Annotated in this window: 84 protein-coding genes, 1 pseudogene, 1 riboswitch and 1 other annotated feature; of the genes and pseudogenes, 64 read left to right on the top strand and 21 right to left on the bottom strand. The window is 41.8% G+C overall.

The window, feature by feature from the left end; genetic code table 11:
- Positions 1-160 precede the first annotated feature (160 nt).
- Complete coding sequence (locus BLS16_RS24060; RefSeq protein ID WP_207649768.1) at positions 161-304, bottom strand: hypothetical protein; 144 nt, start codon at positions 302-304, stop codon at positions 161-163.
- A 297-nt stretch (positions 305-601) separates the two neighbouring features.
- Here BLS16_RS24060 and BLS16_RS16625 point away from each other — a divergent pair, with 297 nt between their 5' ends.
- The 10 genes from BLS16_RS16625 to BLS16_RS16580 all read left to right on the top strand — a co-directional run bounded on the left by BLS16_RS16625 (position 602) and on the right by BLS16_RS16580 (position 8837).
- Entirely contained in the window at positions 602-1864 is a 1263-nt protein-coding gene (locus BLS16_RS16625) for an ABC transporter substrate-binding protein (protein ID WP_092334794.1), read from the top strand.
- Positions 1851-2732 (top strand): ABC transporter permease, encoded by an 882-nt coding sequence (locus BLS16_RS16620; RefSeq protein WP_092334793.1) that lies wholly within the window; start codon positions 1851-1853, stop codon positions 2730-2732. The genes BLS16_RS16625 and BLS16_RS16620 overlap by 14 nt, the downstream gene beginning before the upstream one ends.
- The gene (locus BLS16_RS16615) at positions 2732-3556 is read left to right on the top strand and encodes an ABC transporter permease (RefSeq protein ID WP_092334792.1); all 825 of its coding nucleotides are present in this window, start codon (positions 2732-2734) and stop codon (positions 3554-3556) included. Before BLS16_RS16620 ends, BLS16_RS16615 begins: the two co-directional genes overlap by 1 nt.
- 118 nt (positions 3557-3674) lie before the next feature.
- The gene (locus BLS16_RS16610; protein ID WP_092334791.1) at positions 3675-4757 is read left to right on the top strand and encodes an ABC transporter ATP-binding protein; all 1083 of its coding nucleotides are present in this window, start codon (positions 3675-3677) and stop codon (positions 4755-4757) included.
- Between the two features lie 16 nt (positions 4758-4773).
- The gene (locus BLS16_RS16605; RefSeq protein ID WP_092334790.1) at positions 4774-5355 is read left to right on the top strand and encodes a CDP-alcohol phosphatidyltransferase family protein; all 582 of its coding nucleotides are present in this window, start codon (positions 4774-4776) and stop codon (positions 5353-5355) included.
- A gap of 127 nt (positions 5356-5482) precedes the next feature.
- A complete protein-coding gene (locus tag BLS16_RS16600) occupies positions 5483-6181 on the top strand; it encodes a TVP38/TMEM64 family protein (RefSeq protein ID WP_427846383.1) in 699 nt (232 codons plus the stop codon).
- On the top strand, positions 6174-7130 hold the full coding sequence (locus BLS16_RS16595) for a lysylphosphatidylglycerol synthase transmembrane domain-containing protein (protein WP_092334788.1): 957 nt from the start codon (positions 6174-6176) through the stop codon (positions 7128-7130). Before BLS16_RS16600 ends, BLS16_RS16595 begins: the two co-directional genes overlap by 8 nt.
- Before the next feature lie 41 nt (positions 7131-7171).
- The gene (locus BLS16_RS16590) at positions 7172-7867 is read left to right on the top strand and encodes a YdjY domain-containing protein (RefSeq protein ID WP_242876339.1); all 696 of its coding nucleotides are present in this window, start codon (positions 7172-7174) and stop codon (positions 7865-7867) included.
- A gap of 14 nt (positions 7868-7881) precedes the next feature.
- Positions 7882-8292, top strand: a complete 411-nt coding sequence (locus tag BLS16_RS16585; protein WP_092334786.1) for a hypothetical protein — start codon at positions 7882-7884, stop codon at positions 8290-8292.
- Positions 8293-8375: 83 nt separating this feature from the next.
- Positions 8376-8837: a C-GCAxxG-C-C family protein gene (locus BLS16_RS16580; protein WP_092334785.1), complete on the top strand. Its 462-nt coding sequence runs from the start codon at positions 8376-8378 to the stop codon at positions 8835-8837.
- 57 nt (positions 8838-8894) lie between these two features.
- On the opposite strand, the gene BLS16_RS16575 is transcribed toward BLS16_RS16580, so the two are convergent.
- A complete protein-coding gene (locus BLS16_RS16575; RefSeq protein WP_092334784.1) occupies positions 8895-9413 on the bottom strand; it encodes a rhodanese-like domain-containing protein in 519 nt (172 codons plus the stop codon).
- Between the two features lie 429 nt (positions 9414-9842).
- Here BLS16_RS16575 and BLS16_RS16570 point away from each other — a divergent pair, with 429 nt between their 5' ends.
- On the top strand, positions 9843-11591 hold the full coding sequence (locus tag BLS16_RS16570) for a cell wall-binding repeat-containing protein (protein WP_092334783.1): 1749 nt from the start codon (positions 9843-9845) through the stop codon (positions 11589-11591).
- Between the two features lie 41 nt (positions 11592-11632).
- Here BLS16_RS16570 and BLS16_RS16565 read toward each other — a convergent pair whose 3' ends face one another.
- Positions 11633-11818: an aspartyl-phosphate phosphatase Spo0E family protein gene (locus tag BLS16_RS16565; RefSeq protein WP_092334782.1), complete on the bottom strand. Its 186-nt coding sequence runs from the start codon at positions 11816-11818 to the stop codon at positions 11633-11635.
- 187 nt (positions 11819-12005) lie between these two features.
- On the opposite strand from BLS16_RS16565, the gene BLS16_RS16560 reads away from it, so the two are divergent.
- The gene (locus BLS16_RS16560; RefSeq protein ID WP_092334781.1) at positions 12006-12623 is read left to right on the top strand and encodes a DUF6789 family protein; all 618 of its coding nucleotides are present in this window, start codon (positions 12006-12008) and stop codon (positions 12621-12623) included.
- A gap of 77 nt (positions 12624-12700) precedes the next feature.
- Here BLS16_RS16560 and BLS16_RS16555 read toward each other — a convergent pair whose 3' ends face one another.
- On the bottom strand, positions 12701-13666 hold the full coding sequence (locus BLS16_RS16555; protein WP_242876338.1) for a cation diffusion facilitator family transporter: 966 nt from the start codon (positions 13664-13666) through the stop codon (positions 12701-12703).
- Positions 13667-13737: 71 nt separating this feature from the next.
- Here BLS16_RS16555 and BLS16_RS16550 point away from each other — a divergent pair, with 71 nt between their 5' ends.
- Positions 13738-14424 (top strand): SGNH/GDSL hydrolase family protein, encoded by a 687-nt coding sequence (locus BLS16_RS16550; protein WP_242876337.1) that lies wholly within the window; start codon positions 13738-13740, stop codon positions 14422-14424.
- 4 nt (positions 14425-14428) lie between these two features.
- On the opposite strand, the gene BLS16_RS16545 is transcribed toward BLS16_RS16550, so the two are convergent.
- From BLS16_RS16545 to cobT, 9 genes are all read right to left on the bottom strand, one after another.
- Positions 14429-15079 (bottom strand): TVP38/TMEM64 family protein, encoded by a 651-nt coding sequence (locus BLS16_RS16545; RefSeq protein WP_176786208.1) that lies wholly within the window; start codon positions 15077-15079, stop codon positions 14429-14431.
- Positions 15080-15198: 119 nt separating this feature from the next.
- On the bottom strand, positions 15199-15735 hold the full coding sequence (locus BLS16_RS16540) for an HD domain-containing protein (protein ID WP_092334778.1): 537 nt from the start codon (positions 15733-15735) through the stop codon (positions 15199-15201).
- Between the two features lie 13 nt (positions 15736-15748).
- The gene (locus BLS16_RS16535; protein ID WP_092334777.1) at positions 15749-16489 is read right to left on the bottom strand and encodes a putative ABC transporter permease; all 741 of its coding nucleotides are present in this window, start codon (positions 16487-16489) and stop codon (positions 15749-15751) included.
- A gap of 394 nt (positions 16490-16883) precedes the next feature.
- The gene (locus BLS16_RS16525; protein WP_092334775.1) at positions 16884-17984 is read right to left on the bottom strand and encodes a GerAB/ArcD/ProY family transporter; all 1101 of its coding nucleotides are present in this window, start codon (positions 17982-17984) and stop codon (positions 16884-16886) included.
- Positions 17985-17993: 9 nt separating this feature from the next.
- The gene (locus tag BLS16_RS16520) at positions 17994-19181 is read right to left on the bottom strand and encodes a Ger(x)C family spore germination protein (RefSeq protein WP_092334774.1); all 1188 of its coding nucleotides are present in this window, start codon (positions 19179-19181) and stop codon (positions 17994-17996) included.
- A gap of 19 nt (positions 19182-19200) precedes the next feature.
- The gene (locus BLS16_RS16515; protein WP_092334773.1) at positions 19201-20826 is read right to left on the bottom strand and encodes a spore germination protein; all 1626 of its coding nucleotides are present in this window, start codon (positions 20824-20826) and stop codon (positions 19201-19203) included.
- A gap of 255 nt (positions 20827-21081) precedes the next feature.
- Positions 21082-21816, bottom strand: coding sequence for an adenosylcobinamide-GDP ribazoletransferase (cobS, locus tag BLS16_RS16510; protein WP_092334772.1), 735 nt, complete (start codon positions 21814-21816; stop codon positions 21082-21084).
- Positions 21817-22458: a bifunctional adenosylcobinamide kinase/adenosylcobinamide-phosphate guanylyltransferase gene (gene cobU / locus BLS16_RS16505; protein ID WP_092334771.1), complete on the bottom strand. Its 642-nt coding sequence runs from the start codon at positions 22456-22458 to the stop codon at positions 21817-21819. It abuts the gene before it with no gap.
- A 27-nt stretch (positions 22459-22485) separates the two neighbouring features.
- A complete protein-coding gene (gene cobT, locus BLS16_RS16500; protein WP_242876336.1) occupies positions 22486-23565 on the bottom strand; it encodes a nicotinate-nucleotide--dimethylbenzimidazole phosphoribosyltransferase in 1080 nt (359 codons plus the stop codon).
- A 114-nt stretch (positions 23566-23679) separates the two neighbouring features.
- A riboswitch (cobalamin riboswitch) is annotated at positions 23680-23867 on the bottom strand.
- A 187-nt stretch (positions 23868-24054) separates the two neighbouring features.
- On the opposite strand from cobT, the gene BLS16_RS16495 reads away from it, so the two are divergent.
- From BLS16_RS16495 to BLS16_RS16480, 4 genes are all read left to right on the top strand, one after another.
- Positions 24055-25164, top strand: coding sequence for a ParM/StbA family protein (locus BLS16_RS16495; RefSeq protein WP_092334769.1), 1110 nt, complete (start codon positions 24055-24057; stop codon positions 25162-25164).
- Complete coding sequence (locus BLS16_RS16490) at positions 25161-25640, top strand: hypothetical protein (RefSeq protein WP_092334768.1); 480 nt, start codon at positions 25161-25163, stop codon at positions 25638-25640. The genes BLS16_RS16495 and BLS16_RS16490 overlap by 4 nt, the downstream gene beginning before the upstream one ends.
- A gap of 162 nt (positions 25641-25802) precedes the next feature.
- On the top strand, positions 25803-27107 hold the full coding sequence (locus tag BLS16_RS16485; protein WP_092334767.1) for a hemolysin family protein: 1305 nt from the start codon (positions 25803-25805) through the stop codon (positions 27105-27107).
- A gap of 147 nt (positions 27108-27254) precedes the next feature.
- A complete protein-coding gene (locus BLS16_RS16480) occupies positions 27255-28544 on the top strand; it encodes a hemolysin family protein (protein ID WP_092334766.1) in 1290 nt (429 codons plus the stop codon).
- A 248-nt stretch (positions 28545-28792) separates the two neighbouring features.
- On the opposite strand, the gene asnB is transcribed toward BLS16_RS16480, so the two are convergent.
- On the bottom strand, positions 28793-30679 hold the full coding sequence (asnB, locus tag BLS16_RS16475; protein WP_092334765.1) for an asparagine synthase (glutamine-hydrolyzing): 1887 nt from the start codon (positions 30677-30679) through the stop codon (positions 28793-28795).
- A 429-nt stretch (positions 30680-31108) separates the two neighbouring features.
- Here asnB and BLS16_RS16470 point away from each other — a divergent pair, with 429 nt between their 5' ends.
- The 16 genes from BLS16_RS16470 to BLS16_RS23765 all read left to right on the top strand — a co-directional run bounded on the left by BLS16_RS16470 (position 31109) and on the right by BLS16_RS23765 (position 50075).
- Positions 31109-31726, top strand: a complete 618-nt coding sequence (locus BLS16_RS16470; RefSeq protein ID WP_092334764.1) for a TetR/AcrR family transcriptional regulator — start codon at positions 31109-31111, stop codon at positions 31724-31726.
- Between the two features lie 110 nt (positions 31727-31836).
- On the top strand, positions 31837-33066 hold the full coding sequence (locus BLS16_RS16465; protein ID WP_242876340.1) for an efflux RND transporter periplasmic adaptor subunit: 1230 nt from the start codon (positions 31837-31839) through the stop codon (positions 33064-33066).
- Complete coding sequence (locus BLS16_RS16460) at positions 33063-36149, top strand: efflux RND transporter permease subunit (RefSeq protein WP_092334763.1); 3087 nt, start codon at positions 33063-33065, stop codon at positions 36147-36149. Before BLS16_RS16465 ends, BLS16_RS16460 begins: the two co-directional genes overlap by 4 nt.
- A gap of 126 nt (positions 36150-36275) precedes the next feature.
- A complete protein-coding gene (locus BLS16_RS16455; RefSeq protein WP_092334762.1) occupies positions 36276-36479 on the top strand; it encodes a DUF3006 domain-containing protein in 204 nt (67 codons plus the stop codon).
- A gap of 19 nt (positions 36480-36498) precedes the next feature.
- On the top strand, positions 36499-37728 hold the full coding sequence (locus BLS16_RS16450) for an MBL fold metallo-hydrolase (RefSeq protein ID WP_242876335.1): 1230 nt from the start codon (positions 36499-36501) through the stop codon (positions 37726-37728).
- 130 nt (positions 37729-37858) lie between these two features.
- On the top strand, positions 37859-38308 hold the full coding sequence (locus BLS16_RS16445) for a CBS domain-containing protein (RefSeq protein WP_092334760.1): 450 nt from the start codon (positions 37859-37861) through the stop codon (positions 38306-38308).
- A gap of 199 nt (positions 38309-38507) precedes the next feature.
- A complete protein-coding gene (locus BLS16_RS16440; protein ID WP_092334759.1) occupies positions 38508-39737 on the top strand; it encodes a PucR family transcriptional regulator in 1230 nt (409 codons plus the stop codon).
- 36 nt (positions 39738-39773) lie between these two features.
- Positions 39774-41828 (top strand): molybdopterin-dependent oxidoreductase, encoded by a 2055-nt coding sequence (locus tag BLS16_RS16435; protein WP_092334758.1) that lies wholly within the window; start codon positions 39774-39776, stop codon positions 41826-41828.
- Between the two features lie 2 nt (positions 41829-41830).
- Positions 41831-42370, top strand: coding sequence for a 4Fe-4S dicluster domain-containing protein (locus BLS16_RS16430; RefSeq protein WP_092334757.1), 540 nt, complete (start codon positions 41831-41833; stop codon positions 42368-42370).
- A 252-nt stretch (positions 42371-42622) separates the two neighbouring features.
- Entirely contained in the window at positions 42623-43345 is a 723-nt protein-coding gene (locus BLS16_RS16425) for a TorD/DmsD family molecular chaperone (RefSeq protein ID WP_092334756.1), read from the top strand.
- A gap of 23 nt (positions 43346-43368) precedes the next feature.
- Entirely contained in the window at positions 43369-45912 is a 2544-nt protein-coding gene (locus tag BLS16_RS16420) for a molybdopterin-dependent oxidoreductase (RefSeq protein WP_092334755.1), read from the top strand.
- Between the two features lie 15 nt (positions 45913-45927).
- The gene (locus tag BLS16_RS16415; protein ID WP_092334754.1) at positions 45928-46479 is read left to right on the top strand and encodes a DMSO/selenate family reductase complex B subunit; all 552 of its coding nucleotides are present in this window, start codon (positions 45928-45930) and stop codon (positions 46477-46479) included.
- A 30-nt stretch (positions 46480-46509) separates the two neighbouring features.
- Positions 46510-47385 (top strand): dimethyl sulfoxide reductase anchor subunit family protein, encoded by an 876-nt coding sequence (locus BLS16_RS16410; RefSeq protein WP_092334753.1) that lies wholly within the window; start codon positions 46510-46512, stop codon positions 47383-47385.
- 184 nt (positions 47386-47569) lie between these two features.
- Positions 47570-47836, top strand: a complete 267-nt coding sequence (locus BLS16_RS16405; RefSeq protein WP_242831061.1) for an AbrB/MazE/SpoVT family DNA-binding domain-containing protein — start codon at positions 47570-47572, stop codon at positions 47834-47836.
- 94 nt (positions 47837-47930) lie between these two features.
- Complete coding sequence (locus BLS16_RS16400; RefSeq protein ID WP_092334752.1) at positions 47931-49643, top strand: ABC1 kinase family protein; 1713 nt, start codon at positions 47931-47933, stop codon at positions 49641-49643.
- A 96-nt stretch (positions 49644-49739) separates the two neighbouring features.
- Positions 49740-50075 (top strand): hypothetical protein, encoded by a 336-nt coding sequence (locus BLS16_RS23765; RefSeq protein WP_092334751.1) that lies wholly within the window; start codon positions 49740-49742, stop codon positions 50073-50075.
- Positions 50076-50164: 89 nt separating this feature from the next.
- Here the strand turns inward: BLS16_RS23765 and BLS16_RS16390 are convergent, their stop codons facing one another.
- Complete coding sequence (locus BLS16_RS16390; protein WP_092334750.1) at positions 50165-50545, bottom strand: metal-dependent transcriptional regulator; 381 nt, start codon at positions 50543-50545, stop codon at positions 50165-50167.
- A 377-nt stretch (positions 50546-50922) separates the two neighbouring features.
- Between BLS16_RS16390 and BLS16_RS16385 the strand changes: the two genes are divergently transcribed.
- The 6 genes from BLS16_RS16385 to BLS16_RS16360 all read left to right on the top strand — a co-directional run bounded on the left by BLS16_RS16385 (position 50923) and on the right by BLS16_RS16360 (position 56925).
- The gene (locus tag BLS16_RS16385; protein ID WP_176786207.1) at positions 50923-52023 is read left to right on the top strand and encodes a GGDEF domain-containing protein; all 1101 of its coding nucleotides are present in this window, start codon (positions 50923-50925) and stop codon (positions 52021-52023) included.
- Positions 52024-52306: 283 nt separating this feature from the next.
- Positions 52307-52522 carry a FeoA family protein gene (locus BLS16_RS16380; RefSeq protein ID WP_092334748.1) on the top strand — a complete coding sequence of 72 codons (216 nt, stop codon included), beginning with the start codon at positions 52307-52309 and terminating at the stop codon, positions 52520-52522.
- Positions 52523-52634: 112 nt separating this feature from the next.
- Positions 52635-54647 (top strand): ferrous iron transporter B, encoded by a 2013-nt coding sequence (gene feoB / locus BLS16_RS16375; protein WP_092334747.1) that lies wholly within the window; start codon positions 52635-52637, stop codon positions 54645-54647.
- A complete protein-coding gene (locus tag BLS16_RS16370; RefSeq protein WP_092334746.1) occupies positions 54644-54814 on the top strand; it encodes a FeoB-associated Cys-rich membrane protein in 171 nt (56 codons plus the stop codon). The genes feoB and BLS16_RS16370 overlap by 4 nt, the downstream gene beginning before the upstream one ends.
- A 417-nt stretch (positions 54815-55231) precedes the next feature.
- Entirely contained in the window at positions 55232-55468 is a 237-nt protein-coding gene (locus BLS16_RS16365; protein ID WP_092334745.1) for a NifB/NifX family molybdenum-iron cluster-binding protein, read from the top strand.
- A 50-nt stretch (positions 55469-55518) separates the two neighbouring features.
- On the top strand, positions 55519-56925 hold the full coding sequence (locus tag BLS16_RS16360) for an FMN-binding glutamate synthase family protein (RefSeq protein ID WP_092334744.1): 1407 nt from the start codon (positions 55519-55521) through the stop codon (positions 56923-56925).
- Positions 56926-57051: 126 nt separating this feature from the next.
- Here BLS16_RS16360 and BLS16_RS16355 read toward each other — a convergent pair whose 3' ends face one another.
- The gene (locus BLS16_RS16355) at positions 57052-58374 is read right to left on the bottom strand and encodes a radical SAM protein (protein WP_092334743.1); all 1323 of its coding nucleotides are present in this window, start codon (positions 58372-58374) and stop codon (positions 57052-57054) included.
- A 635-nt stretch (positions 58375-59009) separates the two neighbouring features.
- Here BLS16_RS16355 and BLS16_RS16350 point away from each other — a divergent pair.
- The 6 genes and pseudogenes from BLS16_RS16350 (at position 59010) to BLS16_RS16320 (ending at position 65437) form a co-directional block, all read left to right on the top strand.
- Positions 59010-59996: a helix-turn-helix domain-containing protein gene (locus BLS16_RS16350; RefSeq protein ID WP_092334742.1), complete on the top strand. Its 987-nt coding sequence runs from the start codon at positions 59010-59012 to the stop codon at positions 59994-59996.
- A gap of 288 nt (positions 59997-60284) precedes the next feature.
- A complete protein-coding gene (locus tag BLS16_RS16345) occupies positions 60285-61382 on the top strand; it encodes an ABC transporter transmembrane domain-containing protein (protein ID WP_242876334.1) in 1098 nt (365 codons plus the stop codon).
- Positions 61294-62655: pseudogene (locus BLS16_RS16340) on the top strand (ABC transporter ATP-binding protein); the annotation flags it as partial. The gene BLS16_RS16345 and the pseudogene BLS16_RS16340, both read left to right, overlap by 89 nt.
- A 119-nt stretch (positions 62656-62774) precedes the next feature.
- Positions 62775-63320 carry a hypothetical protein gene (locus tag BLS16_RS16335; protein ID WP_092334741.1) on the top strand — a complete coding sequence of 182 codons (546 nt, stop codon included), beginning with the start codon at positions 62775-62777 and terminating at the stop codon, positions 63318-63320.
- Between the two features lie 127 nt (positions 63321-63447).
- Complete coding sequence (locus BLS16_RS24365; protein ID WP_242876333.1) at positions 63448-63753, top strand: hypothetical protein; 306 nt, start codon at positions 63448-63450, stop codon at positions 63751-63753.
- Positions 63754-64282: 529 nt separating this feature from the next.
- On the top strand, positions 64283-65437 hold the full coding sequence (locus BLS16_RS16320) for an L-2-amino-thiazoline-4-carboxylic acid hydrolase (protein WP_092334739.1): 1155 nt from the start codon (positions 64283-64285) through the stop codon (positions 65435-65437).
- Between the two features lie 94 nt (positions 65438-65531).
- Here BLS16_RS16320 and BLS16_RS16315 read toward each other — a convergent pair whose 3' ends face one another.
- Positions 65532-66044, bottom strand: coding sequence for a ferritin (locus tag BLS16_RS16315; RefSeq protein ID WP_092334738.1), 513 nt, complete (start codon positions 66042-66044; stop codon positions 65532-65534).
- A 470-nt stretch (positions 66045-66514) separates the two neighbouring features.
- On the opposite strand from BLS16_RS16315, the gene BLS16_RS16310 reads away from it, so the two are divergent.
- The 3 genes from BLS16_RS16310 to BLS16_RS16300 are packed head-to-tail and all read left to right on the top strand — an operon-like array spanning position 66515 to position 69042.
- On the top strand, positions 66515-67399 hold the full coding sequence (locus BLS16_RS16310; protein ID WP_092334737.1) for an ABC transporter ATP-binding protein: 885 nt from the start codon (positions 66515-66517) through the stop codon (positions 67397-67399).
- 4 nt (positions 67400-67403) lie between these two features.
- Entirely contained in the window at positions 67404-68201 is a 798-nt protein-coding gene (locus tag BLS16_RS16305; protein ID WP_092334736.1) for an ABC transporter permease subunit, read from the top strand.
- Between the two features lie 43 nt (positions 68202-68244).
- Positions 68245-69042 (top strand): ABC transporter permease subunit, encoded by a 798-nt coding sequence (locus BLS16_RS16300; RefSeq protein WP_092334735.1) that lies wholly within the window; start codon positions 68245-68247, stop codon positions 69040-69042.
- Between the two features lie 295 nt (positions 69043-69337).
- On the opposite strand, the gene BLS16_RS16295 is transcribed toward BLS16_RS16300, so the two are convergent.
- Complete coding sequence (locus tag BLS16_RS16295; protein WP_092334734.1) at positions 69338-70408, bottom strand: branched-chain amino acid aminotransferase; 1071 nt, start codon at positions 70406-70408, stop codon at positions 69338-69340.
- A gap of 354 nt (positions 70409-70762) precedes the next feature.
- Positions 70763-71017, top strand: a binding site (T-box leader).
- 129 nt (positions 71018-71146) lie between these two features.
- On the opposite strand from BLS16_RS16295, the gene aroF reads away from it, so the two are divergent.
- The 6 genes from aroF to BLS16_RS16265 all read left to right on the top strand — a co-directional run bounded on the left by aroF (position 71147) and on the right by BLS16_RS16265 (position 76974).
- On the top strand, positions 71147-72163 hold the full coding sequence (aroF, locus tag BLS16_RS16290) for a 3-deoxy-7-phosphoheptulonate synthase (RefSeq protein ID WP_092334733.1): 1017 nt from the start codon (positions 71147-71149) through the stop codon (positions 72161-72163).
- 348 nt (positions 72164-72511) lie between these two features.
- Entirely contained in the window at positions 72512-73978 is a 1467-nt protein-coding gene (gene trpE, locus BLS16_RS16285; protein WP_092334732.1) for an anthranilate synthase component I, read from the top strand.
- Positions 73978-74556, top strand: coding sequence for an anthranilate synthase component II (locus tag BLS16_RS16280; protein WP_092334731.1), 579 nt, complete (start codon positions 73978-73980; stop codon positions 74554-74556). Before trpE ends, BLS16_RS16280 begins: the two co-directional genes overlap by 1 nt.
- On the top strand, positions 74556-75572 hold the full coding sequence (trpD, locus tag BLS16_RS16275; RefSeq protein ID WP_092334730.1) for an anthranilate phosphoribosyltransferase: 1017 nt from the start codon (positions 74556-74558) through the stop codon (positions 75570-75572). Before BLS16_RS16280 ends, trpD begins: the two co-directional genes overlap by 1 nt.
- Complete coding sequence (gene trpC, locus BLS16_RS16270) at positions 75569-76345, top strand: indole-3-glycerol phosphate synthase TrpC (protein ID WP_092334729.1); 777 nt, start codon at positions 75569-75571, stop codon at positions 76343-76345. Before trpD ends, trpC begins: the two co-directional genes overlap by 4 nt.
- Before the next feature lie 14 nt (positions 76346-76359).
- The gene (locus BLS16_RS16265; protein WP_092334728.1) at positions 76360-76974 is read left to right on the top strand and encodes a phosphoribosylanthranilate isomerase; all 615 of its coding nucleotides are present in this window, start codon (positions 76360-76362) and stop codon (positions 76972-76974) included.
- Between the two features lie 89 nt (positions 76975-77063).
- On the opposite strand, the gene BLS16_RS16260 is transcribed toward BLS16_RS16265, so the two are convergent.
- The 3 genes from BLS16_RS16260 to BLS16_RS16250 all read right to left on the bottom strand — a co-directional run bounded on the left by BLS16_RS16260 (position 77064) and on the right by BLS16_RS16250 (position 78845).
- Positions 77064-77609: an NADH peroxidase gene (locus BLS16_RS16260; protein ID WP_092334727.1), complete on the bottom strand. Its 546-nt coding sequence runs from the start codon at positions 77607-77609 to the stop codon at positions 77064-77066.
- 396 nt (positions 77610-78005) lie between these two features.
- The gene (locus BLS16_RS16255) at positions 78006-78209 is read right to left on the bottom strand and encodes a hypothetical protein (RefSeq protein ID WP_034597182.1); all 204 of its coding nucleotides are present in this window, start codon (positions 78207-78209) and stop codon (positions 78006-78008) included.
- Positions 78210-78218: 9 nt separating this feature from the next.
- Positions 78219-78845 carry a DUF3793 family protein gene (locus tag BLS16_RS16250; RefSeq protein ID WP_092334726.1) on the bottom strand — a complete coding sequence of 209 codons (627 nt, stop codon included), beginning with the start codon at positions 78843-78845 and terminating at the stop codon, positions 78219-78221.
- A gap of 151 nt (positions 78846-78996) precedes the next feature.
- On the opposite strand from BLS16_RS16250, the gene BLS16_RS23755 reads away from it, so the two are divergent.
- The 10 genes from BLS16_RS23755 (at position 78997) to BLS16_RS16200 (ending at position 88419) form a co-directional block, all read left to right on the top strand.
- Positions 78997-79275 (top strand): hypothetical protein, encoded by a 279-nt coding sequence (locus BLS16_RS23755; RefSeq protein ID WP_092334725.1) that lies wholly within the window; start codon positions 78997-78999, stop codon positions 79273-79275.
- Between the two features lie 134 nt (positions 79276-79409).
- Positions 79410-80183, top strand: coding sequence for an ABC transporter ATP-binding protein (locus BLS16_RS16240; protein ID WP_092334724.1), 774 nt, complete (start codon positions 79410-79412; stop codon positions 80181-80183).
- A gap of 3 nt (positions 80184-80186) precedes the next feature.
- The gene (locus tag BLS16_RS16235) at positions 80187-82070 is read left to right on the top strand and encodes a putative ABC transporter permease subunit (protein WP_092334723.1); all 1884 of its coding nucleotides are present in this window, start codon (positions 80187-80189) and stop codon (positions 82068-82070) included.
- Positions 82071-82373: 303 nt separating this feature from the next.
- Positions 82374-82616 (top strand): hypothetical protein, encoded by a 243-nt coding sequence (locus BLS16_RS16230; protein ID WP_092334722.1) that lies wholly within the window; start codon positions 82374-82376, stop codon positions 82614-82616.
- Between the two features lie 22 nt (positions 82617-82638).
- The gene (locus tag BLS16_RS16225; protein ID WP_176786205.1) at positions 82639-82836 is read left to right on the top strand and encodes a YjfB family protein; all 198 of its coding nucleotides are present in this window, start codon (positions 82639-82641) and stop codon (positions 82834-82836) included.
- 160 nt (positions 82837-82996) lie between these two features.
- A complete protein-coding gene (locus BLS16_RS16220; protein WP_092334720.1) occupies positions 82997-83422 on the top strand; it encodes a hypothetical protein in 426 nt (141 codons plus the stop codon).
- A gap of 141 nt (positions 83423-83563) precedes the next feature.
- Complete coding sequence (locus BLS16_RS16215) at positions 83564-84181, top strand: acetate uptake transporter (protein WP_092334719.1); 618 nt, start codon at positions 83564-83566, stop codon at positions 84179-84181.
- 226 nt (positions 84182-84407) lie between these two features.
- The gene (locus BLS16_RS16210; protein WP_092334718.1) at positions 84408-85796 is read left to right on the top strand and encodes a methyl-accepting chemotaxis protein; all 1389 of its coding nucleotides are present in this window, start codon (positions 84408-84410) and stop codon (positions 85794-85796) included.
- A 190-nt stretch (positions 85797-85986) separates the two neighbouring features.
- Positions 85987-87696: a PAS domain S-box protein gene (locus BLS16_RS16205; RefSeq protein ID WP_092334717.1), complete on the top strand. Its 1710-nt coding sequence runs from the start codon at positions 85987-85989 to the stop codon at positions 87694-87696.
- A 6-nt stretch (positions 87697-87702) separates the two neighbouring features.
- Positions 87703-88419 (top strand): M48 family metallopeptidase, encoded by a 717-nt coding sequence (locus BLS16_RS16200; RefSeq protein ID WP_092334716.1) that lies wholly within the window; start codon positions 87703-87705, stop codon positions 88417-88419.
- The last annotated feature ends 183 nt before the right edge of the window (positions 88420-88602 follow it).

Below are 88602 nucleotides of genomic sequence, written 5' to 3'. Positions count from 1 at the left end.
TCAACTAATTCATCTGAACAATTTGGAGTCAATTATCAAGGAACGTTCGGGTTCGTTTTGTAACCTGAACCCTATATTTATCTTACAAGGAGTGAACTCATTGCATGGAGAGGCGGTGAAGCCCACAAGTTGACCTGGGGAAGCGCAGCCACGGTTCACTTCAGGTACTACCCGGTGGTTTGGCACGAAAGTGTCCGGTGGACATTTTCGCTAAAGCGGCTATCTCCAAAGAATACTTATCCGCTGAAAATCGCTCCCAGGTCAACGCGTGGGCCAGCCTCGGAATGCTGAGTGACGAAGACACTGCTGCAAGAAGGTTTAACCCGTGCGAAGACAGTGTCTTCGTCGCACGAATTAGCTTTCTTGCACGGATGTGGACGAAGCCGCCCTGCCCCGAGCGACCCTATTTTCATCCTCTGCCGGTGCCCCATAGCCCAATTCAACTTGTTGACGACGACTAAGCAAAAAAAATATTGAGCCTAAGAGAACCTTCGATTATAATAAGTTAGTGTTAATTACTAAAGATAACATATTAGTGATGAGTTGAGCTTCTAACTAATTCTCGTAAGAGACACAGATAAATGAAGGGCAGGTTGAAATCGTGCGAAAAGTAAGTACTCCTGTAATAACAATAATAGTCATAGCCATTTGTTTATTCTTGGCCGGCTGTTCTCAGGCTCAGAATAAAAGTGATCCTGCTGTCGCCACCACTTCAACAGATCTTTTAAAGGCCGATTGGGATGAGGTGGCAAGCCAGGCTAAAGGACAAACAGTTAACATGTATATGTGGGGTGGAAGCGAATCAATCAACCGTTACATGGATGAATGGGTTGCCCCCCGGTTAAAAGAGGATTACGAAGTTACCTTGCAGCGTGTGCCGGTTAATGATATTAACGACACTGTCAATAAGCTGCTTGCCGAAAAGCAAGTCAACAAAAAAGAGGGCAGTGTGGATCTGATCTGGATTAACGGTGAAAATTTTAAGAATGCTAAGGAACAGGATTTGCTCTGGGGTTCTTTCGATAAGCAGCTGCCTAATTTTAATCAATATATTGATGCTAATGCCCCGGATATTAAAGATGATTTCGGTTTACCTACGGAAGGCTTTGAAGCACCCTGGGGTAAAGCTCAGTTTGTCTTTATTTACGATTCCAATAAAATTAAGAATCCTCCAACTTCCATGACTCAGCTCGCTGCTTGGGTTAAGCAAAACCCAGGCAAGTTTACTTATCCTGCTCCTCCCGATTTTACAGGAAGCGCTTTTGTACGGCAGGCCTTATATGAAACGACAGGTGGTTATCAGCATTATATGAAACCCCTGGACTCGGATAGCCTTACCCCAAAACTCTCCCCTCTCTGGGATTACCTGAACTCCATGGAGACTTCTTTATGGAGAGAAGGAAAAACTTATCCGGAAAGCTTAGCCAAACTAGATCAGCTTTATGCTAATGGCGAGGTCTGGATGACTATGGGGTACGACCCGGCCCGGGCATCTAATGAGATTAAGAAGGGAACCTTCCCGGCGTCCACCCGCACTTTTGTCCTTGAAGCAGGTACCCTGGCTAATACCCATTATCTATCCATCCCTTTTAACTCCACCCATCAAGCGGGGGCAATGGTGGCCATCAATTTTATGCTTTCTCCTGATGCCCAAATTGCCAAATTCGACCCGCTTAATTGGGGGGAAGATATGTCCTTGGATCTTCAGAAACTATCTCCGGAAGACCAAAAACGAGTTTCTGAGATCGACCGAGGGATTGCTACTTTGCCGGCAGGAGAATTGGCCAGTCATCGCCTCCCTGAATTACCCAGCGCCTATGTAGATGTTCTTGACAATGGTTGGCTGGAATATGTGGCGAAATAGTAAGCCCTATTGGTTGGTTCTTCCTACGGTGAGCGTGATTGTGATCTTGTTTTTTGGTGGTCTGCTTGAGGGGCTGGCCCACAGTTTGGGATACTTTCCGGCTGCGGGTCAATTGGATTTTTCTGCGCGGGCCTATCATAAATTATTAAGCTCAAAGGATTTTTGGCTGTCCCTTTGGCTCACCTTAAGGATTTCCTTATTAGCCACTCTTTTCTCGGGGATTCTTGGTATGGGAATCTCCCTTTTCTTTTTGAGAAATCAGCAGAGAAAATCGCGGATTAGCCTCTGGCTCCAGGGCTTGATGAATCTCCCTTTGGTCATTCCGCATTTTGTGGGAGCCTATATTATTGTGCTTTTGTTCATGCAAAGTGGTTATCTGGCGCGCATACTTTATGGATTCGGTTTAATTCAGCAGTTTGAAGCTTTTCCTGTGTTAACCAATGATCCAAGAGGGTGGGGGATTATCTTAGCCTATACCTGGAAGGAAGCCCCTTTTATTGCCTTGATGATCTATCCGGTATTAAAGAACATTTATTCTAACTGGCTGGAAGTAGCCAAAGTCTATGGTGCCAAACCTTGGCAGTTTTTTATAGAAGTAGTGGTTCCCCTCCTTTTGCCGGCCTGGACTTCAAGTTGTTTCATAGTGTTTGCTTTTACCTTTTCGGCCTTTGAAGTACCCTATTTGTTGGGGGTTACCTACCCCCAGATGCTGCCGGTATTATCCTATACCCTCTATACCAATGGTGGGTGGGAACGAATGCCTGAAGCTATGGCGATCAACGTAGTTTTGACCCTTATCACGGGGGTTTTAGGGATCATGGCTTACAAACTCAGTCGCCGATGGGGAATGCCGGGAGGGAGAAGTTGATGGAGAAGTTAACTATCAAAGGTCTTAGACATTACCTGGGTTTTCCGATGGGCCTGCTCCTGGCTTTAACCCTGGCGCTTCCGATTATCGCCTTACTGGTCAATAGTCTTTCCTTTGGCTGGCACTGGCCGGATCTATTTCCCCAAGCTATAACCAATAGGGCTTGGAGTTATGTTCTGTCAACAACTTCGGGAACTTATGCCTCCGTAGGACTTAGCCTAGAAATTGCTTTGATTGTAACACTCATAAACCTCGTTCTGGGAATGCCGGGTGCCTATGCCCTGGCTCGCTATAGCTTCAGAGGAAAGCTGCTGGTGGAGGGAATCGTCTATGCGCCGATTATCGTTCCCGCCTTTGTTTCGACCATGGGCATTCAGATGACCTTTCTCAGGCTGGGGTTAACCGAATCAGTTTTAGGTGTTATCCTAGCTCATTTAGCGCCGACCCTACCCTATATGGTCAGAGCCTTAATTATAAGCTTTCAGACCTTAGAGCCTTCCCTGGAAGATCAGGCCAGAACCTTAGGAGCCGGTTGGTGGCAGTGTTTTTGGCAGATCAGCTTACCCCATCTTGTTCCCGGCATAGTCGCTGGAGCAAGCTTAAGTATTCTTATCTCATTAAGCCAATATTTGATCACCTTCTTGATTGGAGGTGGCCAGGTGGTAACCTTGCCCTTACTCATGTTTCCTTTTATTAATGGGGGGGACTTGGCTATCGGAAGTGCTTACTCCATCCTTTTTTCAGGGATGGCTGGTCTGGCCCTTTATGCTATGAGTTGGGTGCTAAAACATTATTACGGAAAAAGACTGGATTTTCATATCTAAATAGGAATTTACAGAAAGAGTCCCAACAAAACTGAAAAAAGAACAACTACAACTGCTTGGCAAAGGTAGGGAACCCCATCCACTGAGCAGGCTCTATAGATAGCTTAAGGAGCAAGACATGAATCATCTTTATTTAAAGGGAATCGAAAAAGGTTATTACCACTCCGACTCAGATTCTTTTGAGTTGAATATACCCCAATTGACCATTCAAGAGGGAGAGCTTTTCGCCTTGCTGGGCCCTTCCGGCTGCGGGAAGACGACTCTGCTCAAGGTGGTTGCCGGCTTGCTGGAACCGGATAGGGGAGAGGTCTTGCTTGGTGATCAAACTATCAGTAAGATCCCGACAGAAAAAAGGGGTTTGGGGATGGTTTTTCAACAAGCATTGCTTTTCCCCCATATGACGGTTGAAGCTAACGTTGCTTTTGGCTTAAAAATGAAAGGAATCTCTAAAGGGGTTCGTCTGGAAAAGGCCAAGTCAATGCTTAAAGCAGTCGGACTTTCCGGTTTTGGAGATCGCTTTCCTGCCGAGCTAAGCGGAGGGCAGCAACAGCGTGTATCTTTGGCCAGAGCACTGGTGACCTGCCCCCAGGTGCTTTTACTGGATGAACCCTTTAGTTCCCTTGATCCGGAACTGCGGGAGGAGATGCGGGATTTGCTCAAAGGATTACAACAAGACTATAAGTTAACGACCTTGTTGGTAACCCATGATGTCAACGAAGCTTTCGTTCTGGCTGATAAGATCGGAATTATGAAGCAGGGGCGAATAATGCAAATTGATCAACCTCAGATACTCTATGAAAACCCCAATAGCCCAGAGATCGCTTTGTTTTTAGGGGCTAGAAATGTTATCTATGGGCAACTATCCCAAGGGGTATTCCGAACAGGTTCTTTTAAATTAGCAGTTCCGGGAAAAGAGGAATTCTACCAACAGTCGGGTTGGATCGTGCTTCGTTCCGAGAATTTGAAATTATGCCCTGTCCCGGCAAGCACTGAATTCAGTCAGATAAATAGGGATTTAATTCTGAGGGGCAGCGTCGTAAAATCTGTTTTTTCTCAAGGGTCTTATCATGTGACGGTTCAGATAGAATCACAATCAGTAAACCTTAGCTTTCCGGCAGATCAGAGCTCAAAGCCAGGTTTAGGAGAAGCTCTTGAGTTAACCTACGACCCACAGTCATTAGTTTTTATCCCGGAATACTGACCTAAAGGAGATCATTATGCTTGATACACATGCCAGAAGATATATACAACCGATTATTGATCTGACTGCAGATTTTCTTGATCGTTTAAAGATCACGGCCAATCAGGTGACTATAGCGGCTTTTGTGATGGGAGTTTTTTCAGGAGTTACAATTCTGTTTGAACAACCGGTTTTAGCAGTTACCTTGCTCTGGTTTTCCGGATTTTTAGATGCCGTCGATGGTTCAATTGCCCGGAAACATAACGCTGCCAGTCCTTGGGGAACCTTGATGGATATTACCTTCGATAGACTTGTCGAGCTTTCAGTTATCTTAGGACTGGCCTGGTGTTATCCCGGAGTTCGGTTTTTGCTGCTTCTGTTAACCGCGGGAATCATTTTTTCTATGACTGTTTTCTTAACCGTTGGTGCCTTGGTGGAAAAAAAGGGGATTAAATCATTTTACTATCAGGCTGGACTGGCGGAGCGAACTGAAGGGTTTATATTTCTTTCTCTGATGACCTTATTTCCCGGCTGGATCAACATCTTTACAAGCCTATTCATTCTTGCGGTAACTTTCACTGCCCTGCAAAGACTGTGGGAGGCAAAGAGAATATTATAACTATAACTGAATGGGATAACATCTTCTCATGATCATAATAAAAAAATTATTTGAATAGATCATAACTAAGTTATATAATAATCACTGTTGTGGTTATTGGGGGATTTAAGGAGGTGAAGAATTGTCAATAAATAAGAAAAAAATTACAGCTCTACTGATTGCGGTCTTATCCTTAATCTTCATAGGATTGTATTTATTAATCCCTTCCCTGTCAGAGCAACTGAATAAGTCAGTAAATCTTCTTTCCCGTGCCGACATTAATGGTATGAGAGACTATTTAAGGGGTTTTGGTATTTGGGCACCGATTGTTTCCATGGCTCTCATGGTGTTTCAAGCCCTAGCGGCTCCCTTGCCGGCATTTGTAATCACTTTCGCTAATGCCTGGATTTTCGGTTGGGTTATGGGTGCCCTTTACTCTTGGACGGGAGCGATGATCGGGGCCTCACTTTGTTACGTCATTGCCAAAGCATTTGGTCGTCCTGTCATTGAGAGAATGGTTGGCAAAAAGAGTTTGGAGACAACGGATAGGTTTTTTGAAAAGTATGGTAAACATTCCGTGATGATTGCCCGCTTATTACCGATTGTTCCCTTTGATATTATCTCTTATGCTGCAGGCTTGACGACCATGGGTTTTTGGGAGTTTTTCTGGGCTACAGGCTTGGGTCAATTGCCGGCGACCATCGTTTATTCTTGGCTGGGAGAGAATATGTCTCCCACGGCCAAATACTCACTCTGGGCTCTTTGTGGTTTTATGATACTCTTAATTGTCAGTCTAGCCATTAAGAAACGGTTTGATCAAAAGCTCACAGGAGATAAACATGCTTAATAAAAACTTGAAGCTGTTGCTCAAAGTGCTGTTCTCCTTGGCTCTCATCGGTTGGTTTATTAAAGCCTTTGATTGGGCTCAGATTGTCGGAATGCTTGCCGGGGTGAAACTTAGCTGGCTGGCAGTCGCTGTAGGGTGGATCCTTTTGGCTATGGTTGTCAGTACGGTTAAGTGGCATGTCATTACTGCAGCCCTAGGGCTTAAACTCAGTTATCGAGAGTTGTGGCGGGCCTATTGGGTGGGAATATTTTTTAACAACTTTTTGCCTTCCAGTATTGGCGGCGACGGGCTGCGGATACTTTGGGCAGCAAAACTAAGCGGAGATTCTCCCGGTGCCACATCTTCTGTTGTCATCGAACGGATTTTAGCCACGACAGGGCTGGCTCTTTTAGGATTACTGGGGTGTATGTTTGTTGACAATCCCAATCAGAAATTGATTTGCCTATTTTCTTTGCTAATTGTCCTGACGGCTGGGTTATTAGCTTTGGTAATTGGCGGGAGGGCTCCGAGATTTATAGTAGCCAGCCAAAATAAGTTTGCTGTATTTCTTGTCGGAATGACCAAGCATGGTGTGAGAGCCAAAGAAAATCCTCTCTCCCTGGTCAATGCCTTAGTCTGGTCTTTTGTTTTTCAAGTCTGCATTGTTGGTACAAATTACGCCTTGTTTCAGAGCCTTTCCCTGAGCATGGTGGATGTCTTACAGTCAGTTTATGTCATACCGGCAACCTCAGTAGCATCTATGCTGCCTTTAGGTATTAATGGCTATGGTCTGAGAGAGGGTGCCTATGTTATGCTGTTAACTCCTTTTGGAGTGCCTAAGGCGGGAGCTTTTAGCGCTTCGGTTTTGTTTGCTTTCTTAGTCAGCGCTTGCAGCCTTTGGGGCGGTTGGCTCTGGTTTACCGCCAGAGAAAAGAAGCAAATCTTTAATTCAGAATCAACAACAATTTAAACTAATCTAATTAACGAGGAGAGATTTGCAAGATGAAATTCATGTCAAACAAAACACTAAAAATGAGTAAGGTTTTATTATCAGTGGTTCTTTCAGTAGGTATTATCGCCTCCCTTAGTGGCTGTGGTTCAAATGAATCAGCCAAAAATTCTGCTACGCCCCCGGCGGATTCCGCTGGTTCCAACTTAATAGTGAGCCAAACGAATCCGATTGTTATTGATAAAGAGGCTAAAACAGTCAAGGTCTACACAGAAGTGAATGGCAAGTACTTTGTTGAACCAACCCGTCACGGTGTCGTATTTAAAGATGGTTCAAACGGCTCAAAATCTGTGCTAAAAGCTTGGGGAAATCAAAACGACTTCTATAACGGCTTAGTCGATATCGGTGCCAAACCGGGGAACAACTTAAAGCTTGATTCCGTTGGAGTGGCCGTCGAAGGTGATCCCCTGGATGTCTCCATCACCTGGGCAGGAGCAGGAAAAGAAATTCCTTTTGGAGATGGGATTCTTGATTCAACGAAAAAAGGCTTTGATTTCCGTTTTGGTGGCAACCAAGAAAATGCTAAAGCTAAAAACACGGGCTGTATTCTCTGCTTAGATAGTTGTCCCGTGGGTATTACCAGTAATGCTGCTCATCCAACGAAAGATTTTGACAACAAAATAGCTGAATTTAAAGGAAACCAAGAGGTTCTGCCAGCGGATGGAACGCCTGTAGTTGTGACCTTTAAGCTTAAATAGGTGAGATATACACTATGAATACTAAACAAAGGAAATGGTTAAATGTCCTGGGCTCAGGACTGGTAGGATTTAATTTTGGCTTTGTGGCTGCCCTTCTCCTCGCCCAATGGACTTGGCTGGAGCTTAGGTTTAACACTGGCCTGGCAATTCTGGTGGGAGTAGGGATCGGCATAGGCATTGGCTTGCTTAGAACGATTAAACGCCCTTTAGCTGTGGCGAGTATCTCCCTGCTGGCTATGCTTATCTCGCTGTTAGGTATTGGCGATGCCCAAATTTCGTCGCTCAAAATCCTAACGGGGTACACCATCAGGGAAGGGCTCTTAATGCCTGATATATCTTTGCAAGTTGCTAATCTTATCTTTAGCCTCTTAACATTAGGGAGTATTTTAGTTGCTATAGTCCTTAAACGTAAAATTTCGGGATAGAACCTCCCGCTACTAAGCAATTATTCTACAAATGTTTGGGGATTTTTTCCGGAGAGAGAGAACTGAGTGATGGGGGAGGGGACATGAAAGAAATAAACGTTCCGACAATTAGGGTACAAGGATTAAGCGGGCCGGATATAGCTAGAGAAGCCATGCAGCGTGGTCTAAACTGTTGTGAATCCGTATTAACCGCCGCTAATGAAGTATGGAATCTTAAGCTAAGCTCAGACATGTTTTTTGCAGCTAAACTATTTAAAGAAGGAATGGGCAATGGCTGTACCTGTGGGGCACTTGTGGGAATAGTTCTGGCCTCCGGAGTTATTCGAGAAAGATATGGCTTACCCGAGGATGAAGACCTGGCTAAGCGGTTACACTCAAGTTTTAAACAAGAGTACAAGTCTTCATGTTGTGCAGTATTGCGAAAAAAGCAATCGTTTTTTGATCGAATCAGCAAAAAGGGTTGTATTCGAGTGACCGAGGGTGCAACTGCCATACTCGTTAAAGAGTGGGAGAACTTGCAGCCGTTAAACGAAAAAATAACTTAATTTTTATACTAGAAACAAATACCTCCCGAGGCCTTAGCCACGGGAGGTATTTCTTATTTACTTGGCAACGTCATATTTAGCTTCTTGCCAGGTTGTGATGCCACCTGGTAGTCTATATACCTCGCTAAAGCCCTGTTGTTTAGCGAGAACTGCTCCCACGTCACTTCTGGCACAAGCAACGTATCCACAGTAGACAACAATGGTTTTACTCTTATCTTCTCCCAGCAGCTTGATAAAAGCTGCTTTTTGCTCATTGGTAGCATCAGCAAGTGTGGTCTTAGGAAGCTCCGCATTGACGGCACCGGGGATATGTCCTTTCGCAAAGCTGTCTGCAGGCATCGTATCAATAATTATCAGGGCTTTCTTTTCATTAACCCATTTGTTCAAGTCCTCAGTAGAAATAAGTTTATAGCCGCCGGCTTGAGTATCTTTCATGAACTTCATAGTAGCTTTTTCAATAGCGATTTCACTTCCATCAGGTGCCGTGCCTACCTTGCTGGCAGTTGGGGAGCATCCCGTAAAAGCAAAGATTGAGAGAATAAGTACAATCATTAATCCAAGGGATTTCCGTTTCATCAAATAACCTCCTCTTTTTTGACAAGTCTCTTTCCTAGTACATTATATATAAGGTGTTAACAAATTCCAATATGTTATTCAATATTTATTATGAGTTATTATAACCAATATAGAATGTATTTGGTGATTTCCTTCAGAATAACTGAGCACTGAAGGCTTCACTTCTGTTTTACGACCTGATTGTAGCAGTATAAGCGTCATCGTGTTGTATTGCTCTGATTCATGATTCCCCTAAACTTACAGCAAATCTATTAGTACTTTTTCATGCGGCTGGCATCCAGCCATTGTTTTGACGGCATATTTGGCAATTCTTTCCGATTGGACACTGTTATTAATTAAAAGTTAATAGTACGCTGCTCCTTTCGACATGCTTCACTTCTTAAGCATGAGATAATTATCAAGATCAGAATAGAAGGAGTGTAGAATAGAATGAGCAAAAAGATAGTTGCCTTAATCCTTATTTTATGTAGCTGTATTATGTTTGGTAGACCGGGATATGCAGTTGCAATTGAGCAGGATTCAGGCGCTGAAGAATCAGAAAGAGCCGAAGTGGACAGGCTGTCTGGGCTAACAAAATTTGAGACTGCTAAGATAATCTCTGAATATTATTGCGTGGGTAAAGCTAAGAACGTAATACTCTCAACGGGCAATGATTTTGCTGATGCATTATCTGCAAGTGTCTTAGCTCACGAGAAGGAGGCCCCTATACTCTTAGTTGATTCTGCAGTGGAAAAATCAAAAGATGCCTTTGAGTTCTGCACAGAACATCTTGATAAAAGTGGCACGGTTTATCTAATTGGCGGTACCGGAATTATCGGCGAAGAATTCGAGGTTAAACTTAATGATCTTGGATTTACGAACGTGATCAGAATTGCTGGACTGGACAGATATGATACATCTTATCAGATTGCCTGTTCCCTTGATAAGCTAATGTCCACAGTGGTTATAACCTCCGGCGAACAATATGCCGATGCCTTAAGTATATCTAGCTTTGCGGCAAATAAAGGATGGCCGATTCTTTTATCCCCCCATGGTGAACTGCCTCAAGGGATAAAGACATTCCTGCAAGAAAACAAACCTTTGCAAGTATACATAGCTGGGGGAGCAGGGGTGATCTCTGATAATGTCAAATCGGAAATAGCAAGTATCCTGCCACAAGCGAGTATCCAACGATTGATGGGAGAAACCAGGTTTGATACAAATGTGGCTATTGCAGAAACCTTCGCACCAAATCCTTCAACCATCTACCTAGCAACTGGGTACGGGTTTGCCGATGCTCTAGCTGGGAGTATCGTGGCAGCCAAGTCAGGAAATCCAATTATATTTATCGACCCTTCGGTCCCCACATTGCCTAAACCTACTGCGAGTTACTTTGCGAAACGTTATGCAAATATCCAAAACCCAAGGCTGGTCGCTTTTGGCGGCAGCGGAGTTGTGAAGGATGAGATAATAAAAAGTTCAAAAGACTTGATTTGGGGTGCTGCCAGAGAGACGAGTATCCATTCTATAAATGATATCTCTGCTGCCGTTACTCAAAAAGAAGAGTACTCTTTGCCAACTACCCTTCAAGCCAGGCTATACAACAGTGAAGTTATTGAGGTGCCTGTTCAGTGGAATCCTAAGTTCGTGGATACTGGCAAAATAGGATTGCTAATCTATGCGGGAATTGTCGATGGCTATAGTAAAAACATTAAACTTAATCTTACGGTCAAAGAACCGGTGTCAATCCCAATTGCCCAATACACGACTTATTTTAATGCTAGTCATCTAAATCGAACAGAGAACCTTCGCCTCGCTGCCAAGGCTCTCGATGGGAAACTATTAGCACCGGGAGAAGGTTTTTCGTTTAACAAAAGTGTTGGTGAGCGGACAGTCCAAGCCGGTTATAAAGAGGCTATGGTTATCGTGGGAGATGCTTTCGTCCCGGGGCTTGGCGGCGGAGTATGTCAAGTATCCTCGACACTTTATAATGCCGTTACTCTAGCCAATTTGCAAATTGTTGAAAGGCACCCTCATTCTCTCCCCGTAGATTATGTTCCTTCCGGTCAGGATGCAACGGTTAGTTATCCAATCCTCGATTTTAAATTTAGAAACAGTAGAAAGGTTCCTATTCTGATTCGTAGTATCGTTGCTGAAAACTCCCTAACCTTTCAACTTTATGAAAAGAGCGAAAAATAATACAAATCGGCCGTTTAATGCGGCCGATTTGCTGTTTAAGATTATCCGGTTTGTGCCTCGCCCATAATGATTCTATAGTATTTATTTAGTTCTTCATCGAGATTCTGACTTAACTTAATAACGGAGGGATCGGAAATGCTTTTACCTTGCCTCACAGTGTAGCAGAGTTCTTTGCGCAGATCCTCAATAGTCGCCAGTAAAATCTTCAAATCTTTTGATATTTTCATCCCCTCCTCTTTTAAGGAGATAATAGCAGAAATTGGATGGGGAAAGTGTGATTCAAATCTCAATTTAGCTGTGTTAATTTCATCAGAGTTGATTCTCTTAAGCTGGCATATATTAACTAATTCCTTTCAAATAGTTTTTAGTTATTTAGCAAAAGCTAAGCGGAAAGCATTGAAAGGAGCTAGTAACATGAAAGCACTCGATAATTTCAATAGGGTTGCAAAGTATATGAATGTCAGCAGAAATATGAAAGATTCTATCCCGATTGGTTTCTTAAGTGGTCTGGTGGGAACTATTGCTATGGATCTAAGCAACATAATCTTTAAGAAATCCGGGGTCAGCGAAAAGACATATGCTCAATATGCGGGATCTGTTCTGATGAGACCGTTTAGACTAATATTTAAAGAAAATCTAATTTTCGGAGAGATACTACACCTGATTACAGGCTCAATTATGGGTATTCCGCTATTTGCAGTTCTGAAGAAAACCGGGAAGGATAATTATCTTTTTAAGGGAGCAGTTTATGGTACATTTACTTGGGAACTTCTCTATTCATTTGGGTTAAGATATGGAGTTTTCAGAACAAAGGCCTATTCTGCGAGAACCCACATGACTACACTAATTGACAACCTTGTATATGGCGTTTCTTCTGCGGCAACTATGGTTTTTCTCACGGATAAGGCAGTTTTTCCAAATGCCAGTAAAAAGCAAATCAGGGCTAAACAAGAAACCGAAATGTCTCAGAGTAGCATTGATCCCAGTGATGAACTTTTAGATGATTATGAAAATGAAGTGAGGTTTCATTAAATGGTTGTAGCTGCTGAAGCTACCCGAAAAATTTCCTTGCTAAATGAAATCAGATACCTCAAGTGAGGTATCTGATTTCATTTAGCCGATATCTTTTGCCAATCTCTAACCCCAGTGTCCTCAATGATTCCCAAGGTAACATCTGTAACATCCTCGGACGCTAACAATAAATCTCGTATTTTCAGCTTAATATCATCTGCTTGGGCCAGAGTTAAGCCGGGAACTAGTTCAATGTAGCTTTCGACGTGATAAAAACGTCCCTCCTGAAGGATGCGCATTTTATTAATATCTGTTACTTCCGGTACTGAAAAGATAATTTGAGATACTTTGTCTTCTACCTCTTTTGGAGCGGACACACCAATGAGTCCAACCATGTTGTCGTAGCCGACTCGGAAGGCTACGCCCCCCATCATCAGCCCAATGATAATGGCGGCAATACCATCCATGACTTTAATTGGAGTAAAGTGGGAGACAAGAATTGCCACTAAAGCCAGTATGGCCCCGGATGTGGCGACCAGGTCTTCATAAAAAACCAGACGAGTTGCAGGAGAGGCACGATTTACATTTTTAAGAGCATTGGCGATTATGCCGAATCCGTTTCCTTCAGTTCGAGTTTCTTTAAGAATCTCATGCATTGCTTTAAATAAGACATATCCGTCAATGGCGATTGAAACTCCCAGACTAAGAACAATAAGCCATAGGCCCCCAATCGACACGGGATTACGAATCAAACGAACTCCTTCAAGAATGGTTTCATAGGCCAGGATAGTAATGATAATTACCGCACCCATACAAAATACATTAATGACCCGGCCGAAACCGGATGGAAAGCGGGTAGTCGGCTTTCGCTCGGCTAGAATGCTGCCGATAAAAACAAATAATTGGTTAACTGCGTCTGCTCCCGTATGCATCGCTTCGGCAAACATCGCCCCACTGCCGCTTAAGAAGGCAGCTATTCCTTTGAAAACTACCAAGAAGAGGTTGCCTAATACAGCGTATAAGGAGGAGGCGTTGCCCTTTTTAATGAGTTCCAATAGTTTCATTATAAAATCCTCACCATTCAATGCTTTTCGCATTATCTTCCCATAAAGTTGAAAGGTTTATTCTTAAAGTCGTGACAGAGAAGAATAAGCGAACATACCTTATAATAATTCGATTCAAAGTATTGAAAGCGGTGATCTTATTGAAGTTATATCTGGCCTTGGGGGATTCAATAACTGCAGGGTATGGAGTTGAAAGTCCCTTTTCCTTTCCTATGGTATACGCAAGTTTCCTGCGCAGGCATAACCCGGACTTAAAACTCCTTAATCTTGGCCTAAACGGTTTGACAACAAGTGGTTTGCTTAATCAATTGCGTACTAATCCCACCCTGAGAACATCGATTAGGCATGCCTTCTTAATTACCCTAACTATCGGTTCTAACGATCTGCTCCGGCTTATTGGCAATCCCAATCAACCTATAAAGACATCTCAGTTGCCCATTATTCAGAGAACTATGAGCAGAACTCTTATGCAAATCGGACAAGAAATTCGGAGTCTCAATCCATATGCAATTATAAAAGTAGCGACCCTCTATAATCCCTTGCCGGCAGGACCCTATGCCAATTATTACTCCCTCGTTCAAGGCATTATCGACACTGCTAATGCTATGATTGTGATGTGGGCAAAAAGTTATGGATTTATTGTTGTGAATTTAGATCGTGAGATTAAGGGCAAAGAACTAATATTTATCGGCAGGGATCATGCACATCCCAGCGCGGCAGGTTATCAGATGATTGCTAAGGCCTTTGCACGATACTAATTATTCACTGAGATAGATTATCGAAACGTTTTGACGAAAAATAGAAATAGAGGCTTGCTAATCCAAAAATTAGCGCGCCAATCAATATCGCGAATAAGAAACGACTAGGGTGCTTAGATATCTGCCAAAAGTCATGCCCTATCCAAGATTCCCAAACAATCATCGGGATTTTTCCGAGAAGCGAGGCAAGTAAAAACTTTGGAAAAGTCATTAAGGATAACCCTGCAGCATAGTTGACTGCAGCTGAGGGTAGAATGGGAATTAGTCGGGAAATTAGGATAATGGAAAAGCTATTTCCTTCAATTAAGTTAGCCCATTTTCCCAGCCTCGCAATCTTTGGCTGGGCCCATTCTTGTCCCAGATTACGGGATAAATAAAAACCCAATGAGGCCCCCAGCAAACTTCCTACCAAGGAGAGGAGAAAACCGTTAATCCAACCAAAAATGAGGGTGTTCCCCCCGGCAATTAAGGCAAAGGGTACTATAGGAAAGAGCGCCAGAAGCATTAATATGAATAGATCCACAAAGATACTAATCCATCCCCATTGGGTAATAAGCTCCTGAAAAGCAGAGGGATTTTGGAGTTTAGGATACAGTAAAACCACAAATGTTAAGGAGACTACCAGAGTAAAGAATGAAAAAACTTTCTTGGTCAAGAGTTCACCTTCCTTAAATAAACGGCATGCTATCAAAGGCATGCCGCTGTCTACTCAATATGGTGTTAATTTCGCGAAGTGTCCGTGGCACTATCGAAGGTACTATTGTTGTGCACATGTTACTGGGGCCTGGCAGGTGATGTTTTCAGGCGGACGAGCTTACCATGTTTGATAAGGTGAAGAGAGGTGTATCTCTCAGAGGGAGGAAGCTGTTTCTTGAATTTACAGCGAAATTCTTGAATCGAGGCCATCTTATCGGCAAACATAACGAGAAAAGCTTCTTTACTGCGCGGTAGGCGGAGAGTAAGAGGCCACATATGACTTAAAATGATGTCCTTTTCTTTTTCGCTGAGTTCAAAACACCGTTCTGCATTCTGACAGGCAATTCTTGGATGACGAAAACCATGCCATCGCGATCCATCCGGTCTGAGTTTATGCCAATCGTACAAGAAAAAGTCGTGAAGGAGGGCTCCCCGAGTGACAGCACATGTATCAAGATTTACTTTATCTTCAAGTCGGATGGACCAATTATAAGCTATTTGGGCAACCCGGAGAGAGTGCTCAAGAGTTGTAAAGGGCCTATGGTGGGTAAACTGCCCTAACTGCTGATATTCCTCGTGGTTTAAAATGTCCTCCACATGCTTAGATAGACTCAATGATTTCACCCTCCTAATCAAGTGAGTGAGTATCCCTTTCCTCATCGGGATTGTAGAATTTATTACGCTGAAGTTTTAGAAAGTGTTCCAAAGCTTCTTGCTTAGCATAGAGTAAGGTCATCGTCTCATGTAAAGTGTGGCGCATTTTTGGATAGGTATGCAAGAGTCGATAAAAGGGAGAACAGGCTATATGAAAGGTCGGCAGCTCCAATCGATCATAATGTTCATGGAAGGCAGTAACAAAGTGTTCTAAACGACGAAGCAACAAAGAGGAGTCAATTAAATCCCAAATAACATAGGCAGACATGATAAGCGCAAAAACAGTACGCACTGGAGCGGGAGTGAGTTGGAGTTGCAGTTGAACTGTTGGATTAATAATATTGTAAAACACAAGTCCTAATCCACCCCAGAGTAAGCTGAAGGGAAGCGCTATTCGTCCGTGCAGATTTAAAGGAGTAGAGTGATAATCCCAAAGCTGTAAGTGATAGAAACGTTCAAAGAACCAACCCGCCACATATTCCAGCAGAGTCGATAAAAAGACAAACCAGACATATTGCCAGGGCCAGGAGACGTTGCCTAATAGCGCTGAAGTCCAAATGACCAAAGTTGCAAATAATCCATAAATCGGGAGGAATGGTCCTCTAAGAAACCCAGGATTCACAAGCCTGCCTTGGATGGAGGAACGATAGATGGTTTCCGTGACCCAGCCGGCAAAAGCATAAATGGAAAAAGTAAGTATATAATTTGTCAGCATAGTCACCCTTTCAGAGTTACTAAACAACCTTATGAGGAATTAAGGTTATACTATAGTTTACTGCATATAGGTTTCTTTGTAAATTTAGATAAATTTATATATGTAATAATATGGATTTATTAAGTTGTAAATGTGTACTGAGTAAGTATCAATCTTTAAGACAAGAGCCCTAATGATAGTTTAAGTGGAGAACATTTTCAACAATATAATCAAGTCCTTTAGCAGGGCTGGGGAGTTGAAAACCTAAAGTTTGCAATACAACTATGATAAAAGAGATTGATAGAAGAGCTGAAAACACCACCAATTCTCGCCAATATTTGTTTCTGATCAAACTAGGGACTTCAAAAAGGATAACCCCGCTGAAAGCGCAAACTATTAGAAATAGCATCGTTAATTAGTTCCTTCCTTTGTTTCTAGGTAACTTGCGCAGTTTCGCTACAATTAAGGACATGAAGGGCAGGACAATATAAAAATACAGGCTGACAATGGGAGTGATATACATGATCGAATGGCTAACTTGCATTCTGGATTCATAGGATAAAAGAGATAATATAATACTTAGGATACCAATCGGGACAACGAGTGGTACATAAGTGCGTAGTTTGGATATATGGGCTAGTCCTAACACCGTTGCGTAATAAAAAACACAAGAAATGATAAACAGCAAGAGTATTTCAGCCATTGCTACAAGTATTTCTAACCGTGTTAATATTTTTCCAATATTGATCAAGCGAACTGCCTCAAGTGAAGGAGAGGTAACTATCCCGCTAAGGGGGCCCAGGGCGGCGATATTGCGGATTGAACTTACTAAAATTACCATTCCCCCACTTAGCATCCCTAATAAGATTGGAGTTTTAGAAGGGCCTTGCTTGTTGACATAGGGAATAACCATTAAAAAGACCAGTACTTGAGAAAATGAAATATGCATAATAATATGGGTGCTCTGAAATAAGTCCCCCGGGGGAGATTCAAAAAGGGGCAACAAGTTTGTAAACTCCATATCTTTGAGCAGCAGGGCAAAAGTGATGAAGACAATTGATGCTGGGATAACAGAAAAAACTACACTCATTCTGGTGATTACTTCAATACCTTGACGAACTGCCCAGGCACATATGAAGGAAAACATGATCATAATGGAGCTGATCGGAGTTTCCGGCATAATAAATGTCAGTACAAAGTCACTAATAAACCAAAGATAGCCGGACAGAGTCATTAGAAAGAAAAGGATATATTGTAAAGAGATGAACTTGCCCAGATAGGGGCCATAAATAAGATCGTTAATTTGAACTAAGTTCTGGCCGGGAAATAAACCGGCTAGTGAAATATAGACCAAAGCTATTACTGAGCCAATAATCATAGCCGCTATCACAGCCAGCCAAGTATCATGCTTAGAAATTGGGTAGGCAAAGTTTAAAGGCAAGAGTGCTCCCTGGATAAAACAATTGACCAAGAAAAATAATTGAGCACTGGAAATTTGTCCTTTTTCAAGTATCATTAAAAGTTTTTACTCCTTTGCTGGTGTTGCCGGTCGCCCGATCATTCCGGATCTGCGTATTTTGGCTTCGACGATAATTTCTACTTCAAGATTGGAGAAGATTTCATCCCAATCATCTTTCATCTTCGTCCATTCCTTTAGGTGCCTCTGGTGAAATACCTCTCCAAATCCGAAGATATCAGCCTTTAGTTTTTGGGATTTTTTCAAAGCTGATTCTACTTCCTCTAAGATAGCTTTTTCTACTTGCTTCTTTAACTTTTCAATTGCATCAGGGGCCACTAAGTTAGCATCGCAAGATTGATCGCCAATATTTCCTTCTTCTTCGATTTCAATGGTGATTGAGGGCTTACCGTCTTCTATTTGAGAGGTGATTTTGCCTTTGGAGCGGGTGATTTCTAAACTCACTGTTCCTGAGCAGTCTGGACACTTGACATCAATGATTCCACTCTTTACCTTATCAATTGTCCATAACAGTCCTCGTGTCTCCTCTTTGGTAAGTTGACCAATCAATTTGTCCTTTTTAAAGACAGCAGTACCTTCTACAGACAACTCGCTGTTAGCCCCTTTCCCTTCTATTTTTATAATCGGTGCGACAGGAGCTGTTGTGGGGCTCATTAAACGGGTGACAAACTCGTTTAGTTGAGTGACACATGTTTGAGAGTTTGCGGACTGGGATTCCATTAATTCGGAGATGCCGACGGAAGGGATTTTCTCCAGCTTTAGTTGGAAATCCAAGATATCACTGGCGTTGTCATCGGCGACGAGCATATACACCTCCAGACGAGTTTCCTGATCTCGAACAAAGAAATCCAGGTATTCTAGGACTCCCTCTTCAGCTAGAGAATGACCAAAGATTATAACCTGATTATGAGGCCAATATAATTTACGGCTTGATTTATGGGTAAAACCTCGAACTGTTGCAAACATACTTTCCCCGGTGTTTTGGAGATTCCAATAAGCACTAGAACCTCCGCCACCGCCTGAACTATCTGCCTCAGAACTACCTGAGTTAAGCTCGGAAGTTTTGATCAATTGGGCAGTGACCTCCAATTTGCCGGAATCCACATTCTTATCCATACCAACCCCCATGACAATTCCTAAACTTGGCAATTCACGACGATTCCAACAACCGCTAGTACCTAAAGAAAGAATTAAGATTGTTGTCAGTAGGGCTGCTGCTTTCTTTACACTTTTCATCAATACTCCTAAATTATTATTATTCAGATTGACTTTCTTTTTCGGAGGGAGGACTGGGTTTTAGACGAAAATCCTTGCGCTTGGGATCCTGACTGCCGATAAAGCTGGGACGAGTTATCATTGTCCATAAGGGTGCCCTGATAAAGGCATCTTTTAAATCGGCAACACTAAGGGGAGCTATCGGGGAAAGATAGGGAGTTCCAAAGGATCTCAAGGAAGTCAGATGAATGAAGAGTCCGATGAGACCGATCATAATACCAAAACCTCCGGCAAACCCCGCCAGGCTGACAAAGACTATCCGCAATACTCCCCCGGAGTCTGTTTGAGCCGGCACAACAAAACTAGCTACTGCAGTTAAGGCTACGACAATAACCATGGGTGCTCCAATTAAGCCTGCTGTCACTGCAGACTGGCCAATGACCAGAGCTCCGACAATACTTACTGCTTGCCCCACAGGCCGAGGCAATCTAACCCCTGCTTCTCTAAGAATTTCAAATATAATGCCCATACCTACGGCCTCAGCTATTGCCGGAAAAGGAACGCCTTCCTGAGCCGAGGCCATACTAAATAGCAGTGGGGTTGGAATTAACTCTTGGTGAAAGGTTGTTAAAGCAACATAAGTAGCCGGAGCTAAAATACTAATCAGATAAGCCATATACCTGATTAAGCGGATAAAGCTGACGAAATACGGCCTGGAATAATAATCTTCAGAGGTTTGAAAGTTTTCCACTAAAAGCAATGGAACAGTAAGCACAAAGGGAGTACCATCTACAAAAATTGCAGCTCGCCCTTCCAGGATTTTGGCCGCTACAGAGTCGGGTTTTTCAGTGTTACCCACGGTAGCAAATATTGAGAAAGGAGCGTCTTCAATGAATTGCTCAATATAACCCGACTCTAGGATCGAATCGGTTTGAATATTGTTAAGTCTGCGCTTGATTTCGTCGATGAGTGAGGGGTTTACGATGCCTTTTATATAAGCAATACAAACATTTGTCCTTGTTCTTTGACCTATCTTCATTGATTCTAAGACTAGATCAGGGTTTTTTATTTTGCGCCTTAATAAGGTAGTGTTCGTCAAGAGATTTTCAACAAAACCCTCCCGGGATCCACGAACGACAGATTCAGTTTTTGGCTCGTCAACACTGCGCGACTTCCAGTCGGCTGTCATGATTAATAGGGCCTCAGGACAACCATCAACTAATAAAATACTGTTACCTGCCATGCAACTATCAACGATATCGTTGATTGTGTTTCTTTTATTCACTTCTCCCACTGAAAGCATGGTGGTTCTGATGATTTCGATAATATCAAGTTTTGAGGCAAGAGTGTTCTTCTCCAGCTGTGATTCAAACATTAAGGGCTTTAGAATGCTCTCGTTAACTATTTTTGGATCTGTCATTCCTGCAAAATATATAAGTACTGCATCGACTTGCTTTTGCATATTAATCGTAAACTCTCTAATCACAACATCATAATTATTGCCTATAGTTTCTTTGAAAAGATCCAGGTTGTTTTTAAGACTTACAGAAAGGTGACTGGTTGTGTTTTTTTCGTCTTTAGAAGCTGTAGAATTACTTTGGCTCAATTTATAGTTTTGGCCAAGCAGCTTCAAAAATTTCAGCTTGCTAAGTATATAACTAAGCATTACCCCCATCCCTTTCTATATTAGTCAGAAAGTAGTTCTTACTTTCTTAGTTGCCTAAGCCCTTTAGTTAATATTAACCATTATATTCAAACTTATTTATGGCTTTGGGATAGGGAGCTAATTATGAAAATAAAAAAAGCGTAAGATTAGGGGACAAAGTCCCTAAACCTTAACGCTTCTATATCCGGTTTCTGTAGGCCTTCTAATTGCTTTAGTAACTGTAAAGGGATTTATTAGATCCTTGTCCTTAAAGAATCACCTAAGGAAAGGGAAAGCCACTAACAAGCAGATAACCTCAGAGAGTTCAATAAAGGCTCCATAGAGATCCCCGGTTAATCCCCCTAAGAGAGCAGAAATTCTCGAAGACATTAGAGTGATTATTATGGCCGATACCCCAAAGGCAACCGGGCCGGCTAAACCAAGAAGGTAAAAGGATATAACCAATATGACTGCCCCGCCAAGCAGGAAAGTAACCCACTGGGAAGCTTCGTGAAATCCTTTGCCTAGTCCCTGAGAGCGAGCATAAGGAAAGGCAATAACTCCTATCTGAAAAACCCAGCGCGCCAGCATGGGCATAACAATCAAAATACTTAACATTGAGGGAGTCAGGCTGGCCAGTAAGCTGAACTTTAAGAGCAGCAAGCCCACCAAAGCCATAGAGGCATGAGCGCCAACTCGGCTATCCTTCATGATTTCTAAAATCCTCTCGGGGCTTCGAGCGGATAATAAGCCATCCATGCTGTCCATGAAACCATCCAAGTGGATTCCTCCGGTGAGCATTAACTCAGCACCTAACAAGATAGCCCCTATAACCAAGGGTGGAAAATATGGAATAAGGGCTTTGGCCAACAGCCAGAGGAGCAGACCAATGATCAACCCCACCAGGGGATAGAAGCGATAGCTGCGTGTAAATTCCTCTGTTGTGATGTCTTGGGGAACAGGTAAAGGGATGCGAGTGAAAAAAGTCAGAGCAATTAGAAGCCCGCGCATTTATAATCGCCCCTTGTGCAGAGAAGCAAGCAGCTTCTCGCCGGAGGTTTTCAAATCCATAGGTAAACCGGCAATAACCATATACACATGGTCAGCACTTCTGGCCAATAGCTGATTGCTTCGTCCGGCTAAATCCCTGTAGGCCCGAGCTAAGGGATTTTCGGGGACTATTCCTTGTCCTACTTCGTTGCTGACAAAGATGACCTTCGGTTTAATCTCTTGAGCCAGACCGGCAACTTCTTTAACCGCAGCCAAAACTTTCGGCTCTACATGGTTATAAAGATGGGATTGGTCTGGGGAATCGGGAGTTGAGGCTGATCCATTTGCTTCCTGACTTGAGTGTTCAGCTTGTCCGGCTAGGAGCATATTTGTAAGCCAAAGAGTGACACAATCAAGGAGGATGACTCCCTCCTCATCTTTAAGTTGAGTTAAGGTTTGCCCTATTTCCAAGGGTTCTTCGATGAGCCGCCAAGAGGAGGGACGCTGCTGTTGGTGTTTTTTAACTCGAATAGCCATTTCCCCGTCCCAGATTTGGGCTGTAGCAATGTATATAACCGGACGATTGTCCTGAGCTGCAAGAAGTTCTGCAAAAGAACTCTTGCCGCTCCGAGCACCACCTGTGATGAGTGTAAACTGAGACATAGGTTTATCGACTCCCCGTAGTTAATATTAGCTGGATTTTTCGCTAACTCCCGCATCGGCGAAGGTAGCCATTTCCTCAATGATACGAAGAGCTGCTTCTACGAAATAAAAGGTCAAGGCCGCACCTGTTCCTTCGCCAAGCCTCATATTAAGGTTAAGCACAGGATCGAGGCCCAGACCGGCCAAAGCTTTACGGTGGCCTATTTCCATTGAACCGTGAGAAGGGATCATATAAGCAATGGATTTTGGAGCAAGTTTGGCCGCAATGAGTGCCCCGGCAGTGGAGATAAAGCCATCAATGACAATGGGAACATGGCTGGCAGCAGCTTGCAGGATGGAACCGACAATTGCGGCGATTTCTAAGCCTCCGACTTTGCTAAGAACATCTAGGGCATCTGAGGTGTCCGGCTGATTGACTTCAATGGCCTTTTCAATAGCCAGGCGTTTTCTTATGATTCCAGCATCGTCAATGCCTGTCCCACGTCCGACAACTTCTTCGATCGGAGAATTAGTTAATAATGCGACAATGGCAGAACTGGGGGTAGTATTGCCAATTCCCAGTTCACCGGTGGCAAAGAGGTTGTAGCCTACACGGATCTTTTCCTCTGCCACTGAGGCACCGGCCAGGAGAGCCTGCAAAGCTTCATGACGGGACATTGCCGGACCTTTAGTCATGTTTTTTGTACCATTGGCTACGCGTTTATGAATAAGTTGTCCCTCTATAGGGAAGGCAATACCCACATCTGTTAAAAAGACCTCGGCATTTGCTTGCCGTGCTAGGACATTGATGGCCGCGCCGCCATTCATGATGTTATAGGCCATCTGAGGAGTTACTTCTTGGGGAAAGGCACTTACTCCTTCTTCAACGACACCGTGATCTCCTGCCATTGTGAGCACGGCTTTCTTGTGAATTTTCGGCTTGGAGGTCCGTTGAATCCCACCAAGTTGCTTGGCAATATGTTCTAACTGGCCCAGACTTCCTTGGGGCTTTGTAAGAGAATCTAAACGCCCTTGAATTTGATCCATTGCTTCTTGGTCAAGACCTTCGATGTCCGAAATAAGTTTTTGTAATTGAGTATAGAGTTGTTCTTCGGTGAAGCTTTCCATATAATTTCCTCCCCCTATTTTATAATGTTTTTTGAAATAGAAAAGTCCCGACCACAAATAAACTGTAGTCGGGACTTTACCGTCATCACCGCTGCTTCCCATAAAATAATGGAAAGACATAAACATCTTTAGGCAGGTCTCCTGGCTATCGATTCATTGCTTTGCTCGTCAACCTTCCCGGAAAAACCAGTGGCTAACGAAGCTCATCGAATACAGTGGTGGGTCCGCGTCGGATTTGTTATAGTAATAACTTACCGAACTTCCCTATTCTCCCTTAGGGGCACCTAAAATGTAGGATATTAATTTATTTTAGAATAGCACAACTTTTTTTGAATCTCAAGGAAAATATTAGAGAATTCCTTGACACAGATTTTTACAAGAGTGTTTCCTTCGTATATAATGGTAGGTATTAGTAAGCACGTACTTTTTTAATTTTTATAGACTGTTTTAGAGAAAATAGACTGTTATTGGCGAATAGGAGGAACCGGTGTGTTTGAAAGCGATATCTTAGTAGCTGGAGCGGATCCTGGATTTGGGGCGATTAAACTAGATACAGGTGAAACAAAGGTATTATTTCCCGCTGTCATTTGTAAAGGCAATGAACGAATTTTTTCAACACTAGGTAATACCTTAATAGGTAAGGGGTCTGATTTACAAACTCAAATAGCATCCTTGGACGTGATTGTTAAGAATAACTCCACGGGTGTAGAGAAGCATTATTTTATGGGGAGTTTAGCGGAAAGCTTAAATCCTAACGAAGCCCATTATTGTTGGGACGAGGACAAATCCTCCGATGAAGAAGCTACTGCCTTATTGGTGGTCGCTTTAGCCCTTGCTCAAAAGAGTCCCAAAGCGAATGTCTACCTGGGAACGGGTGTTCCAGTTAAATATTATGCATCCCTCAAGGACAAATACGAAGCAGAGTTAAAAGGATCTTTTTCAGTCAAGTTCCGTTCCGGGCCCTTGGAAGGAATGACCCGTCAGCTGAACATTTTGCGCTCTCGTGTACTTCCCCAAAGCTATGGTGTTTTCATTAAGGAGACTCTGAATGATTATGGGATACCGACTAGTCCTAAGTTGTTTAGCGGGTATGTGGTGGTCATTGACCCAGGATTTAGGACCACTGATATTGCTACTTTCTATGATGGAGTCATGCTCGATCCTCCCAACTCCTTTAGTATTGAAAAAGGGTTAAAGTGGGCTTATATTGGTGTCGCTGAAAAGCTTAAAGAAATGACCAGCAGTCATGCTAATCCCCTTGAAACGGATGATAAAGAGCTGGATAAAATTTTCAGGGTTAATGGTGGTCTGTATCCCTGGAATAATGGAACCATCAATCTTAATCCAATTATGAAGAGTATGCTGACCCAGTTGGGGACGGATATTACTCGCGAAGTGAAAAAGGCTCTGAAACCGATGCTCGGTAAATTGCATACTGTAATTGTTGCCGGAAAAGTAGGGGAAATGGTTTATGAATATATTCAAATGGAAAATAAAAATCTAATTGAAGATCCTCAATTTGGCAATGCTACAGGCTTTCGGATTATGGCTGCCACTTTGGTCAATAATATTACCAAGAAGTCGGACGTAACCGAATGATGTCGTTTCAACCCTTATTTATCCCTCTGTATTTTGATAAATCTGCAGAGGAGGATCTTTGGCTGGCCATTCAACAAATTGATCCGGAGAAGAGGAGCTCATTTATTAAGGAAATTTTAAAACAAGTTTTAGTTCAAAAGGAGTGGAAAGAGCCTTTTAATAATTCTCATCATACCTTATCATTAGATGTGCCTGAATTTGAGAATGTGGATTCCTTGCAGGAGCAACCCCAAATAGATGAGCAAGAGGCTGAAGCTGAACCAGAACCAGAGATAATGTTTTCTTTAGAAGAGTTATTTTTTACAACTGAGGGTTCAACTTCTGAGGATAAACCGGCTGGTTCAATTAACAGCCAAGTAAGTACTTCGATCTCAGGATACGAGTATATGATGAAGCATATCATCGGTATTGAAGAGGATGAAACCGTTCTGAGTTTCTTAAGAGAAAAAGAAACCGGGGGAAAATCAGTAAAATGAACCATAGGTAATGTATTCCCCTTATTTAGCATAAGTACAAATAACGGTAATAGATAAATATATAGATAAATAAATAGATATAATTAGGTTTTTAGATATTAAAGGAGGAGAAAAATCATAGACGGTCTGCTCTGGAGTGGCATAAAGGTCTTAATTGCTTTTTTGTTAGTCGGATTAAACGGTGTCTTCGTAGCTGCCGAATTTGCCATGGTCAAAGTTCGCAAGACCCGTTTGGCAGAACTTGCAGATAACGGCTCACGTCGAGCAAAAAGCGCACTTGATGTCACTGCACAACTGGATGCTTATCTTTCAGCCTGTCAATTGGGAATTACCCTGGCATCGTTAGGTCTTGGTTGGCTGGGTGAACCCGCAATTGCAACTCTTATTGAGCCTTTGTTTATCAATGTGGCCAGCTGGAATGTAATTTACACTCATTCCATAGCCATAGCAATATCCTTTATAATTATCTCTTTTTTACACATTGTGCTTGGAGAATTAGTGCCTAAGTCATTGGCGATTCAAAATGCAGAAAGTATTGCCCTGGCAAGTGCAGGCTTTTTGAAATTCTTTTATTGGTTATTCTATCCAATAATTTGGACCCTTAATAGCATCGCCAATATCGTGTTGCGCATTTGGGGAATTGAACCTGCCAATGAGGCTGATTTGTCCCATAGTGAAGAAGAACTTCGAATGTTAGTCGATGCTAGTCAGAAGCATGGATATTTAGATAAATTAGAAGGTAAGCTGCTGGACAATGTCTTTGAATTTTCGGATCGGATTGCCAGTGAGGTTATGATTCCTCGCCAGGATATGGTTTGCATCTTTATTCAAGATACTTTTGAAGAAATTCTTCAAATAGTTAAGGAACACGGGCATACCAGGTACCCTTTATGTGATGACGACAAAGATCATGTCCTGGGGTTAGTGCATATGCGAGATATTATTTGTTTGCGGGAAAAGACCGGTGTAAAAGATATTGCTGAGATTAAGCGGGATATCCTGGCAGTTCCGGAGGGTATGCCGATTTCTCATCTTGTCCAGAGGATGCGCAGTCAACGAACGCATATGGCTGTAGTAGTGGATGAATTTGGCGGATCAGCGGGACTGGTTACCTTGGAAGACATGTTGGAAGAGTTAGTTGGCGAAATCTATGATGAATTTGAATTAGAACAACCGCCAATCGAAAAAATCGACGAAAACGAATACGTACTCAATGGACGGGTTCTCATGGAAGAGGTCTCGGAAATGTTGGACATTCAGTTAGAGGAAGAAACTGTTTCAACCATTGGAGGATATGTATTTTCTAGAATTGGCAGGAAGCCCGTTAAGGGGGATGTCATATATTTTGACGGTTTCCTTTTCGAAGTTATGGAGGTTTTAGGCTTTAGAATCACAAAAGTCCTAGTGAAGAGAAAGCTTCCTGAGACTAAAGCGAGTGAGTTGCCGGATGTTCACGAGGCGGTTTAACCGCAAATTCAGGGTAGCTTCACAATTATCCCTAAATAAATGGGTATAATAGCTGCAATATCTTAGAAAAATAAGTATAGATAAATTTTTTGTTTTGAAATTAAAAGGAGGAAATCAATCATCGACGGTCTGCTTTGGAGTATCATAATGATTTTAATCGCATTTTTGTTAGTGGGTTTAAATGGGCTGTTTGTAGCGGCAGAATTTTCTTTAGTCAAAGTAAGAAAGACACGTTTGGCTGAACTTGCTGAGAATGGTTCCCCAAGAGCTCAAACTGCCCTGGATGTTACTTCTCAACTTGATGCTTATCTTTCAGCTTGTCAGTTGGGCATTACCCTTTCTTCTTTAGGTTTAGGCTGGATTGGCGAACCGGCAATCGCAAGGTTAATTGAACCATTGTTTGCTAAGATAGCCGGTTGGAATATGCTCTATACTCATACCATCTCAATAGCGATTGCTTTTTCAATCATTTCTTTATTGCACATTGTTTTAGGAGAACTTGTTCCTAAATCATTGGCCATCCAAAAGGCTGAAGCTACAGCACTTGCTACCGCTGGGTTTCTCAAGGCCTTTTATTGGATCTGCTATCCTGTTATTCGCTCCCTGAATGGCTTAGCTAATCTTGTGTTGCGCATCTGGAAAATCGAACCAGCCAATGAGGCTGACTTATCTCATAGTGAAGAGGAATTAAGAATGCTGGTTGATGCCAGTCAAAAACACGGCTATTTAGATAAACTCGAAGGAAAACTGCTGGATAATGTCTTTGAATTCTCAGATCGTAATGCTAGTGAAGTAATGGTTCCCCGCCAGGATATGGTATGCGTCTTCCTCCAGGACACATTCGAGGAAATTATTCAAACCATTAAAGACTATGGACACACTCGATATTTGCTGTGTGATGATGATAAAGATAATGTGGTTGGTTTAGTCCATATGAGAGATATCCTCCGACTGCAAGAGTCGGGCGAGAAAGATATTTTGCTGATTAAGCGAGATGTTCTGGCAGTACCTGAGGGTATGCCAATTTCACATCTTGTCCAGAGAATGAGGAGCCAGCACACTCATATGGCTGTGGTTGTTGATGAATTCGGAGGAAGTGCAGGGCTGGTCACGATTGAAGATATGTTGGAAGAATTAGTGGGAGAAATATATGATGAGTTTGAGTCGGAACAACCCTCTATTCAAAAACTAGCTGAAAACGAGTATCTTATTAATGGACGAGTATTAATGGAAGAAGTATCTGAAATGCTCGATATTGAGTTAGAGGAAGAAACTGTTACTACCATTGGGGGATACATCTTCTCCAGGTTAGGGCGTAAGCCCGTCAAGGGAGATAAAATTAGTTTTGAGGGTGTTGTGTTTGAAGTAATGGAGGTTATCGGATTTCGAATAACTAAAGTTAAGGCTTTCAGAAAGCCTCTTGAGACAAAAGGCTAAAATCAAATGGTGCATCGATGCACCATTTGGCCTCTGTATTACACAAATTTGATATATTAGGTCTGCCAAATGGGAGGAAGGGATGCCTCTCACCCTTGCTGGATTGCCCAAAGTCCCAGTTAGATATTAAGGCGGAAAAATCGAAAGATTCTGGTTGCCTAAGGGAAAAAAGAAGTTGGTTAGAAAGTTCTATTTAGGAAGGGCCTGTAAGTTATTGCAGGCCCTTCTATTTTATTAACATACTGCTCTTAGCTGAACTGGATTTTGTTCTCTTTTAACCAGAAATTGGTCTGGATTAGATAGGCAAAAAGCTGGGGAATATCCATTAATTGACCAAACCAAGGGCGACCGGAGGGAATTGTATCCGAGAGCTTCATTAAACTTCTTAGTTCTGAGAGATTGAGAAATGGAAGAATGGGGGAGGCGCTGTCTTCAATAATTTCTTGGAGCCAAGTGCGAACAGAGGATAGATAGTTGGGATGATGGGTTTTCGGATAAGGACTTTTACGGCGCCAGAGTACATCTTCGGGTAAGATGCCCGTCAGCGCATGTCTAAGGAGTCCTTTTTCTCTGCCTTCTATCGCTTTCATCTCCCAAGGAATATTCCAGGCGTATTCAACTAACCTATGGTCGCAGAAGGGGACACGCACCTCCAGGCCCGTAGCCATGGTCATGCGGTCTTTGCGATCGAGGAGAGTTGGCATGAAACGAGTTATGGTCAAATAGCTGATTTCTCGTATTCGGGCTTCCCGTTGTAGTTCTCCGGATAGAGTTCGACTGTCTTGATGAATCGTGCCAGAGCCCGGCAAATTTGGAATCTCTGACAGTGCCTCTTCATAACGTTTCTTTAAGTAGCTATGAGGTTGGAGACGATCAATCAGCTCAGGGGATAGTACCTGCAATCTGTTTTCTACGTGAAGAGCCCAAGGAAAGGTTTGGGCTTCCAGGGATTCTTGCCGATGAAACCAGGGATAGCCTCCGAAGATTTCGTCGGCACATTCTCCGGATAAGCCCACGGTAATTCTCTTCTTGATTTCTCGGGAAAAGAGCAGTAGGGAGGCATCAACATCGGCCATTCCGGGCAGATCTCGGGCCAGGGTAGAGTCTTTAAGGGACTCAACCAGTTCCGGTATATTAAATTTACAATTTGTGTGCTGAGTGTTAAAGGCTTGGGACATTCTTTCTATCCAAGGTCCATCGGCACCGGGCTGAAAGGCATTAGGCAGAAAATATTTGTCATTATCAGCATAGTCAACCGAGAAGGTGGGCAGTGATCCTTTTTGATTTTCTGCTTGAGCCACCGCGGCTATGGCTGTGATGGCGCTGGAATCTAAGCCTCCAGAAAGTAGGGTTCCAATAGGGACATCTGAAACTAATTGACGTTTTACTGTATCGAGAAAAAGCTCGCGAATTTTTTGAGTCGTAGTATTTAAATCGTCTTCATGGATATTATTAGGTAAGGCCCAATACCTATGAATACTTAGACCATTTGCAGAATACTTAAGTGCATGCCCGGGTTTCAATTCGGAAATGCCCTCGAAAACACCTACCCCGGGACTGCGGGCCGGACCAACGAGAAAGATCTCGGATAAGCCTTCTTGCCCTAAGGTGGGGGAAATGTCCGGGTGTTTCAATAAAGCTTTTAGTTCGGAAGCGAAAATAAGAGAGCCGGCCTTTTCAGAGTAAAAGAGGGGTTTAACCCCTAAGCGATCTCGCGTCACAAATAAGTTTTGCTCTCTGCTGTCCCAAATTCCAAAGGCGAAGATTCCATTGAGACGCTCCACGCAAGAAGGCCCCCACTCCATATAGGACAATAATACTGCCTCTGTATCGGAATGGCCTTCAAAGGAGTAACCAAGACTTGAAAGTTCCTGACGAATCTCAGGTGTGTTATAGAGCTCACCGTTATAGATAAGTGTATACGTATGTTCTCCCCGTTGACGAATCATGGGTTGAAGACCTCCTTGGGGATCCACCACGATTAGTCGTCTATGTCCAAACGCTACACGTGGAGAAAGCCAATACCCTTCTGCATCAGGACCACGAGGAATTAGGGTATTAGTCATACTGACTAGGACCTCTTTTTGTTGAGTTAGATCCTGCCTCCAATTTACCATACCAACGATACCACACATGTTATATGTCCTCCTTTTGTCTGATAACCATTATCAACTACAACCAATCTATGTCTTTGAGGGATAAAGGGTTCCAGCCTTCTATAATCATATTAAGTTTTTTAGGTTTTGTGATGAATTTGAGTTATAAAACAATAATAGCTACTATAGTATTAACAGAATCTTAAACTTCAAAAGCAAGGTCTTTTTTACTGGAAGGACATCAGTGAACTGGTTCAGCTAAAGCTGAACATCGGGGCTTCGGTAGGGGATGCTAACATCGAAGTGGAAATCCGAACAACCTCATAGAAGAAGTGGGTTTCTCGCAATTGATAAAAACACTTAGGTAAGTAGGAAAAATATACCTTGAATTGTTAACTATAAAGTGGTAGCATGAGTGCAAGTACATACTTGCACTCATGCTACCACTTTAAATGGGAGGTCTAGCTCATGGAAAATCCTGAACTAAAGAATCCTCAAGACAATACTCTTAGTCTGAACATCATTGAAGCAGCCAGACAGTTGTTTATGGAGAATGGATTCAAAGGGACTACTACAAAAATGATTGCTAAAACAGCAGGTGTCAATGAGGCCACCCTATTTAGGCATTTTAAAAGTAAAGAAGGCATCTTTCTGGAAATATCCAAGGAAATTACCTATCATAGTCACTCAAGACTTAAGAGTATTGTTCAAAGTGAACTATGTCCTGAAGAAATGTTCTTTCAATTTGGCATGGAACTATATTCACGCATTGTCGAGAGTAAAGGGGTATTAATCGTTGCGATTATAGAATCGAAAAAGAGATCCGAATTAAGCAGAAATGTAACCAATACCCTTAAAACGGTAATCGAGATACTCGAGGAAAAACTTAGAGAGTTATATAACCAAGGAATACTTAAAGAAAATGACTTTTTTATTGCCGCACTTATGTACGTTGAATCCCTTATCGGTCTTTTTGTGGTTCAAAGCAGACTCGAAGGAGAGCTGATTCCGGTGGAGATTGAGAGGTTGTGCAGAAGTGCTGCCAAGATCTTTTTAGAGGGATTAATAGACACTAAAGCTACATAAGTCTATTCAGCGATCCTTCTAAATTCTTTGCAGGAACAGTATTTGTTTAATGCCTATCTCTATTGTAGAAGAGCCTTACTATGATTAAAGAGGTGGATTTTGTGAAAAAAATGATTTATTCCTGCGTTTTAATTTTTTCTTTACTTAACTTTACCGTGGGATGTTCTAATCTTAACAACAAAGAATTTGAAACAGGAGCAAGTGTAAAAAACGTTGAAACTGAACTAACCAAATTGGTAGCGGTTGAGGATAAGCTTGAGCTTTCTGGAATGTTGCAGCCGATTGAGGAGGCAATTTTATCCTTTGAAGTACCGGGCAGAATTGTTGCCTTAGAAAAACAGGAGAGTGACAACTTAGAAGACGGCGACGTTATTGCCGGTTTAGACCCCAGTCAATATCAAATTAATACAGAAATTGCCGGTGCCTCCCTTGAACAGGCCAGAGCGAATCTTAACCAAGCCTTAAATGGGGCGAGAGATCAAGAAAAGGAAACTGCTAAAGCGGCCTTTGACAAAGCAAATGCAGTCTATCAAAAAGCATTTAATGACTTGAAGAGAGTGGAAGCCTTGTTCCAGGCAGGGGCAGTTTCCCAAAGTGATTATGAAAAGGCCCAGATGAGCCTTAGTGTATCAGAAAGCGATCTTAGAACTGCTAAAGCTGCCTATGGCATGGCCCTTGAAGGTGCCCGGGCTGAACTTAAGGAAGCAGCCCTAGCCGGGTACAAGCTGGCGGAAGAAAACACTAACCAAGCAAAGTTGGCTTTGGAAAGGACTGTCCTCAAGGCTCCCTTTAAAGGGACGGTGTTAAATAAATTGGCCTCCAATGGTCAGCTCGTAGCAGCAGGCACCCCGGTTCTTCGTTTGGGAAATATTGATTTACTCAAGTTGACACTTCCGGTCCCGGACAGCAGCATTGGAGACTGGAAAAAGGGGGATACGGTAACAGTTAGTCTATATGGACAAAAGAAGCAAGGCACTGTAACCAACATCTTCTCAGCAACTAATGTTCAGACAGGAACAATAGGGGTTGAAGTGACCGTGGACAACAAAGAGCATGATTGGGTTCCGGGTCAGGTAGCCGTTTGCAACCATGTTACCCAAACTCGTAAATCTATATTTTTGCCCGTGGAATCCCTTCGCAGCATAAACGGTAAAAATCCCTATGTCTTTATTATTAGTGATGGGAAAAGTATCAAGCAAGAAGTGTCTATTGGAGAAATGAAAGATAATAAAATTCAGATTCTCTCCCCCCTCAACGAAGGAACAGAGGTGATCATTAGTGGAGTAGACGACCTTTTTGATGGGGCTCAGGTCAAGGTAACCGGGGGTGGGGATCTGTGATTGAGTATTTGATCAAGAAACGAAAGATCACTCTGCTTTTCTTTATCATGCTGGTAGTCTATGGATTTACAACTTTTTTTCAATTGGCACAGCAAGAACAACCGGATATTGTGGTTGACACGGCAATGGTTCTTACAGTGTACCCAGGCGCTTCACCTGAGAAAGTCGAACAGACGGTTACCAAAAAGATTGAAGAGAAAATTAATGAGATACAAGGACTAAAGTCCATAACTTCACAGTCTAATCCACAATACTCGAAAATCGTTGTTCAACTTCAAGAAGGGGTGGACCCCAAAGAAAAATGGAATGAGCTGCGTAACAAAGTCAAAGATGTCGAAAGCAGTCTTCCTTCAGACTGTAAACAACCGGAAATTAACGATGATCTAAGCAAAACTTTTATTGAGACCTTTGCGGTGACTGCAGATTCTTATCAAGAAGTCTATGCGCTGAGAGATACTTTAAAAGTCTGGAAAGACCAACTTCGAACCCTCCCTAATGTGGCAGATGTAAGCATAATGGGCCTTCCGGACCAAGAAATCAGAATTGATGTAGATACTCACAAAATTAATCAATTGGAAATTCCCTGGACTCAAGTTGCCGGTGCTATAAAAAAGGAGAATGAGCGGACTCCCTTAGGAGACCTGGAGCAGGGAGACCGGCTTTATCAGCTGAAAATCAAAGATACCCATGACCCGGAAGCACTCTATAATACAGTCATCTCTATGAATAACCAAGGTATTCCCGTATACCTGAGGGATGTTGCGACCATTACTGTTGCTTGTGAAAAAGAGGAATCCTTAGTCAGTTTTAATGGTAAGCCGGCAATTTCTATCAGCGTCCAAGGGGAAATCGGTAGTGACGTACCCGGTATGCAGAAAAATGTTGATGAAATGATGAAAGAATTAGAGAAAGAACTGCCCTCAGGAACTCAGCTTAATCATGTCTATTCTCAAAATGAACGAATAGAAGATCTTTTCTCAGATCTTACTCTAGAGGTATTGCTGGCTGTTGCTGCTGTGCTCTTAGTGTGCTCTTTAGGCTTGAACTTTGTAACCTCCTGTATCATAGCAATGGCAATTCCCATCTCCCTTTCCATGGGCTTAATGCTGACTCCAAACCTGAATATTACCATGAACTTAGTATCTGTTGCTGCTTTAATCATCGTCTTGGGTATCCTAGTGGATGATGCCGTGGTGGTTAACGATAATATTGAAAGAAGACTTATCGAGCTGGGGGAACCTCCGTTACAGGCAGTTGTGAAGGGAACTAATGAGGTGTTCATCTCGATTCTTACAGCGACTGCCGCAACCATATTTGCCTTCGGCCCCATTGCCTTTCTGCAGGGCAATGTAGGCCAATTTATTAGACCCCTGCCAATTATTATTAGCCTCTCCATGATCTCTTCAATGGCCATGTCTCTGACAATTGTCCCCATATTTAGGCATTGGAGAGCTGAAAAGTTGTCCGTTTTTCCAGCCCGGTATTCAAAAAGCAACGGTTTTTTAGGAAAGCAGCTGGACAGACTGGCCTTGTGGTATTCGGAGAAACTTATGCCCCGAATCTTAAGAAAGCCCTTAAAAGTCGGTTTAATGGCAGTGCTGATCAGTACCCTGGCCTATGGCTTATTTCCCTTGCTTCCGGTACAGCTTTTTCCTAATTCCGTGCGAGGAGAAATGTTGATTGATGTAAGAATGCCAAAAGGGGAAAGTTTGGATGGTACCAATCAAAAGGTTCAGGACATTGCCTCCTGGGTTCAAAAACAGGAGGGAATCACTCTGGTAAACACTTATGCCGGAGATAGTGCACCGTCCATGTTTCGGGGAGATCTTTCAATAGGTAAAGGAAATAACCTAGGGCAAATTGTCGTCAAAATCAATACTGAACAAAAACGTACTGAAGAACTAGTTCCGGAGTGGAATGCCAAGTTTAGTGAAATGTATCCGGGAATTCGTGTCTTGGCTAAAGAAATAAAGTTCGGACCGCCAATCGGTGCTCCCATAGATATTCGCATCTACGGGGAAGATCTGTATGTTCTGCAAACACTGGAAAACGAAGTAAAAGAGAGTTTGCTAAAATATCCCGGAGCAGTCAACATCAATGGTTCCATTGGTCAAGATAAAACAGGGATAGAATTAACCATCAATAAAGCTCAGATGGATCAGAACCTGGTTAAATATGATGACCTGACAAAAACTCTAAGATTAGCCACAGAAGGAATTGAGGTCAGTGAATTTGACAACGGTAAGGACTTGATCAACATTGTAATGTACTCAGATAAGTCAAGCCCAGACCCTATGCTGGTATTTGACAGGTTATATGTTCCTAATGCCAATGGAAAACTGATTCCCTTGAAGGAAATAGCTCAAATGGAACCCTCCTTTAGCATTAATACTGTGCCCAGGAGGAATTTGAGCAGACTGGCAGAGGTAACCTCTGATTTAGATGGGGTTACGGCAACAGAGGCTATGGAGAAAATCAGACCGCTGATGGCAGGGATCAAACTTCCTGCCGGGTATACCCTGGAGTTTGGCGGGGAAACCTCGGAGCAGACAGACATATTTACAGATATGGGCAGGCTGATGATTGTAGCGATTTTCTTAATTTTAATTGTCATCGCCATGCAGTTTTACTCTCTGAGTCTGCCAATTCTAGTAATGAGTACTGTTTATCTGGCCTTCGCCGGAAGTATGATAGGACTTCTGATTACCAGGACACCTTTCGGCTTCGGTTCCGTTATGGGTTTAATATGTCTGGTAGGGATTGTGGTCAGGAATGGAATAGTGTTAATCGAATTCATCGAGAATGAACGACATGCCGGGGTTGCTCTAGAACAGGCTGTTATTAATGCAGGAAAAGCGCGTTTAAAGCCCGTTTTATTAACGGCAGGAACAGCTATAGCCGGCTTATTATCTCTGGCAACGGGTAAAGAGCTTATGTTCAGAGCTTTAGCAATCACGATTATTGCGGGACTTTTCTATTCCACAGTTATGACCTTAGTGGTTGTCCCGTCATTCTATACGGTGCTGACTAAATGGAAGGAAAAACGCAGGCTGAGTCGGCAGACTAATAACTTTAATGTTTAATAGTTACTGGTTACTGGTCTGGTTCGGCTTCGTGTAAAGAACTTTCAAGGGGCCGACATATTAATGTTCTATCAAAGACTTACAAAGAGTCAGAGGGTATTTCTCATATAAAGGAGTGAAGCAGCTATGTATATCATTGATCGGTTTGAAGGAGAGTGGGCCGTTATCGAAACGGAAAACCGCGTAATGTTCAATTTCCCTCGCAGTGGCTTGCCCCTTGATCTAAAAGAAGGTGATGTAATTAACATCCAGATTCACATAAATCCAGAGGCTACACTACGACGTCACCAGAAAGCCGAAAGCCTTCTAAATAACTTCTTCGATGAATAAGAAAGGGAGTCTGCATCCAGTGTTAAACCGCATAAAAGGATTTTATTTGCCAATTATCTTGTTCTTAAGCATACTTCTTTCAGGCTGCGGCGCAGTGGCAAATACTCCTGTAGATACTGCTGCCAGCGCTGGCGCTGGAAGGCTGCAGGTTCACTTCCTTGACGTCGGTCAGGCGGATAGTGCCCTAATAATTTCCCCCAGCGGGCAGTCAATTCTCATTGATGGCGGAAACAATGAAGATGGAGAAAAAATAGTCAACTATTTAAAATCTAAGGGCATCAATGAGTTATCCGCTATTGTTGCTACTCATCCCCATGAAGACCATATCGGCGGATTAGATGTGGTGATGCAAAGCATACCGACTAAAAAGGTTTACCTGCCCAATGCTGCCTCAAATTCCAGAACCTTTGAGGACTTCATTGCTGCTGTTAAAAGCAGTGGAGCTAAAAAGATCGAAGCCAAAGCGGGAGTCAACCTCGAAGTTCCTGATTTGAAAGGGATATTTCTGGCGCCTAATAGCAGCAGTTATGAAGAACTGAATAATTACAGTGCAGTCCTCAAACTTACTTATGGCCAAGTATCATTTCTTTTCGAAGGAGACGCGGAAGATATTTCTGAAGCGGAAATGATAAAAAGTGGGCAAGACTTAAAAGCAACTGTCCTTAAAATAGGTCATCACGGCAGTAAAAGTTCGACAACCGATGAATTCTTAAAGGCTGTGTCCCCAGAAAAAGCTATTGTTTCTGTTGGTTCAGATAATGAGTATGGTCACCCGGCATCTAGCGTCATCAATAAATTGGTCAAGGCGGGAGTGGCAGTCTATAGGACGGATGAATCAGGGACGATTGTAGTTACGACTGATGGGACGTCAATAGAAATTGATAAGAATGCCTCGGTTCCATCTAACGGATCAGCTTCTACTAAATCCTCTGCTGCCGATCTCACAGCGAAAAGTACTGTAGAACTATCAAACATTGATTTAAGCGGTGAGGTAGTGAGCATACTAAATACTAGTAGTTCGCCGGTTAATCTAACGGGTTGGAAATTAGTGAGTGAGGTTGGCAATCAAACCTATACATTTCAGGCAGGTACAACCTTGGCTGGGGGTGGAACCCTAAAAGTTGTCAGCGGAGAAAAAGCCCGATCTGGATCAGGTATCCTTGTCTGGACCCAATCAAATATCTGGAACAATGATGGTGATCCGGGAGCCTTATTTAATGCCGAGGGGCAGCTTGTATCTAAAAGATAAAGCTTGAGTTTTGAGCTTTGATACAATAGTTTAGAACTTCAGACAAATACCTTCGATTATGGTACAATATAGTAATAATTTCGGAACGAATTCATAATTCTGGAAAACTAAAGCTAAAAGGAGTGATTTCATGAAGGTCAAGGATGTTATGCAAACCAATGTCATAACCATTCGAACGGATATGGAAATCAAGGAAGTAGCTAAGATCTTGTATGATCATCAAATTTCCGGTGCACCGGTGGTGGATTCTGAGGGGAAGCTTGTAGGAATTGTTAGTGAAGGAGACTTGTTACATAAAGAAACAAATCCTCAGATTCCGGGAGTCGTGGGAATTTTAGGTGCACTTATATATTACCGTGGTGTAAGGCAATACCAGTCAGATTTAAAGAAACTAATTGCCTTGCAAGCCTCGGAAATCATGACGTCTCAGGTGGTAAAGATTAATAAAGAAGCATCGATTGAAGAGGCAGCATCGTTAATGGTGAGCAAAAAAATTAAACGATTACCTGTTATCGAGGATGGCAAAATAGTGGGAATTGTAACCCGGATGGATATTATTAAGACACTTATTGATGATTAGAAGAAGACTTATCTTTCGCAGAGTTTATTTTCAAAAAAGCCTATAAAGTTAGTTCGAAAAGTAGGATTCCAATCAATGGAATCCTACTTTTCGACATTATCTCCAACATACACCAATGATATCTGATATAATGATAATATTATTCTACATATAAGCAAATGCTTTTCTCTAATTAATGTCTACGGAAAGGAGGATTGTAATGGATATTCATGGGGTGCAAAAACTACAATCCGGATTACTAAGGATAATTGCTGAAGGGGCTGGAGTAGCGGATATAGCTGAAGCCTTAACAAAGGTGATAGATGCACCGGTAATTGTGACTAATGAATTTCACAAAATTATTGCTTCTACTCATGAAGCTTATCCAAGACACTCCTTCATCAGAAGCAATCAGATTGAAAGGGCAAATAATCCGGGATTGTGTCAGATAAATTTGGGAAGCAATATCAATGAAGCCTATTCGTTTCCGAGTTATATTAAAAATGAAACCTTGGGCTTCTTATATATAATTGATGAGAAAGCTGATTCAGATTCAGCGGCCATTCAAAGGGTTGGCGAAGCTGCTGCACTTGTTTTAGCAGTTCAGTTGGCTAAAGAAAAGGAGTTCTCCTTATCTGAGAAACGCTATATTGACGCATTTCTCTTTGACCTGCTCTATGGAAATATGGAATCTGGGAAGGATATTATCTCTCGAGGAGAACTTTGGGGATGGGACTTAAGTCAACCGCAATGTGTTTTAGTCTTTGAATTTGATGATTATGACTATTTTTCCGGTGATAAGGAATTAATTGAGGTGCTTTTTGACAGTGTACAATCTGTAATGAACGAGTTGGGCGAAAAACCTGTTTTAACTAAGAAAAAGGGTGAGGTTATAGCCATTCTTTTTAAGTCGAAAGACAGCTTGCAGGAACAAAGTGACTACACCAAGTTATTAACGGACAAGGTGAAAAATCTTGTTCAAACAAGAATCCCTTCCCGAACTTTGCGCTTAGGGATTGGAAGAATTTACAAAAATCCTAAAGAGATTTTTCGAAGTTACCAAGAAGCAAAGGTAGCCCTGGAACTTGGCAAGTTAATGGATTCTCGCTTGAGAACCCCCTTTTTTGTTAAGTTAGGAGTGGCCAGGATCCTCTATAACCATGACCGCCAAGAATTAGCAGAACTATACAAAGAGACATTAGGAGATTTAGAACGCTATGATCTTATGCAGAAAACAGATCTTCTGAAAACCCTGGAAACCTTCCTGGCAAACCGCTGTGATTTAAAGGAGACTGCTAAAGTTAGTTATGTACATCCGAATACCTTGCGCTATCGCTTGAAGAAAATTGAGGAGATATTGGCTATAAATTTGGATGATTTCGATACTAAGCTGGATCTTATGGTGGCTTTTAAGATAAAGTACTTGAAAGCATCGGAAATAGAAAAGTAACCCGATCTCTTAAGCAGGGGGATAGGAGAAGGTATTATGATGGATGATCTTAAGATACATAGGAATGTATGCCCTCGAAACTGTTACAATACTTGTGCTATGCTTTCCCATGTCCTAAACGGCAAATTGATTAAACTAGAGGGAGACCCTGCCCACGGTTATTGTCAGGGACGCTTATGCGCTAAAGGATATGCCTATACACGTTACGTTTATAGTCCTGAGCGGCTAAAATATCCTTTGAGACAATATCCCAGAGGCTCGGGAAATTGGGTGCGGATTACTTGGGATGAGGCCTTAAGTCAAATATCCGAGAAAATAATTGAGTTAAATCATCGTTATGCCTCAAATCTTTCTCTCTCCTATAATAAATTCTCGGGTAATGTTGGCTTCCTGCATTATGCTACTGAAGGAATGTTCAATAGCCTTGGTTCCCATACTAAGCTAAAAGGCAACCCATGCCTGTCTGCCGGCCTGGATGCAATCGCCTATAGTTCGGGAGAGGGGAGAAACCCCGACCCTGAAGCCATGTCAGATTCCAAGTTAATCGTCATTTGGGGGGCTAATCCTGCCTGGACTGCCATCCATCAATTAAACTTTATTAATCAAGCCAGAGATAAGGGGGCAGTGCTGGTTGTTATTGACCCGGTGTATACTGCTACAGCGGGTCTGGCCGATCATTATATCCAAGTGCGACCCGGATCAGACGGTTTACTGGCCTTAGGGATCTCTAAGATCTTGGTTGAAAAGGGTAAGTATGATGCCTCCTTTGTTGAGAATCATGTTGAGGGCTGGGATAGTTTTCGCAGATATCTTCAAGAGATAGTACGCATTGAAGAAGTGTGCAGTCTAACCGGAGTTGAGGAAAGCACCCTGCAATTCTTCGCGGATCTGCTTTGGCAATATGATCCTGTGGCTACTTGGTGCGGTTTTGGCTTACAGCGGTATCAAAATGGGGGGCAAAATGTAAGAGCAATCTATGCCTTAAGTGCGATAACCGGGAATGTGGGAAAAGTCGGAGGTGGTTTTTACTACTTCCATCCCGGCATCGAGCTATTTCCCTTAAATTTATTAAATCATTCCGGGCCGGATGATGGCCAAATATCGAGAAGCGTTGATATTAATTATTTTCCGTCTCAAGTATTATCTTTGACTGATCCACCGGTTAAGTTATTATGGATTGCAGGAAGAAATCCCTTGAGTCAGGATCAAGAGGTTCAAAAGTGGACGAGATTAATAAGCGAACTGGAAATGGTCGTAACCGTTGATTTATTTATGACTAAAACCGGAGAAATGTCTGACATAGTCTTGCCTGCGGCAAGTCATTTTGAGGACTTCGACTTGAATATTAGTTATTGGCATCAGTGGTTGGCTCTTAATGAACCAGCCATCCCACCCTATTTTGAGGCAAAAAGCGACTTGGAAATCGCCCGCCAACTAACTCGCAGGTTAAATGAGTTGAGGCCCGGTTTTTCTAATTTTCCCTCTGAACGGACAGCAGAGGAGTGGATTGAGAGAGAGTTTACACCTGAAGTCTTGAGACATTACGGCTTATTAAGCTGGAGAGATTTATCTGCAGGGCCGGCAAAATTACTTGAGCAGAACAATCCTTGGTTGGATTTAAACTTTAAAACTAAATCAGGAAAGTTTGAGGTCTTCTCTAAAGGTGCTAAAGAGGATCAACTACCTGCGCTGCCTAGATATAGAAATGAAAAGCATGATTCCTCCTTTCCGCTGCGATTATTAACTCCGCAAAACATTACAGGAATACATTCTCAGAACTGGGCCCTGGAGTGGATAGGCAGAGATGAGAGAGAAGATGTCGTGTCTATCAATCCTCTTGATGCAGCCGAGAGAGGGATTAAGGATGAGGATGGCGTTAGAATCTATAATGCACAGGGTAAGGTCACCCGGAAGGCAAGGATCAATTCTGAACTGGTGCCCGGGATAGTTCTTCTTTACCAAGGCGGCAAGGAGCCCGTCAATAACCTTCTTTCCGGATTATCTGCGGATATGGGAAAAAGGAATAGCGGCAGTGACGGTGCTGCACTTTATAATGCTTTTGTCGAAGTGAAAAAGATAGAGAGGGATTGAGGATGACAGAGCAAATAGGTTTTTTGTTTAACGCCGATCGCTGTGTAGGGTGCAAGTCCTGCGAAATGGCTTGTAAAAATGAGAACTCAACACCGCTCAATGTCAACTGGCGCAGAGTGTCCTCCCTTAAATCAGGGAAAAATATATCCATATCCTGTAATCATTGTGAAAGCCCGGAGTGCTTTAGGGTTTGCACCCGGAGAGCCTATGTTAAACGCCGGGACGGCATTGTGATGATCGATGTTAACCGTTGCGACGGATGTATGAACTGCGTCTCTGCCTGTCCGTATAATGCGCCTCAATTTGACATCGAAAAAAACAAAGCCAGTAAATGTACATTTTGCTTGCCCCGCAGAGAAGCCGGATTAATGCCGGCTTGTGTCAGCGCCTGCCATACAGGTGCGCTCAGCACTATTAATATGGAACAGTACCCTAATGACACAGTTGCCACCATCGAAGGATTCCCGAATATCCGACTAACCAAACCTTCAATTCGTTTCTATCCCGTTAAAGAAAAAGCAAGGTATTGGATAAAGAATTGAATATTACTTTTATTGGAAGAATGTCCAAGAGATCCCCTCGTAAGTAAGCTGCTGGTGAATATCAGCTCACTTAGGAGGGGATTCTGCTTATATTTATAGTTTTCAGCCCACAATCTTTTGTTAAGTTAAAGTTTTAGTTTAGCGATAGTTCCCTTTTCGTAATTTTGTAATCTTGTACAAAAAAACAGGTGAATACTTGTAATCCTGTACAAATCGAAATATGTAATAATACCATATGTGGAGGTGATTTGTATGTTAGACAGCATAACAACTCAAACGACAACAAACCAACCGGTTAGTGAAGGTGTATTAGCCCTAATTGAGCTAAGGGCCTACGCTTACGACGTCTTGAGGAGGACATTTGCATCAGAACCGTCACAAGAGTATCTAGAGTTGATGAAGGATACCATCGTACAATTCCCTTTTGCCTTGGAAAGTGAAGATATTCTCAAAGGAATTAAGGCCGTCGATTCATCACTCAGCCGAAGTTCTGGGCTAAGCAGAGAAGAAGTGGATGGACTGCAGTGGGATTATACCCGCCTGTTTATCGGTCCCGACCAATTAGCGGCACCGCCTTGGGAGTCAGCTTATGCTAATGAAGATAAACTTCTTTTCCAAAAGGAGACCCTGGAGGTAAGAGGAGCTTACCTAAAGCATCTTTTTCTCCCCGCTCAATTTCAGCAGGAAGCAGATGACCACATCGGCTTGGAACTGGATTTTATGTATCAGCTATGTCTTGAGCTTTATGAAAAAGCGAAATCTGGTGAGAGTTTTCAGGAGGTTCTGGAAGATCAACAAAGCTTTCTCCAGCAACACCTGCTAAAGTGGGTACCTCGCTTTGGCCGGGATATTATCAATAATTCCACCACTGATTTCTACAAAGGAATGGCAAGTATCCTTATGGGGTATTTGTCTTTAGATCTAGGGGCTGTTGAGGAACTTTTAACAGTTAACTCTGCAAACAAAAGGTTTTAATTTCTATGGAGGTGAAATCCACTATGGCGAATCTGGTCGAGAAAGCAATTAACCACAAGTTAAACAGAAGGTCGTTTCTTGGTTTGTCTGCAGGTGCAGTTGCCGCCGTCACTCTGCCTGGGTGCGGGTTGCAAAAGGTTGATGCGGATAAGGCGGCCGAGTTATCTCAAATGGAAGGCGAATGGATTACAGCAGCTTGCTGGCATAACTGCGGAGGCCGCTGTCTTAACAAAGCCTATGTTGTCGAAGGGGTTGTTATTCGGCAGAAAACCGATGATACTCATCCTGATAGCCCAGACTTTCCCCAGCAAAGGGGCTGTGCTCGGGGACGCTCCCACCGAAAGATGGTGCTGGGAGCGGATCGCCTGAAATACCCAATGAAACGGAAGAACTGGGAACCTGGCGGCGGAAAGAAAGAGTTGCGGGGTAAGGACGAGTGGGTCCGGATCAGTTGGGATGAAGCTTTGGATATTATGGCAAGTGAAATAATGCGGATCAAAGATAAGTACGGAAATGCCAGTTTCTTTGCCCCTGCCGGTGGTTCCGGCGGTGGAATGGAACCTCAACGTCTCTTAAATGCTTATGGAGGCTGTACTGAGCGCTGGGGGAATGTTTCCTGGGGATCATGGCCTGACGTTTATAGTACTGTGACAGGGCTGCCCAACAATGGTGCATCTTCAGGAAATGACCGGTTTAGATTGCGTGATTCCAAACTCATCATCCTCTGGGGAGCTAACCCTGCTCAATCCAGTCAAGGTCTTCCTACCTATAACTATTTGCAAGCTAAAAAGGCAGGGGCAAAGTTTATTGTTATTGATCCACTTTATACTGAGTCTGCCCGAACCTTGGGAGATCAATGGATTCCCGTTCGTCCGGCAACAGATACTACCTTGCTCTTAGGTATGGCCCATTATATCATTACCAACAATTTACTCGACCAGAATTTCTTGAATAATTGCACCATTGGTTTTGACGCTGATCATATGCCCGCAGGTGCAGACCCTAAAGAAAACTTTAAGGATTATGTGCTGGGAACCTTTGACGGAACACCAAAGACTCCGGAATGGGCTTCGGAAATTTGTGGTGTCAGCGTGGACATTATTAAGAAGTTTGCTCATGAATATGCAACAACTAAGCCGGCAGCTATCATTTCCGGAGGAGCACCAGCCCGAATTAATAATGGTGAACACTTGCCTCATGCCATGATGACTTTGGCTTATATGACAGGAAATATAGGGATTCCGGGTGCCGGAGTAAGTCCTAATATGCATAATTCGGCAACGAATGCCGGCCCGGCTTTAGTTCAGCCAGGAGGCAATGGTATACCTAAAGTAAATAACCCCATCGCGAAAAGTCGAATCAATAGCGGGGAAATGTGGGATGCAGTTCTCGATGGTCAATTTACAGAAAGTAAAGGTAAGAAAGTTGACGTTAATATCCAGATGATCTGGAACTGGTTTAGTCATACCTTGAATCAGAGAGCAGGCGCGACCAGAGGGATTGAAGCTCATAAAAAGGTGGAGTTTGCCGTTGCTCAGAATCTGTTCTTGACCACTGACGCTAGGTACTCTGACTTGGTATTGCCGGTTACCTCCCAGTGGGAGAGACTTGGCGGGTTACTGACCGGAAACCGGGAAATCCTCATTTACCATACCCAAGTAATCAAGCCGTTATTTGAAGCCAAAAGTGATATGTGGATTGTGACAGAAATCGCTAAGCGCTTAGGGGTAGATACCAAAATAGTTAACCCAATTACAGAGGAACAAGAATTATATAATCAGATCGCCGGAGCTACAGTTATGAAAGCCGATGGATCGGGCTATGAAAAACTGGTTACCTTTACCGCTGAAGACATTCAAGCTCTCGGAGCGAAGGGAACACCCCAGACTGGGCGCATTTCCTATCAGGAATTCAAAGAAAAGGGAATTTACCAAGTTCCCAGATCTCGCGGAGATAAATTGGAATTTACGAGTTTTGAGGATTTTCTGGCTGACCCCGTTGGCAAAAAACTAGCTACTCCCAGCGGTAAATTTGAAATCTATTGTGACACACTCTCTAAGAAGATTGATAAAATCGGCTTTTCAACGAAATCTCCCATTCCGAAATACGATCCGCCTCTTGAAGGATATGAAGATGGGGTCAAAGACGGCTATCCCTTCCAGATTGTAACAATCCATTATTACAGACGATCCCATTCTACCTTGGATAATGTTCCCTGGCTTAGGGAAGCTTTCCCCCAAGAATTCTGGATGAATGCCGGCGATGCAGCGAAATTAGGGATTAAGACTAATGATATTGTCAAGGTAAGCAGCCGTCACGGAGTTGCAATCCGTCCTGCCTATGTCACAGAACGTATTATGCCGGGGGTTGTAGCCTTGGGAGAAGGGGCTTGGGTTGAGATGGACGAGCTGGCCGGGGTGGACAAAGCGGGAAGTACCGGGATCATTAATGGACACATTGCCACCGGTCAAGGCCATTCAGGATATAATTCATGTAATGTCAAGGTTGAAAAGTACGATAAGCCCCTTGAGCCAGATTACAAATGGCCTCAACGAATTATTTTCTAAGAGAGGTGAACAAGAATGGCACAACTAGGATTTTATTATGATATGACGATTTGCACCAGTTGCAAAGTATGTCAAATTGCCTGTAGTGATAAGAATGATTTGGAAGTAGGGACACTTTTCCGCAAGGTTTATAATTTCGAAGGGGGAGAGTTTCCCAACCCCTGGGCTTACAATCTCTCGATTGCCTGCAATCATTGTGCAGAACCTAAGTGTACAAAGAATTGTCCTACCGGGGCCCTGTACAAAAGGGAAAAAGACGGGATTGTCATGTTCGACGAAGGGAAATGCATAGGCTGCAAGATGTGCACTTGGTCTTGCCCTTACGGTCAACCTAAATATATCGAATCCAAAGGCAAATCCGGAAAGTGTAATTTCTGTGTGGATCTGATTGACGCCGGGGAAGAGCCTGCTTGCGTAGCAGCTTGTCAAATGAGAGCTCTTGAATTTGGGGATATCGAAGAACTGCGTAAAAAATATGGCAGTACAGCAGACATCAAAGGATTACCCGACTCAGGAATTACCAAGCCGCATTTGACTATTCATCCCAATAAAGAAGCTATGAAGTAGTTCAAGCAAGTGATAAAGGAGGCCTGATCAATGTTTGCTGAAGAATGGCCCTTAATGATGTTTACTCTAATCAGTCAACTAGCAATTGGAAGTTTTATTCTGCTAGTGCTCGTGCGTTCCCTGTTAGCCCCAAAAGATGCCTTAGCAGCTCGAAATCTTACGAATTTCGGCATTGGAGCAGTCGGTCCACTCATGGCCCTGGCTCTAATCTTCTCCCTCTTTCACCTGGGTACCCCATTTGGTGCCTATCGATCTCTCTTGAACTTAGGATCGTCATGGTTAAGTCGTGAAATACTCACAGCCGGAGGATTTTTAGTTCTATGGTTTTTCACTTACAAGGCTTATCAGAAAGAAAGTTCAGGCAACAGTCTGGGGTGGCTTACTTCTTTTGTCGGACTATTAACCATCCTTAGCATGGCAAGTATCTATAGCAATTCCATCCGTCCTGCCTGGTCCAATGCCCATACCTATATTGCCTTCTTTGGCGCTACCTTCGTGTTGGGATGCGCCGGGGCCATAGCTCTGATTGGGCATATAGCCAAAGGACAGACTTTATCCTCTGAGGTGATGGCGGTCCTTAAAAAGGTCTGTTATGTAGGTGCAGTGGCCTTGATTATACCCCTGATCTACCTGCCGGTTTTCTTTGGTAATCTAAATAGTGGCGACCCGGCTGCCCAAGCTTCAAGCATGCTCTTAACCGGCAGCTACCTGATTCCTCTAATCATAAGGTGGGCATTCTCACTCGTCGGAGTTATTATGCTTACAAACCTTATATCAAAGCAAAGCAAGGGAGTGAAAACTCTTCCTGCAAACAGTATTCTCTTAGCTGTGGCCTTAATTCTTGTCGGAGAATTTATTGGCAGATATGTATTCTATGCTTCTGCAGTGTCTATTATGGTCGGCTAATTGAAGAATATTAACTAATAATCAAGGACTGCAACAAACTGGAATTTAGTTTGTTGCAGTCCTTTTTTGCTGAAGTAGATTAGTATCCTGGTGTGTACCGTCTACAGCCTTTAGCTCCCTTTCGAACAGGAATATGTTGCAAGTATGATAAGTATGATGTATCATACTTATAGAGGTGGTAAGAATGATGCATCATGGTAAGTTCTATGGCTCGACAGTTATGGGAGAACGCGGACAAGTTGTTATTCCTGCCGAGGCCAGAGAAGAGATCGGTATCGTACCCGGTGAAAAGCTAATCGTGCTTGGCAATAAGAGAAGAGGGATTGTAATCTTATTTAAATCAGATGTCATGACCAGATTTGCCGATATGATGTTCAGAAAAAGTAGGTTCTTTGAAGAGCTGTTTAATTCTTGCGAAAAGGATTCGGATCCGAATAAAACCAAAGAATAGGGCTTAATCAGCATTACCGGAGGAAGAGGAATGTTTAAAGTCTGACTCAACTTAAGTAAACATAAAGTGCAAGGTTGTAACTAGGAGGAATTAGATGCCGATCATTATTAGATTTATTAAGGATAAACGCTTTCGAAGGATTATCTCAATGTTCCTCCAATTTGTATTTCAGCTCTGGTGGATAAATAAAAAAAAGAGATTTCTAAGTGACGAAAACTATCAGAAGCAAATCAAAGGGGTATATGGGAAACAAGCTGCTGTATTTACAGAGACGGCGACGGAACTGGGTGGGCTTCTTATCAAACTAGGGCAGTTTTTTAGTGCCAGGGTGGATGTTCTGCCAGAGGAATACACAAATGAACTTTCCAAGCTGCAGGACGCTGTTAAGCCGGTAGGTACCGAGGAAATTATTAAGCGGATTGAAGAGGAATATGGCAAACCGATTTCTGAAGTTTTTTTGAATTTTTCCAGAGAAGCGATTGCTTCTGCTTCCTTGGGGCAAGTTCATGTCGCTGAGATTCAGGGACAGAATAAAGTAGCGGTTAAGGTCTTGCGACCCGGGATTGAGAAAATCATTCAGACAGACTTCAACGCCCTTCGCTTTATGGTGACCTTTGCCAAGCGCTACCCCAAGATACGTGCTGCGGTGGATTTGGAGCAGATCTATAACGAGTTCGTGGAAACTACTCAGGATGAACTGGATTACCTCAAAGAAGGTCAACACGCGGATATCTTCCGGGCAAATTTCTCAGGGGACTCGCGAATTAACGTACCTGAAGTCCATTGGGAGTACACGACTCAGCATGTCTTAGTGATGGAATACGTCACAGGCTGTAAGGTGAACGATTACGAGAACCTGGCCAGGGCAGGAATTGACAGGGCAGAACTGGCAGATACTTTGATTTCGGCCTATGTTCAGCAATTACTCTCTGATGCATTTTTTCATGCTGATCCCCATCCCGGAAATTTATTAGTTAAAGAGGATGGTACTCTTATATTTATAGATTTTGGAATGGTAGGGCGGATTGAAAAAGGCATGCGGGAAGAATTGATGGCCTTTATTCTAGCCGTGTTTAAGAAAGATACGGATCAGATGGTAACTGTCTTTGAAAACTTGGGATTTCTTCGATCCCATGCTGACAAACAGACTTTGGCGAAGGGGTTAAAATTGATCTTAGCTAATGTCTTTGAGGATCCCAATCTGAGAAACGTCAATTCCGAAGAATTGCTCTTGGAGTTGAGAGAGTTTATGTATTCTCAGCCTTTTCAAATTCCGGCTCGAACCCTGTTTTTAGGAAAGTCCCTGTTAACTATCATGGGGATTTGTGGAGGACTGAATCCTCAGCTTGATCTTATTAAGACCCTTCGGCCCTATGCGGAAGAGTTGTTGGCCGGGGAAGCAGCGGGAAACAACCCTACAGGCTTTATTATCGATCAGGCCAAAAAAACCCTGACAGAGGTTGTTACTCTGCCCGAAAAATTAAATCGGTTTATTTCAGGTCTCGAAGGTGGCGAGATCAGACTTCATCCTTCCAGGAGTTTTGAGTCGAATCTTTTACAGAGCCAGAAGGACCAGACAAGCCGGATTGTGAGGGCGATTATTAGCAGTGGGTTCTTGATTTCAGGAACTATTTTGCTCGAGGGTTCCTATTTTAAGGTGGGATTAATGCTAATTATTCTTGCCGGGCTTACCTTCGCTTCCTTTCTGAAATCCAATTCAGGTTCTTCGGGAAGAAAGAGAATGGGGCATAGTGGCAGGAGCAGGGGTGGATCTTCAGGATTTCAAAAGCCTCGTTTTCATCCCTAAGCAACAATGTCAGCGCAGAATAGGACTGGTTCCAGGAGTTATTAGAATGAGGTTCATATCCATTAAAATATAACATTTGAAAAGGAGTGCTTATTAATGAGTTTAGAGAACTTTGAGTTCAGCTTTACAGAAAACGATGAAGGCTTCACAGTGACCCTCAAGGGCAACAAAGAGAAACTAAGAGGGAAATTAGAAGCCTTTGAAGCCTTCTTGAATTTCAGAGAGAAAGCTAAACAAGCCGGGTTCGAACATCCCGGCGGCGAATCCCCGATTCATCAGTTTTTTAAAGCAATGCATAAACATCATGCTCATCATGGCGGAGGGCATGGGCATTGCCAGCATGGACACCATGGACACCATGGACACCACGGAAATCCCCCCAAGAGTGAAACTACAGTAAGTCAGAGCGAGGAAAAGAAAACAGCAGAATAATCAGATGTCATAAAAAAGGTGAATGCCGACACAAAAGGCCTCTTCCCATTAATGTGGGAAAAGGCCTTTTTATATTCGCTCAATGTAGGTTAGTTTTTTGATTTCTTAATAAGAAACTCTTGCATGGCATGAATTGAATCATTGCTGATGACATGCTCAATTGCACAAGCGTCCTGATCTGCAATGGCTATGTCAACTTTTAGTATCTGGGTAAAAAACTGTTCGATGACTTGGTGTTTTTTTGATGTGAACTCTGCAAACTCACGTCCGGTAGGAGTTAGAAATATTTCCTTGTATTTTTCATTGATGATCAATCCTTTTTCTGAAAGGGTAGACATAGCACTGTTGGCGCTGGCCTTTGTGACCCCTAATCGTTCGGCAATATCTGAAATTCTTGCTCCTGTTCCGTCGGTTGAAAGTTCATATATCGCTTCTAAATAGTTTTCCATAGCAAATGTTAACTTTCCCATTAAACATTCTCCTTTAAGAGTATGAGCTACTATTATAGTTTTTCATATTTCTTTATAAAAATCAACCGTAAGCTATAGGATAACTTTTTGCTAAAAGTGAGTTTTTTTCGCTCTTGAAAAATCCGAATACCGTGTATGCTTATAATGTATCTTGACAAATAATTAAGCAGACCATAAAATGTTAGACAGATCTAACAATTTGCACCTTAATAACGATAAAGTAAGCCTACTCTAACAAATTTATGAGTATATTACTAATCCTTGAATGCAAGATTTAGTAGCTTTGTTCGACTAAAAGTAACCCTATTTTACCAGTGCTAAAGCAAAAAGATTGGAAAATGAATAATGACTATAGTTATCCAGAAAGGAGTTGCCATGTGAATAATGTTCATGAGTTTCGCTCAAGAGTAATTTATGAGTTTTACCTTGCCCTTCAGGTGATGAGTATTTTTGGTATCATTCTTCTTTATAAATATTTCTTTCAAAACGAGTTTACATATAGCCTGATTTTTGTAATTGTATATACATCATTTGTTATTGTCAAAGTAGGGATATTCGTGCACAAGGTTTATTTTAAGGGGGCAGAGGACTACTTTCCAGTTGCTTGGAGTATCTTTCTTGATGGTATTTTCCTTTGCTTTTTCTTATATTTAGCCCGGGATTTTTTTTATATTCTTTCGCATTTGTTCTATATATATCTCGTGTTAATTACTATGATTTCTAATCGCAAACTCACCAAGGTTTGTAGTTATTTCACAGCCATGTGTTATGTAGTTCTGGTGATTATTCAGGAGGATCTGACAGCATTAGCTTCCTTAGATGTGGTTGTGCATATCTTGTTGTTTTATTTATTGGGACATATCATGTCTACTATGGTTGACGAGATTAATAAATTGGAAAACAAAATGTGCTACATGTATGATGATCTGGAACATAAAAACCATATGCTCAACGAAATGGTCAGTAAAGATTTTTTAACCAATCTAAATAATCACAAGACTTTTTACATTTATTACAAGGATATTATTCTTCGTTCCTGTAAGTCTAAAAGTGCTTTCAGTCTTGCTATCTTGGATATTGATGATTTCAAGAAAATTAATGATACTTATGGGCATTTAGCGGGAGATAAGATCTTACAAGAAATTTCCTGCTTAATTCAAGCTAACATTAGAAAAACTGACGTTGCTGCCAGATATGGCGGAGAAGAATTTGCTATCATATTTCCAGATACTTTGTCAAAAGACAGTGCCGAGATTTGTGAAAGGATTAGAAATACTATTGCTGCCCATGTTTTTAGTATCGATAATCAAGCGATTACTGTAACCATTAGTGGGGGAGTAGCTGGAGGGGTTTGCCTAGATCCGTATTATAAGCGCAATATACTCTTTAATTTTGTTGATCAACTATTATACCAGGCAAAATCAGAAGGGAAGAATCAGATTTTGTGCTCTCACGAATTGATTCTCATTACAGAATAATTGTCATACAAGACAGAGAACCAGGACACGGACGATCCTCGTTATAATCAATACACTTCATAAGCTCGTTTAAGCTGAATGTAGGAATTAATACCCTCAGGCTAGCTTACTCTTAAAATATTTAAAACCATCTCAGAAGCCAAGACAAAAATCTATAATTGGATATTGACTTTCATTATCAATGAGGATAAAATTAGACTACTAAAACAAACTCAAATAGTGTTAATAAGGCGGATCAGCAAGTCGTGTACTTAGTCTAATCTGACTTACGAAGGAGATGAGCATGATGTCTTTATCGAGAGGAAAGTTAAATACAGCTTATACAGTGAATAGCGTTAATACTAATCATGAAGATATTCGTGAATTCTTATTTACGCTAGGCTGTTATCCCGGCGAAAAAGTTACAATTATTTCAAAACTAGCATCTAATTATATAATAACCATCAAAGATGCCAGGTATAGCATAGATGAGGATTTGGCACAGGCTATTATGGTATAAATATGAATAAATATATTTAAATTATGTTTAGATATATTTATTCATTGTATCTTTACTATAAGCAAACTATTAATAAAAAGTTAGATTAGACTAACTATTAAAGGAGGAACTCATGAAAATTGCTTTAGCCGGAAACCCTAATAGTGGAAAAACTACCTTGTTTAATGCTATTACAGGTAAAATCGAGCATGTAGGAAACTGGGCCGGGGTCACCGTGGAGAAAAAAGAAGGGGACGTTAAACAGAATCTTAACCCCAGGAACGAAGACTTGGTTGTGGTGGACTTACCCGGTGCTTACTCAATGTCACCTTACACTAGTGAAGAGTCGATAACCAGAGACTTTGTGCAAAACGAAAAACCAGATGTTATCATTAACATAGTTGACTCGACCAATTTAAGCAGAAGCTTGTTCTTTACTACACAATTGCTGGAACTGGGTATTCCCGTCGTTGTTGCCTTAAATAAAGGTGATTTGACAGAGAAAAAAGGCAACACTATCGATATACCGGCGTTGAGTGATGCACTTAAGTGTCCCGTGATTCTAACCGTATCGACAAAATCAACCAATAACGGTTTGCTTGAGCTGATGAATGCTGTAGTAGCTGTTGGTAAGTCCAATAAAAAGCAAATCCCTCCTAATATCGGCGGTGCAAAAAAAGCTTCAACCAAAGAAGAGTTTGAAAAAGCTGATAAAAAACGGTTTGCTTTTGTAAATAACATTGTAAGTGAAGTCGAGAGAAGAAAGGTAAGCTCGGAAAAGCAAACCATGCAAGATCAGATTGATAGGATTGTCGCTCACAAATGGTTAGGGATTCCCATTTTTGCAGCAATTATCTGGCTGGTGTTTTCCATTTCCCAGTCTTGGGTTGGACCGTGGTTAGCAGATACTTTTGTCGGCTGGATTGACTTATTGAATGAAAGTGTAGCCTCACTCTTAGGGGAAGATGTAAACCCGGTTGTTGCTGCCTTACTTCTGGATGGAATCATTGGCGGTGTAGGTGCGGTGATTGGATTCCTGCCCCTGATTATGGTATTGTTTTTCTGCTTAGCACTATTGGAAGACTGCGGCTATATGGCCCGGGTTGCTGTGGTTATGGACAGATTCTTTAAGAAAGTCGGCTTATCCGGCAAATCTATTATACCGATGATTGTAGGTACCGGCTGTGGCATCCCGGGAATTATGGCCACCAGAACTATTAAAAACGAAAGACAAAGACGTACCACTGCTATGTTAGCCCCCTTTATGCCTTGTGGTGCAAAACTCCCCATCATTGCTCTTTTCGCGGGTGTTTTCTTCGGGGATAATGCCTGGGTGGGAACTTCCATGTATTTCTTAGGAATAATTGTAATCATTATGAGTGCCTTGATTATCAGACGTATTACCGGAGATTTTTCCAAATCCTATTTTATTATGGAACTTCCGGAATACAGAATGCCAAGCATTAAGAGAGCAACCATTTCCATGCTCATGAGAGCTAAGGCGTTTATCATAAAAGCGGGAACAATTATTCTGGTTTGCAACGCTGTAGTACAAATATTACAAACCTTCGATTGGCAATTACAAGTCGTTGCCGAGACTGCTCCGGAGACAAGTATCTTAGCCAGCATTGCCTCACCTTTGGCAGTACTGTTTATTCCCCTGGGCTTCGGCCTCTGGCAGTTTGCTGCTGCAGCGGTAACAGGATTTATTGCTAAAGAAAACGTCGTTGGAACATTAGCTGTTTGCTTTAGTATAACAAACTTTATTGATGTTGAAGAATTGGCCCTTGTCGGCGGGAGCGCAGAAGTGAGCTCAATATTTGGAATTAGCGCCGTAGCTGCACTTGCTTATCTGGTATTTAATCTCTTTACACCTCCATGCTTCGCGGCGATAGGTGCCATGAACTCCGAAATGGAATCTCGCAAGTGGTTATTTGGTGCAGTAGCTTTCCAACTAGGAATGGGTTATACACTGGCTTTCCTAATCTATCAAATTGGTACTTTAGCAACTACAGGAACCTTTGGCGCAGGATTCTTGGGAGGACTCGCAGCTGTGGCTCTTATAGTCGGTTATGTTGTTTATTTGATGAGAAAGGGCGGTAATAGCGCACAAATGGCTGGCAAAATACAGTCGGTGAAAGCATGAGCACAGTTGATTTTATTGTAATAGCTGTAATAGCTGCAATTGTAGCCCTAGCCCTGTACAAAATTGTCAAAGATAAAAAGAAGGGCGTCAGGTGTTCTGGATGCAGTGGATGCAGCGGATGCTCCGATGATAAGCAACTTCAGATAGAAGATAAGAACCTTCTCTAAGGAATTAGAAATCAATGCTTGAGAAGATAGCAATTGAGTTAAGAAAAGTTCTTTGATTTTAGTAGTCAATATAGGCTGTTTGCCCATTTTAATGGGCAAACAGCCTATATAAATAATCTAATGCTTGGCAGAAATATTACATTAACATTCTATATTTTGAGGGGGTTTATTTTTTTGCTTGTTGATATGTAAAAATACTTGAATAAGGAGGTGGGAAAAGAAAAAATTTTAACCTTTTATTGATAATTATTATCAATATTAAAGATATTTTTTGATATGATAATTTTCAGTATACGCGAGTGCCACTAGGGTAACCCTACCTTTGAAGACATATGCGAGTTATTTTTTTACATAAAATCAGTCTTTGCTATTAAAAATAAGCAAATAACTTCTGAACAATTCATAGAAAACCCGTTAATGAAGCTAGAGGAGGGGCTGTTTACTCAACATAAGAGAGCAGAAAAGCATACTGAATGCTCCTGCCGTTTTTTTGCGGCCTTTCTACTTCATGAAATTAAAATAGATGTTATTATTACAGGTCATATCAGCGAAAAAGCTTCTCAACTTTTTGCACGGAGGGGTATCACTGTCCTTCCGGGAGTTAAAGGTAAAATTTACGAATTATTGCAGGAGTATGTTGCAAGAGTGGGATAACGGGGAATAATAAGTCAGCAGTTGACAGAGACAAATAAGGGGGTGAGTTCATGCTGAAATTTCTGGATAACTCAATTTGGTTCCCAATTTTAGTTTCTAACCTGCTGTTTTTACTTTTCCTCATGATCTTAATTTATAGCCTTGCTAAACCTATCTTTCGTCACTACATTAATAAAATTGGGGATTATATTATTGAAAGAATGCTCTCAGAGAAATACTCGCAAAACAATGCCGAGATTATTTCGTCATTAAAGCGAATATCTATTTTAAACATGATAGAGCTAAACTTAAGGGCTCAAGACGGAAAAGCTCTTAAACGACCTCTAGGATCTCCTAAACGCTTTCCCGGATATGACTTGCTAATGTTTTCTTCTCCGCTAATGTCAAAATTCTCTCTCCCGGAAAGCACTGGGATAGATATGAGTGTGAGGATTGGACCAAAGGCTGGAAAGCCGCTGCATATCCAGATTCCCCTGATGATAAGTGGCATGGCCTATGGTTTGGCTCTCAGCGAACAGGAAAGATTCGCTTTGGCAAAAGCGGCTAAGAGTACGGAGACAGCTATTTGTTCAGGAGAAGGCCCCCTGCTTCCCGAGGAACGGCAAGAGGCAGGAAAATATATTGTCCAAATTTCTCGCTGGCCATGGGGAGGAAGAACTGACGATGAGATAGCTTCAGCCGATATGCTAGAAGTTCAAATGGGACAAGGAGCTGAAATGGGAACCTTTATGGCAGAAGAGATTAAAGGAAAAGCACAGCAACTCGCAGGGTTAATTCCCGGTCAACTGGCAGCATCTCTGCCGGCCCCTCCCGGAGTTAATAGCCCTGAAGACTGGCCGATTTTCATGTCAACATTACGTAAAAAGGCTCAAGGTATCCCTATTGGCTTGAAACTAATGCCCACAGGACATTTAGAGGAAGATCTGGCCATTGCTCTTGATTTAGGATTCGACGCTATTGTTCTTGACGGTGCTCAAGGCGGAACTTGCGGCTCCACTCCCATTAAGCAAGATGATTTTGGCATACCCACGCTAAATGCTCTGGTACGTGCCAATCGTTTCTTTGAAGAGCGAGGGGTTCGTCAGGAAATCAGTCTAATCACTGCCGGGGGCTATTTTACTCCTGGGGAATGTCTGAAGGCCCTGGCTTTGGGTGCGGATGCTGTTTATCTGGGATCTGTTGTCTTAATGGCCTCAACCAGTAATCAAGTTGACAAAGTAACTCCCTTTGAACCCCCAACAACTATGACTTTCTACGATTCATCCCCTGTGACCCAGGAGCTTTGCGTAGAACAGGCGGCCACCAGTGTCGCTAATTTGCTAAAGTCTTTTGGAGAAGAAATGAAAGAGGGCTTGCGCGCCCTAGGTAAGGCTTCCTTAGAAGAACTAAGTCCTGAAGATTTGGTGGCCCTAGACACTTATACTGCAGAGGTTACTGGGGTGAGGAGGATTTATTAAAGTTTGAAGGCCTTGCTGGAGTGTTTGCTTAGATATTTATCTGAGGAAGTTGGAGGAATTTGCCAAATCATAAGAAGGGGTTTTAAGTGGCAGAGAACCCTATGGTCTCTTATGCTGTCAGAAGGGCTATAGATCAAACTTTTGATCGAAGCTCTTCGGCGAGGTCAAATCAAGTTTCAATTCTCTGAGATAAGTTTCATGCTCGCGTTTTTCCATTACATTGTAAGAGATTCCTATTTCAATCTCCAACTTCTTGAGATCTTTGATCCTTTCCACATGAAACTCTAGAAATTGATAGTCTTCATTAAGAATATAATTTGTATTATGGAGCTTCCTAAAGACCTTGAGGACTTTAGAAATGTCCTCGCCGAACACCTTGGCAGACTTATAGAAGTAATCCTTATTAGAAAAAAACTGGGTCTTAGCCACTCGCTGATCAAGATTTTGCTGGTAGATTTGAGCCGTATGCTTGTTTTCTAAAGAACAATACTGGACGCCGAGACTTAGTTTCTCATCGAGGATGAATTCCAGAAGCTGAAGACACTCTATTTCACTGCGGGAGATGGGCAGCCCGCCGGCATACCAGTAGTCATAGAGAACCCGATAGGGAGGATTTTTAATTTTAAAGTCGTTTTTCTGAAAAATCTCCACATTGTTTAGGGGGAAACAGAATTCCAAGAGGTTAATTCCAAATATACCCAGGGAATCCAACTTTACAAGTAAGTCTTTCATGACCTCTAAGGTTCCGGGGATGACGGGCATTTCCACCATTACAGCGGGGATAAAGTTCTTGGCTAAGGACATCTTGGCCAAGATATCCTCCTTTAAGCTTTGCGGATCATCTACTTTAATACTAAAACGGATCTCGTCAAGATGAGTTTCTTGAAGGTCCTTTAGAAGAGTCTCATCAATTAAATCTCCGGATGTGTATAAACGAGTATAAACCCGGGGGAATTTTTCCTTGGCTCGCCGAAAGAATTCGACAGTTTCAGGCTTGTGGAGCAAGGGCTCACCGCCGGTTAGTCCCAAGTGGGCCAGTTTGCCGCCCTGCTGATGGAGGGAGTCCAGTTCTTCCAGGCAGCTTCGCTTATGTTGCGAAAACTCCTCGTAATTATCTTGGTTTTCGTTAAAGCAAAAATAACAATCACGGTGACACATCAAGGAAATAAATAAAGAGATGCTGCCTACCCCTTTTTGACAGGCAACGCAAGCAGGAGATATCTGGTTAACATAGATACTTTTATTATCATTTCTAAACAAGGCCCCTTTAGTGTGGAGACTTTTGAGGAGTGCTGCCGTTTCTCCGGAAAGGTCTTCATCCAGGATTAGTCCTGTCTGGTTAGCCCAGTCCTTAAATCGATCTGCGATTGTAAGATAGATTTGCCCATATTCTTTGAGAGCAGGGTTTTTTACTCTTGTCAGTTGTTCCGGAGATAAATTTATGAGCATTCTACAAGCCCCTCTCGTGTTTAGCTGGTTATTCTGAGATTCACTACACAGGCAATAATTGCTGCAAAATAATAGACAGCCTCTGAAGATTTACGAAATGTGAAGTATGCTTAATGCCCATGGAAGTGGTGAATATCCACAAAGGGCAAATCGCAGCGCGTGATTTTGGCTTCTCTTTGGTCTTTGGATTTCAGATTGCAAATAAGATTCAAGATGAAAATTCCGAGACCTGCACCCAAATAGAGCAAAGCCGCCATTAAGGATGGCGGTATTTCGGCAAGCAATAGTTTAGAAAAGGGTGCACTGATGCTGAAGAGAACTGCCGCCAAAACTCCCGGAAAAATCCCTTAGTTTGTTGCTTTCAAGTGACAATCTCCCCAGAATTATTCTGTGTTATAGTTCGTAACAGCTGTACAATAATTTCCCCCGGGAGGATATTTTATAGTATATCGTTAATATTTCTAAATTACAATTTTCAGTGGCGACTGATCCGAGAGGGAGGGCGCAGCTAATTTGCATGGTTTTGAAAAATAGGACATCCCTGGAAGGAAAGGCAGAAAGCTTGGCGAAATAAGAATGGAGGATTTCAAACAGAGTCCGTTTTCCGGTTGAGTAGGGAGGTGAACCGGGAAAATATGATGAGTTTTATTGATAGCTATTATGACTACATCATGAAGAAGTATGGCTGCCAAACATACGATCAGCTGTTAGGGAAAAGTTACCTTTTAGGAGATGGCTGCCGAGAGGGCAATATTGAACGAATGAACATAGAAAATGGACTGGAGATCTCGAATATTTTAATTAACGGAACAATAGATCTGGATTTCCAGAATCAAAGGTGCCCTGAGGTAATTATTGAGGTGGGTTATTGTTATTCAGGATCTGCTCGAATCCGAGCTTTACCCTCTGACCGGGAGTATGAAATAAAATGCGGTGAAATATTTGTCTATAATATGGTCAACGACGAGGAGCGCTTTATCTTTGAGTATAAAGATGCCAGCTTTATCTCAATTCATATAAATTTTGACCTGATCAACAATGCTGTCAATCCCATTTGGGAAGCGAGAATCATTGATGAATGGCAAACAATGATGAGAAATCTGTTTACAAATGAAATTTTAATCATTAGAAAAATTAGTTATAATCTTAAAATAATTGCCGAAGAAATTAAACAGATCCAGAGAAATAATATGTTGGGATATTTTAAGCTCAAATTAAAGGTGTTGGAGTTTATTGCGGTCTTTTTTGAAGATAAGTGGTATGAACAGAAACTTAGCAAGCAAGCACAGAATGACGAAATTATTAAAAAAGCTGAGGAAATAATCCATAGCAATTTAGAAAATCCTCCTCTGATCCGAGACTTGGCCGAGCAGCTCAATACAAGCGTCTATAAACTGCAAGTGGGCTTCAAACGATTAACCGGAGAGACGGTTCACGATTACATCAAAATCCTCAGATTAGAGAAGGCCAAATATTACCTGGTTCATACGGATAAGTCGATAATTGACATCTGTAATGAAATTGGCTATGAAAATGCCAGCAAGTTTGCCAAGCTTTTTAAACACCACAATGGGGTTGCCCCCTTGAGATACAGAAAAACCAAGAAAAGCAAACAGCAATAGTGACAGCGTACAGGGCTGCTCATTAAGGATCTTATTATAAGAAATGCTCCAAAGATTAGTAATTTAATTTTTGGAGCATTTTTATTGCCTTTTTGGAGCGGTAATGATAATCGTTATCATATAAACTGAGTATAGTTATTCAATCTGTTGAAAGAAGTTTCAGAAATACTGATGTGGAGGGGGGACTACTCTCTCGTGCTGTGAAGGCTAAGGAGTGAAGGAAAGGAGATGGTTGGCGAGAGCCAAGTTTTCTTCAGAGATAAAATATTTGAGAGTGAGGTTAGATAGATGGATAAGGGAAAAACCAAATCCGGAAAGCATAAGAGTGGAATTGCCAGGCTCCTGGAGCTGGCCGCGACAAAGAAGCCTTTAATAATTGGGGCAGGAATCTTTGCGGCCTTGGCCTCTGTTGCTTCCTTTGTACCCTTTATCGCAATTTTTTATATTGTCGGGGAGATTATCAGTGTTTATCCGGATTTTACAAGTCTTGATGCAGCAAAGACAACCGGCTTGGGGTGGATCGCTTTTGGCGGGGTGTTAGGCAATGTATTGCTTTATTTTATAGCCTTAATGTGTTCTCATTTGGCTGCTTTTGGCACTCTGTATGAGCTGAAGCTGAACTTTGCTTCCCATATTGCCAAATTACCCTTGGGCTTTCATCTGAACTATGGGAGCGGCAAACTGCGCAAGGTCATGGATGAAAACATCGAGAAGATCGAAGGCTTTATTGCTCATCAGTTTCCGGATCTGGTGGCCTCTATCATGGCACCGGTGGTTATGGTGGGAATTCTGCTTTTGTTCGATTGGCGCTTTGGTTTGGCAGCTTTGGTGGGGATTGTACTGGCCTTTATTGTGGAATTTAAGGCCTACGGTAATGACGGGGCCAAAACTATGATGAATAAATATCAGTCAACACTGGAAGAAATGAACAATGCCTCAGTGGAATACATTCGAGGGATTTCAGTGGTTAAGGCTTTCAAGCAAACGGTCTATTCTTTCCGCAGGCTGCATGAAACCATTAGAGCCTATACCTCTTTCGTCCTGCCCTATACCTTAAGCTGGGAGAACTACATGTCCGGGTTTTCCACTCTTGTCAATAATATTTATCTTTTCATCATTCCGGTAGGAATCTGGATTGGCTTAGGTACCGGGGATTATGCAGCTTATGCCCTGACCTTTATCTTCTACCTCTTATTTGTCCCGTCTATTTCCTCGGTGATGATGAAGATCATGTATGTTTCCAGCAGCGGGATGCAGATTTCCGGCGGGATAGAACGAATGGACGAAGTTTTGCTTCAGCGAGCATGTCTTAAGCCACATTATTCCCCAGCTTTTAGCCAACGCCATCTCCATAACCCTTATTTGTCTGATCCTGACCCTCTTTGATTGGAGATTGGCCTTGACGGTTTTCTGTACCGTCCCCATTGCCTTTTTGATTATTCTCTACAGCAGAAAGTTCCAGAAAAAAATCAGTGAAAAGCACGTCGAAGCCAAATTGACGGCCTCCGATCAAATACAGGAATACTTGGAGGGCATTAAAGTGATTAAATCCTGTGGACTCCATGGCCCCAAATTCACTGGCTTAGAGAAAGCCCTGAGCTTAATGAAGCAAATGGCCATAAAATTGGAGTTTGGAACGGGGGTGTTTGTAGCCGGTGCTCAAATTGTCGTCCAGGCGGGAGTAGGACTTACGGTTTTTGTAGGGACTTATCTGTTGACCGGTGGGAAAATTGAATTGATCCCCTTACTGATGTTCTTTTTGATTGTGGTGAGAATCTATGGGCCCATCCTCACCGAACTGACCCTTCTTCCTGAGCTTCTGTATATGCAGATATCCACAGGACGTATGCGAACGCTGTTTTCCACGCCCATTATGGAGGGGGATGCGACAAGAGAAATTCAGGACTACAATATCGACCTGGAAAATGTATCCTTTAGCTATACCGGTGAGCTTTCCTTAGAGGAAGGGGTTATTAACAATCTGACCCTCTCCATTCCGGCCAATGGGATCACGGCTTTGGTAGGGCCTTCCGGGAGCGGTAAGAGTACCCTGTCTAAGCTGATTGCTCGATTCTGGGATGTTGACCGAGGGGCGGTGAAAATAGGTGGTATTGATGTCAAGACTCTGGACCCGGAACATTTGATGAGTTATATGTCCTTTGTCTTTCAGGACGTAGTGTTGTTTAACGATACTATCTACAACAATATTCGCATTGGTAAGTTAGATGCTTCTGAAGAAGAGGTTAGAACAGCAGCTCAGGCAGCCTGCTGCGATGAATTCGTCAGCGGACTGCCGGAAGGATATCAGACAATCCTTGGAGAAAACGGCAGTACTCTTTCCGGAGGAGAGAGACAGAGAATTTCAATCGCCCGGGCATTGCTCAAAAATGCACCCATTGTTCTTTTGGATGAAGCAACGGCTTCTTTAGATCCTGAAAATGAGGTCTTGATCCAGCAGGCCATTTCCCGGCTCATCCAAGGCAAAACTGTTATCGTTATCGCTCATCGTTTAAGAACCATAGCCGGCGCAGATAAAATCATTGTCCTGGATCAGGGCAGGGCTGTGGAGGAAGGAACTCATGAAGAGCTGCTGGCCGGAAAGGGATTGTATGAGAAGCTTTACAGCATTCAGCAGCAAAGTTTGGGCTGGAGTGTCTAAGTACCAGAATGACTGGATTGTTTTGCTAACCTTTCGAGGATTAATATGCTATAATAAAGTTAGAGTAACCTAACTTTATTATAGCAAGCAAAGTAATTCAAAGGACAGGAGAAAAACATATGAGTATTAAGCAACATCAGTCGCCGAATTGTTCCAGTCATAGCTGCAGCTGCCACAGCCATTCTTCCGATTCAGAAAAAGACTGCTCTCATGCTCACGCCCCTCTGACCTTCACCAAAGAGGAAATAGCGGTTTTGCAGGGTCTTGTGCGGAACAGTTACTTGCCCGTCAGCCGCTTTGTCATGAGTAGTAGTAAAGAGAAAGAGGCCAGGTTTGCTTCTCTCGCACCGGTGTATATAAATGCTTTTGATGACAGCATGGAAAAGGTGAAAGAGATCGGAGGGGTTTTGTCAGGGCTTGAGAAAAAACGGCTTATCTCTCTCGACTATGATATTCCCCTCCAGGACTATGACTACACACAACATACAAACTCGGTTCTTTTTGCCTACTTCACTGAAACGGTTAATGAGGGAAAGAAAACGCCAAGCTTTCTTTGCGATACTGCAGAAATTGAGCTTGGCAGCATAGCCCTCACTGAGTTGGGGGAGAAAGTCTGGGCCCAGATTAGGCATGAATATGACTTTGCTGATAAAGCAAATTTGTAATGGTGTGATTGAATTTCATTAATCGAATATCGTGACCAGTGCTTGCTGAGCGGCAAGAGTAGATTGAGGTACTTATCCTAGAGGTTGGTTAGTTTGCTAATCAACCTCTAGGATTTTTTATGGATGAATGACTATTTTCGGTGAAGAAAATCAGATCCATAAGGCTTTAATTTGTAGAATTGGAAGGTATGTGCAGGCAAGATGTGGAATTACAAAGGTGATGTTTATGATTAAGAAGAAAGAAGGATGGTCAATGTTTTTATTTCCTGCATTCGTAACACCGCCCACGGTAACCATCTTACTATATTTGTTGACTCTCCCTACTATTGTAATAGTTTTGCTAATATGGTTTGTAAGAAAGATGAACAGAATTGATAATACTCTTTGTGAAATCTTAGAGGAGTTAAGATTAAGTAAAAAAGATAAAGAATAATATCTGGTGCTGTGAGGCACTCGCAGGTAATTGTGTGTAGTAGCGGGGGGAAATATGTGTCTAGTTCTAGTTATTTTTATGTGGCAATTTTATGTGCTGTAAACTTATACATAATGGTTCGTGAAATTTACAGTTTCAGTAAAGGGAAATATTACTCCTACTTCAACTGGAACAAAACAGACAGTTTTAGGAAAAAAGTGCTGGATATTTGTTTGCTTATTGTGATTTGGGTCTGTATTTATAATTTGCCGCCTGAAACTATGCCTAATTTTCTTCCGGCATTCATTCTTATAGCGCTTTGCTTGGTATTTAGTACTTTAAATTATTTATCCTATGTAAAAATTCGAGATTCTAAGATTTTTATTCATACTCTTATCTTGGATATCTTGGTTATAGCCCTTTTTCTAATAATTGAATTGATGTAAATTTACAGATCAGAGGTTCAGTGGTGAAAAATTTGGACAAACATGAGTCGAATGATTTAGAAGGTAAATTAGCCTAGGCAGTCTTTCATAAAGGAGGAGAGATTTTGGCAGAGGACGATGTAATCAAGCAGGAAGTGGCCGCAATACAAGTAAGACAAATGGGAAGAATGATGGCTTCTTTATTTTATCATATGACTAAAGAAGTTCTTAGTGAGCTGGGTGAGGAGCGAGGCACAGAACTAGTAAGCAGAGCCATAAAAGCCTTTGGCTCCGAACGTGGGAATCAACACAAAGAACACATTCTGGCAGAGGGAATCGAACATCTACCGGAAAACTATGTAGAACTGGCAGACCTACCCTGGCTAGGGTGGGATATCGAGAAGGCAGAACCTGAGGAAAACAAGACCCACATCAAAATTACCCACTGTCCCTTAGCTGAATATTGGAAGGAAAAGGGGGTTCAAAAGATAGGTCGTATTTATTGTTCCGTTGACCAGGCGAAGTATGAATCTTTCCACCCTAGCAGTGAGTATGTCCACCTCAAAAATGTGCTTGATGGCGACGAATATTGCGAAATGGTTTGTCGAAGAAAAAATACTGATAGTTTGCTTAACCTAAATCAAATTAAAGACGATTGCCGAAAAAACTTAATTCCCTACACCCTCAAAGCCTTTTCTATGATTCCGGCAATTGATCAGCCCCTAATTCTGGACATGGGATGCGGAACCGGTGTACCATCTTTAGCTTTGGCGGAAATTTACTTCGGAAGCATTTGGGCAGTTGATTCTGATTCCGAAAGTTTAGAATGGTTAAAGCAGAAAGTAGAGGTCTTAAACTTTAGTCATCGAGTAAAAATCAGCCAAGCGTCTTTATTCGATGTCCATCTGCCTGTCGGTTCCTTCGATATCGTTTTAGCAGAAGGCCTGCTTAATGTAGTAGGTTTTGAAAAGGGCTTGCCGGTTTTGGTCGATTTTCTCAAACCCGGGGGACATCTCATCATTCATGATGAATTGAAGGATGATCCGGAGAAACAAAGGATTTTTGCCAGACATGATTTAGAACTGCTCCAGGCATTTGAGTTGGATGAAAATGTGTGGTGGCAGGATTATTATGCTTACCTTGAGAAATCAATTCAGCTAGCCAAGAATGCTTCACTTTTTGAAAACGAAAGGAAAGAAATCGCTGAAATTAAAAAGTACCCTGAAAAGTTTCGCTCAATTTATTATGTTTTGCAAAAACATCCCCAAAGTGGAGAGTGATAATCCCTCTTGACAGGAATATGTGAGGTTAGATAAAAGGTCCTTTCCTTTATTATGAGGAAAGGACCTTTTATCGATTGACCCTGAGAAAAGCTTAACCGGGAATTACTGCGGGAACATATACTCTTTGGGCCAGTTCGTTGTCGATCATAAACAGTCCGGCACCATCCCCCTTGATAAGCTTGAGTTTATTTAAAACCCGACTCACATTTTCCTCTTCTTCCGCCTGTTCAGTAATAAACCACTGGACGAAAATTTCTGTAGTATGGTCTCTGACTTCTCGGGCTATGTCCATGAGAGAGTAGATTGATTGAGTCACGGTTTGCTCATGGGCTAAGGTTAATTCGAATACCTCTAGAGGATCGGAAAATTCGCTTTGTGGTTTTTGTATCTCAGCAAAGGTGAGCTTTCCGCCAATTTTATTGATGTAATTGAAAAAACCCAGAGCATGATCTCGTTCTTCTTGAACTTGGACACGGAAAAAATTTGCGAATCCATCCAGGTTAAGTGATGAGAAATAAGCTTGCATGGCGAGATAAAAATAAGCTGAAAAGAGTTCTTTGTTTACTTGGTCATTAAGAGCTTTAACCATCGTTTCGTTATTCAATATTTACCACCTGCCTTTTCCTATAGAATTAGCGATTTTTGTTGATATATACATTCTAGAATTATGATCAGTTGGAGAACGAGCCTTACCTTCGTAAGCCCGGCCACATATTGTGTAATTAAAGTTACATGCCCCGACAGTGACGGCAATCCAAATTCGACACTGGTGACGAATTTGACCTGAACTCAGGCGCTCATCTTCCTTGGGATCTCGCCTTTTTTTATTCATGTCCTTAGAACAGAGGAAGAAGAGAAAAAAGCGAGTTGAGTTCCAAACAAGTCATGGTCTCTGTGATAAACCATTGGGCAAATTTCTGAAGTGTAATCTCAGAATTATAGTCATCGCGGTACCCGAGAATTATTTGCATAGGTCCTTGCATCTAACGGATATAAAAATCAAGTAATGAAAAAAATAGTCTGGAGATAAGAAACTTGATCTTTTTATCAATCAGAAATTAAAGGAGGCCTAAAATGAATGTTATCGAGATTAATGGTCTAACCAAGTATTACGGAAAAGAACGCGGAATTATTGATATTAATTTTAATGTAGAGGAGAAAGAGATCTTTGGCTTTATTGGCCCTAACGGTGCGGGAAAGTCAACGACTCTTCGTACTTTATTGGCCCTTATTTACCCCACGAGTGGTGGTGCCAAAATATTTGGGAAGGACTGTATTAAACATGGCCCGGAAATAAAAAAAGAAATTGGCTACTTACCCTCCGAGGTATTCTATTATGACAAAATGAATGTCATTGATCTCTTAAACTATTCGGCAAGTTTCTATAAAAAGAATTGTAGTAAAAGAATAAAAGAGTTAGCTGAAATCATGGATCTCAATCTTAACAAAAGGATTGACGACTTATCCTTTGGCAATAAAAAGAAAGTTGGCATCGTGCAAGGGCTCCTCCATGAGCCGAAACTAATAATACTTGATGAGCCGACAAGTGGTCTGGATCCTCTTATGCAACAAAGGTTCTTCGAACTATTACAAGAGGAAAACAGAAAGGGTTCAACCATTTTGTTTTCTTCTCATATATTAGGTGAGGTTCAGAGAATGTGTAATCGGGTTGCCATTATCAAGGAAGGGAAAATCATCCAGCTGGAAAAGATTAGTGCTTTGCAAGAAAATAACTATAAAAAAATTAGAGTTCAATTAACGGCTGCTTTAGAGCAGAATTATTTTAATATCGAAGGAGTGAGTAATTTAGAGGCAAATGGGAATGTCATCAGTTTTTTATTCAGAGGGAATATAAATTTGATGATGAAAAAACTTTCGGAAATCGAGATAGCCAATGTCTGGGTCGAGGAACCTGATCTTGAAGAAATCTTTTTGCATTTCTATGAAAAAGGGGCCTAAGAGTATGAATATGCTTTTACATGAGTTAAGGGTCTATAAGAAGAATACAATAATCTGGTCGTTGACATTATCAGGATTAGTCCTTCTCTTCCTCTCCATGTTTCCCTCCATTTCCAGAGAAGCAGAAGAGTTCAAAAGGTTAATGGAGGGTTTTCCGGAGGCGATTAGAATGGCCCTAGGGCTTTCTGTGGAGAGTATTGGTTCAATTTTAGGCTTCTATTCCTATGTCTTCTTGTATATATCCCTTTTTGGAGCAATCCAAGCAATGCTCTTAGGCATGTCAATCCTATCTAAAGAAGTGCGGGAAAAAACTGCGGATTTCCTATTAACTAAGCCCGTTACCCGTAATCAAATCGTAACTTCCAAGCTATTAGCTGCCTTTCTCTCCTTAGTATTCACAAACATCCTTTACTTAGGAGCAGCAACTCTTATGGCCTCTTATGTCGAAACAAATGAGTTCAGTATTAAGATATTTCTGCTGTTGTCGTTAACTTTATTCTACCTGCAGCTTATTTTCCTGGCCTTGGGAATTTTTGTTTCCTTGTTAATCCCTAAGCTCAAATCAGTCCTATCTGTTTCCTTGGGTATGGTCTTTGCTTTTTTTATGATAGGAGCTTTTGCTTCAACAACCGGGGATGATGCCTTACGTTATCTTACGCCATTTAAATACTTTGATTTTACCTATATAATTCAAAATTCAAGTTATGAACCTTCATTTATCTTCGTAGCGATAGGTTTTATAGTGATTGCCATCCTAGCTAGCTATTATATTTATGCCAAGCGCGACATCCATGCAGTATAGCAAGGAAAAGATATCTGTGAAGTAAAAGGGAGGAGGCTTAACTATGAACGTTTTTGTTCGAGAAATGAGAGCTAACCGAAAAGCTCTGATTATTTGGTGCATTGGTGTCGCACTGTTAATCTCAAGTAGTATGGGCAAATATGCAGGACTTTCTGCCTCGGGTCAATCAATCAATGACCTGTTAACTCAGATGCCCCACTCCCTTAAAGTGGTTATGGGTATGGGAAGCTTTGACTTAACAACCGCTGTAGGATACTATGGAGTTCTTTTTATCTACTTAGCAGTAATGGCTACCATTCATGCAGCTATGTTAGGAGCAAACATAATCTCTAAGGAGGAACGTGACAAAACCGCAGAGTTTCTGTTCGTAAAACCAGTTTCCAGGAACACAATTATCACGTCAAAACTACTGGCCGCTCTCGTTAACATAGTAGTCTTTAATCTTGTGACCTATGCCAGCTCAATCCTCATGGTGCAACAATTCAGCCAAGGGGAAGGGGGCAGCGGGGAGATAACCAGACTTATGATTGGAATGTTTGTTTTACAATTGTTTTTTCTGGTTGTCGGTTCTGCGATTGCCGCTAAGAGTAAGCATCCTAAGACTGCTCCCGCCCTTGCCACAGGAATACTGTTATTTACGTTTATATTATCGATTGCCATTGATCTTAATAACAAGCTCGAGTTCTTGAGGTTTTTTACACCCTTTAAATATTATGACGCCAAAAATCTTATGTATGACAGAGGCTTTGAGACTGTTTATGTCCTCATATCAGTGGGGGTTATTGCTGTGTTGTTGATGGCTACTTATGCTTTCTATAAAAATAGGGATCTGAAAGTCTAATAGACTAGTGAATGTTGGAGAGCCTAAACTAGTTGTTTTCCTTCGTAGAGAATTTAGCAGCAAGCTTTGAACAGATTTTTTCCAGACGATTGTAAGTGGAAATACAGTAATTCTTATAAACTCTTGAAAAAAGTTTAAGCCGGAAACGTCATTATTGAACGTTCCGGCTTAAAAAAATTCAAGAATCGAATCCTATTCAGTTTAATCATCCGTATATCACTCAAGCTACAATCTTTTAAAAAGTGTTTGTAAAAAACAATATTTCTATCCTTATTAACGAACACACAGCCGAAAATTAGACCGTGACTTTATCCATCCAGCTGAATTCATCAGGGACGCTGCCATACTGAACGCCAGTGACGAAATCAAAGAGCTTTTTGGCAAATTCACCTGTTTGGTTATTATTAATGTTAATTTTTTGGCCCTTCCAGGAAAGCTCGCCCACCGGGGAAATGACTGCAGCAGTGCCTGTGCCAAAGACCTCTTGAAGTTCTCCTTTGGCATGAGCCTCATACACTTCTTCAATTGAAATTTGGCGCTCAGTTGTTTTTAATCCCCAGCTTTGGGCTAATTCCAGCACAGTTTGCCGGGTTATGCCACCTAAGATACTCCCACTTAGCTCAGGGGTAATTATCTCATCGTTGATCTTAAAGAAGATATTCATGGTGCCAACCTCTTCAACATACTTACGATGTACTGCATCCAACCATAATACCTGATCAAACCCTTGCTCATGAGCTTCGGCTTGAGCGTTAAGACTCATGGCATAATTGGCCGGAGTTTTGGCTTGACCCAAGCCACCTTTAGTAGCCCGGACATACTTATCCTCTACTTTGATGCTGACAGGATTAAAACCATTAGAGTAATAGGCACCTACAGGAGAGAGAATAATAAATAATTTATAAGTACTGGAAACCTTAACCCCTATGTAACCGTCAGTAGAAACGATAAAGGGTCTTATATAAAGGGAAGTACCAAGTTTACTGGGTACCCATGCTTTGTCCAATTCTAAGAGCTGGAATAAACCTGCTTTTACTTCTTCAACATTAATCTGAGGAATGCAGAGATGACTAGCTGATCTATTGAAGCGATTCAGATAATGATTTGCTCTAAATACAGCTATCTGATCGTTTGACGTTCGGAAGGCTTTCATCCCTTCGAAGATTGCTTGCCCATAATGAAAAACAATGGTTGCAGGAAGGAATGAAAACTCACCGTAAGGAACTATCCGTGGGGAATGCCATCCTTTACCCTCCTCGTAGTCCATTATGAACATATGATCAGTAAAGATCTTTCCAAAACCCAATTGATCATCGGTGGGTAATACTCCAGCCTGTTCTACTTTACTTACAGAAATCTCAGTCATAACTATGCCTCCAAAACTCATTTATGTACCTACTAAATCATAATCCTTGAAAGTTAGTTCTTCAATACCAGAGGAGCAAGAATTTTGCTGAAACACCATGTATATTGTGTACATGGTGATTGTTTAGTATCATATTCTCAAATTATCTTTGCACAATCCTGCTAGAGACTAGCTTTGGAAAATTTTAAGTATAAAAATAGTTTAGCAGATTTTATTGAAGTAAGCGAACGGTATTATTTATCGACGATTAGTACCCCGATAAGTTATATCACTGATCAACTGATTAACTAATTAACAACATGAATGTAATCTTTGCTTGACAGATCCTCTATAACAGGATAGAATTTCTTAAACATAAAACCTTTGAACAAGAGAAGTACGAGAAGTCGGGTGTATTTAGAGAGTTGCAGGCGGTGAGATTGCAGCAGCATAGATTTTTCCGAATGGGCTTGTGAGGGCAACTTGAAACTGCTGGGCAGGAGTAGACGTTGACGGGAACCCCGTCCGTTATCAGTGGGGTGCATATGATGGTATGCAAAATGAGTGGGCGATTTTTTGGGTCGTCAACTAGGGTGGTATCGCAGAAGTTTAAAAGCTTTTGTCCCTTTATGGGGACAGAAGCTTTTTTGTTTTTTTTACGAGCCAACACTCATACAGCTAACCGTCACCTATAGGAATGAGAAACGAATTTTAGGAGATGAAAGGAGTTTTCACATTGTTAGCAAGAGGTGATATTGGATGGTCTTTGTACTAAAGCAGAATGTTTCGCCAGAGCAGATAAACCTGTTCGTTGAAAAGATTGAAGCAGAGGGATATTCCACCTTTATAAGCACAGGAACGGAGCATACTGTCGTATGTCTGATTGGCAACACCGCCAAAATAGATCTGGATTTTATTGTTCAAACTAACGAAATTGTGGAATACGGCAAGCGAGTGACTGAGCCCTATAAGGCAGTAAATCGTACCGTCCATCCGGAAGATACCCTAGTTAAAGTAGGCAATATAACCTTCGGAGAGAGATTCTTTCAAGTTATATCCGGTCCCTGTTCAGTTGAGAGTGAGGAACAGATCGTCCAAATTGCCAAATCCGTCAAGGAAAGTGGGGCGACATTATTAAGGGGAGGTGCCTTTAAACCTCGAACCTCCCCTTATGCCTTCCAGGGACTACAAGAAACAGGTATTAAGTTTCTGCTGACTGCTAAGCAAGAAACCGGATTGCCTATTGTTACAGAGATCATGAATCAGACACAATTGCCCTTGTTTGAGGAAGTAGACGTCATTCAGATTGGTGCGCGCAATATGCAAAATTTTGATCTGCTCAAGGAAGTCGGACGGTCAAAAAAGCCGGTTTTGCTGAAAAGAGGCTTATGCAATACCATTGAGGAATTTTTAATGAGTGCAGAATATATTATGTCTGAAGGAAACTCACAGATCATATTATGTGAAAGAGGAGTACGCACCTTTGAAACTATGACAAGAAATACTTTGGATATTTCTGCAGTTCCACTTTTAAAACAGAAATCACATCTGCCGGTAATTATTGACCCCAGCCATGCGGCGGGAATTCGTAGTTTGGTTGCCCCCTTATCTAAGGCTGCCCTTGCCGTTGGGGCCGACGGTGTTATGATCGAGACCCATTATAACCCTGCCAAAGCCTTAAGTGATGGTGCCCAGACCCTAGATTTAGAACAGTTTGACTCTCTGATGAAGGATCTAAAGAAGAGAGCAGCCTTTGAAGGAAAGGCTGGTATCTAAACTCAAAAACTTAAATAAAGCTATAAACCATTGAAGCGGAGATAACGTTATTTCGTGCACTTACAGAGAGCAGGAGAAGCTGAGAACCTGCAGAACGCAGTATAGCAAATGGACCGCTGAGGGCGCAATGAAACGGATTTTTCCGGAGTACCCTGTGACGCAGCACAAGCGTTAAGATGTGAGGAATATGTTAGTATTCTTTGAAGATTGCCGACGAAATGTCGGCAAAGCAAGGTGGTACCGTGAGTCAGTAATTTGCTCGCCCTTGACAATTGATTGTCAAGGGCGAGTTTTTTTATTCAGTCAAACGCATTCAAGCAAAGATTAGAAGAGAAAGGAGTAAATCATATGTTAAGACCAAGCTTAGAGCAAGCAAAAATCATCGCTCCAGGGTATACAATAATCCCCGTTTCCCGAGAGATATATGCCGATATCAAAACTCCCATCGCCTTACTAAAAGCTATCAATTCTATCAGTCACCGCTATTATCTCTTGGAAAGTGTTGAGGGGGGTGAGGTCTGGGGCAGATACTCGTTTTTAGGGTTTGACCCGGTGACCCAGGTTACTTGCAAGGATAATAATATCGAAATTGACAATGGGACTATTATCAAGTTGAGGGGACAAGACCCAACAGCAGTAGTCAGGGAAATCTTGGCCCAGTATAAATCCCCCAGCTTTGACTTTCTACCACCCTTTACCGGGGGATTTGTGGGCTATTTTGCTTATGATTATATTAAATACTTCGAAAAGACCCTGCAACCTAAAAACAGGGATGAAGATCACTTTAATGACCTGGAATTAATGCTTTTTGATAAGGTCATCGCCTATGATCACTTGAAACAAAAGATCAATATCATCATTAATATTAGAACAGATGCTTTAGAAGAAGGTTATCGCAAAGCAAGCTTTGAAATCGATAACATTATTAAATTAATTAAGCAAAACGTTACTGAAGTCCTTAATAAGCCTCTCTTAAAGTCTGAAATTCAACCTGATATTACTCGAAGTGAATATCAAGAGATGGTCAGAAAAGCGAAAGAATATATCATTGATGGGGATATATTCCAAGTTGTATTGTCCAGGCGTTTTAAAGCTGAAATGACCGGCAGCCTAATGGACACCTACAGAGTATTGAGAACGACGAATCCTTCTCCCTATATGTTTTTTATTAAAACCAAAGATATTGAGATAGCCGGGACATCACCGGAAACTCTAGTCAAGCTTCAAAATGGAAAATTGGCTACTTTTCCCTTAGCCGGAACCAGGCCCAGAGGAGCTAATGAAGAAGAAGATAAACAGATTGAGCAGGAATTGATGGAGGATGAAAAGGAACTCAGTGAGCACAACATGTTAGTGGATTTGGGAAGAAACGATTTAGGGCGAATCAGCAAATTTGGCAGTGTCAAAGTGAACAATTATCTAAAAATCTTACGCTTCTCCCATGTTATGCACATTGCGTCTGAAGTGAACAGTGAGATAAGAGAGGGCAAAGACGCCATGGATGCGATCATGTCGGTTCTGCCTGCCGGGACTCTTTCCGGGGCACCGAAAATCCGGGCCTGTGAAATCATCGACGAACTAGAGAATACTCGCCGGGGAATCTATGGTGGCGCTATAGGCTATATCGACTTTTCCGGCAACATGGACACTTGTATCGCCATCAGAATGGCTGTAAAAAAGGAGGATAAAGTCTACGTGCAGGCTGGAGCAGGTATCGTGGCAGACAGTGTACCGGAAAATGAAAGTCTGGAGTGTGAAAATAAAGCAATGGCCGTGATAAACGCCTTGAAGCTCTCTCAGGAGGTGATGGATTAATGATCTTATTAATCGACAACTATGACAGTTTTTCCTATAATCTCTTTCAACTAATTGGAGAAATAAATGAAGATATAAAAGTAGTGCGCAATGATGAGCTTAGTGTTCAGGAAATAAAGGCCTTAAAAGCGACCCATATTGTTATTTCACCCGGCCCTGGTTTTCCTGCTGACGCAGGGATCTGTGAGGAAGTCATTAGTCAACTAAAAGAAACCACCCCAATCCTGGGAGTATGCTTGGGTCATCAGGCGATCTGTGAGGCCTTTGGAGCTAAAATAATTCACGCCCGGAAGGTTATGCACGGCAAAAAGAGCACAATCCATATCGCCAATGGCAACGAGATCTTCAGAGGGCTCCCTCCGATCATAGAGGCAGCCAGATATCATTCCTTAATTGCCGAAAAATCGGGTATCCCGGATGAGCTTTTAGTGATCGCTGAGGATAAGAACGGTGAAATTATGGGGGTCAAACATCGGGATTATGAGGTTTATGGCGTCCAGTTTCATCCGGAATCTATCCTGACACCCAAAGGGAAACTAATTATAGCCAACTTTCTTGGCCTAGGGGGCAGAGAATAATGATTACAAATGCGATTTATAAAATAGTTAACGGACAAGATTTGGATCTGGAAACCACAAAAGCTGTCATGGAGCAAATCATGAACGGAGAGGCAACCAATGCCCAAATAGGATCATTTCTGACAGCCATGAGAATGAAAGGGGAAAGTATCGAGGAAATAACAGCCAGTGCCATGGTCATGCGCGAAAAGTGCACAAAGCTCAAAACGGAAATGGATGTCCTGGATATTGTGGGAACCGGGGGAGACGAAGCTAATACTTTTAATATCTCCACAATCAGTGCTCTGATCGTATCTGCTGCCGGAGTACCTGTTGCTAAACACGGAGGACGATCTGTCTCCAGCAAATGCGGAAGTGCGGATTTATTGGAAGCTTTAGGTGTCAAGATTGACATCAGCGCAGAAAAGAGCGAAGAAATACTGCGCAAGATTGGCTTATGCTTCATGTTTGCTCCGACATACCATGCCTCCATGAAATACGCAGCACCGGTTCGGCGGGAATTAGCCATTAGAACTCTCTTCAATATCTTAGGCCCCTTAGCAAACCCTGCCGGTGCCAATACTCAACTGCTGGGGGTTTACGACGAGAATTTAGTGGAGCCTTTAGCCAGAGTGCTTTTAAATCTGGGGGTAAAGAGAGCAATGGTGGTGCATGGACATGACGGTCTGGATGAAGTTACCCTATGCAGCACAACCACTGTTTGTGAAGTCTTTGCAGGTAGGTTAAACAGCTTCTTTCTTGACCCGGAGCAATTAGGATTTACAAAGTGTTCACCCGCAGAGCTTGTGGGAGGAAATCCTGAAGAAAACGCGCAAATTGCCCTGGATATCTTAAATGGACAGAAGGGTCCTAAGCGTGACATTGTCTTACTGAACACTGCTCTCTGTTTGTATATGTTTCATAGTCATACGACTCTCCGCGATTGTGTCAGGCTGGCCGCAGAGATTATCGACAGTGGAAAAGCAAAAGCACAGCTGGAAAAATTTATTACCCTGTCCAATGAGGTAAAGCTATGATACTGGATGAAATTGTCCTCTATACCATTGAAAGAGTCAAAACATTAAGAGCAAGCAAGTCATTTGCGGAGATAAGGGAAGCAGCCCTGGCTATTAAGTCTGAAAAGCCATTTGCCTTTGAAAAAGGACTAGTCAATCCAGGCATTGCCTTCATTTGCGAGGTGAAAAAAGCCTCCCCGTCTAAGGGGATAATTAGTGCGTCCTTTGATTATGTAGGAATAGCTGAAGAATATGAAAAAGCCGGCGCTGATGCAATTTCTGTACTGACAGAACCAAAATTCTTCTTGGGCAGTGATAAATATTTAACGGAAATTAAAGATCGAGTGAAAATACCTCTACTCCGCAAAGATTTTGTAATTGATAGTTACCAAATTTATGAGGCGAAAATCATTGGTGCGTCGGCAGTTCTGTTAATCTGCTCCTTACTTAATACGAACAAGCTACGGGAATATATTCAGATTGCTGATAGTTTAGGCCTTTCTGCCCTGGTAGAAATCCATACTGAAGCGGAGATTAAGTCAGCTTTGCAAGCCGGTGCCCGAATTATCGGTATTAATAATCGGAACTTAAAGACATTTGAAGTTGATTTGCAAACAACAATCTCCCTTCGGCATCTGGTGCCTAAAGAGGTGATACTTGTCTCGGAAAGCGGGATTCAAACAACAGAAGATATAAAAATCCTGGGCCAAAGTAAGGTCAATGCTGTATTGATTGGCGAAGCATTTATGAGAAGTGATAATAAGGCTGAAGTTATGAAGGGTCTAAGGGGTTAAGGGGGGAGTGAGGGATGACCAAAATTAAAATTTGCGGACTGACCAGAGAGTGTGATATAGAGGCGGTTAATGAGGTGAAGCCAGACTACGTGGGCTTTGTGTTTGCTGAGAGTAAACGTAAGATTACACCGCAAAGCGCCTATAGTTTGAGGAATCTTCTCGATAAAGAAATCCAAACCGTGGGGGTTTTTGTGGATGAGAATATTGACTATATCCTAGATATCTGTTCCAAGGGTATCATTGATCTGATCCAACTTCATGGCAAGGAGAATCAGACCTATATCGAACAACTTAGGGCAAAAAGCTCAAAACCGGTTATCAAAGCAGTCCGAGTGCGTTCCCCAGCTGATCTTAAAGCTGTGGAGACAATGGACTGCAAATACCTCTTGTTTGATACCTATTCCGCTAAAAGCCCAGGAGGAACGGGAGAAACATTTGATTGGACTATTATCGACGGAGTCAAAGCTCCATTTTTTCTGGCCGGTGGCTTAAACTGCTCTAATGTTTTGCAGGCCATAAAGGCTGTCGAGCCCTTTGGTGTAGACATAAGCAGTGGGGTTGAAAACGCTGGGTTTAAGGATAAAGCCAAAATAAGAGAAATCGTGTCATTGATCAGGCAAAGAGCCTAAACATACCGGGAAAACTGCTGGGATGACCAGGCAAAGCATAATAAGAAAGCACGCCGATTTATTTCGGCGTGCTTTTGTGAAACTATCTATTATTTGAAATAGCGGTCAAGCAATCCTTTAAAGGCCTTACCGTGTCGTGCTTCATCTTTACACATTTCATGAACAGTATCATGAATTGCATCTAAATTGAGCTTTTTAGCTAAAGTAGCAAGATCTTTCTTCCCTTGAGTTGCACCATATTCTGCATCAACTCGTACCTGAAGATTTTTCTTGGTATCAGCATCCACAACTTCACCTAATAGTTCAGCAAATTTGGCGGCATGCTCGGCTTCTTCCCAGGCAATTCGTTTGTAAGCTTCAGCAACTTCAGGAAAACCTTCTCTATCCGCTTGACGGCTCATAGCTAGGTACATGCCAACTTCTGTACATTCGCCAACGAAATTAGCTCTTAACCCTTCGATGACTTCCGGGTCAACCCCTTGAGCTATTCCTACTTTATGCTCATCTGCCCATTGCAGAACTCCTTCGACTTTTTCAGCAAACTTATCTTTTTGAGCCTTACATTGTGGGCAATTGTCAGGAGCCTCATTTCCCTCATGGATGTAACCGCAGATACCGCATACAAATTTTTTCATTATTAACTTCCTCTCCTTTTTAAATGTTTTATCTTTATTGTTTGTTAATCGCTTGCGCTCTTTACATTTATTATTATATTATAATTATTATAAAAGTCAAGAGTCTTTCTGAAAATTTTTTTAATCTTTTTTGGTCGGGCTTGCTAATGCTTCAAGGGATGATTTGCTGGATAAGAAAAGATAAGAGATTTGGGTGTTTGAATTCTAAGTGGGTTATCGATAAGCGAATACTTTATAATAATATTTGACGCCATGAAATATTACCAGTTCCATAGGCAACATTATAAAGTGCCAAAAGCATGATATAAAATCTCCGTATTAATATCAAAAACCTTTGCTTATCTACCTAAAGATAATAACAAAGGTTTTTGTCTAACAAGGATTGTTTAAACAGAGCTATACGCTTTTAATCTCGCTGATTGCCGTGTCTGCACCACAACTGGGGCATATGTAGTGATAGCCGGGGATACTCATTTCGATTGACTCAATGTCATTGTCACTAAAATCGTTGATTTTATCTTGCCCTAACTCTTTTAAGGTGACTGAGTCCCACTCTATTCCGCTATGGACAGTATGGCAGTATGGACATTTGTAATTCATCCTTAACACTCACTTTCTTATGGCATTCTGTTGTCCGTCATCACCAATATGCTCGACTAATTCTCTCATCATACGACGAGCTGTTCGATAGTTTTCATAGACTTCATCTGAAGGTCTTTCATCTCCATAGATCCGCCAGCCCTGAGTTCTTTTGTAAGGAAGGGGTTGAAGTCCCATGAACCCTAAAACGTCTTTTAAGGGATAGCCCAAGAAAACCCCGATTTCATGAGGGAATTTACGGGATAAGATCCTATGCTTCAAGACTTGCAAATAGCTGTCTAATGAATATTGCGTTGGATAGCTCAAAGATCGCAGGAATTGTTGAATAGCTCTTTGACTTAATACGGAATCCAAGAGATCCTTTTGATAAAACATTACTTGCAGCTGTCCATTAAGTTTCCGAATTTCCCTAATCTGCAGTGCCTTAGGACGAGTAAATAGGATCTTGAATTTACTCCAGTCCACTTGATCATTATAGGACACATTCATAAGTACTGAAGGTTTTATTCTCAGGACAAGAGGGGCAAGATTTTCTATGAGAAAAAGGCGCTTTTTCTGAGAAGTGCTATCGTTGGCCCAGGCTATGAGGTCAGCCAGATGTGTGATATCTACTCCATGTTCTAACTGCTCCAGCATGTCGATCTCCTTTGAAAAGTATTTCCTAGTCCATACTATAGGGTTTGCCGACATGCCATATTTATTCCTTTTACTTTGAAAGCCCCTAAGACACTCTTAAGAATACTAGACCTGATAGACAGGGCGGCTTCGATCCACAGGAGTGAACCCATTGCATGGAGAGGCGGTAAAGCCCACAAGCTTACCTGGGGAAGCGGAGCCACGGGTTCACACCAGGTATTACCCGGAGGTTTTGGCACGAAAGTGTCCGGTGGACATTTTCGCTGAAGCGGCTATCTCCAAAGAATACTTATCCGCTGAAGATAGCTCCCAGGTCAGCGCGTGGGCCAGCCTCGGAGTGCTGATTGACACGAAGACACTGTCTTCGCACGAATTAGCTGGTCTTGCAGGATGTGGGCGAAGCCGCCCTGCCCGAGCGCCCCAATTTTGATCCATCTATTTCTTGAATTTGGATCAAATAGAGGATTAGGGGAGATAATCTCGAAATAATAATAAGTAATTTGCGATTATTGAACTAAAATATATACCATACTAACACTAGAATAACTCAAAGGGGCGCTATCAATGGAACAAGTCTTAATTAAAACGAATCAATTAACCAAACGGTATGGCCCTGTTTCTGTCGTTAAAGGCCTTAATCTGGAAGTTAAAAGCGGTGAGATATTCGGATTTCTGGGGCCGAATGGTGCCGGTAAAACAACAACCATCAAAATGCTGACGGGCCTCTTGGATCCCAGTGAAGGAGAGGCTTATATTGGCAATTATGAAATCAGCAAGCAACCTACCCAAGCCAAAGCGCTGATGGCTTATGTGCCAGATCAGCCTAAGTTATATGGTAAGCTTTCGGCACGAGAGTTCTTGTACCTTATTTCTGCACTTTATCGTGTACCTAAAAATGTAATGAAAGAAAGAGCAGACCAACTGCTGGAGTTGTTTGGACTCAAAGGCCGGGCTGATGAATTGTTAGAAGGATACTCTCATGGTATGCGCCAGAAAGTAGTGTTAGCTTCAGCGCTTATCCATCAGCCTAAAGTGATTCTTCTGGATGAGCCTACTGTAGGTCTTGACCCGGCAAGCGCCCGTCTGTTGAAGGATGTACTACAGGAGATGGCCAGGCAGGGGGCGGCAGTTTTTGTCTCTACTCATATTTTAGAAATTGCCGAGAGAATGTGTCATCGTGTCGCGATTCTTAAGGATGGTCAACTTATTGCTCAAGGGAGCCCCGAAGAACTTCGCCAGAAGGTTGGGCATGGAGGAGAAAGCTTGGAAGATATCTTCCTGGAGCTGACGGGTGGTCATGAAAACGCTGAACTCATTAAAAGCCTAGAGGAGGGATAAGCCATGAAAATAATTCTACCTTCACCTTTGGCAGATCCCCCATTGGGTCAATCCTTTAGACAAGATTTTATCTTGCTGCTTAAAAACCAAATGCTTGTTAGTTGGAATAAGATGAGGCATCGGCCAATTGGTGCCTTACTGGGTTTGGCTGTTCTGGTATTAGGACTACTGGCTTTGCTTAGCTCCTTAGGCTATTTTGCTTATGGTGCTTTGAAAACAATGCCTCCCCAGACGGTTAAGGGGTTTCTTTCTTTGTTATTTATGGGTGGATTAGCAAGTCAGGTTTTTTTCGGAATTACCGCTGCTTTTGCTGCCCTTTATATGTCCGAGGATTTAGAGCTGTTGTTTATGGCACCGGTCTCAATTAAAGCTGTTTTTGCCGTCAAATCGTTAGCTGTAGTTGGAAGTAATTTTCTGACGGCATTGTTATTTGCTTTCTTACCGGGGGTTTTTTATGGATTGCTCTTTCAAGCGGAAGCATCATTTTACATTCTGGTCGCCTTGGTGGGCCTTGGAATTTGGGCATTGGGTACGGCAATTGCAGAGCTGATTAATCTGTTGATCATGAGAATTGTTCCTCCCCATCGAAGCAAAGAAGCTGTAGGTTTTATCGGGGCTTTGGCAGGGATTTTGATAGCAATAGTTTTTCAAATCCCCAATTTATTAATTAACAGCGAGGAAGAATTGAGTCTGGGTGCCTGGATAGCCGGGCAGGAGCAAATGCTGGGGATTATGGACTACTTTCCTTGGGGGTGGGGTTCACTTGCCTTAGTTTCGGGGATATCCGGGGACTTTATTGCTGGATTGGGTTGGAGTTTACTAATAATGGTTGTCGGGGTACTTCTTTTTCTCCTAGCCTTTAATTTAGTCGAACGGGGTTTTCGCCGGGGATTTATTTCCCTTAGCCAAGGCGAAGGTGGCAGACGGCGTCGAAAAGGGATTTCTGCAGAGCAAGGAAAAGTCCATCCTCAACGAGAGCTTGCTTCATATTCTCTATTCGAAAAAGAAGTCAGCCATACTGCTCCTCCCTGGTTTGGAATGTGGGCGGTGGCTAAGAAAGATTTGCTTTCCATGAAGCGTGATACACGTGAATGGTTCGGTTATTTAGTGCCCTTAATTATCATGCTGTTTTTTGTTGGGCAATTTCTTTTTTCTCAGGTAAAATCCAGCCAAGCTTCTTTGATAACAGTATTAATCATGTACACAGTTATGTTCAGTGGGAATTTGGCTTTGCAATCTTTTGGCAGAGAAGGAGAATCAGACTGGCTGTTGAATAGTGTTCCCCTTGCCGGTTGGCCTGTAGTCTGGGGGAAATTATTGGCGGCTATTCTGCCAACATTAGTGTTAATGGAAACTTTGTTAGTTGGTACTGCCTTAGCTATAGGGGTTTCGACAAGTTTGATCTTTGCCCTGGCATTTGGAGCTGTGCTATTGTCCCTGGGATCAAGCGCCATTGGTCTCTTTTATTCCATCAACAATTGTCGCTATAATCCAGACACTCCACAACAGCGTATTTCTCCGGGTGCCTCCTTGTTTATGTATCTCATTAACCTGTTTTTTATCCTCTTGTTGGCCTTAGGTCTGATCTATGTGTTTCTACCTGAAGAGCTAATCGTAATGCTTAGAGACCTTCCGCCGGTAACCTTTGAAGGAGGTTTTTTATCCGGGGTAAGCTATGTTCTTTATCTTTTAAGCAGGCCGCTGCTCTGGACGACATCATTACGAATAATCTTGGGGATAGTCGTCACCAGTGGGGTGTGGTCGTTAATGTTTTTTGGGTTTATGGCTGCCACAGTTCGGCAAAGCAGGAAGGGTTTTCGGGTTGAACTTGTCACGGGCAGTAAGAAGAAAGGGCTTTGGAAAAAGCGTAAAACACAAATAAGCTAAAGTAGAATTTGTTCTTGAACCCACAGTGTAATGTCCTGTTTAGGTTGGTAGGAATTAAATCAGGGTTCCGCCTTTTGCTTCTAATCAGTTGGCCCCTGGAAGGATTAAAGCCACTGTTTTTGGTGGCTTTACAGTCTCAAATGGATAAACTTTAATCTTGTTTCTAGTTGAAAGACAGATAAAATAAGCTATAATTAGAGAAACATGTTCTCAAAACCAATCCAGAAAGCACCTGCCAATAACAAGGGATCTATGTGCTGGTTATAGTCTTTATACCAAAGATAGTGTTTTTATAAAAACGAGGTGCTTGTACTGAGCAATGAAGATTACTTAACTTTAAAACTGGAATGGACGAAACTGCGAATCGAGAAATTGGATGAAATCGAAGCAAAACTTCGCAAAATGAAAGAACTCGCTGAGTTTGCCAGAGATTATAAACTTAGCAAGAAGCAAATTGATTTGGTTAACGCGAAGATCCATAAATTTCAGCAGGAAATTCTAGATTTAGATGAACAAAGCCGAACTTTTTGGCTTGATGCTCATTAATTGTTATAAGGAGGGATCAAATTTGGACATAGCTGCCATGTCAATAATCCTTAATCAAAATAAAGTCCAAGAACAATCCAGTCTGGCGGTCATGAAAATGGCCATGGATGTTGCTGCTAATCAGAATGAATCAATCATTGCGATGGATGGTGGCATGACTAAGGCCATGGAGACATCTATTCAACCTTTCTTAGGAGCAAACTTAGATATTAAAGCTTAATAATAACACAAGGAAAGGTCTAAACAGCTTGCTAATGAATAATGGACAGGAGAAGCTTTGGGGAAAGAAGCCCAAAGCTTTTCCTGTCCATTTCTATGTAAATCTAGAATATTAATTAGCATACAGGCTATAATATCTCACATCAAGGAGGGATGTTATTTTGAAAGATAGAGTTTACCAAGGATTTATCGGAGGGGTGCTGGGGGCAATTGTCATGAATCTTATTGATTGGACAATGTATCTGATTGGATTCCATCAAGAGCGCTTGTTTGATTGGGCTTCTATAGTTGTATTCGGTAGGCTACAGTCAGGAACAGGGGAATTAATTTTTGCTCAGATTGCGCAAGTTTTTTTCTCGGGATTTATTGGCATTCTCTTTTATTACCTAATAGTTAATAACCATAAACTCTTGTTTAAGGGCTGGGTTTTTAGCGTTTTGGTCTGGTTTTTCTTATACGGTTTAGCAATTGGATTCGAATTACCACATCTAAAAGACCGGACTTTGCTGGCAGGTATATCGCATTTTATCTCTGCTTCTGCCTTTGGGTTAACACTTAGTTATTACCGAATTAGAGCGATGGTTTAAGCTTAGCTTAAAATATGAAAGAAAAGAAAAATGAAAAAAATATCGAATTGTAGATGAAGCTGTAATGTTGTGATAAACTGTGCGAGGCAAAAAAACATTCAAAGGGTTAATTGAAGGAGAGGGTATCTTATTAAAGAAGTAATGGAGATCAGAGAAAGTTCAATAGCTGACCCAGGGCCCCTGGGGTTAGCAGCCTTTGCACTCACAACCTTTATTCTTAGTATGTCGAATGCTCACTTTGTTCCTAGTGAGATGGGGGCTTTGTTTGTTCCCCTAGGTCTGTTTTATGGAGGAATGTGTCAAGTCTTAGCTGGAATGTGGGAATTCAAAAAGAACAATACTTTTGGTGCTACAGCATTTACAACCTATGGTGCATTTTGGATAGGATTAAGTACTACGGTACTTCTTGAGACCCTAGATGTTCTGAATTTCGGTTCATTTGGTCATGAAGCAATCGGGCTGTATTTAATAGCCTTTACAATCTTCAATACCTACATGTTAATAGGAACGTTTAGAATTAGTAATGCTTTAGTCGCAGTTTTTTCCTGTCTCGAAGTGACCTTTATTCTGTTGGATTTAGCAGAATTCGGAATTATATCTAGCGTTCCCGGAGGTATATCTAGCGTTCCCGGAGGTATATTTGGCTTAATTACCGCTGCCTGCGCATGGTATGCCTCCGCAGCCGGCGTTCTCAATCCTTTATACGGACGAGCACTTTTACCTACTGGACCGAGGGGATTTGCTGTCCAGAAAAAATAAGTAGTAGGATATTTAGGTTCATTTATTTGCCCATATAGAACCCCAGGCACGCCTTGGGGTTCTTTTCTTATCCCTCAGGGACAAGAAAACGTTAACAATTGTCGAATAATGTATCTCTCTGAGATAATAGATAGTAATTTCTTTATTAATTATAATATAGTAGAATTCATGTCGTAATTTTTTCATTAGAAAATAAATATAAAAATTGGGTAGTGAGGTGCCGGAGTTGTTTTTATTTCGCAAAAGGACGAATGAATCACGTAAGGGACAACATCAAGATTACGAAAAAGATTACGAGAAGTTTTATCAGAGTTTAAGGGAATATGATTTTAACAGTAAGCTGAATGTTGACATCCATTCGTCTAGTCCAATACACCCTATTGTAGAAATCATAAATCGAGTCATGGCTGACCGCCAAGGGGCTATTAAGCTATCCTTGGAAGAGCTCGATAAAACGGTTCAAGACCTTACCAGTATGACATCTATTCGTGAGATGCTAATGCAATTAAATGAACAGACTATTCAACTTGCAAATCTTTCCGAACAAGCTGAACAATTAGGTGCGGCAGCCAATGAGGTTGCGGAATCGTCAACGAACTCTTCAGAATTTGTTGAACATGCTACAAGGGCAGCTGCCTCTAGTGGGGAAAAAATTGAGCAAGCTATACAATTTGTAGAACAGTCCTTTGATGAGTTTGGGCTGGTAAGTCAGAAAGTTCAAGAAGTGTTAAGTTCAATGGAGGAGATAGAGCAAATTGTTGGGGTAATCTCAGGAGTTGCTGATCAAACCAACCTTTTAGCTCTTAATGCTGCTATTGAGGCAGCACGTGCCGCTGAACATGGACGAGGATTTGCAGTGGTTGCAGATGAAGTGCGCAAATTAGCAGAGTATACAAAAGGCTCCGTCTCAGATATAAGTCGCAAAATTTCTGCATTAAGTAATAATTCTATTGAAACTACCAATAAAATACAAGCCCTTTCTCAGACTATGCAGAACGGAAAGGCAGTTATGCAGGAGTCTGCAGAGTCAATGCAAAGTATTATTCAAAGCTTCAATGCGGTAACTCAAGATATACATAGTATTGCTGCCGGAAGTGAAGAGCAAAGTGCATCAATTGAAGAATCCTCCAGAAGTATAACAGGAACTTCTAAGGCATCAGAAGAGATTAATCAGATTGCCAAGAAAACGGGTCAAGGAATTTATAATATCAGCAAATCATTGCAAAAAATAAGGCTTCAGGAGATTAAAAGAATTCCTGAACTGGACACAAATCAGGCTTTGGAACTGTGCAAAACCGATCATCTACTTTGGACTTGGCGAATCTATAATATGATCTTAGGGTTTGAGAATATCAAGGCAAGTGAGGTTGGTGATCATCATGAATGTCGGTTAGGTAAATGGGTAGATAGTCTTGATACCCAGAAACTTAGCAACTTGTCCTCGCTTAAACGTCTGGAGTCTCCCCACGAAAAAGTTCATAGTCTTGCCCGCCAAGCTGCTCTAGAGTATGAAAAAGGGAATATGGAAAAGGTCGAACAGATTCTGGTTGAAATGACTCAAGCATCCGAAGAGGTTGTTGCTTTGTTAAATCAACTTCAGAACGAGTGCAAATAGGTTACCTTTATAGCAGTAGAATGAATGAGAATGGATTGACCTCCATTCTTATTTTTTTTCTCAAGTTAAAAGTTCTGACTATTTAAATATTCAATATTGTTTTTGAGAATTTGCTTATAGTTAAAAGGTATTGGGTATTAAATGTCGAATCATAGTGCTTAATGTAGATGCCGTTAAGAGGGGTAATAATATGACTAGGGCAATTGAGCATAATACTTTGAATCAATCTCACATAACGGATAAAACTCAGACTCAGAAAGAACTGAAAGATCGCAATGAGCGTTTAGAGCTGGTACTTGAGGCAACGGGAGCAGGTGTTTGGGATTACGACTTGGTCAATAATAGAAATTATATAGACAAACGGTGCAAGGCAATTTTGGGCTATGAAGAGAATGAGATAACTGACGAGCTAGAAGAATGGAGAAGTCGTTGGTACATCGAAGACAGTGAAAAAATAGCTGAAGCAATACGCTTATGTGAAGAAGGCAAGACTGATCAATTTGATCTAGAATATCGCCTGCAGCACAAAAATGGCTCATATCTTTGGGTAAGGTCAATTGGGAGATTTATTTATAATGAACAATGTGAACCGATTCGGGCGGTAGGTACAATTTCTGATATAACTAAATATAAAGAAGCCGAAGACCGGATTATTGAAAACGAGAACAAGTTTAAAGACTTTGCCCGAGCAATTCCTGATGTGAGCGCAATTGTTGATGAGGATGGGCGATATATTGAGGTCTTTGGTAATAAGAAGCATACTCTTATGCCTAACCTAGAAATGGTGGGTCGTACATTCCACGAACTATTTCCCGCTGAGCTAGCGGATTTAATGCTTGAAGATATCCGACTGGTAATTGAAACTGGGGAGAATCGAAGCATGATTCGCGAAATGGATATTGGGTCTGTGAAACGCTATTTCGAGGGGCGTACAGCTCCGATGCAATATCAAGTAAATGGGAAGAAGACAGCAGTTGTTGTTGTATCTGACATAACCGAGCGCTATGAAGTTGAGCGCATGTTGAAATTCACCTATGAACTGCAGCGTAAAAGTGACTTTATTAATGATATTCTTAGTGGAAACATAAGCTTAACTGAAAAAACCCTTGAAATGGCTGAAAAATTGAAGATTAATTTCCGGGGTTCTTTATGTTGTTTTTTGATCAATGTTCTTGGACATAGCGATAAAGATCAAAAGGATCAGAGAATAAATGACCATTCTAAGCAGATGGTGAATCGACTTATTTATCTTATTAGTAATAATACTAACTATTTGGTATGGAATAATTGCGACAAGATCGGAGTGTTGTGTGAAAGTAATTTGATTAACGATAGCAATACTCCTAAAGATTTGACTCAAAGTAGTATTATGACAGCATCCGAACTCAAAGCATTTTTAAGCAATGCTGAGCATGGTCTGACTATTTCAATTGGGATAAGTGATTTCCATTCAGGTATTGACTGTATAAAAAATAGTTATAAAGAGGCCTGGAACACGCTTATTTCAGCCCAATGTCAAATTCACAAGGATGGCGGAGTCTTTCATTATAAAGATGTTGGTTTATTCCAGATATTGTCGTTAATCTATGAACAAGATTATTCGTCAGAGTTTGTTCGAAAAATGATAGGTTGTATAATAGATTATGACAAAGAAAAAGGTTCCGATTTATTGATTACCTTAGAAGAGATTCTGCAAAGCAACAACTTGAAAGATGCTGCTAACAGATTATATATACACTATAAAACATTGGTTTTCCGCAAACGACGTATTGAAGAGATTCTTGGAGTATCACTGGAGAGTGTTGATACCAGGTTAGCGCTTGCGGCAGCTATCAAATTGCATAGATTGATTAACACATCAATCAGCCTACTTAAAAGAACTCCTAAAAGAGGAGGGTAATCGGTAATGACTACACTGACTATTAACAATTACTCTATTCCCTATGAAGAGCGCAGGAGTTCACGTTATCGAAGAATTACACTTAGTATTCTTGAAGATCGAGTTCGTATTTCTGCTCCTGTCAATGTATCTCTTAAGCAACTAAATGACTTGTTAGCCTCCAAGCAAGAATGGATCCTAAAACATTGGCTGGCCAAACAAGCCGCCCTGAAACCACCGGCTAAGTATATTGATGGGGAGCACTTCTCCTATCGTGGGAATAGAATCGAATTAAAACTTAAGAGGCATACTGGGAAAATGATAAGAGTCTCTTTAGAGGAACAGCAACTTTTCGTCGATTTACCTCAAGATTTACCCCAACAGGAAGTTGAGTTGAATATTAAGGCGGCTTTAATTTCATGGTATAAAGCTCAGGCCCGTAAGTTTCTAAAGGAGAGGCTGGATAGATATGCCAAACAAATGCAGGTGTCCTATAAGAATTTTCGGCTTAAGTATCAAAAAACAAGTTGGGGAAGCTGTTCAAGTAAAGGTAATATTAATCTGAATTGGCGAATTATCATGGCCCCAGATAAAGGAATTGATTACATTATAATTCATGAATTAGCCCACTTGACTTATCTCAATCATTCTAAACAGTTCTGGCAAAGGGTTGAGGATTATATGGAGGACTACACTGTGTGGAAATTGTGGTTTAAGACTAATGGACAAAAATTAAGGCTTTAATGTAAGGTAATTAATTGGTCTAATCAAAGTATGTTAAAGACACAAAGAAAAAGATAAAGAATTCAGGCGTAGACATGTTGTCTACGCCTCAGACCGTAGACAAAAAGGTGCCTTATGCCAAGTGCAAGGCACCTTTTTTGATTTTAGTAAAAAACAGGAAATCAAAAAAGAATCTATAACGAT

It is taken from the genome of Desulfosporosinus hippei DSM 8344 (assembly GCF_900100785.1).
Classification (GTDB): Bacteria; Bacillota; Desulfitobacteriia; order Desulfitobacteriales; family Desulfitobacteriaceae; genus Desulfosporosinus; species Desulfosporosinus hippei.
This window is presented reverse-complemented; position numbering and strand designations above follow the sequence as displayed.

Coding starts and splice junctions, on each gene's coding strand:
- BLS16_RS16350 (WP_092334742.1), top strand. CDS start 59,010: ATGATGAGTTTTATTGATAGCTATTATGACTACATCATGAAGAAGTAT.
- BLS16_RS16355 (WP_092334743.1), bottom strand. CDS start 58,374: ATGCTCATAAATTTATCTCCGGAACAACTGACAAGAGTAAAAAACCCT.
- BLS16_RS16280 (WP_092334731.1), top strand. CDS start 73,978: ATGATCTTATTAATCGACAACTATGACAGTTTTTCCTATAATCTCTTT.
- BLS16_RS16255 (WP_034597182.1), bottom strand. CDS start 78,209: ATGAATTACAAATGTCCATACTGCCATACTGTCCATAGCGGAATAGAG.
- BLS16_RS16605 (WP_092334790.1), top strand. CDS start 4,774: ATGCTTGATACACATGCCAGAAGATATATACAACCGATTATTGATCTG.
- BLS16_RS16200 (WP_092334716.1), top strand. CDS start 87,703: ATGACTACACTGACTATTAACAATTACTCTATTCCCTATGAAGAGCGC.
- BLS16_RS16410 (WP_092334753.1), top strand. CDS start 46,510: ATGTTTGCTGAAGAATGGCCCTTAATGATGTTTACTCTAATCAGTCAA.
- BLS16_RS16305 (WP_092334736.1), top strand. CDS start 67,404: ATGAATATGCTTTTACATGAGTTAAGGGTCTATAAGAAGAATACAATA.
- BLS16_RS16365 (WP_092334745.1), top strand. CDS start 55,232: ATGAAGCTAGAGGAGGGGCTGTTTACTCAACATAAGAGAGCAGAAAAG.
- BLS16_RS16390 (WP_092334750.1), bottom strand. CDS start 50,545: ATGGGAAAGTTAACATTTGCTATGGAAAACTATTTAGAAGCGATATAT.
- BLS16_RS16490 (WP_092334768.1), top strand. CDS start 25,161: ATGATGTCGTTTCAACCCTTATTTATCCCTCTGTATTTTGATAAATCT.
- BLS16_RS16465 (WP_242876340.1), top strand. CDS start 31,837: ATGATTTATTCCTGCGTTTTAATTTTTTCTTTACTTAACTTTACCGTG.
- asnB (WP_092334765.1), bottom strand. CDS start 30,679: ATGTGTGGTATCGTTGGTATGGTAAATTGGAGGCAGGATCTAACTCAA.
- BLS16_RS16560 (WP_092334781.1), top strand. CDS start 12,006: ATGAAAGCACTCGATAATTTCAATAGGGTTGCAAAGTATATGAATGTC.
- aroF (WP_092334733.1), top strand. CDS start 71,147: ATGGTCTTTGTACTAAAGCAGAATGTTTCGCCAGAGCAGATAAACCTG.
- BLS16_RS16435 (WP_092334758.1), top strand. CDS start 39,774: ATGATGGATGATCTTAAGATACATAGGAATGTATGCCCTCGAAACTGT.
- BLS16_RS16615 (WP_092334792.1), top strand. CDS start 2,732: ATGGAGAAGTTAACTATCAAAGGTCTTAGACATTACCTGGGTTTTCCG.
- BLS16_RS16300 (WP_092334735.1), top strand. CDS start 68,245: ATGAACGTTTTTGTTCGAGAAATGAGAGCTAACCGAAAAGCTCTGATT.
- BLS16_RS16260 (WP_092334727.1), bottom strand. CDS start 77,609: ATGAAAAAATTTGTATGCGGTATCTGCGGTTACATCCATGAGGGAAAT.
- BLS16_RS16570 (WP_092334783.1), top strand. CDS start 9,843: ATGAGCAAAAAGATAGTTGCCTTAATCCTTATTTTATGTAGCTGTATT.
- BLS16_RS16250 (WP_092334726.1), bottom strand. CDS start 78,845: ATGCTGGAGCAGTTAGAACATGGAGTAGATATCACACATCTGGCTGAC.
- feoB (WP_092334747.1), top strand. CDS start 52,635: ATGAAAATTGCTTTAGCCGGAAACCCTAATAGTGGAAAAACTACCTTG.
- BLS16_RS16455 (WP_092334762.1), top strand. CDS start 36,276: ATGTATATCATTGATCGGTTTGAAGGAGAGTGGGCCGTTATCGAAACG.
- BLS16_RS16370 (WP_092334746.1), top strand. CDS start 54,644: ATGAGCACAGTTGATTTTATTGTAATAGCTGTAATAGCTGCAATTGTA.
- BLS16_RS16575 (WP_092334784.1), bottom strand. CDS start 9,413: ATGAAACGGAAATCCCTTGGATTAATGATTGTACTTATTCTCTCAATC.
- BLS16_RS16480 (WP_092334766.1), top strand. CDS start 27,255: ATGATTTTAATCGCATTTTTGTTAGTGGGTTTAAATGGGCTGTTTGTA.
- BLS16_RS16235 (WP_092334723.1), top strand. CDS start 80,187: ATGAAAATAATTCTACCTTCACCTTTGGCAGATCCCCCATTGGGTCAA.
- BLS16_RS16215 (WP_092334719.1), top strand. CDS start 83,564: ATGGAGATCAGAGAAAGTTCAATAGCTGACCCAGGGCCCCTGGGGTTA.
- trpE (WP_092334732.1), top strand. CDS start 72,512: ATGTTAAGACCAAGCTTAGAGCAAGCAAAAATCATCGCTCCAGGGTAT.
- BLS16_RS16610 (WP_092334791.1), top strand. CDS start 3,675: ATGAATCATCTTTATTTAAAGGGAATCGAAAAAGGTTATTACCACTCC.
- BLS16_RS24365 (WP_242876333.1), top strand. CDS start 63,448: ATGACTATTTTCGGTGAAGAAAATCAGATCCATAAGGCTTTAATTTGT.
- BLS16_RS16565 (WP_092334782.1), bottom strand. CDS start 11,818: ATGAAAATATCAAAAGATTTGAAGATTTTACTGGCGACTATTGAGGAT.
- BLS16_RS16360 (WP_092334744.1), top strand. CDS start 55,519: ATGCTGAAATTTCTGGATAACTCAATTTGGTTCCCAATTTTAGTTTCT.
- BLS16_RS16400 (WP_092334752.1), top strand. CDS start 47,931: ATGCCGATCATTATTAGATTTATTAAGGATAAACGCTTTCGAAGGATT.
- BLS16_RS16585 (WP_092334786.1), top strand. CDS start 7,882: ATGAATACTAAACAAAGGAAATGGTTAAATGTCCTGGGCTCAGGACTG.
- BLS16_RS16380 (WP_092334748.1), top strand. CDS start 52,307: ATGATGTCTTTATCGAGAGGAAAGTTAAATACAGCTTATACAGTGAAT.
- BLS16_RS16240 (WP_092334724.1), top strand. CDS start 79,410: ATGGAACAAGTCTTAATTAAAACGAATCAATTAACCAAACGGTATGGC.
- BLS16_RS16440 (WP_092334759.1), top strand. CDS start 38,508: ATGGATATTCATGGGGTGCAAAAACTACAATCCGGATTACTAAGGATA.
- BLS16_RS16580 (WP_092334785.1), top strand. CDS start 8,376: ATGAAAGAAATAAACGTTCCGACAATTAGGGTACAAGGATTAAGCGGG.
- BLS16_RS16265 (WP_092334728.1), top strand. CDS start 76,360: ATGACCAAAATTAAAATTTGCGGACTGACCAGAGAGTGTGATATAGAG.
- BLS16_RS16205 (WP_092334717.1), top strand. CDS start 85,987: ATGACTAGGGCAATTGAGCATAATACTTTGAATCAATCTCACATAACG.
- BLS16_RS16345 (WP_242876334.1), top strand. CDS start 60,285: ATGGATAAGGGAAAAACCAAATCCGGAAAGCATAAGAGTGGAATTGCC.
- BLS16_RS16425 (WP_092334756.1), top strand. CDS start 42,623: ATGTTAGACAGCATAACAACTCAAACGACAACAAACCAACCGGTTAGT.
- BLS16_RS16535 (WP_092334777.1), bottom strand. CDS start 16,489: ATGCTGACAAATTATATACTTACTTTTTCCATTTATGCTTTTGCCGGC.
- BLS16_RS16415 (WP_092334754.1), top strand. CDS start 45,928: ATGGCACAACTAGGATTTTATTATGATATGACGATTTGCACCAGTTGC.
- BLS16_RS16515 (WP_092334773.1), bottom strand. CDS start 20,826: ATGCTTAGTTATATACTTAGCAAGCTGAAATTTTTGAAGCTGCTTGGC.
- BLS16_RS16620 (WP_092334793.1), top strand. CDS start 1,851: ATGTGGCGAAATAGTAAGCCCTATTGGTTGGTTCTTCCTACGGTGAGC.
- BLS16_RS16470 (WP_092334764.1), top strand. CDS start 31,109: ATGGAAAATCCTGAACTAAAGAATCCTCAAGACAATACTCTTAGTCTG.
- BLS16_RS16335 (WP_092334741.1), top strand. CDS start 62,775: ATGAGTATTAAGCAACATCAGTCGCCGAATTGTTCCAGTCATAGCTGC.
- BLS16_RS16595 (WP_092334788.1), top strand. CDS start 6,174: ATGCTTAATAAAAACTTGAAGCTGTTGCTCAAAGTGCTGTTCTCCTTG.
- BLS16_RS16520 (WP_092334774.1), bottom strand. CDS start 19,181: ATGAAAAGTGTAAAGAAAGCAGCAGCCCTACTGACAACAATCTTAATT.
- BLS16_RS16405 (WP_242831061.1), top strand. CDS start 47,570: ATGATGCATCATGGTAAGTTCTATGGCTCGACAGTTATGGGAGAACGC.
- BLS16_RS23765 (WP_092334751.1), top strand. CDS start 49,740: ATGAGTTTAGAGAACTTTGAGTTCAGCTTTACAGAAAACGATGAAGGC.
- BLS16_RS16555 (WP_242876338.1), bottom strand. CDS start 13,666: ATGAAACTATTGGAACTCATTAAAAAGGGCAACGCCTCCTCCTTATAC.
- BLS16_RS16420 (WP_092334755.1), top strand. CDS start 43,369: ATGGCGAATCTGGTCGAGAAAGCAATTAACCACAAGTTAAACAGAAGG.
- BLS16_RS16295 (WP_092334734.1), bottom strand. CDS start 70,408: ATGACTGAGATTTCTGTAAGTAAAGTAGAACAGGCTGGAGTATTACCC.
- BLS16_RS16430 (WP_092334757.1), top strand. CDS start 41,831: ATGACAGAGCAAATAGGTTTTTTGTTTAACGCCGATCGCTGTGTAGGG.
- trpD (WP_092334730.1), top strand. CDS start 74,556: ATGATTACAAATGCGATTTATAAAATAGTTAACGGACAAGATTTGGAT.
- trpC (WP_092334729.1), top strand. CDS start 75,569: ATGATACTGGATGAAATTGTCCTCTATACCATTGAAAGAGTCAAAACA.
- BLS16_RS16445 (WP_092334760.1), top strand. CDS start 37,859: ATGAAGGTCAAGGATGTTATGCAAACCAATGTCATAACCATTCGAACG.
- cobS (WP_092334772.1), bottom strand. CDS start 21,816: ATGCGCGGGCTTCTAATTGCTCTGACTTTTTTCACTCGCATCCCTTTA.
- BLS16_RS16310 (WP_092334737.1), top strand. CDS start 66,515: ATGAATGTTATCGAGATTAATGGTCTAACCAAGTATTACGGAAAAGAA.
- BLS16_RS16590 (WP_242876339.1), top strand. CDS start 7,172: ATGTCAAACAAAACACTAAAAATGAGTAAGGTTTTATTATCAGTGGTT.
- cobT (WP_242876336.1), bottom strand. CDS start 23,565: ATGGAAAGCTTCACCGAAGAACAACTCTATACTCAATTACAAAAACTT.
- BLS16_RS16525 (WP_092334775.1), bottom strand. CDS start 17,984: ATGATACTTGAAAAAGGACAAATTTCCAGTGCTCAATTATTTTTCTTG.
- cobU (WP_092334771.1), bottom strand. CDS start 22,458: ATGTCTCAGTTTACACTCATCACAGGTGGTGCTCGGAGCGGCAAGAGT.